The sequence below is a fragment of the Mariprofundus aestuarium genome (genome assembly GCF_002795805.1).
In the GTDB taxonomy this organism is placed as follows: domain Bacteria; phylum Pseudomonadota; class Zetaproteobacteria; order Mariprofundales; family Mariprofundaceae; genus Mariprofundus; species Mariprofundus aestuarium.
Window position 1 is genome coordinate 227,172 of the sequence record NZ_CP018799.1, and the last position, 110,831, is coordinate 338,002.

The window sequence follows — 110,831 nt, forward strand, 5'->3', positions numbered from 1 at the left end:
ATCGATCGACATGCCTCCTTTGCGTTGCAGGGAGAGGGTATAGGTCTGCGTCTCAGTCAACCCGGGGCCCTTGGCAATAAGCTTGGGAATATCCTTGCCGCCGACAGTTTCAGATGCGCTGTCCGATTTTTCAAGATGCACACCTATCACCTTGATGAACGCCTCACCATATGCCTCCAGCTTATGCTGGCCGACACCGGAGATCGTGCGCAGGGCATCAACAGTGGTCGGTTTGCGTTGAGCCATCTCGGTTAGTGTGACATCACTGAACACCACGTGCGGTGGCACATCCTCGTCTTCGGCAATCGTTTCTCTCAGTTTGACCAGCTTCTTGAACAGAGGCTCATCACGAGCTGTGCCCAGGCGTTTGAACTGGCGCTTAATGCCCGGCTGATACTTGGCCAGGATAATCGGGTCACCGATGCCGATGTGGTCTGCTTTTTTGGTGGCCAGCATCGCGGCACGCTTGGAAACATCCTGGATGAAATAGCCGTGATGGACGAGCTGGCGGAGAATCGAGGTCCACTCATCGGCGTTCAGATCTGCACCTGTTCCATGGCTCTTAAGCTTATCATGTTTGTTCTCACGGATGCGGGCATTGGTGGAGCCGCGCAGTACATCGACAATATATCCCATGCCGAAGTGGCCCTTCAATTCACGTACGCAATCCAGTACTGCCTGGGCAAACTCTGTTGCATCATAGGTGGCCGGCGGATCAAGGCAGATATCGCAGTTGCCGCATGGCTCGTCCAGAGCTTCACCAAAGTAACCGAGCAGAACACGGCGACGACAGGTCAGCGCCTCGGAGAAGGCCACCATGCTGTTTAGCTTGTGCACCTCAACACGGCGCTGGTCGATGTTTTCAACGTTCTCGATCAGACGACGCACAAGGTTTACATCACCAGAGCCATAAAGCATCAATGCTTCGGACTCCAGTCCATCACGGCCGGCACGACCGGTTTCCTGATAGTAGGACTCGATGCTTTTCGGCAGGTCATGATGGATTACGAAACGGACATTGGGTTTATCCACACCCATGCCGAATGCGATCGTCGCAACAATCACCTTAATGCGATCACGCAGGAAATCATCCTGTACCTTTTCACGCGAGCGCCCCGGAATGCCGGCATGGTAGGCGGCCGCACTGATGCCGTGGCGCTGCAGGTTTACAGCCAGATCTTCCACACGCTTGCGTGAGAGGCAGTAGATCACGCCCGATGCATTCGGCCAGCCCTCAAGGAACTGCAAAATTTGAGTCAGCGGCTGACGTTTCTCGGCCACCAGGTAGCGGATATTTGGTCGATCAAAGCTGGCAACAAAGCGCTGGGCCTTGGTAAGTTGCAGGCGTTCGCTGATATCTTCGCGCGTGTGTTCATCAGCAGTTGCTGTAAGCGCCAGCATTGGTACATCCGGGAAGACTTCACGAAGTTCGCCCAAACGCACATACTCAGGGCGGAAATCATGGCCCCATTGAGAAACACAGTGCGCCTCATCAACGGCGAACATGGAGATCTTAATTTTCTCCAGCTTCTGCAGGAAACTTTTTGAAAGCAGGCGTTCCGGCGCAACATAAAGCAGATCAAGATTACCGGACTCAAAACGTTCCAGAACATCCTTGGCATCAGCAGCCTTGAGAGACGAGTTGTAGTAAGCGGCCTTTACGCCACAGGCCGTGAGTGCATCCACCTGATCTTTCATCAATGAGATCAGTGGCGATACAACGATGCCTGTGCCTTCGCGCATAATGCCGGGAATCTGATAACAGAGAGATTTGCCGCCGCCTGTCGGCATGAGAACAAATGCATCCTTTCCGTCGAGCAGGCTGCAAATGATCTCCTCTTGCATCGGGCGAAACTCATCGTATCCGAAAATATCCTTGAGTAATTTATGAGCGTCTTCTTTTACCTTTTTTGTTGCCATTTCCTTCCTCTAACAGCCGACCAATAGCGGACTGAATATTCATATGCCGGAACTGATCTGTCCGGGCCTTATTTATCAATAAATGCGTTGATTTCAGAACCCATCCATGGGTGTAATGAAGATTACAACCGGCTTCTTACATCATTTCACCACAGATGTGGAAATCTGGCAAGCATTTTGATCATTTTTTCTCTCAGCATAGGGGGGGCGAGCCTCTCGCTGTATGGTGATTCGGCGTGGCGATTGGTCCGAACTTATTGCATGATTACACACATGAGTTCTTCGCCACTTAAGGGTAAACATATTCTGCTGACACGGGCGGAGCACCAGCTGGCCAGTCTGAGCCGGGAGGTCTGTTCGCGTGGTGCGGTTGCCATCGATTTTCCCTGCCTTGGGCTCGAGCTTCTATCACATGCGGTTGAGGAGGGTGCCAGATCACTGCAAGTGTGCAGTGATGTGCTCTTTACCAGCACCAATGGCGTACTCAGCCTCGACGCTTTCTGCAGAGAAAACAGCCAGGAGTTAAAGGCGCTCCTGACCGGCAAGCGCATCGCAGCAGTTGGTGAGCAGACGGCGGCCGCGCTCGCTGAGCTTGGCATCCATGTTGACATTGTTCCAGCTCTTGCCTCACAGGAAGGGCTGGTAAATGCTTATGCCACTCACGGTTTGCCGACACGCCTTCTCTTTTTTCGTGCCGAAGAGGGCAGCAACCGGCTAGCTGAGGCACTGCAGAAGCAGGGGATTTCGGTGGAAACCATTGCCGCCTATCGGACAGTTTGCCCGGCAAAGGATGCGACTGAGATCATTGCCATGCTTAAGGCAAGCCGTATCGACGCCGTGCTTTTGGGGAGTACAAAAGCAGTCCGCTTTTACCTGCAACGCATAGGCTCTATAGAGCTGGCTAACCTGCCTGCTGTTGTGGTGATCAGCGCTCAGATGGCAGAGGCAGCGGAAAAGCTCGGTCTGAGGGTGCAGGTTGTCGCAAAAAACGCTAGTTTTGAGTCCATGCTCGATACTCTGGCTGAGTATTTTGATGCTAATCGTTCCTGAAAGAGGGGTTTCCTGATGTCGTTTTCCGACCTTGTTATACGTCCACGCCGCCTGCGCAGAACAGCCACAATCCGGAAGATGGTGCGCGAGACAACACTCTCCGTAGATGATTTCATCTATCCGATTTTTGTCGATGAGACAATCGATTCACCGCGTGAAGTGGCAAGTATGCCGGGCGTGTCACGCATTCCACTCGCCATGGTTGGGGAGGTGGTTCAAAAGGTTGCTGCACTTGGCATACCCGGCATCATCCTGTTCGGTATCCCTGCAGAAAAAGATGCCGTTGGTTCAGGTGGCTGGGATGATCAGGGCATCGTGCAGAAAGCGATCCGTGCAGCTAAAGCGGCCAGCCCAGAAACCTGCGTTATTGCCGATACATGTTTCTGTGAATATACCGACCATGGCCATTGCGGCGTTTTGCACGGCGAGGATGTCGATAACGATGAAACGCTGGCCAATCTGCAGAAGGAGGCTGTCTCCTATGCTGAAGCTGGTGTCGATATCGTGGCCCCATCAGGCATGATGGACGGCATGATCTCTGCGATCCGTGAAGGACTGGATGAAGCCGGATTCAAGAATATTCCAATCATCTCCTATGCTGTGAAGTATGCTTCGGGCTATTTCGGCCCATTCCGCGATGCCGCTGACTCCACTCCAGCCTTCGGCGATCGTGCCACCTATCAGATGGATCCGGCCAACCGCCGCGAGGCGCTTAAAGAGGCGTGGCTGGATGTCGAAGAGGGGGCGGACATGCTGATGGTCAAGCCGGGTCTGGCCTACATGGATATTATCCGCGAAGTCAAAGATGCCACCAACCTGCCGATGGCGGTGTATAATGTTTCGGGCGAGTACGCGATGGTGAAAGCAGCTGCTGAAAAAGGGTGGATTGACGAAAAACGTGTCGTGCTGGAGACCATGCTCAGTTTCAAGAGAGCAGGAGCTGATTTGATTCTCTCCTATCATGCGCTGGACGTGGCGCGCTGGCTGAACGAAGACAAGGGATAACGGAGAGCAATAGCGTATGTCTGAAAAAAAGGACGAGAACAGGGGCGAAATCGAGAGTGCGAACGCTGCCTCCGCATCCCCGGAAAAAAAGGTAAAGTCGTCGAGCACCTCTTCCAAAGTTGTCGGCTTTTTTCTGCTGGTATTTGTCATTATTGGCGGTGGACTGGCCGCCAATGGCCAGCTCATGCCTTTGCTGGACTCCATCAAAGCAACAGTTGAGTCGCAACTGGCTATTGAAAGCGACGTGACACCTTCGCAGCCAGAAGTGGCTTTGGATGAACCTGAGGTAAAACCTCTCTATAAGCAGGCCCCCAAGCAGGTAAAGCCAGAGCCTGTTGATACTGTTGAAAGCAATCATGTTGCAGCCTCCGCAGAGGCCGAGGCGTTGCTCTCTACCATCGATCAGTTGCGCTCGGAACTTCAGAGTATGGAGGCATCGCAGAAGTCGCTTAGAAGCGGTTTGCTTGAGCAGCAGCGGATGAACCTGCAGGTGCGCCTGCGCTGGATTACCGACCCGGCAAGCCGTGCAGCTCAGATTCAACTTGCCTGGGAGGAGATCTCGCTGCTTCCCGGTTTGAGTGATGCAGAGCGACAAAAGGCAGAGGCGATGCATGCGCTGGCCCGCAGCAATGTACAGAAGTTGCACCAATGGCAGGCCTCGCTGAACAAGTGGGCGGATGCCCTCTCGACCCCGGTGCATGCCGATGTTATGCCCAAACCCGAGCATCCGTGGCTTGCTTGGATCGTGGGGCAGTTCCACCTCCGCCAGGCTCCGAGTGAGGAGGCGCGCCGATTAAGTTCGCTTCGTGAGCGCTTGCTGCATGTGTCGCGGGCCCTGATGCTGGAGAACTGGCCGACTGATGGCGAATGGCAGCGCCTGCATGCTGAGCTTTTGCTGCATGCACAGGAGATGAAGGCTGACAGTAGTGAATCAGCTATTGATCTTGAACTTCCGGATGACTTCTCGGCCATTCAGGAAGATATGAAAACATTGCGCGACTCTGCCCGATTGTGGACGCAGAGCCGCAAGGGGGAGTTTTAATGCGCCTCATTTTCCTTCTCATTATCGCACTGGCTACTGCCGGAGCCCTGATAGCATTCCCCGATATTGCCGATCAGCACCTTCGACTTGAGGCTTTTGGGTGGATTTTCGAAACCCGTCAGGGGTCATTCCTTATTGCGCTGTTTGCGCTTCTAATGCTGCTCTGGCTGTTGCGCTCGATTGTGCGGGCGATCTTCTCCGGCCCTGGCACAGTCTGGCGCTCGGTTCGCATGGGTAGCCGTAAGCGGCGAGAAAAGAGATTGCGTGATGGTCTTGCCCAATGGCTGGATCATCGCGGTGACTTCGGTGTTAAGTCCCTGAAACGCGCCAAGGGTGTTCTTCCTGACTGGATTATGGAGATGCTGAAGGTGCTCGCAGTGCCGGCCAAGGACCAGCAGGTGCTGCAAGAGCATGATGACCCACTGGTCACTGTGCTGGCTGCTCGCATTGCGACTGATCCCTCTGCGCATCCGAAGCCTGACCTTGCTTCTTGCAAGGCACATATTGATGCATGGTTGCATGTCCACCCTGGAGCTCCGCTTGCCATTAGTCGTAAGGCTGATATAGCCGAGGAGGAGGGTGACTGGTCTGGACTTGTGGCCCTTCTTGAAGAGGAGTGGAAGCAGGGACATCGCTCAGCCCACTCTGTGAAACCGCGCCTTGCCAAAGCTTACATCAGGCTCTCAGAGGGATCTCCTGAGCAGGCTATGACATACCTGAGGAAGGCATACCGGTTGCTGCCAGACGATCATAATGTGCTGCTTGCCTACGGACTGGGGTTGATTGTGTCGGGCGAAACCCTGACTGCAACGCGCCTCTGGACATCACACCTTGAAAAGCACGATTCGATTGATATTGCAGATGCGCTGCTCGTCACCCAGAGCGCGGATGCGCTGCGTGCCTATCGTAAGCTGGAGTCAAAGAGTGACAGTGAGCTCAACCAGGCACAGTGCTGGTTAAAAGCGGAGCTGGCACATGCAGCCAAGCTCGAAGGGCTTGCTTTTGAGCAGATGATTGCACTTGCCGAGTCCGCGAACAGTGCGGATGCGTGGCAGAGTCTAGCAACCTGGTACCGGCAAGCGGGTGATTATGAAAAAGCATCCAATGCTTATCAGAGGGTACTTGAGGCCTGATTTCCAACTTTGCTTATTTGGCCATATGGTCTAAAATAGTAGTGAAAGAAGATAACACCTCACTTGGAGGTGTTGGCGACCACCGACGGGTGGTCGCCTATTTTTTATGTGCGCTTCTTTATTCTCACAGTGTACCCGGAGGATGTGTTGTTGACTGATCAGCTTGCTTGGCAAGAAGTGAATAAGCCGGCAGAGGGTGAGGCTGTCTGTTTCAATCTTAAGGCAAGGGTGCCTCTCTCCAATGGGCAATATGCAGATTTAATTGAGCAGGGTTTTTTGATCTGCTATCAGGGGCAATTCAGGGCATGGAGAAACCGCTGCCCACATGCAGGCGCACCGCTGGACTGGGTTCCAGGCCAGTTCTTTTCTGAGAATGGCGAGCAGCTGGTTTGCCATGTACACCACGCCCACTTCCAGCCGCTTACCGGTGAATGCCTCTCCGGTCCCTGCACCCGTGGTCTCTTCCCTCTGAATTTTCGCGAGGATGGCGATAAGATTGTCGTTCCCGTTGCAGCGGATGATTCAGGCTGTGAATAGGATGATCCAAGTTGCTGGACCATTGTCTCTCCAGCATTGTAACGGACGGATATAATCTATGGATGATTTTTTACAGGCTGCGATTGAAGAAGCGAAAAAAGGGGTAGCCGAAGGCGGTATTCCTATCGGATCGGTTCTCGTGATAGATGGCCGAATCGTTGGCAGTGGTCACAACAGGCGCGTACAGCAGGGAAGTGCCGTATTGCATGCGGAAATGGACTGCCTGGAGAGTGCCGGACGCATCAAGGCATCTGATTATCGCCGCGCAACGCTCTACTCGACACTATCCCCCTGTGACATGTGTAGTGGTGCAGTGCTTCTCTACGGGATTCCGAAGGTGGTCGTTGGAGAGAATCGTACATTTTGTGGCCCGCAAGCGTACTTGCGGTCGCGAGGTGTAGAGGTGGTCATTGTTGATAACCAGGAGTGTAGAGAACTTATGGAGAGCTTTATCCAAAACAATCCAGCGTTGTGGAATGAAGATATTGGTGAGTAGGGTGGATTCTCATATTCTGCTCTCACAATAAAAAAAGCTCCGATTTTCGGAGCTTTTTTTATTTTTTAAGAAGGGCGGTTAAGCGCTTGATTCCAGGATTTCCTTTAGGTTGGCAAAATCCATCTCCAGCTCGCGTTTGGCAATGTGTCCGACCACAGGTGATGCCACTTTAAAGAAGCGCCCTACATCAATGCTCAGTGTGCGGTGAACAAGGGTGGAGTCACCATTCTCCTCGAACTTCATCGATGCTTCCATTGGAAACGGTCCGGTTAAACTCTTGGCTGCCCAGTAGCTGCCGTCCGCGTTACGCTCGGTCACTGTCCAGTCCTGCTCAATCACGCGGCCGAGGAACTTCTCCTTCACGTGATAGACCGAACCGACACTTGGCTCGCCTTCGCTCATCTTTCGCGAATCCAGTATCGATGTCTGCCACATAGGGTCGTTATTGCAGTCATCGACAAATGCAATGACGTCAGTAATAGGACGGTTGATCTCAATGCTGGTTTCAAGTTTTTTTAAGGGCACAAAACCTCCTTGTGGTAGCGGGAAGCGTTATTCGCGCAGCAGCTCGGTAATACCGGTTTTTGAGCGGGTCTTTTCATCGACGGTTTTAACGATAACTGCACAGTAAAGGTTCGGACCACCGGCTTTGCCAGGCATGGAGCCTGAGACCACCACCGAATAGGCTGGAACTTCACCGTAAGTTGTTTCACCGGTTGCGCGGTTATAAATACGAGTCGACTTGCCGATATAAACGCCCATCGAAAGCACTGCGCCTTCACGAACGATGACGCCTTCAACCACTTCGGAGCGAGCGCCGATAAAGCAGTTGTCCTCAATGATGGTGGGGGTGGCCTGCAGTGGCTCCAGTACGCCGCCAATGCCAACACCACCGGAGAGGTGTACGTTCTTGCCGATCTGGGCACAGGAGCCGACAGTGGCCCAGGTATCAACCATGGTGCCTTCATCAACGTACGCGCCGATATTGACATAAGAGGGCATCAGCACGGTTTTCGGTGCGATGTATGCACCCTTGCGAACCGAAGCAGGAGGAACAACGCGCATGCCGCCTTTGCGGAACATATCCTCGCCCCAGTTGGCGAACTTCTGTGGAACCTTGTCATAGTAGTTTGTGCCGCCACCATGGATGACCTGATTGTCGTGCAGCTTGAAGTAGAGCAGTACTGCTTTTTTCAGCCACTCCTGCGTAACCCAGTTGCCTTCATTATCTCTCTCTGCAACGCGGACACCACCGTCATCCAGAAGCTGAATGGTATGCTCGACTGAATCACGCACTTCAGCCGTAGCTGAGCGCATATCCCACTCGGCTCTGGTATCCCAAGCACCTTCAATGACTTTCTGCAAATGATTCACGGGCAACTCCTGTTGATTAACATATAATATTTAATGTGAAACGAGTATATCGCTTTGGTTGCTGCAATCCAGCACCAGCGAGGGTTCCGGTTCAGCTTAAGACAATCTCTTGTGGCCGCTCATGGCTGAGGAACTCCATGTTTGACATCGTCAGTCCGTAGGCGCCAGCCAGGCCGAATACAGCAATGTCACCGATATCAGCGCTTTCTACATAGACATTGTTAGCCAGTTTGTCTGCACCGGTGCACAAAGGGCCACCAAAATAGACCGATTCGCTGCGGATGGACTCTTGTTCGTCGAACACAATCTGTTTTTCTAGTGAGACAATGGCCAGAGGGTGGTTAATTGCCAGTGCAGCGGGGCGTCGGAAATGGTTGATGCCACCAGCACAGATCACCTGTTTTTTACCGCGCGAATCCTTGATATCAAGGATCTCGGTGCAGAACCAGCCAGAATCTGCTGCAAGGTAGCGGCCAAGTTCCAGGAAAAAGGTGCGCCCCTGATAGCCGTAGCTCTCAATCAGCGCTTTCAGTCCATCGGCATAGGCCTGTGGGTCGAAATCGTGATCTGTTTCAAGGTAGTCAACACCGAAACCACCGCCAAAGTCGATAATATCACAGAGCAGTTCGGGATGATCGGCTTCAATCTGCTTGGCCATGCCGAATACCAGTTCACAGTTTTTCAGCAGGTCTGCCACGTTGAGGACGCCTGAGGCGGCATAGACATGCAGGCCGCGGAAGTTGAGTGATTCAAGTGCCACGATCTGCGGCAGCATGCTGCTGAGCTTCTCTTCATCGATACCGAACTTCTTGGATCCACCGGAGAAGGTGGTCTGGGCTTCATGGATGTCGAAGTCGGCATTGATGCGCAGCAGGATGTCTTGAGTCTTCCCCGCTTTTTCAGCAATGGCATTTAGTCGGTGGGCTTCGGTGAGCGACTCGATATGTACGGTGCGGATGCTATTGTCTACTGCCCAGAAGAGCTCTTCCTTCGACTTTCCGGGGCCGGTGTAGATCAGGCCGGAGGCATCAAAGCCAGCTGCAACGGCTTTTTCAGCTTCACCAAGGCTGGCGATCTCGATGCCCCTGGCTCCCGCTTCGAGGGCGGCAGCAAGGAATGCGGCATGCGGATTCGCTTTCATCGCATAAAAAACTTCAACACCTGCAGGCATGATATTCTTCAGGTGGGCGATCTTTTTGCGCATCTCGGTTGTGTCGTAGATATAGCAGTTCAGTGTATCGCCCTTTTCGGCAAGCTCGCGCAAAGTGGCTTCAACATTTTGAGGTGTCTTCATGGTCAGGGCCTCTAGATTCTTACCGCTTTCAGGCGGCGGGCAAGTTCTTTTGCGGCATCAGGTCCATCGACCAGGGCTGCACGGATGAAGCCTGCGCCGGGATTGATGCCGTTGCTATCTTCTGCACCGAGATAGGTGCCGGGCAGTATGGTTACTGCTTGCTGCTCGTAGGCAGCGAGGGCAAAGGCCTCATCATCCGCAACAGGCAGCCAGACAAAGAATGATCCAGCCGGAATATCACCACCATAAACACCGAAAAAGGCTTTCAGGCTTTGGCGATAAACATCCAGATGCTGGGCAACATGCACCTCATCCGACCATGCCGCAGCAGCCACATGCTGTAGCGGCAGTGGCGTGGCTGGACCTGTATAACTGCGTAGTTTGGTGAAGCGTTTGATCAGTTCTGCATCCCCTGCGATGAGGCCGGAGCGCATGCCGGGAAGTGCGGAGCGTTTGGAGAGCGAGTTCATGACCAGGCAACGGGAGAAATCGGTTCGGCCCAGTTTTTCGGCGACCTCAAGAAGCCCGGCGGGCTTCTTCTGCCAGAAAATCTCCGAGTAACAATCATCCGATACAATGGAGAAGTCGTGGCGGTCGGCCAGCTCAAGAAGTTCTCTGTAGTACGCTTCATCGGCAATCCAGCCGGTAGGGTTTGAAGGCGAACAGACATAAATCAACGCCGTGTTGGCCCATACATGTTCAGGAACCGAAGCAAGATCGGGGGCAAAGCCACTGGCTTGGGTGCAGGGCAGGAACCATGGCTGAGCACCGGCAGTAATCGCTGCGCCAAGATAGATCTGATACATCGGATTGGGCATCAACACATAAGGGCGCTCGCCATTTTGTGTGTCCGGATTAACCAGCGCGTGGGCAATGGCAAAGAGTGATTCACGGGTTCCGTTGGCTGAGAGTACCTGTGTGACAGGGTCGACCTCTGCAAGGTTGTAACGACGTTTCAGCCATGCGGCAATCGCACTGCGCAGCTCTATGCCACCGATGGTGGATGGATATTTTGAGAAGCCGCCGAGGTTTTTATTCAGCGTATCTGCGACAAAACCCGGCAGTGGTAGGCGTGGCTCTCCGGCACCGGCATCGATGTGAGGCAGTTCAGGGTTGGGGGTATGGCCGTCAAACAGGTCTTTCAGGCGCTCAAATGGATAAGCACCAAGCTGTTCAAGGCGAGGTTGATTTGATTTGTCAGGCATATTATTTATTGAACAGGTCTACGCCGCTAGCTCGAATCATTTTGCTCCACGGGCTAAAAGACCCGTTCACATCAATGGCGCGCACACGGAACAGCCACTCTTTATCCGCTACTTTCAGGTTGATAAGTTTCTTCGCCTCGACGCCAACATTGTTGGCCATAGGGGTATCTTCCTGATAACGCTGCCAGAAACCGGGGCACTGACAGTAGGGGTCGATCTCGGTGCGATCAATCTGCAAGCCGATCCCTTTCGGGTTGCCCTGCAGGGTATAGGTCAACTCAAGCACATTACCCACCACCTGATGCTGAAGGTTCAGCAGCTGCGGCTTCGTCGAAGGGTCAGTCGCCATCTGTGGCGCCTCTTTACGGCCGCAACCAGTCAGCAGCAGGGCAGTGACAATCAGGAGAGATAGCGTGTGAAACAGACGATTAGACTTCATTATATTTCCAGCTCCTTTTTCCAGGCAGCAACCTGAAGGCGCACCTGATTCGGCGCAGTGCCGCCAATATGATCACGGGCAGCCACACAGCTCTCTACTGAAAGTGCGCGCACCATATCTGCGCTCAGTCGATCGTCTATGGAGATGCAGGCAGCCTCATCCATCGCATGTAGTTCAATGCCCTCTTTTATGCAGTGGGCGACGGACTTGCCGACAATCTCATGTGCATCCCGGAACGGTACGCCGGCGCGCACCAGGGCATCAGCCAGGTCGGTTGCAGTCGCAAAGCCAGATGATGCTGCAGCGTGCAGGATCGACTTGTTGACCTTCATGCCCGGCAGCATGTCGCCGAAAACGCGCAGGCTTCCTTCGAGGTTATCGAAGGCATCAAAGATCGAAGCTTTGTCCTCCTGCATATCCTTGTTGTAGGCCAGAGGCAGGCTTTTAACTGTTGTCAGGATGGCAACCAGGCCGCCGATGATGCGCCCTGTTTTGCCGCGAACTAGCTCAGGCATATCCGGGTTCTTCTTCTGAGGCATAATGGATGAGCCGGTGCAGAAGGCGTCCGGCAGATCGACAAATTGGAACTGGGCGCTCATCCAGAGAATCAGCTCCTCGGAAAAACGGGAGAGGTGGACGGCGGTAATTGAAGCGGCAGCCAGCAACTCCATAATAAAATCGCGATCGGATACGGCATCGAGCGAGTTATCGGTCGGGCCGTCAAAACCGAGTTCGGTTGCGGTCATGTGCCTGTCGATCGGGAAGGTGGTTCCTGCAAGGGCGGCTGAGCCCAGGGGGCAGCGGTTCATGCGGGCTGAGGCATCGGCAAAGCGGCCTGCATCGCGCTTGAACATTTCGACATAGGCGAGCAGGTGATGCCCCAGAGTTACCGGCTGTGCAGTCTGCAGGTGGGTAAAGCCGGGCATGATTGTTTCGGCGTGCTCCTCCGCAAGCAACACGAGAACCTTCTGCAGGTGGCGGATGCGCCCCATGATATCGACTGTGCGTCGACGCAGGTAGAGGCGGGTATCGGTAGCAACCTGGTCGTTTCTGGAACGTGCCGTGTGCAGTCGTTTGCCCGCATCGCCGATTTTGTCGGTCAGGCGAGCTTCGATATTCATATGCACATCTTCCAGTGCAATCGTGAACTCAAACTCACCGCTGTTAATCTCACCGAGAATTTCATCCAGTCCACGCAGGATAGCGTTGCAGTCCTCGTGAGAGAGGATGCCTTGTGCCGTCAGCATTTTAGCATGTGCACGCGAACCGGCGATATCCTCGGCATACATGCGTGCATCCACATCGATTGATGCGTTGAATGCTTCTACAAATTCATTGGTAGGGGACTCAAAACGGCCACCCCAGGGTTTTTCAGACATATTGGCTATCCATGAAAAGTGATGTGGCAACTATAGCTGTGCTTTGTAAGAACGGAAACAGCCTTGAAATCAGTAATGGGGCGGAGGTGTCTCTTCATCGGGTCGGGCGAGCCCTGATGAGCTGTCTACCTTCATATGCTCACGTATGTGTCTCATCTCTTTTTCCAGCCTGTCGATCTGTTGCTGCTGGCGGGTCACCACATCGTTCAGTTCGCCGATGATATGATCCTGATATGAGATTTTGGTTTCCAGTTCGATCAGTCGCTCTTCCATGCGCCTCACCCTACTTTAGCTGCCCGGTGAATGCAGCAGCTTCACGCTGCATGCCGAGGCATCTGTTTATATCCACTGTGGCGGTGGCTCCTGCATCGCGCCCATCTGCTCCTTCAGGATCAACACATGCTGCTCCCAGTAGCTCTGCGTATTGAACCACGGGAATGCATACTTGAATGCCGGATCATCCCAGCGACGAGCCATCCAGGCTGCATGATGCATGATACGCAGTGTGCGCAACGGTTCGATCAGGCTAAGTTCACTGGTGTCGAAATCGTGGAACTGCGTATATGCGGTGAGCAGGATATCGAGTGTGGCGTTCACCTGGGCGTTATCACCTGAGAGAAACATCCAGAGATCCTGAATGGCAGGGCCCATGCGCGCATCATCAAAATCAATGATATACGGTCCTCCCAATCCATAGTCTTTGGCTTCCCAGAGAATGTTTCCCTGATGCCCATCGCCATGCAGCCGGATCAATTCAGGATTAATGCTTTCAAAACGCAGCTCAATAACATCAAGGAGATCCTTGGCTACGCTTTCATAGGCCGCCTCAAGCTCTGGGGGAATGAAGCCATTTTCGAGCAGGAATTCACAGGAGTCATCACCGAAGGTGTGAACATCCAGTGTTGGCCGATGTTTAAAACTGCAGGTTGTACCAAGGGCGTGGATGCGGCCGATATAGCGGCCGAGCTGCTCCAGCTGTTCCTTGCTCTCCAGATCGGGGGCCCGCCCGGCTTTGAGCGGATAGAGTGAGAAACGGTAGTTCTGAAAGTGGAATAGCGTACTGCCGTCGATAACTATCGGCGGTACGGCCGGTATGTCGAGATCAGCCAGCTCGAGGGTAAATGCATGTTCCTCGAGGATTGCAGCATCTGACCAGCGGTTGGGGCGGTAGAATTTAGCCACCAGCGATCCGGACTCAACGCCAACGAGGTAGACCCGGTTCTCATAGGAGTTAAGAGCCAGCAACTGCCCTGCGCAATCATAGCCCGCGCTCTCAACCGCCTGCAGTATCTGTTCCGGTCCAAGCCGGAAAAATGAATCTCTCTCATCCTGTTTCATCGAGCAACGCTAACACCGTAAGAGCAAGAGGTATCCAGCATTCTAGGGGCAGTCTGCCTTGTGCCTCCGGTCACAGAGCCGGCGGGCCACTGCTTTAGTATGGCGGTCATGGATAACAATACTTATCACTCAACGCCTGCACTCCGTCTCAGACTCATGCCTGCTCTCTGGCTGGCTGCACTGCTGGTGCTGGCTGCCTGTTCAGCCAAGCTGGTCAACGCACCAGACACAAAATCAGATGGCAGGGAAAGTGCACAGTCCGGCAATGATGTCAGCCAGAAAAAGCAGGCGTTTTTTGTGCAGATGAAACCGCTGGTGGAGCAGGAGAACGCCCGCACACTGGAGCAGCGCTCTGCGCTGCAGCAGATGAGTTCAAGCAAGCAGTTAAGCTGGATGGAGAAGCGAACAGTGAGGTTGCTGGCTGAAGAGTACCGCATGGAGGTTGGCGACCAGCCGGATCAGGCGTTGGTGCAGGCACTTCTGGTGCGTGTCGATGCGGTGCCGGTAGAGATGGCGCTGGTGCAGGCGGCCAATGAGTCAGCATGGGGGGAATCCCGTTTCGCCAATGAAGGAAACAACTATTTTGGACAGTGGTGTTACTCGAAAGGGTGCGGCATTGTGCCAGAGCAGCGTGCGCCCGGAGCCACACACGAGGTGCGGCGCTTTGACGATGCACAGGAGTCAGTGCGCGCCTATATGAATAACATCAATACCACGCGGGCCTATGAGTCGTTCCGCAAGCTCAGGATGGAGCAGCGCAAACGCAACCAGCCACTGGATGCCGAGCATCTGGCCCTTGGGCTGAAGTCCTATTCGGAACGTGGCATGGCGTATGTGAAGATCATTCAGGCGATGATTCGCAGCAACAGGGCGCTGATCGCCTCCAGCTAACGCAGTCTTGATCAGCCTTTGGCGCGCTCCAGGGTCACGAAGCTGTAAGGATAGAGGTTTTTATCATCCGGCTGATGCATTTCACGGTGGATTTCAGACCAGTCGTTGCGATCGAATACAGGGAACCATGCATCGCCTTCAAAAGAGCCATCAATCTCGGTGATATAGAGGCGTTCGGCACGATAGAGCAGTAGTGCATAGATCTCCGCCCCACCCATGACCATGACCTCTTCGGCATTCGGCACAGCGGCCAATGCCTCTTCCAGCGAATGGACTACCCTGCAGCCTTCAATTTTCAGATCCGGCTGACGCGTCAGGATCAGGTTGGTGCGCCCCGGCAGGGGGCGGCCGATTGACTCATAGGTTTTGCGACCCATCAGGATCGGCTTGCCCATGGTGCTCTTTTTAAACCATGCCATATCGGCTGGCAGACGCCACGGCAATGCATTCTCTTTGCCGATCAATCGGTTTCTGTCCATGGCCCAGATCAGGGAAAGTGTCGGTTTAGTCATGAGCCAAGGCTCTGAAAAGCGCGTGCTAATTGCAATGGCTATAGCTCAAGGGCACTTAGATCGAGTTTTCCATTGCGCATGGGAGGGCACCAGTAAAAGCTTCCGTTTACCGGGGTGGTGAAGCTGAACATGGCATCGACGATACCATCGTCTGCACCGACCATGCGTTTAAGCAGGGCGTTGAAAGCATCGAAGTTTTTACCAAAGGCGACAAATACCAGCCCCTCATGGCTGCTATCAGCCCACGGCATCGAGCGGCGCAGGACAAATGCTTCCGGCTCGAAATCCTCCTGCGCGGTACGTTTTACATGTGCAGTTTCTGGCGCATCAGCCAGCTCTTCATTGTCCGATTTCCTGCGTCCGATTATATCGTCCTGCTCTTCCTGCGGGCGCGTGAGAAAGTCATCCAAGTCGTGAACCCACTGCTGCACTGCCACAAAGCTGCTGCCATCCAGCCCTACACCTGCATCGCTAACAAGTGCTGCCTTAACAGCTGCATCATCGGTCGGGTTCTCCGTGCCATCTTCGTAGCCGGTCAGGTCGCGTCCGATATCGTAACGGAAACCGTCAACAATGCTGTCGCAGGTAAAGGCATCGGCCAGCAGTTCAATAAGCTTCCTGCCCGTGTGTACCAGATCACCGCGGTCATTACTGCGCAGCCAGCACCAGAGTGCGGCCTGAGTGGAGGGGATTTCCACCTGCGCCCCCTCTATGACCGGGAAGCCCGTCAATCCTGGAACTGTAATCCCTAGCGAATCGGTAACAGGTCTGCCTATGCCGACAACGGCTTGTTCACCGTCGGCAAAGTCTGCCAGTTTATAAAGGGCAGTCTGAAGCCCTGATTCAGAAGCGATCGAAAAGGTAAGGTATCGCGCCTGCATTGGCACATCGGCCAGTATGCCTGATTGTGAGTGATCCATGCGCTTATACCTCCTGTGCTGGTTTGCAGCCGCCATATGAGTATAGCAAATCAGATGGCGATCGGTGCCCTAATGCCCGGGTGGCATTCGTAGTCGATCAACTCGAAGTCCTCATACTTGAAATCGAAGATGTTGTTTACATCCGGATTGATTTTCATGGTCGGCAGTGCGAACGGTTGGCGTGCAAGCTGTGCCTCCACCTGCTCCATGTGGTTTGAGTAGAGGTGTGCATCGCCAAAGGTGTGTATGAAATCGCCCAGTTTCAGGCCACACACCTGAGCAATCATCATTGTCAGCAGGGCATAAGATGCGATATTGAATGGCACTCCGAGAAAGATGTCGGCACTGCGCTGGTAGAGCTGGCAGGAGAGTTTTCCGTCGGCAACATAAAACTGGAAAAAGGCGTGGCAGGGAGCAAGTGCCATTTTACCGTTGGCTACATTGGCCTGTGGTGAGATCGATTCGTCTGGCAGGTCGGCAACGTTCCATGCAGAAACGATCAGGCGGCGGGAGTTGGGTTTGGAGTTAATCTGTGCGATCAGCTCATCAATCTGGTCGACAAGCTTGCCGTCAGGCGTTGGCCAGTTGCGCCACTGGAAACCGTAAACAGGGCCCAGTGAGCCGTCTTCAGTCGCCCACTCATTCCATATTTTAACGCCGTTATCGGAGAGATACTTTGTATTGGTGTCTCCTTTAAGGAACCAGAGCAGCTCGTGGATAATCGATTTCAGGTGTACTTTTTTGGTAGTCACCATCGGGAAGCCCTCAGATAGGTCAAAGCGCATCTGGTAACCGAACACAGATTTTGTACCGGTACCAGTGCGGTCTCCCTTTTGGGTGCCGTGGTCGCGCACATGGCGCATTAAATCGAGATAGGCCTTCATGTTTCCCCTCGCCTGCTGAAATCAATTTGGATATGATGCCGTCAGCCGCATGAGTCGGCAACAGATGTGAGGTCCCCATGTTTATTCGTTTTTTTGCGCTGCTGATGTTTTGCCTGACCGCTTCCGGAGCATGGGCAGGTCCGAAAACTTCCACCGACAAGATTGTTGATCACTTCATGGAGCTCGATGGCAACGGCAGTGAGAGCGTTTCTCTCAGCGAATATATGGCCATGGTGAACCAGCGGGCCAGAGTCCGGTTCAGAGAGATGGATGCGAATCGTGATGGCGAAGTAACAGATGCGGAGTACCGCGATTTCTGGCAACAGAAGAAGGCCCAGTGGTACCGCCTCGAGCGCTAAGTTTCCCCGGAGTTCTTTATCTTAATTGTTATCCCTGATGCAATAGCTGAAGAAGCTCTCCTATTTTAGTGAACTCACCGCTTCGACCGCTGCCTTTTCGCCAGGCCAATCCGATTTCACGGCTGTTTTGTTCAGGCAACGGATGCAGCTCTAATGCAGAGTTGTCTCCTATCAATGACCCTTTCGCCATAGCAGGCAAGAATGTAATACCGAGATCAGCCACAACCATCTGCAGCAGTGTCTGCAGGCTTGTTGCAGAAAATCTATTGATCTGATTGGAGTTGCGCAGGTGGCATGCCTCTAAAGCGTGATCACGCAGGCAGTGTCCATCCTCAAGTAACAGAATGCTCTCATCAGGCAATGAAGCCAGGTCAACCCCGGCGTTGATCCATCTGCTCTCTCGTCGGCACGCCAGAAGGAAGGGGTCTTTAAACAGTGGCATCACCGTCATGCCTCGCATTTGAAACGGCAGGGCAACAAGAATCAGATCGAGCTTCCCATCAAGCAGCTGTTCGTGAATCACAGCTGTTTTATCCTCACGCAAAAAAAGCTGCAGCTTAGGGAATTGCTTCAGAACTTCAGGGATCAATGGCGGCAATAAAAACGGGGCGATGGTAGGTATAACACCCAGCGTCAATTTGCCACTTAACGGCTCCTGCTCACTGCTGGCAATACTCATCAGCACTTCCAGATCACGGATGCAGTGGCGCGCCTGACTTATAACGGCTCGCCCCGCCTCAGTGATCACCACACTCTTGTTGGTGCGGTCGACCAGCTGCACATTTAGTACTGTTTCAAGCTCTTTGATGGCAATGCTGAAGGCCGACTGTGAAATAAAGCAGGAGGCAGATGCCTTGCCGAAATGCAGGTGTTCATCCAGTGCAATTAAATACTTCAACTGTTTGATTGTCGGGGCCACTGCACACCTCCTGTGCTGCTATCGATCTAAATAATGAATTGTTATCATAGATATATCCAATTTTATTTATAATAAAGATGCGCGTATACTGACTTTAGCTAGTTCTTGAATCAGGAGGTTGCTATGAAAAAGACATTTTCATTTGGAGTTCTCCATATGGCCGTCGCATTCAGCGTTGCTTATCTGATGACTGGGAGCCTGTTGGTCGGTGGTGCCATTGCTCTGGTTGAACCGATGATCAATACCATCGCCTACTTCTTTCACGAGAAATTCTGGGAATCAAAAAATCGTAGCCAAAACGCCGATGCTTCGGCAATGAATCTCCAGCCAATGACCGGCAGTTGAGATCACCTTGATGGCAACACAATCGCAGCCAACAACTTCAGATCAATTTAAGGAGGCCCCCCATGTCTGAAAACAGATGCCCGTTCAACCACACCACATCACAATCCACTTCGAATGAAGATTGGTGGCCCAACAAGCTAAAACTGGATGGTTTACGCCAACATTCGAGTCGATCAGATCCGATGGGCGATGGTTTTAATTACGCTGAAGCATTCAAAAGCCTTGATCTTAAGGCTGTGAAGCGAGATCTACATCTCTTGATGACCGATTCTAAAAGCTGGTGGCCAGCCGATTTCGGCCACTACGGCCCACTGTTTGTTCGCATGGCTTGGCACAGCGCAGGCACCTACCGCTCTGCCGATGGACGTGGCGGCGCAAGCAGCGGTAGCCAGCGCTTTGCTCCCCTTAATAGCTGGCCGGACAACGTTAACCTCGATAAGGCACGCCGACTGATCTGGCCGATTAAACAGAAGTATGGCAGCAAAATATCCTGGGCTGATCTGATGATCCTGACAGGTAATGTGGCACTGGAGTCAATGGGATTTAAAACCTTTGGTTTTGCCGGTGGCCGCGAAGATATATGGGAGCCTGAGAAAGACATCTACTGGGGCAGTGAAAAAGAGTGGCTGGCAAACCAGCGTCATAGCGGTGAACACGAAGAGCTTGAAAGCCCGTTGGCTGCCGTTCAGATGGGGCTGATCTATGTGAATCCTGAAGGTCCTGGAGGCAATCCAGATCCGCTGGCTGCGGCCAGAGATATTCGCGACACCTTTGCCCGCATGACGATGAACGATGAAGAGACTGTCGCACTGATTGCCGGTGGTCATACCTTCGGTAAAGCCCACGGTGCCGCTGATACAGCAGCTGTCGGTGCAGAACCGGAAGCCGCAAGCATTCAAGAGCAAGGCTTTGGCTGGAAGAGCAGTCATGGCTCAGGCATGGCTGGTGACACCATTTCCAGTGGTCTGGAGGTGACCTGGACAACTACGCCTACCCAGTGGAGCAATAACTTTTTCTACAATCTGTTCAACTACGAGTGGGAACTGACAAAGAGTCTGGCTGGCGCACATCAGTGGCAGCCTAAAAACGGCGCAGCTGCGGATGCAGTGCCTGATGCACATGACGCATCTAAACGTCATGTACCGGCCATGCTCACCACAGACCTCGCCCTGCGCTTTGATCCGGCTTACGAAAAGATCTCACGCCACTTCTACGAGCATCCCGATCAATTTGCCGATGCCTTTGCTCGCGCATGGTTCAAGCTGACCCATCGCGATATGGGGCCACGCTCCCGCTATCTGGGCTCTGAAGTGCCTTCAGAAGTCTTGATCTGGCAGGACCCTGTCCCTGCCGTGGACCATGAACTGATCAATGATGATGATATCGCTACGCTTAAGAAGATGATCCTTGATTCCGGCCTTTCGATTGGCGAGTTGGTCTCAACAGCATGGGCGTCGGCCTCCACGTTCCGTGGTTCGGATATGAGGGGCGGAGCAAATGGAGCCCGCATTCGTCTGGCACCGCAGAAGGATTGGGTAGTGAACCAGCCGGTGCAACTTGCCAAAGTGCTTAAGGCACTCGAATCGATCCGCAGCGCCTTTAATAAACCACTGTCTATGGCTGATCTTATTGTGTTGGCCGGAAGCGCAGCTGTTGAGCAGGCAGCCAGAAGTGCTGGCAAGGATATTACTGTACCGTTCACACCCGGACGCACGGATGCCTCACAGGAGCAGACAGATGTTGAATCATTCGTTGTTCTGGAGCCGATTGCAGATGGCTTCCGCAACTATGAGAAAGATCGATACAGCTTGTCCGCTGAAGAACTACTGGTCGACAAAGCGCAACTGCTCACCCTTACTCCGGTAGAGATGACCGTGCTTGTGGGTGGCATGCGTGTGCTGAATAGCAACTTCGCTGGCAGTCAGCACGGTGCTTTCACCGACCGGCCGGAAGTGCTGAGCAACGACTTCTTCGTTAATCTACTCGACATGGCGACCAGCTGGAAAGCGAACGCTGACGATGAAAACCTATTTGAAGGCAGTGGTCGCGAGAGTGGCGAAGTGAGATGGAGTGCAACACGTGTCGATCTGATCTTCGGCTCAAACTCTGAGTTGCGCGCCTTGGCGGAAGTCTACGCTGCAGCTGACGCGCAGGATCGGTTTGTACATGACTTTGTGAATGCTTGGACCAAAGTGATGGATTTGGATCGCTTTGATCTTGCCAGAAACGCTTGATACAGCCTTTATTAAGGTTAACGGGTCATTCGCAGGCGAATGATAAACTCTCGTTTGCCGACGGATGATTGCCCTGCAAGCAGGGCTGCACCTAATTTCCCCGCCTCACTGCTGGAAGCGGCGAGGGTGATGGTCTGATCCAGTGGCATCGTCACTTCTGTTGTAGCTCCTGCAATCTCAATCACCGGATTACCTTGCAGTTGTGGCACGGCGTTCAGGCGCATGTCGGCCTTGCCGGAAGGTGGGGTAGCTGGGGTGCGTGCCGTGCCCATGTCGATGAGCATCTCATGGCGGCCGCTTACCTGTGGATCAAGCCGCTGCATCCACGGGGTAATGCGTACCCGTACCTGATCGTTGCCGACAGGCCATGCGGTGACGGTGAATCCTGAGGTGATCGGAACCAATTCGACACTGTTGGCTTTAACAATACCGTAACCGCTGAGCCAGAGCTGGGTTTCACGGCTGAACGAGCGGATCGTGCCTGTTTCTATGCTGCCGGGCCGTGCTGCGCTGATGCGTAGCTGGAACATCTGAGTGCTGCGCGATCGCTGCCTGTCGCTGTTCACGGCAAGCTGCACCCAGCCGCCAGGCAAGCTGCCAACAGTAGCTGCTCCGGAGAGCTGAGAGCCGTTAAGTTGAGTGCTGTTGAAATCCGCGAGTTCAACAATGGCAGAGTACTGGGGTGTCGACTGGTCCAGCTGCTTGAGTAGTGCCTTGGCCTTGTCGAGATGCTCCGTATCATCCTCGATGACAAGCCGGCGCTGGGATGGGAGCTCTATGACCTTTCCGGTGGCCGAGAGCTGACTCTGTACAACTTGAGCCGCCTCGCTGATGGGAAGCGAGTAGATATCGATCACCTCGGTGGCAGCTCGGGCGGGTGCCGCTATACAGCAGAGAAAAAAGAGTCCGGCCAGTAGTTTTTTCACGCGGAAAATTCCGGATGAACCTCAGTTAGGCTGGCCGGATCCTCATGGATAATCACCTCTGCACCCGGATACTCGGCAATCAGCAGGGCTTCAACTTCGTCTGCAATCGCATGGGCTCTCATGAGGGTTAAGCTGTCGGTCAGTTCAAGGTGAAGCTGGATAAATATGGTTGTTCCCGATTTGCGAGTGCGCAGATCATGCATGCCAAGGGTTTCCGGGTGTCCATGGACGATCGCCTTGATCTTCTGGCGCTCCTCGTCAGGCAACTCACGGTCCATCAGAAGATCGAGTGACTCCTGGGCAATTTCCCAGGCGCTGTAGAGAATATAACCGGCAATTAGCAGGGCGAAGAGTGGATCAAAGCCTGCCCAGCCGTAGTAGGCCAGTAGCAGGGCGACGATAACACTGCCATTGACCAGCAGGTCGGTTTTGTAGTGCAGGCGATCAGCCTTGATCGCAGTGGAGTCGGTTTTGTTGATCACATGTTGCTGAAACGCCATCAAGCCAAGCGTGGCGATAATGGAGACGATCATAATGGTTATGCCGATTGGCATCTCGCTAATGGGTTGCGGGTTCCAGAAGTGGGAGATGGCCTCAAGGAGGAGAAACAGGGAGGAGCCGGTAATAAAGGTGGCTTGCCCTAGGCCTGCCAGCGCTTCGGCCTTGCCATGTCCAAAGCGGTGCTGCTTGTCTGCCGGTGCAAGTGCATGGCGGACAGCAATCAGATTAACCATGGAGGCCAGTGCGTCTAGGCAGGAGTCGATCAGCGTGGCCATCAGGCTGACCGAGTCGGTCATCAGCCAGGCAACGGCTTTACAGATAATAAGGACAACGGCGACCGATGTTGAGGCATAGGTCGCCAGCTTCATCAGGCGTGCTTTTTCCTCGGGGGAGGTCATATTCATGCGGAGATTCTGCCCTATTCTCAGGATGAATAAAGATGCAATCCCGGAATGAGTGGCAAAGGATGACATCGTTAAAGAGAGATACCATGATAGAGCCATGCGTGTATTGAATTCACCCCATCATAATGCGAGGCCTGCCGAAATGCCGATTGATATGATTGTGCTGCATGCAATCAGCCTGCCTGCGGGGAAGTTTGAACTATTGCATATTGAGCAGCTGCTTATGGGAAGGCTTGATTGCACTGCACACCCCTCATTTGCCGACCTGCAGAACTTAAAGGTATCTGCCCACTTCGTGGTCGACCGCAAAGGGGTGATTGCGCAGTTTGTTCCGTGCCAACGTAGGGCGTGGCATGCCGGTGTGTCCCAATGGCAGGGGCAGGAGGGATGCAACGATTTCTCTATCGGTATTGAGATGATCGGCGATGAGCAGCATCCGTTTACACAGGCGCAATACCGCGAAACGGCACGCCTTTGCCGGGAGCTGATGCAGCGCTTTCCAGCAATTGGGCGGCACCGTATTGTGGGGCATAGCGATATTGCGCCGGGGCGCAAATGGGATCCTGGAAAACAGTGGGATTGGGCGAAATTTGATCGTTCCCTGCATCGAATCCGGCGACTGAACCTGGAGGTTATATGACAACAAACGGATGGCTCTCTCTTTTTCCGTCGCTCAAGGGGTTATCTGATGCGGTAAGCCGTGAGCTTGTGGCGCTAGTGCCAATGAGGGTTCCCAAAGGTACCGTGCTGTTTCGCGATGGTGATGCTTGTCAGGGTTATGTATTTGTCCTTAATGGCTCAGTGCGAGTGCAGAAGATGGATGTGGAGGGGCGCGAGATCGTGCTCTACCGGGTGGAGGATGGGCAGACCTGTATGCTGACCAGTGCCTGTCTGCTCGGAGATAAACCTTATCCTGCTGAAGGCATTGCAGAGGTAGAGACGGAGCTGGTGCTGATTCCAGCCGGTCGCTTTGATGAACTTCTCGCCAACAGCGAATTCCGCAAGTTTGCTCTGAGCATGATCTCCGATCGTATCGCTGACCTGATGGCACTGATTGAGGATGTTGCATTCGGGCGCATGGACGTTCGCCTTGCCCGCCGCCTGCTGGAGCTGGATGACGGTAGCCATACATTGCGTCTGACGCATCAGCAGCTTGCTACCGAACTGGGCACTGCGCGCGAGGTGGTAAGCCGAATCCTCAAGGATTTTGAACGTCGTTCGTTTGTGATGCTCAAGCGTGGCGAAGTGGGGCTCTCCGACCTTTCAGCGATGAAGCGACTGGCGACTGAAGATTTGTGACAATATCACGGAACAATAATATCAAGAGGCATACTATCGCCCCATCAGTAAAGGGATAACCTGAGGAGGTTAGAAATGAAAGCGAATGTAGGATCGATTGACCGTATTTTACGTCTGGTGGCAGGCGCGGCAGTGATTGCCTTGGGTTATATGGGTGGCCTGGAATCACCATGGAATGTGGTGGCAATAGCTGCAGGAAGTGTGTTTGTACTGACTGCACTGATTAAATTCTGCCCGCTTTACCCCATCCTGAGCATCAATACCTGCGGTAAGAAAGCGGACTAAAGGTAAGCTTGTTTGATAGCAACGGCCCTTCGGGGCCGTTTTTTTTATCTGGAGTGTGGTGTGCGCAGTCGTTTTTTCAGCACTTCAGTTTTTAACTGGCCGCAGGCAGCCGAGATGTCGCGACCTCGGGATGAGCGAACCACGGCGATGATATTCGCTTCAACCAGTATGTCGCGAAAGGTGGAAACTGCGGTATCGGAGGGGCTCTTAAAGGCTGATCCCGGGAAGGCGTTAAACGGCAGCAGATTCACAGTGCATCCCATCCCATCCACCAGCTGACATAGCCGTTTGGCATCTTCAATGCTGTCATTCACACCAGCCAGCAGCACATATTCGATTAGTACCCGCTTGTTGCCGCGCGCTTTGATGTAGTCGCGAATTGCATGCAACAGCTCAAGAATCGGGTACTTGCGGTTGATCGGGATCACCCGGTCACGAACTTCATCGGTCGTCGCATTCAGTGAAACAGCCAGATTGCAGGGTAGCTTATCCTCAATCATTTTGTAGATGCCCGGCACCAGTCCAGAGGTGGAGAGGGTGATACGGTTGGGCGAGAAGGCCATGCCTTTTGGGTCAGAGGCGATGCGTACAAATTTTGCCACTTCATCGTAATTGTGAAATGGCTCGCCCATGCCCATCAATACCAGGTTGCGAACCTGACGGTTGCCTATCTTCTGCCCCATCATCACCTGTGCCACCATCTCGGCGGTGGAAAGATTGCGGGTCAGCCCCGCTGTTGCGGTCAGGCAGAAGGTGCATCCAACTGCACAGCCAACCTGCGTGGAGATGCACTGGGTAAGCCTGCCCGGCCCCTGAATCAACACCGTCTCCACTTCTTTGCCGTCTGCCATCTTCAACAGCAGCTTGCGCGTTCCATCCTCAGCCTGCTGCAGGGCTGTGCATTCCGGTTCAAAGGTAGTGGCATGTTCCGCAAGATAGTTGCGCAGCACGGTGGGGAGCTCAGGGATGGCCGTTATGTCACTGTTATAGTGGCGGAACAGGGAGGCAATAATGCGCTCTGCATGCACCGGCTTGGCACCTGCATCGTGGCAGAGCTGAACAAGCTGTTCATGACTCATACCGATCAGTGGGGGAAGGTTTTTTTCAGTCATAGCAATAAAAAAACGCATGTGCAGTTGCCCGCACATGCGTTAAGAAGTTCAATCCTTCTGAGATCAGAGGCCGTATTTGGCCTTGTTGGTTGCGACCTCTTCAGCCGATGGTGGCGTGTGATCCTTTACTTCGGCCAGGTCAAACAGGTCGCGTTCATCGTCACACAGTTCATTCAGTGCGATGTCGGACTCGAACACTTCAGGCACGTCCTCTTCAGGGTAGATCGCTTCCCATGGGCACTCCGGCTCACAGACAGCGCAGTCGATGCACTCTTCCGGAGAGATATAGAGCATATTCGGGGTCTCATCAGAGATATCTTTTGGCTGATAGAAACAGTCGACCGGACATACCGCAACGCATGCGGTATCTACACAATCCTTACACAGCTGGGTGACTACAAATGCCATGGGTTATTACCTCACTCACAAATTCGGCGCGCAGACTAACAAGGGCAAGCGAATATGGCTATATGCTGATCAGCGAACCTCGCTCAGGCTTACTTTCTTCACACCACCGATGCGCTCTATCAGGCTGGTTGGCACTTTCTCCTGACGCCACTCATAGACGGCAATAAAGGCCATGACCTGCTGCACATAACGGCGCGTTTCATTGAATGGAATGCCTTCCACCCATGATTCCGCACCGTCGAAAGGGGTGCGCTTTACCCAGAGTGAAACCCGGTGGGGGCCTGCATTGTAGGCGGCTGCAGCGAGAGCGAGGTTGCCGAACCTCTCGTTCATCTCCGCCAGATAGGCTGAGCCCAGCCGCACATTAACCTTAGGAGAGAAGAGGTCGGAGTGGCTTGATCCAAGATTAAGTTTTTTAGCTACACCGCGAGCGGTTCTTGGCATCAGCTGCATTAACCCTTTAGCTCCAACGTAGGATGTTGCCTGCCGGTTAAATGCGGACTCCTGACGGATAATGCTCCAGATCGAGGCGGTGGTGAGGCCACTCTCATTCGAAGCTTCTGAAACAGCGCCCTCATATCCGAGCGGAAACCGTGCAACAAGCGCATCATTCTCATCGGCTTTATAGGCTGCGCGAATTGCCTGATCATACCAGTTCCACTCTGATGCAAGCGTGGCGGCCGCACGCCATATGGCTCTGCTCTTGCCATGCAAAGCCATGTTCCATTCGCGACTTGCTTTGTTTGCATTGTCGAGCTGCAGCCATTCATAGGCGCGCTGAATGGCTGGCAGTTGGGAAATCATCTTGATATCTTCGGGGGAAGATTCGATCCCACTGTTGTTGAACTTTAGGGGAACCCCAAGCCGTTCGCTGGAAAGAAAGCTGTAATAGCCACGGTCATTTGCCAGCAGCAGGTAGAGTGGTCTGGCCAGTTCACTGCGCCCTGTCATCTCCAGCGCACGCGCCTTCCAGTAGAGCCAGCTACTCAGTTGCCGCTCCTCAGTGGGCATGCCATCAATGACGGCAAGTGTTTTTTTCCAGTCGTGGTGCAGGATGTAAATGCGGGCCTGCCAGCTGCGCGTCTCGTCAGACTGTTGCGATTCGGGCAGCTGACTTAACCATTCACCTGCCTCAAGCATGTGCTGCCTTGCCGCTCGTAGCGCGAGCTGGCGCTTCAACATGGCCAGTTTCTCTTCTGCAATGGTAACTTTTGGGGAAAGTTCCAACAGCAGATGCCACGCTTTGCCTGCATCGGAGCGGGCCAGTCGGATTAGCCCGTCATTGAGAATCAGTTCGGCTGTTAGAGGGTCAATATTTTCAGGCCATTGATTGAGCATCTTTTCAGGTTCGTGCTGAACCTGCTGCCAGTAAGTTATCAGTGGCTGTATCTCTTTAGGCAAGTGGAGTGCTTCGCGCTTAATCTTTTTCCATTTGCCATGACGGGCATAGTTGCCGATGCGCTGCCAGCGCTCATCCAGGGTTGGATGGCCTGCCTTTTTCCAGTTTCGATGAAGCTTCTCAGTGAAGGTGCTTATTTTTTTGTCTTTAATCCAGTGCGAGGAAAATAGTGCAATAGCCTGCTTGTTTTTGCCACTGTGCCAGGTTGCGACCATAGAGGTCTCCGGCAGGCGAGCCCGGTCTTGCGGATGGGCATCAAACAGCTTTATGACCTGCTCCCATTCGCCGTGTTTAGCCAGATATTTAAGCCAGGCTAAACGCAGACTAGGCGATTCCGGAATCTCTGGATATTGTTTCAGCGTTTGCTCTACAAGCTTGTCATTACCCCTCTCAAGGGTTTTACGGGCCAGCCAGATATCGAGATAGGGGGTTAGTGGATAGTTCTCCAGCTGTGCTCTAAGCGACTTGAATGATTGCTCATCGCTCTTGTTCAGGGCTAAGCGCGCCTGTTCAAACCACTCCCGATTTTGAGTCGGAGTAGCAGCCTGCGCAATAGAAGCGCAGAGAAAAAATATGGTAAAAACCAGTCCTGCAGCCCGCATTTTTCGCCCTTCCAGGGAAGTTGCCCTTGATGCGAGCTTAGTTGGCTTTCTTTGATTTCGCCAGTGGCGGCAAGAAAGTGTGAATAAGCGCATCCATTTCACCCGTGATAGCTAGAGCCTTACATCTTATAAAAAGCGAACTCTTCTACGACCTTACCACCACGGAAATGCTCATCGATAATGCGGTCAATAGCACTCTGGTTGAGGTTGCAGTACCAGACCCCTTCGGGATAAACGACCATGATTGGCCCTTCAGCGCAAACGCCGAGGCAGCCAGCACGGTTGACGCGTACGGCATCGGGATCGCCAACAATGAGCCCTGCTGCAGCCACCTTCTCTTTCAGGTAATTGAGTAGTGGCAGGTTTTCTCCGCAGCTTTTGCCGCAGCACATAATGGCATGGCGTTTGTAGGGCATCATCATCGGTTTAGGCATGGTTCAATCCTTCCAGCATATTCTTTCGTTTACCACGTCACCAATGATCACAATCGACGGCGAGCGGGCAGTGACAGTTCCATTGGCCGCCTCTTTCAGGGTGGCGATAGTCGTGTTCTCCTCATCCAGCGTAGCGGCGTAAATGATGGCAAGTGGTGTGCTTTCTGCAAGACCGGCTTCAAGCAGGCGCACTGCAATCTGGGGCAGATTTTTTGCGCCCATGTAGAAGACGAGTACAGGAAACGCTTCCACCAGCGACTTCCAGTCCATGCGGCTCTTGGCGCTTGCTTCATGGCCGGTGAGAAAAGCGAGTGTTGCATTGACTGAGCGGTCAGTAACCGGAATACCCGCCATGGCAGGGGCGGCTACACCTGCTGTGATGCCGGGAATCACCCGAAAACGAATAGAGGCAGCAGCCAGTGCACGCATCTCCTCACCGCCACGACCAAAAACAAACGGATCACCGCCTTTCAGGCGTACCACCCGTTTTCCCTCGTTTGCCAGTTCGATCAGTCTATCGCAGATATCATCCTGGCTGGCTGAAGGTCTGCCGCCACGTTTGCCCGCCAGAATCAGCGCGGTACCGACGGCCGCCATATTCAGCACCTCATCGGAGACCAGCGCATCGTAAACAATGGCATCACAATCGCCGATCAGTTTTGCAGCAGCAAGTGTCAGCAGGCTGACATCTCCTGGCCCTGCACCAACCAGTGCGACCTCGCCACTTCTTAACGGCAAATCAAGTCTCATGAGTTCCCCCGAAAGCAGTTGGCAACCAGTTCGGCAAAGCCATCGAGTTCACATAGCACTGGGGCAATCCGAGCATTGGGGGTGGAAGAGTTGGCGACCATGGCGCGGACTCTAGCAAGGCTACGCCCGGGAAACAGCAGTAGCGGCTGTACGGTTACACTGATCTCATGCATCTGCTGAAGAACTGCACTCAATGATGGCTCGCCATGCAGGAATGCAATTTGGCCACAGGGTTGCAAAGCCGCTTGCAGCCTCTCGAAGCCGTCAGGCTGGTAGAGAAGGAAGATGGTTTTGTCAGCCTGTGATGTACTGACAAGGGTGACGATCCCTTCTGTATGGCTTCCCAGTGAGGGCAACAGTGTGCAGTCAGAATTTTCTGCCAGTCTCGGCGTATCCTTGGTAAGGTGGACTCCTGCACCAAGGAATAGCGGCACAACATCTGCATTGCGCGGCAACTGATTATCGGAAAGAAATGCCGCAGCGACCGCCTCTCCGAGCCGTTTCGAAACCGCCGCAGCTACTTTTTCAACCTCTTTCGCATGGGTGGAGTCAGGCGATCCATGCGCCAGAATCACTTTCATCAGAACTCAATCCCCTGCGTGGCGGGGATATCGGACTGATAGGCGTGTTTGATCATCTTCATCTCGGTCACGGTATCGGCAACCTCAATCACTTCAGGCGCAGCATTGCGACCAGTCAGGATCATGTGCATCCACTTCGGTTTTTCATCACGGATGAATTTGGCGATCTCCTCTCCGGAGATCCAGCCGTAACCGGAGCAGTAGTTAATCTCATCAAACAGAACCAGATCGAACTCTTCGCTTTGTACCTTCTCTTTGCACAGCTCCCAGATCTCGCGGCTGGTTTTGATATCCTGCTCAGGATTTTTGGTGTCCCAGGTGAAACCGTCGCCGAGCGCATGCCACTCAATATTATCGAACTGTTTTGCAGCCCGCTCTTCGCCTGTTTTCCATTTCCCCTTGATGAACTGGATAACGCACACCTTCAAGCCCCAGCCAGCAGCACGAAAGGCCACGCCGAAAGCCGACGAGCTTTTGCCTTTGCCATCACCGGTATGCACCAGCACAATGCCCTGTCGTTTATCGCGTGATTTCATTTCACTCTCCATAGTCAGGAACCAGAACCGTCCCCTGTGTGATGACTGGTGCATCAAATAGTTTCGTTAATCGTTCACTTGCAAAAAGCTGTTTCGCCTCACCATATTCAGCACCACCTTTGCCATCAATCAGAATCAGGGAATCGGCAATGGCCATCGCCTGCTGCAGGTCGTGCAGCACCGTGATAATAGCGCGGCCACACTCTCTTTGTGTCTTGAGCATATGGATGCAGTGAATCTGATGTTTGAGGTCGAGATGTGCGGTCGGTTCATCAAGCAGCCATATCGGCGTATTACGCAGCATCAGCGCTGCCAGTTCCGTACGCTGGCGTTCTCCGCTGGAGAGTTCCCCCAAAGGTCTTTGCAACAGCGGCGCGATATCCATGGCGGCAGCCGTGGACTCAAGGGGCTCAGTATCTTCACCTGCGGCAAGCTCAAGGCGTTGCCTGACGGTGAGCCCGAACTCAGTGGGTGGAAGATCCCCCTGCCAGGCAATCTGCTGGCAGAGTTCGCTGCGACCATAGTCCGACAGTGGCCGGTCTGAGAGAGTCATGGCCCCGGTTGCAGGAATAAGGCCTGCCATGGCCAGCAGTAGGCTTGATTTACCTGCGCCGTTGGGGCCGAGCACGACGACCACCTCACCGGCATTGAAGCGGCAAGATAGCCCTGAGAGCAAGGTGTGGCCGCCACGCTCTACCTTCAGGCCAGAGAGATTCATCAGGTCGCGCATTTAGTTGCGCCTCAGCAGCAGGAAGAGGAATACCGGTACGCCGATAATGGCCGTGAGGATGCCGACCGGCAGTTCGGCCGGGGCGATTACCGTACGGGCAGCGGAATCGGCCAGTACCAGCAGCAGGCCGCCACCGATGGCGGAGGCCGGCAGTACCGCCCTGTGCAGCGAGCCGAACAGCAGGCGCATCAGATGCGGAATCACAAGGCCCACGAAACCGATGGTTCCGGCAGCAGTGACGGCCAGCGCAGTCACGGCCGACGCCAGCAGCAGCAGACGTTGGCGCAGTCGTTTGACATCCACACCAAGAGCTTCTGCATGACGTTCACCGAGCAGCAGTCTGTCCAGTGATTTTGAAAGGAGCAGGCCGCAGCCCAGCGCAATAATCCATGCCAGCAACAGCAGGGGAACAGGAAGGTCGGAGTGGGAGAGATCCCCCATCATCCACGAGAAGGCACGGAACAGTCCCTGCTCTGGCAAAAGCGCCAACAGCAGGGCGAGCACGGCAGACCAGAATGCCGCCAGTACCACACCGGCCAGCAGCATACGGTTTGGCCCCAGGTGGGAGAAGAACATCACGGCCACAATACCGATCCAGGCACCAATAAATGCACCTGCGCTCATCACCCATGCTGACTCAGGTATGAACATTAGGCCGGTGACAGCACCGGCAGAGGCAGAGCCAGCGACCCCCAGAACATAAGGCTCAGCCAGCGGATTGCCCAATAACACCTGAAACCAGGCGCCGGCCAGCGCCAGCAGGCCACCGACGGCAAAGGCGGTGAGCAGGCGCGGAAAACGCAGCTCCCAGAGAATGGTCTGCTCCAGCGTATCACTGGCGGAAAACGGATTGATCCACTGCTCCCCGGTAGCCATGCCGAGCAGCAGACAGGCCGCGACTGCGATGAAAAGGGCAAGCCAGCGTAGCATGTTAGAGCAAACCAAGCGCGAGCAGCATCAGGCACTCACAATATTCGATGCCGGCACCGAGGCAGTCGCCGGTCATGCCGCCAAGCCGGCACTTCAGGTATTCCCGCCATAACAGCAGTGCAGAAAGTGCTACGACTCCAAACAGTAAAGAGGCGGCAGCCCACGTCATCAGAAACAGCAGTAGCCCCCAGCCCCATAGGGCATGCTCTGGGACATCCCATTTGAAACGCTCGCCACTGCCCGGCGCAATCGCATCAAGTGTCTGCGACCAGAATATCGCACCCAGCCGCGCCCAAGCGGGAATCAGCAGCAGTGCCCATAGCTCGATCTGGGGCGATTCTACGATCCACGCCACTGCAACCAGCTTGGTGAGAAGAATGGCGACGATGGCAACTACACCGAATGTGCCGGTGTGCGGATCCTTCATCACATCAAGGAGTCGTTCAGGCTCACGGTGGGCGGCACCCAAAGCATCAGCCAGATCAGCCGCACCATCTAGATGCAGGGCGCCGGTAATGCCAGTCCAGAGCAATACAACCAGCAGGGCTGCCAGCCATGGGCTGGAACTCAAGCCGAGCCAGACAGCGAGCAGGAGCAGCAGGCCGATAGAGAGCCCGACCAGTGGAAACCAGAGCGCGGAGGAGGAGAGCTCCTCCTCTTTGAAGCCGGCAAGCTGTGGCATCGGCAGGCGGGTCAGGAAGCCGAAGGCGAGAATCAGGCCGCGTGGCATTTAGGGTTTAACCTCGCGGTTGAGAAATAGAAGCCGGGGCTGTTCACCCTGCATGAGAGAAACCCTGCTCCATGCGCCATAGGGAAGAGCGAGACGCCAGATATGCGAGAGAGGGATGGCCAGCAGGTGCGAGAGCAGGACCCGCTTGACCAGCCCGTGGCTGATCAGCAGTCGGTGTTCACCCGATGCGCCATGAATCCATGATTCCCACTCTTCAATAATTCGCCGGGCAAACATATTGAAAGATTCGCCACCGGGAAGCTGCACCCCATCGGGATTCTCCATAAAACGGGTCAATAGCTCCTGCTCCTGGATTTCATGGGCCTGTTTGCCCTCCCAGTGGCCGAAGTCGATTTCGCGCATCTGCTCCAGAACCGTAAGCGGGAGGCCCGCCTGGGTGCTGAACTGCCCTGCAAAAAGGGCGCAGCGGGATACCGGTGATGTGGCGATGGCTGTTAGTGATCCTTCTAGATGCAGGGATTGAGCAACGGCATCCATTTGTGACCAGCCACTCTCTGTCAGTGGCACATCGGTGCGACAGCCGCGAGCAACTGATACAGCGCCTTCTACCTCGCCGTGGCGCAGCAGATCGATGATGGCCGCTTCAGCCATCTTTATCAGTCACCCCGGCGCTTGCGAAGGTCGCCATCTGACTGTGCAGGGCGATCGCCGATTGCAGCAGTGGTACAACAAGCGCTGCACCCGAGCCTTCACCAAGGCGCATCTCAAAATTGATCAGCGGGGATAGTCCCAAGGCCTCCAGCGCCAGCGCATGCCCATTCTCATGCGAGATGTGGCTGGCCAGCATCCAGTTGGTGACCTGTGGCTCGATGACCCTAGCGGCAAGGGCGGCAGCTGATGCGATAAATCCATCGATCACTATTGGAATGCCGGACTCAGCTGCCTGCAGATAGAAGCCGGCCATGGCTGCGATTTCCAGTCCTCCGACCTCCTGCAGGACAAGTTCGTCTGCTTTTCCAGAGATGCGCTCCAGCGCACGTCTGACTACATCCACCTTCAGGCTGCGCCCATTTTCGTCGACACCTGTGCCAAAACCGACCACGGCTTCGGGTGTTGTTCCGGTTAATCTGCAGATAATAGAGGCCGATGCGGTGGTGTTACCGATGCCCATATCGCCGGCAATCAGCAGGTTGGCGCCAGCCGCAATGGCGGCTTTCGCCTCTGATCTGCCCGCCTCAATAGCGGCGGCGCATTGATTTTGGGGCATCGCAGCCTCACGCAGCAGGTTGGCCGTGCCGGAGCCGAACTTTTTATGGGTGATGCCCTCAAACCCTGAGAGGTCGGACATAACACCAACATCGATAATGGCGAGCGTTGCTCCACACTGGCGCGCCAGCACGTTGATGGCTGCACCTCCGCGAGCGAAATTCTTCACCATTTCACCGGTCACGACAGATGGATAAGCTGAGATACCCTCTTCGCAAACACCGTGATCACCGGCAAATACAGCGATATGGGGTAGCAACGGGTCGGGAAGCAGCTTGCCCTGCCGGGAGGCGAACCAGCAGGCGATATCCTCAAGCCGTCCCAGTGCACCACGCGGCTTGGTCAGGTTATCCTGATGGGCTCGCGCCTCTTTTTCGATTTCGGTATTCACGGCAACTACAGCCACGCTTTTCCCCTTTCAGTCCGTTGTTTTTCAGTCACGATTATTTCAAGCAGATCGGAAGGCCTGCCGCAATAAACTCGACGCGATCAGCTGTTGCTGCAAGGCGTTGGTTGAGCCGCCCCTGTGCATCACGGAAGGCGCGCCCCTCTGGGTTTTCTGGAACCAGCCCCATGCCCACTTCATTGGCAACGAGGATCACCTCACCGACAAGCATCGGGAGCAGCTCGCAGAGCAGTTCCACCTCATCTTCGATCTCCCTGCCTGCAAATATCAGGTTGGATAGCCAAAGGGTGAGGCAGTCGATCAGCACGACGCTCTGCGGGCCATCCTGCGCTTTTAGCACGCTGGTAAGCGCGAGTTCCTCCTCAATCACCTGCCAGTGTGTGTCGCGCTCTTCGCGGTGACGTTCGATACGGGCCAGCCACTCGTGATCGTTGTCGATAAGCGGGGCGGTGGCGACGTAGATCGGGTGATCGCTGAGGGATGTTGCGAGCTCTTCGGCATGGCGGCTTTTGCCACTGCGGGCACCACCCAGAATAAGTGTTATTGGCATGATCTCCTCCTTAACAGCGGCTCCAGAAGTGCCGGGTCGATGGCCTGTTCCAGAGCATCAGCCAGCAGGTCGAGCGAAGCGAGTGTTCGCTCTCGCTGATTTCTACCATCACTGGCAGAAAAACCGATCTCAGCTAACCATGCTTTGCGAAAGCCTCCCTGCTCAAATAGTCCGTGTACATAACTTCCCCAAATCAGCCCATCTTCAGATTTTGCTGCAAACGGGAAGAGTGTTTCGTCAGCATCGGATTCACCGTTATGAATTTCATAGCCGGTGACGCGCGTTTCATGAAAGCAGGCCGATGGTCGGTCCACCTGCCGCAACGTTTTTTCAGGCCGCATGGTTGTTGAAAGTGGCAGCCATCCTAACCCCTTTGCACTGCCGCCCTCAATTCCGGCATCTTCAATATAAATGCCGAGTATCTGCATGCCGCCGCAGATACCGAGAAGTTTGCCACCATAACGCAGGTGTTTTTCCAATGCGGGTACAAAACCCCTAGCATGTAACCACGCCAGGTCGGAGGCCACATGTTTGGAGCCGGGAAGAATGATCAGGTCGGAGGGGGGCAACTCATCAGGGGATCGGACAAAGCGCAGATTCACACCAGCCTCTGATGCCAGTGGATCAATATCGTCATGGTTGGAGATGCGCGGATAGGCGATGACGGCGATATTGAGCTGAGTGCTGTTATGCGACTTGTCGGTGATGTGGCGGAAGGGGCTGTCCTCTTCAGGTAGTTCAAGCGGTAAATATGGGACCACACCGGCAACAGGGCGCCCTGTTCTGTCCTCCAGCCAGACCAGGGCATCATCGAGTAGCTTCAGGTTGCCGCGAAAGCGGTTGATCAGCAGAGCTTTTACTCGTGCATTCTCGGAGGCGGAAAGAATATCTAGAGAGCCTGTGAGTGCAGCAAATACGCCGCCGCAATCAATGTCGCCCACCAGCCAGACCGGCACATCGGCAGCCTCGGCGAACCCCATGTTTGCGATATCCCCCTCACGCAGGTTGGGTTCGGCAGGAGAACCCGCGCCTTCAACAATCACCACATCGTATTGCGATTTCAGTTGGGAAAAGGAGTCCAGTACCATCTGCATCCAGCCAATGCGGTCTTCACGGAAATGCTTTGCATGCAGCTCTCCAACCACCTTGCCGCGCACAACCAGTTGCGCTTTCTCATCAGCCTCCGGCTTGATCAGCACAGGATTCATGTGAACGGTCGGTTCAATGCCGCAAGCAAGTGCCTGCAGTGCCTGAGCGCGACCGATCTCGCCACCATCAATAGTGACGGCGGCATTGTTGCTCATATTCTGTGGTTTGAACGGGGCGACGGAGACGCCGCTTCTGGCCAGCAGACGACAGAGGCCTGCGACCAGTACCGATTTACCGACACCGGATGCGGTGCCCTGGATCATTAGTGCTTTCATGGGTTATCCCCGGTGGAAAGTGTTTTTTGTAACAGTTCCAGCCCATCAAGCAGGCGAGGACCGGGGCGATGAAGGATGTCGGGATTGATGGCTGCAAAGCGAACCTTGCCCCTGCCCAGCCACCCTTCCCAGAAAGTCCGACGATCAGAGATATTGCGTTCCTCAAGAGGAACGACAATCAGTTCAGGCTTAGCCCGGATCACCGACTCAACATTTACATGCGGCGTTTCGACATTGATATCGGCAAAGACATTTCTGCCGCCCGCCTCATGGATAAGATCGGTGATGAAGCTGGGACCGCCGGCAGTAAGCATCGGGTCATGCCACACCTCATAAAAGACAGGTACTTCGGAGCGGGAAAGGGAGCGTATTTTCTGCAGCCGCTCACGCAGGTTTTGAACCAGTTCAGTCGCTTCTACTGAATGGCCTGTCAGGCTTCCGAGTTTAAGTACGTCATCGAACATGGTTTCGAAGCTTGTCGGATTAGAGGTGACGATTGCTACCCCCATCTTCTCCAGCATCTCCACACCGACCACATTACGGCTCATTGCTACAACAAGGTCGGGCTTCAGGCGTAGTGCCGCCTCAACATTAATGCGCTCATAACTGCCGATACGGGGCAGGTTGTTTGCCTCAGCCGGGTAGTCACAGAAGGAGACTCCACCGACGATCTGGGCCCCAGCATTGATGGCATAGAGCATTTCACAGGCGTGCGGTGTCAGCGCCAGAACACGTTGGGCGGTGGCAGCTACTGTTGCGGGAAACAGGGCTGCCATGAGCAGGGCGACTAGAAGGCGCTTCATTGCAGCCTGAACTCAACAGGCAGGCGGTAGAGACCGTTGGCCAGCGGCAGGTGGTCAATAGCACGGATGCCGCGCATTGCAGCGCGATCAAGCAGTTTGTAGCCGGATGAGTGGAAGATATCCAGATGTGCCAGCTTCTGTTCACGGACATCAAGATGGAAGGTGGCCTTACCCTCCCATCCTTTACGGCGCGCCTGACGGGGGTAACTGATTTGCGTCAGAATCATCTGCTCTACATTGGCAGGCATGGCGCCGGGGTTGGTCGAGGTTGGCGTATAGGCAACGCTTGCCTGCTCTTGCGGCAGCTCGCTGTCAGAGAGAGAAGCTTCAGCAGTATTGTTTTGGATAGGTTCTTGTTTTTTAACTGTTTTCACCACCGATCTCTCCGGTCTTTGCCGAACTTCAGTTTTAACCGGCGGGGTGGCTTGTGCCACTTGTGTGGCAGGAGCAGCTGGCTGTTCTGCATCTTTTTTGACCAGTTCAATCTGTAGCGGGGCACCCGTGCTGCTATGCAATTGCAGTGTGTTGTTGTGCGGCCAGAGTTGAAAGGCAAGCAAATGCAGGCCAGTGGCAGCTACGAAAGCAGCTACCAGCCGGCCTGATTTATGCCAGTTGATCAGAAGCTGGCTCCGGCGCCCGCATACCAGGCGCGGCCCGGCACGCCGTAACCTGCCGCCTCTTCATACTTCTTGTTTTCAATGTTATCGACACGGGCGGTTAACTCCCATGCAGGGTTGATCTTATAGCGGGCTCGCAGGTCTGTTTTGCGGTAGCTGGCCAGATAAGCGCTGTTGTTCGGGCTTGAGAAGCGCGGGCCAACGATGGCGAGATTACCTTCCAGATTTAGCGGGCCGACATCAATGCCAATCAGAATGTTCCCATGCTCTTTAGGGCGACGGGCAAGCCAGGTTTCATTACCAGTGTCGCGCGCCAGAAGGTAGCCCCAGTTGGCTTGCAGATAGGCTCCGGAAAAGCTCAGTTTACCGGAGAGTTCAAGGCCGCGGCTGCGAGCCTTGTTTACATTAGACGGGATCCATGTCCATGAGCCGGGTGTAATCGGTGCCCAAGCAATCAGGTCGCTGAAGGACTGGTCGAACCAGGTTGCCGAGAAGGCATATGTAACCGCCTCACCACTTCGTTCGTATGCGATGCCTGCATCCCACCCCTTGCTTGTCTCCGGCTTCAGGTTCGCATTGCCTGCTCCAGGCCAATAGAGATCGTTGATCGAGGGGGCCTTAAAACCTGTACCGTAATTGGCGGATAGTTTCAGCCCTTCGACTGGTCGCAGCACACCGCCTGTATGCCATGTAGATTTGTTGGCGGAGTTTGTTAGGCCGCTGTTGCGGTCATGGCGCACCGATCCGTTCAGGTCGATCATCTCTCCATGCCATGAGAGGGATGCGAAGCCGGCGCTCTGTCGCAACACCTTGTTCAGTGGCGCAAGCTGATTAACGACACGATCAGCATGATGATCGAATCCGAAGAGCAGGGAGAAATCGGCCAGTTCGACACTGTTCTGCCAGTTCAGCTGATTGATCGTGGTATGGATATCGGAGTTGTTGGCAGCGTTGGCCGGGTCATTGCTGCTCATATCATCGGCTGAGCGGGATAACTGAAGGCTGCTCTCCCAGTTATCCATCACCGGATAGCTTAGTTTCGCACTGTAAGCCGACTGTCGGGAGGAGGCATTCCAGTTGAGAGTGTCAGCAAGTACCCAGCCACCATCAAGGCCGGTTGTTCCCTCAGACTGACGCCCCGTAAATGCGAGCGTCCCATCGCCAATCTCCATTTCAATACGGCCGGAAAGTTGCGTCTGACGGAATGGATCTCTCTCTGTTCCGTTGGCAGCTACCGAAACACCTGCTGTGCGCTGACCTGCTGCTGTTAACGCATAACTGATACCATCTTCAGTTGATCCGGAGACCTGCATGCTACCCCGAGATGAGGCCAGGCCACCGGCCTCGCCATTGATCCGGACCTTAGCTTTTCCTTCGCCCGTTTTGGTGAAAATCTGAATTACGCCGCTCATGGCATCAGCACCGTAGAGAGAGGACTGTGGGCCACGTACAATTTCAATGCGTTCAATATCCTCCGCTGACATCAGCGCCCAGTCGAAGGCTCCGGTTGAGGCTGCGCCGACCCTTATTCCATCAATGAGTACAAGCACATGGCCGCTGTTGCCACCGCGCATATAAAGTGAGGTCGACTTGCCAGGCCCGCCTGTCGATGAGGTATTGATGCCCACCTGACGGCGCAGTAGTTCGGCAACGCTCGTAACCTGTGATTTTTTAATCTCTTCTTCGTCGATAAGCGTGACATCGGCTGAGATCCGGGCTGGATCTTCAGCGATTCTGCCAGCTGTAACGACCACTGTCGGCAACGCTTCTTCGGCCTGAAGTGGCGTGGTGACAAATAACCCTGCCGCCATAAGCAGCATGGATGTGGTTATTGGTTTTCGTCTTTTTGAGGGCTGAATAGCCATGTCGCTCTTCCTTTCGCGCCCGCCGCGCATTATTAAGTTTTGGCGGTTGTTAGTATCGAAAGAAGGTGAGTGCGGATCAGAGGGGCAGTTGTGGCGCCGTCAGTTCCGGCAACACCTCCCTCCGAGGCCTCAAACCGATGACAGTCTCCACGTGGGGTGACATGTCGTGCTTCAGGCCGGTCTCCTGGCTTGCCTTCATTCGCGGCTGCTCTCCTTCCCGGTTTCCCAGTGGGTTCGAAACAGCGTTGTCAGGCCTACAGTAGCGGGGGCTGCGCCGGAATTGATTGATGACTGTTTGCAATCAAATATCGCACCGGACTTCCCGTTTCACCCATGGTCAAATGACCATTTGGGCACCTAAAACAGGACGGACTTTATCCACAGGCGGACAGCTAGTCTATCTGCGGGTTGTATGAGGTAATGTTCAGGGGGTTCTGTAGACGTCGAGGTGCCTAGAAAGATCCAGAGGTTTTTCAAACAGAAGGGGTGCACGCACATCCATATCAATCGCGTGGCTGGCCAGTATGAAGGCACTCTGTTTCTTCTCCAGCAGGGGCAGATTTTGCTTTGCAATCTCCAGCCCCTGAGAGGAAGCAGCTTTAAACCAGGTGCGTGCTTTCTCACGGTCTTCTGAAACACCACGACCGAGTGCATACATATAGGCAATGGAGTTTTGAGCCTGTGCATAACCTGATTCAGCAGCTTTCAGGTACCACTGGGCCGCCAGCTTATCGAGCTGATCTAAACCTTCACCCTTGCGGTAGAGGTTGCCCAGGTTGAATTGGGCTGGTGCATATCCAGCTTCGGCAGCTTTTCGATACCACTGAACTGCCTGTTCTATGTTATAGGTCACGCCCTGTCCGCGCTGGTACATAGAGGCGACAATGTTGCAGGCCTGTGCATCCCCACCATTAGCTGCCTGGAGAAAGTTTCTGAATGCCTTGGCAAAATTACTGCTGTTGTAGTAGAGGATGGCGAGATTAAAGGCAGCGTTCAGATCGCCATTGCCGGCGGCCTCCTGATACCGATGTGTCGCAAGGGTTTCATTGTAGCTCACCCCTCGCCCGAGATGATAGAGCAGCGCCAGTGTCGGGCTAGCATTGCTGTTGCCACCGCTTTCTGCTTTTTTGAACCATGAGACGGCCCCTGCTTCATTCTGGGTGACATGGATGCCGCGAAGAGACATGACTCCGAGGTTGTACTGCGCTTTGGCATCCTTTTTAGCGGCTTGTTGAAAGAGGGTGTAAGCCTGTTTGAGGTCTTTATCGATCCCTTTTCCCAGTGCATACATGACAGCCAGATTGTTCTGCGCATCGGTTTGGGCGCTTGCTGCTGCTTTTTGCAACCATGAGACAGCCTCACTGTAGTTATGGTCAAATCCAGGGGTTTCGCTGTAGACAATGCCAAGGGCTGTTTGGGCTTTCGCATTGCCTGCTTCTGCCGCCTTGTTCAACCACAATAACGCCTGTTGCGGATCTGCAGTGACCCCAACCCCGGATGCGGACATTATCCCGAATGCCGTCGCAGCCTTGAGGTGCCCCTGCCTGGCTGCGGCCAGATACCAGCTGGCCGCCTCCTTGAATTGACTGCCATTCTGTTTATCGACCAGGAAAACAGCCAGATGATACTGTGCATCGCTGTTACCCTGTTCCGCACTCTGGCGCAGCCAGTTTTCACTGGACTTGAGATCGGCATGAATGCCTTCTCCCTTGCTGAACATCATAGCCAGCACAAACTGTGCTTTGGCATCACCCTCTACAGCTTTTGCTGTTACCCGATTGAGCAGTTGCTGGAGATAAGGTTCCGCCTCCCTGTTCTTCGATTTGGTGGCCATAACGGCCCAATGCAGTGCTCGCCCCTCATCTTTCGGGGTGCCGCGCCCTTCGGCATAATGAACAGCAAGCCGCAACTGTGCGGCCCCGTGCCCTGCCTCAGCCGCTTGCCGGAGCAGGTGAATCGCCGATGCTGGGTCTGGCTGATCCATGCCACGGCCACTGTCAAACAGCTTGGCCAGTTCGTACTGGGAATCGGCATGTTTCTGGGCTGCTGCGACCTTCAGCCAGCGCACCGCTTGCGCATCATCACGATCTACCCCCTTGCCATCGCGATAGAGCATGGCATAGCGGTATTGAGCCTCTTTGTCGCCCCGCTTGGCAGCCTGCATGAACCACTGCGCAGCCTCATTATAGTCACCCTTCTGGTAGGCAGCCGTGCCGTGGAACAGGCCATCGGCATTGGGGGCGTCGTAGTCGCCACTGTTGAGCAGCAGCAGGTAGACGAGGCCTGCCGTCAGCGCAACGGCGAGGACAAACAGAGGGATTCTCAGCTTCTCAATCAAGAAAGCTTCCTGCGGGGGTAAGCCAAGGTGATGGCTCGCATTATAATCCCAACTCGTCCCATATCTCGTCGATGCGTGCTATGACCGCCTCATCCATTGCAATCGGGCGCCCCCATTCACGATCGGTCTCACCCGGCCACTTGTTGGTGGCATCAATACCGACCTTGGAGCCGAGTCCGGCAACAGGGGAGGCAAAATCAAGATAATCGATCGGTGTATTTTCAGCCATGGTGAAATCGCGGGCCGGATCAGAGCGGGTGGAGATCGCCCAGATCACCTCTTTCCAGTCGCGGCAGTCGATATCCTCGTCCACCACGATGATGAACTTGGTATACATGAACTGGCGCAGGTAGGACCAGATACCGAACATCACGCGTTTGGCATGGCCTGCATAACCCTTGCTGATTGAAACAATTGCGACGCGATAGGAGCAACCTTCCATAGGCAGATAGAAATCGACGATCTCCGGGAACTGTTTTTTCAGGATCGGTACAAAAACCTCATTAAAGGCAAGGCCGAGCACGGCTGGTTCATCGGGCGGTTTGCCGGTGTGGGTGGAGTGATAGATGGCATCACCGCGCATGCTCATCGTCTCCACAGTGAAGACCGGGAACATCTCGGTTTCGTTGTAGTAGCCGGTGTGATCGCCGAACGGCCCCTCTTCAGCATACTCATCCAGTGATACGTAACCTTCCAGTACAACCTCGGCAGATGCGGGCACCTGCAGATCGATATCGAGACACTCTGTCAGTACGGTTTTCTTGCCGCGCAAAAGGCCTGCAAACTGGTATTCGGAAAGGGTATCGGGAATTGGTGTGACTGCTGCGAGAATCGTGGCGGGATCCGCACCGATAACGACCGCACAGGGGAAACGCGTAGCCCCTGCCTTCTTGGCTTCCAGATGATCCTGGGCACCACCACGGTGTTTAAGCCAGCGCATGATCAGCTTGTTTTTACCGATCTTCTGTTGCCTATAAATGCCGAGATTCTGGCGCTCCTTATTAGGGCCTTTGGTGACTACCAGCCCCCAGGTGAGCAGAGGCGCTGCATCTTCGGGCCAGCAGGTCTGAATCGGTAGCCGATCCAGATCTACTTCATCACCACGCAGCACAACCTCCTGCCACGGTGCTTTTTTCACCTTTTTCGGCTGCATGTGCATCACTTTCTTCAGAACAGGGAACTTTTCCCATGCATCTTTGAAGCCCTTCGGTGGTTCCGGCTCTTTGAGATAGGCGAGCAGCTCTCCGATTTCCCGCAGTTCATCTGCTGATTCGCGCCCCATGCCCAGTGCAATGCGCTCGGCGGTGCCGAACAGGTTGGTCAGTACCGGCATCTCAGAGCTGATGATATTCTCGAAAAGAAGTGCGGGGCCACCTGCACGCAGCACGCGATCCGATATTTCGGTGATCTCAAGATTGCTGCTGACCTCTTTCGTGATGCGTTTAAGCAGGCCACGCCTTTCAAGCTCAGCTATAAAGGCTCGCATGTCGGAAAAACTCATGTCGCAAAGCTGTCTTCGATCTCAAATACGGTGTCGAGTTTAGCCAGTGAGAAGATGTCGCGAACGTTGTCACTTAAGCCGGAGAGCACAAAACGCCCCCCCGTCAGTCGCGACCACTGTAACCCCTCCACAAGTGTTGCGATGCCTGAAGAATCCATGAACTCGACATGATCAAGAACCACGTGAACGCTCTGCATTTTGGCGGTAAAAAGCGGCTTGAGCTGCTCGCGCAGGCGTGTCGCGGTGTGGATGGTAACGTCGCCAAAAACCTTAAGCGTCACATTGTTTTCACTCAGCTCTTCGCGTTCGAATTTAAGATTCGTGTTCATTGTTCTCTCCATCACGGATATTGAATGTTAGTCGCCAGTGATTACCATCTTCAAGTGCTTTATGCTCACAGTGATCGGTCACCGAGTGAATCAGCCTGAGTCCCAGCCCCCCCGGACAAATCTGTTCAAGGTTCTGTGGGCGAGTGGCAACCTCTTCAATACTACCGCACCAGAAAACCGGGGCATAGTCACGAAAATCAAAGATTAATGCCTGAGCGCCATTCTCACTGTAGATGGCTGTCTCAAACTCGACTCTTCCAGGTTTGCCCTCATAGCCATGAGCCGCGATATTGGCAAACAGCTCATCCACAGCAACGGCGACCCTATTACTGCGCAGTTCATCCATGCATGCCCTGGCTGTCATTACGGCGACCATGGAACGTAAGACATGAATGCAGTCGCTGTTACTGTCCAGCTGCAGGCACAGTTTGCCATCGTGGCTGCTGTTGCATGCACCATGTAAATCAGGACTCCCCATGTTTCTACCTCGCTGAACAGCCGAAAGCGCCATCCTGTCAGTGTTGCTCGCCAAGCTTGTCTTCGATGCTCTTCAAACGCAACCGGTGCAGCTTTGCTGTGGCGCTGTCGGCATCTACCTCAGCCTGTCGCAGCAGGTGGGTGAGAGCCTTCTTTTCACCATGCAGGTCATTGAGCGCCTTATAGATATCGAGCGCGCGTTCAAGTTTATCCTGCTGCCCTGCTCTGTTGCCTGGCGGAAGCTCTCCCTGTAGCAGCAGCGCATGTGCGGTAAGCCGCGGTGCTCCTATCTTGCGGCAGTAGAGCAGTGTCTGCTCCGCCTCACTCCAGGCAGTTTCTGTCACACCTGCATCACGGGAAAGCAGAGCGAGTCCCATATGTGCTTCCGCTTTCAGCATAAGGCTGTTGCGATCACTCTCTTTCAGGCTAATGACCAGTTCGTAAGCTGATTTTGCAAGCGCTGAATCCCCAAGGCGTTGCGCAAGGCGTCCCGCCTGCAGGTGCAGGTCGCTGGGCCAGACTCTTTTTGAGAACAGCGTCTGCTGCAGCTGCAGCAGGGAGAAGTTCTCGGGAAGGCGCCCTGTTCTCTGCTGCACCAAACGCATGGCAAGCAGGGCTCGAAGATGCATCACTTCATCATGATTACGTTGAGCAAGTTTGATGGCCTGCTCATAAGCCGCTGCCGCTTTGGTAAGGTCGTTTGCCCCGCTGTATGCGGTGGCAAGATTGTACCATGAGCGTGTGATCAGACGCGTATCGTCGGCCAGTTGTGAGGCGCTCAGGGCGCGGGAGAATGAGCGCTCAGCAGCATTCCAGCGCTCCTGCTGCATGGCTTCGATGCCGTTGCTGGTGTGGTTTTCCGCCTTCAAAATATAAGGGTTATTGATCTCAGGTGTTTTACTTGAACCGGAGGAGATGCAGGAGGTCAGCAGCAGGCTGATAGCCGCGACAAGAAGTGCGTACGTACTCATTTTCACGGCTGCAGTTCCAGTGCCGGAGGCGCAACTGTTTCATCACGCGCCTTGCCAGATGTGCTGCCACCGACCAGCCATGAGCCGCGTACCGATTTTAGAATCTCCTGCATCTCGCCAATGGCCTGCCGTGATTCGCGGGCAAGTCCCGGAAGTTCAGGTGTCAGCTCCGAGAGGTCGGAGGCGACGGTATCAAGCGATTTGGAGAGCCTGTCCACATGTTCGATCAGGCTGTTGATTCGCTTCAGGCTTCCCGGCCCTTCTTTGGCAATCTGTTCGGAGAGGGGGCGCAGGTCAGTCAGGATGGAGGAGGTAGCTTCAAGTGCTGTAGCCAGCTGCTTGGCGACGCCCTGCTCTTTCAGGTCCTGTGTCAGGGATCGGAGATTTTCCAGTGCATCGGCAAGATTGGCGACAAGCTTGCCGATATTCTCACGGTCCAGATCCTGAGTGACGGCATTAAGGCGGGCGGTGACCTGCCTGACATCGCTATTGGGATCATTCAGCCATAGGGCGAGTGCGGCCATCTCGCTCAGTAGTTTGTTGGCATTATCGACTGCTGGTTTGATATCCTGCAGCAGTTGCTCAACCGTTGCCGCCGTTTCATAGTCGATCATCTGGCCGGCCGGAATGGCCGGTTTTTTGATGTCACCGGCTGTGATTTCAAGGGTCTGTTCACCAATTAATCCCTCACGAGTCAGGTGAACGATGGCACCTTCGTGCAGCATCGGATGGTAACGCTCGAGAAGACGCAGGGTGATTCGTACCCGGCCATCACTCTGAAGGTCCATGTTATCGATGCGCCCGACAGTAAACCCCTGATACTTGACCGGCTGGCCGACGTAGAACGAGGAGGCGGAAGGTGGCGAGAAGGCGAGATAAAACTTGTCGGCAAACAGGTCGGTACGCAGGCTGACCATGAGCAGAATGAATACGATCGCACCGATGCCGAGGATGACAAACCACCCCACCTGACGACTTATGTTGGCAACGAATTCGCTCACTTACTCTCCTTCTGCAGAGTCAAGGCTTTGGCAATCAGGTTCGATCGTCAATGTGCGGGCATAATCGAGCCCTGAGCCCTCATCAACACTCCCGGTCAGATAGAGCAGCCCTGAGCCCAGTTGCTCGAGCGCCTGCATGCTAAATGCCCTGAATCGATCCAGTTGTTCGGGTGGCATGCCGATATGTACCTCCTGTGCAACGATGATAGCAGGCTTTACAAGCATACAGCGTGTCAGACTTATTATAGCATGTGTGTAGGTCGATCTCTCGCCCGCTTTCTCATCCAGAGATGAGTCTATGCCAAATCTCCGGGCAACCTCAACAATTTCATCTGATGCTCTCTCCAGACGCTGCTGGTCGCCATGGTAGAGAAATGGCAGCAGAAGGTTTTCACGCAGCGTGAGGTTGGCGATCAACCCGCGCTGGCGGATCATGCTGCCAATCCGGATGCTGAATTCCGGTGTTCCTGAAGGGTAGCTGTTTGAGTTGCTCTCCAGCCACATTTTCCAGCCATTTTCACGATCGTCTTCTTTGAGGCAGAACATGTGCTGCATGAAGGCGTACTGACAATGGTAGTTCATCACCAGTCTTACATATTCGCCGTGAGCAACAGTTGCTGCTGGGACCATGGTTTGTCCCAGGTGCAGGGCGCTCCAGTGTAGGGTATCACTCATATCAGATTCAGAACCAGGGCAATCACTGCATCACCCATGATCACGAGCATGAGCGAGCCCAGCACGCCCTGAGTAGCGTAGACCGGGATCATGTTCGGTTCGCGTCCCACCTTGCAGCCCATATTCAGTAGCATGACAGCGCTTAACATCGGATAGAGGGTTCCCTTACCAAGAAGTATCATAATCTCTTCCATGCTGGTGCCGCGCCGCACTTCGATCAGGAAGTCGATGAAATTAATTTCGTAACTCATCGACACAATCAGGCCGCCGAGCCAGATTGACACGAAGACAAAGATAAAGGTGAGAATCAGGCCGCACAGCGTGAAGGCCATCAGGCGCGGCCAGAGCAGATACTCCTCTTTGCTGATGCCCATGCTGCTCAGCGTCAGGTCCTCGCCGCGAACATGCATGGTGCCCAGTTCGGTCACTACGGCCACACCTGAACGGGAAAGTAGAAGAATGGTGACAACCAGTGGCGCAACCTCTTTTACCAGCAGGTCGGAGATCAACCGGCCGATCAGCGACATATCCTGAATGCTTTTGGAAAAGTCGACGATATTATAGACGGCGAGCGCACCGATACCGAATGCGACAAGCACGACCCAGAGCATGCTTTGAACGCCGGTAAAGTAGATCTGCCTGAAGACCACATTGGTTACTGCAGGTTTGGTTATCCACTGCAGGCGCAAACCGGCTGAGAGTATGGAGGTGGTAAGCCGGTAGGCACGACGGCTTTCATGGAACATATGGATCAATGAGGAGCCGAGCGTGTCGGCGCGCTGGTTTATCTGTTGCAATAACTGACCCGGATTGCTCATGCCAGCTTTATATGCCGATTGTCAGAAAAGACAAGGGAAGGCCTCACAACGCCAGTTGGCTGTCATGGACCGGGGGCTGTTTCCGGCATGCGCTTTTTATCCTTGTCGTTGCCGAACCAGAGATCAGGCAGTGTCAGCAGGCTTTCGATAATACCTGCGGCTTTCAGCCCTGCCTTTTCCGGTGTGACTGTTTCAACCTTGGCATCGGTGAAGGGGCCGTACATGTGGTAAATCTTGCGAAAAAGACTGTGTGAACTGCCTCCGAGGATATCCCTGAGTAGTGGTATCTTGGCAAGTAGCGCATCCAGGTTTTGCAATGGCCGCACCACCAGATAGAGGTCGACTGTGGCCTGTTCCAGGTTCATGTTGCCATGGCCAGCCAGATCAAAGGCGGTGGAGCGGATCGCGACATTGCGAATGCGGATTTCCTGATTTTGCATGATCGCTTCCATTTGCAGCCGCTCATACATAATTCCGGGGCCAGTCAGGTCTTCGCGCTGGCCTAGCAGCAGCAGTGGTAGTTTGGTCAGGTTTGTTGCTGCCAGCAGTGTGGTTAATGTTCCGCCTTCGAGGATGCGCCCGTTATCAGCGCGAAGGCGAAGCCTGCCATCCAGACCGTCCCACCATGGCTGTTCACGCAGAATGATTCCACTGCCGGAGAACAGGAGGCGGCCATCTCCATCCTTGAAACGCTCTGAAAGCTTGCCCAGCTTCAACAGGTGGCCGAAATCACCGTGCAGCTCGGCAAAGCCGCGCCAGCGCATCCCCCCCTCTTTTTCCGGCCTCAATGTGGCGGACATATTCAGGCGTTGCTTCTCAATGCTGGCCGACAGGCGACGAAGATCAATGGCTCCTCCGCCGGGCATCGAAAAGCGGGCATCGATATCGGTAATATCCAGCTGGGTGGTGTGGACCTGCTTCGCCTTGAACAGCCCGATACTACCCCTGGACGATGCAAGGCGGATGAACACCTCTTGCATGCGGGAGTCGTCCCACTCGAATTTTTTGATGTTGGCGGATAAGAGCCACGACTTGTCGATGGTCTGGTCCTGATAGTCGAGCGCTTCAGGGAGTGCATTGCGATTCAGGTAGTCAGCAATTACGAGCAGCTCCCATGGTTTGTTGTCGAACGGGATGTTGATATCCAGTGAGCCGCTGAAGGATGGGGTGTGCAGGTCATTCAGCTTGAGATTCAGTTGTTCGCTGTTGATTGAGGCGCTGCTGTTGCGAATCAGCAGGGCTTTACCTTTGCTGGTCAGACTGGTCAGACGGATGGTTGGCAGCTTTTTCTCAAGGTTGAGGTCGCCACTACAGTGGATTGAATAGGGCTCCCCTGTTTTTTTGTCCGAGCCGAGCAGCTGTTTCCAGCTTGCCTCTTTCAGATCAGCGGCTCCACGCCACTTGCCGTCAAACTTAAGGCTGCTGTAGATCGTGCCTCCGGCCTGGGCAAGCGGTAGCTGGAAGTGGGCAGCCAGCATGGCGAAGTCGCTTTTAGAGTCGATTGCGAGGTTGCTGATACTCCAGCGATTATCTTTGTCGATAGTGGTTGTGAGGTTCACTTCGCCATCGACATGGGTGTTCTGGAAGTGCAGTCCGGAAACAGTCAGTCCGTTACTCTGATCCCAGTTGGCGGAACCACCGGAGAGCTGCAGCGATGTGTCATCAATAGAGATCTCCCAGTTGCCCGACGGTTGCAACTGAACACTTGCTTTGCGGGGCTTTGATTCGCTTGGGTCCCATAGCAACTGGAAGCGACTCTCGGCTTTGGCACCGTTCCATTTCCAGTCGGAGATGGCATCGGGGCCGAACCATGTCAGCAGCGAAGCAACATCGATCATGGATTTTCCAGCGATATTCAACTCCAGTGTCTGCCATGGGATGTAGAGCTCTCCAGTGGCATGGCCCATGTTTTTCGGCAGTTCGGCATCCATAATAACGGCATTCAGTCCATCATGGTTCAGGTCAATCTGGGCCGAGGTGTTGTGCAGGAAATCTTCGGATACACCAAGCGCGATATCGGCATCGTCTACATGGGCAGAGACCTGAAACAGCATCGCTTCCAGGTTCTCAAGTGTTGGCAGGGCCTTGATAGGGTCATCCCATGCCAGAGATAGCTTTGCTTTTGCCTGGCTTGCTGTGCCTGCTTTCATCAACGCCAGCCAGTTGTGCCACGTTTCATCCCCCAGTGGCCTCAGCCATGACCATATCACCGGCATCGATAGCTGATCCGAGTTTGCCTGCAGTGACAGCAGGCCTGCACTCCAGCTTCCTGTTGCCTGAATGCTGCTCTCACCCAGTGACCATGAAAGCTGTTCCAGGCTGATATGCTCAATAGCGAGGGATTTGCCCTCAATCGCTGTCAGTTTTAGCTGTAGATAGGCACGGTTGAGCGCAACTGAGTAGATGCTTTCAGGCAGTAGTGTGAGCACTTCTTCTGATTCTACAGATGAGGCGAGTTGCCAGGATTGTTTATTCAGGCGATTCAGCTTAAGTGATGCTGCAGGTGTGCCATTGAAGTATTTGCGGAGAGGGGCAGGGAGCCATGTGAAGTTGTTGCATTGCAATTCCACCAGCTGCGGCAGCATATCTTCACTGAGACTGGCTGAGATTGTGAAGTCCGATGTGGTCATCTGCATCTCACGCTCCATGCCATCAAGCATCAGATGCAGGTGATCGAGCGTTCCCTGCCACTTGTCCAGATAACTCCAGTTGACCTGCACGTCATCCAGCACAAGTTGCGCAGCGGGAAAGCCGCGTCCGGAGTCGGTGTGCTGGAGATCCAGGGTGCCGCTACTCAGGCGAATGCGGTCGGGTGAAAAGCGGCCCCTGAGGAGGTCCGAAAGTGCAAAGCGGACAGCCACGCCGCCATGGTGGAAGGCGAGCGCTTCATCACTGCTGGTGAAGTCTAGATGATCTGACTGCAGCCAAAGAAAGTCGGTCCACCTCCATGTGAGCTGCCCGAGTTTGATCTCTTTAAGCTGAAGTTTCTTCTTCAGGTGGCTTTCGATGCCGGGGCGAATGGTGTCGAGGCTGGGTGATTGCGAGTAGAGCCAGCCACCTAGAAGGGAGAGTCCCAGAAGTAGCAAAAGCGCCACGCGCCAGCAAGAAGCCAGCGCGCGTTTAAAGAAGCTGCCCGACATGGCAGAGGGTTCCTTTTTGATCAGTCGTTGTCCTTCTCTTTCAGCTTGGTGACTTTATCTTCCAGCGTTTTCAGAAGGTGTTCATAGCCGCCGTTAACCAGCGTGGATTTAAAATCCTGATAGAAGGTTCGCACCATGCTGGTGCCCTCAATGCGGATATCATAAACCTGCCAGCCTGTTTCGGTCTGGTGCAGACGATACTCCACCGGCGTTTCACGGGTGCCGTCGATTACGGTGGATTCGACGCGCGCCTTGTCGCTTTTAAGCTCGGCATCGGCAAAGACCACTTTTTGCCCTTTATATTCACTCAGACGGTTGCCGTAGGAGCGCTCAAGCAGTTCGCGGAATACGCTGGTAAAGTGGGTCTGCTGCATGCCATCCAACTCTTTCCAGGGGTTGCCGAGGCTGCGCCTGGCCATGGCCGCGTAGTCGAAACGGCCTTCCACGCTCTGGCGGATGGCATCGCGGTCCTTGCTGGTCAGCTTGGTCGTGTCCTGACGCGCTTCAAGCACCTCGATGATCTGGTTGACGGTGGTTTCGATAACCGTTTTCGGATCACTGCTACCACTGCTTGCCCATGCCGAAACGGAAAAGAGCATGGCAAATAGAATGGCGAACGTTGTACGAAACAGTTTTAACATGAGAAACTCCTTATGTTTGGTATCCATAGTTTAAGGTTCCTGCAGAAGCAGGCGAGGAGCAATGATTACTCCTTGCCGCTGAAAATGTACTTGCTGATCAGGTCTTCGATATTGATGGCGGATTCGGTCTCCTCAATCTCGTTGCCCTCCTCGAGGTTGCTATCCTCCATGCCCTGGGTGATCCTGATGTAGCGATCTCCGATAATACCCTTGGTACGCACCGAGGCGAAGGCGTCTTCGGTGATTTCAACACCCTCATTGATGCGCAGGATTACTGTTGCATGGTCATTGTTGGCCAGCTGCACCTCATCGACGCGGCCAATGACCACACCCGCCAGCATAATGTCGCTGCCTTTACGTACGCCACCGACATCATCGAAGTTGGCGGTCAGGGTATAGCCGGTCGCGCCGATGCCGCCGATCTGTCCAACCTTGATGGCGAGCCAGGCGATGGCCAGTAGTCCGATAAATACAAATACGCCGACAGTCATCTCTGTTTTTCTATATGCTTGCATTACAACTCCTTACAGGAAGAACGAGGTGAGAATATAGTCCATGATCAGTACGCCGACCGATGCGATGACCACCGCTTGCGTCGTTGCCTTGGCTACACCTTCCGTGGTGGGCTCGGACCGATAGCCCATGTAGGTACAGATCATGCCGATCATGAAACCAAAGATCACCGCTTTTACCCAGCCGCCATTGAGGTCGATCATCTCAAGCTTGGCGATCAGTTCGGCCATGTAGGCGCCGGGATTCACACCCAGCAGCTCCACACCGACAATGTAGCCCGAAGCGATACCAACGACATCGAATATCGATACCAGAAGAGGCACGGCAATCGTGGTGGCGATGATGCGAGGCAGAATAATTCGCTGCATCGGATTGACCGCCATCATCTCCAGCGCATCGGTCTGCTCAGTGACGCGCATGATGCCGATCTCTGCAGTGATGCTCGAGCCTGCCCGACCAATAATCATGAAGGCACCGAGCACCGGCCCCAACTCGCGAATGATCGACATGCCGACACCTGCGCCAAGCAGTGATTCCGAACCGAATTTTGCCAGTGTGTAATAGCCCTGCAGCGCCAGTACCATGCCGGTGAACGCACCGGTAATGACGATAATAGCCAGTGAGCCGACACCTAGGGCATAGAGCTGGATGATGAAATGTTTGCCCTGCCACGGCTTGGCAAAGAGCAGGGAGAGAGCCTGGAATCCAAGCCTCGTACCGTCGCCTAGCTGCTCGATGCCGCGCATTGCATAGCGGCCCATTCTGCCGAAGAAGGTGGCCATTCCTGATTGGCTGGCTGTTGTCATATCGCTCATTTTTCCAACCTTACTGTGCCCGGTCTGTGAGTCAGATCATCAATGTAGGAGGTGGTGCTGCGTGAGAACGGGATCGGACCATCGGGCCGCCCCTCGAGGAACTGGCGCACGCGCTCATCGGAACTCGCCCTGATAACTTCCGGTGTGCCCTCGGCAATAATACTTCCCTGCCACATCAGGATCACATGATCTGCAATAGAGAGCCCCGCCTCAACATCGTGCGTCACCACAATCGAGGTCATGCGGTTCATCTTCGAGGTGTCTTTGATCAGGGTGGAGATCACGCCGGCTGAGATCGGATCAAGGCCAGAGGTTGGTTCATCAAAGAAGACTATCTTCGGATCCATGGCAATGGCGCGGGCAAAGGCGACGCGTTTGGCCATGCCGCCGGAAAGTTCAGAGGGCATCAGCTCTTCAAAGCCGCGCAGCCCTACCTGTTCCAGCTTCATCGACACCATAGTGCGAATCACTGACTCATCGAGATCGGTATGTTCGTGCAGTGGGAAGGCTACATTGTCATAAACATTGAGTGAATTTAGCAGCGCGGAGTACTGAAACAGCATGCCCATGCTTTCGCGCAGCTCATACAGCCGTTTGGATGGGATGGTGCAGAGATCCTCGTCACCGTACCAGACATGACCAGTGGTAGGTTTGATCAGACCGGAGAGCAGCCGCAGCAGTGTTGTCTTGCCGGAGCCAGAGCCACCCATGATCGCAGTTGTTGCAGCCGCACGGATATGAATATCGGTCGGAGCAAGGGCATCGACATCGTTGTAGCGTTTGCTTAAGTTCTCACCACGAATCATGGGCGTAGGCTAGGGCCTCAGCGCGGCGACGGCAAATGATCCATATCACGCGCAAAGATGGCGTGTGCGATGGTGACACGCTACATTTACGGCCCTTTTTTAGGTTTCCCCGGAAATGCAGGGGGTTTTATATAAAAGATGAGGATGTTTAGATGAATTTCGCAGATCGTGATGGATTAATCTGGTTTGATGGTCAGATGGTGGACTGGCGTGATGCCAAGGTGCATGTGCTGACCCACACCCTGCACTACGGCATGGGCGTTTTTGAGGGCGTGCGCGCCTACCATGCTGAAGGCGGGACTGCGATCTTCCGTCTACAGGCACATACCGATCGTCTCTTCCGTTCGGCAAAAATCATGAATATGAATATGCCTTTTTCCAAAGAGGAGTTGAATGCAGCTCAGTTGGCGGCGGTTCGTGAGAACGGACTGGATTCAGCCTACCTGCGCCCGATGGTCTTCTACGGTTCTGAAGGCATGGGGCTGCGCGCTGATAACCTCAAGTCACATGTTATCGTTGCAGCGTGGAGTTGGGGTGCATATCTCGGGCAGGACGCTCTGGAGCAGGGAATTCGTATCCGTACATCCTCATTTACCCGCCATCATGTAAATGTTGCGATGTGCAAAGCCAAAGCGAACGGCAACTACATCAATTCGATGCTGGCCCTCTCCGATGCGCTGCGCGATGGTTATGACGAAGCACTGTTTCTGGATGTGGATGGTTTCGTGGCCGAAGGTAGTGGCGAGAACTTCTTTATGGTTTATGACGGTGTGATCTATACGCCGGAGCTGACCAGTGCGCTGGATGGTATTACACGTGCCACAGTTATTCAGTTGGCTAAAGAGGAAGGTTATGAGGTGTGTGAGAAGCGCATCACCCGTGATGAGGTTTATGTCGCTGATGAAGCCTTCTTCACTGGCACTGCTGCCGAGGTCACCCCGATCCGCGAGCTGGACGGGCGCACCATCGGCTGTGGCTCACGCGGCCCTGTCACTGAAGTACTGCAGAAGAAGTACTTTGATGTGGTTCATGGCAGAAGCGAAGCTCACAAGGATTGGCTCGCTTACGTCTGATCCTGTTCGGAACGCATAAAAAAAGGCCCGCAGTAAATACGGGCCTTTTTTTATGTTTAAGCTCTGTTAAACGTTTGTGGCCACGACACTGAACACAATGGCCAGAAGCACTATAAGCCCGATGTCCATGCGGTCCATTTTTTTTAAATAGCCTGAATCTTCTTTCAGTTCTGAACTGAGATCCCATGCTCCGCCACTGAGATCCCCATCTTCGTTTTGTTTATCCATTGTATTGTCTCGCAAGGTTGCCGCTTCCATGTGAAGAGTTTCAATCCTGATCTACAGTATATAGGCGATAGCGCAGCATTTGGCAAACTTTAGCAGCAGGCAGGCTTGTGAAGCGGGATTGTTTAATACGGCAGCCCGCCACTGTTTCTGCATTTTCATGATGGATGCTCTATAATCACTGTATGGAGGGTAAATGCCGTTCAGAACGAACTTCAGACTATTCGTAAAGCGAACAATTCCTTCAAAAGGAGCCCTATGAGGCTGGTAGAGTTGTATGAAAAGCTGGTGATTGACCGGCCTCTGTTGACGCTGTCGCTGGTCGGCCTGCTGTTGCTGCTGTTCGCTTCCTATATTCCGAAATTTGAGCTGGATGTTTCAGCCGATTCACTGGTGCTGGAAAACGATGCCGACCTTGAATACTACCGCAATATTCGTGCCCGTTACGGTTCCGACGATTTCTTGATTGTTACCTACAGCCCCAAAGAAAACCTCTTCTCCGAGGCCAGCCTTAAACGGGTTCGTGAAATGCGTGACCGCTTCAAGAGTATTGAAGGCGTTGAATCGGTGCTGACGATGCTGGATGTGCCGCTGATTGAGAGCCCACCGATCAGCCTGGATCAGTTCAGTGAAGGCGCCCCGATGCTGGAGCAGGCAAACACGGATCGCCAGCTCGCCAGGCGTGAGTTGATATCCAGCCCGCTCTACAGCAATCGCCTGGTCAGCCCTGAGGGGGATACTTGCGCGATCCAGATTCTGCTTAAGCGCGATGAGACCTATCAAAGCCTTTTGAAGGAGCGTGACGGACTGCGCGTAAAGAAACTGGCCGGTGATCTGCCTGCCTCAGAACTGCTGCGCTTGAGTCAGGTGGAAGATCAGTTTGACAGCTACAGTAAACAGCTGACGCAGCAGGAGTCCGAGCTGATCGCAGTGATCCGTCTTGTCATGGATGACTACCGCGAGTTTGCCCGCATGCATCTTGGTGGCGTACCGATGATTGTCTCCGACATGATGAGCTATATCCGCCACGACCTGGTCGTTTTCGGTTTAGGTGTACTGGCGATTTTGGCATTGATGCTCAGCTTTGTGTTCCGCAAACCCCACTGGGTGCTGCTGCCACTGTTGACTGCAGGGGCCACCGCTATCGTCACCACGGGTTTTCTCGGCATGGTCGGCTGGCCGGTTACGGTCGTTTCATCCAACTTTCTTGCGCTGGTTCTGATCTTCAGCCTATCACTGACCATTCACTTGATTGTGCGCTACCGCGAACAGCACCGGCTTGAGCCGCATGCATCGCAACGTCACCTGGTCAGTATTACGCTGCGCAGCAAAGCCATGCCGTGCCTCTTCAACGCCATAACCACGATAGTCGCCTTCGCCTCGCTGGTTGTCAGCGATATCCGTCCTGTGATCGATTTCGGCTGGATCATGGTCTTCGCCTTGGCCGCCTCGATGCTGCTGGCATTCACCCTCTACCCGGCCACCCTGATGCTGGTACGGCCGGGTAAGCCTCCGCATGGCCGGGATATCATGGGCATGATTACCGAGTCGGTTGCCTGGCTGGTCGAGCATCACGGTGGCAAGGTGATTGCCATCTCGCTCCTGCTTGTGGTCATGGGCTCGCTCGGCATGTCGCGACTGACGGTGGAGAATCGCTTTATTGATTACTTTCATGACTCCACCGAGATATTCCAGGGCATGAAGTTGATCGATGAAAAACTGGGTGGTACCACGCCGATGGACGTAATCATCGATGCACCGCTAAAGCAGGTTGAAGAAGAGGTTGAGTGGGATGAGGGCTTTGGTGATGAAGATGGCGGTTTCGCCACCACCAGTTACTGGTATAACACTCATATGCTGGCCGAGGTAGCCTCCATCCACCGCTATCTCGATGGGCTGCCCGAAACAGGCAAGGTCAATTCGCTGCACACAGCGATGGCTGTACTGGAGAAGCTCGATGACAAAGGCAGCATCGACAGTTTCTTTCTCTCCGTCCTCTATAAAAAACTGCCGCCGGATATCAAGGCGCAGATGATTTCACCCTACCTCTCGGAGGATGGGCAGCAGCTGCGCATTGCCGTTCGTGTTTATGAAAGCGATGCAGGACTCAACCGCAACGAACTGCTTAATAATATTCGTGACCACCTGAGCAGTGAAAGAGCCGAGAGCGGTGAATCGGTGCATCTCTCCGGCATGGTGGTGCTCTACAACAACCTACTGCAGAGCCTGTTCCGCTCCCAAATCCAGACGCTGGGCTTCGTCTTTTTTGCCATTCTGACCACCTTTGCGTTGATTTTCCGCTCACTGAAGGTTGCTGCTATCGCCATCATTCCCAATATCGTTCCTGTGATTCTGGTGCTGGGGCTTTTGGGAGGGCTTGGCATTCCACTGGATATCATGACCATCACCATTGCTGCGATCACCGTCGGCATCGCGGTGGATGACACCATTCACTACGTCTACCGTTATCATGAGGAGTGGCTCAAAGATGGCGACTACCGCGCCTGCGTGCACCGGGCTCACAACAGTATCGGGCGGGCGATGTATTACACCTCGATGACGATCACCATCGGCTTTATCGCCATGGTGCTCTCCAATTTCGTGCCATCGATCTATTTCGGCCTGTTTACAGCATTTGCCATGGTGAGCGCTCTGGTCACCAACATCACAATCCTGCCGATCCTGCTCAGAACCCTGAAACCGTACGGAACGTTGCAGCAGTAGCACTGCGGAATAGCAGAAAAAGGCCCGCAGTTTTCTGCAGGCCTCTTTTTTTTGTGCGGGATTTATTTTAGATAAACAGCGTGGTTCCTGACTCACCTGCTTCGCCAAGGAAGGCGGCAACGCCACCGATATCGACACCGTCAATGAGCTCCTCCTTCTGAATGCCCATCACATCCATGGACATCTGGCAGGCGATGAGTTGCGCGCCACCCTCAACCAGGCTATGCAGCAGGTTGCCCGGTGTTTCCACCCCTTTGTCGTGCATCACCTTGCGGATCATTTTCGCACCCAGTCCATGCATATCCATTTTAGAGATCGTATTTAGGTGATCCGCATCTGATGGCAGCATCGTACTGAACATGCGATCCATCATCGGCTTATTAAGATGTGGGGCATCGACCCGGCGTATCACGTCAAGCCCCCAGAAGGTGAAGAAGAGGCTGACCGGCTTACCCATGGCAAGTGCGCCGTTGGCAATGATCATGCTGGCCATTACTTTATCCAGATCATCGGAGAAGACGACCAGTGTGAGTTTGTCTTTTTCCACAGGTGCAGCTGCCGTAGCTACAGGCGCAGTCGCCACTTTGCGCAGCAAAACAATGACCAGCCCCTTCTCGGCTTTTACGGATAGTAGATCGTTGCCGGTCTTCTTGGCCCATGCCCGAATATCGCAACCGAAAGCGGGGTCGGAGGCGGTGACTTCGAGCAGTTCTCCTGCATCAAGGGCCTCCATCGCCTTGTAGGTTTTCATGATCGGGCCGGGGCACTGCAGCCCGACGGCGTTCAGGGTATGCAGTTCACCCGTGGTGCCGGGAGCAACCATAGCGGCACTGACAGCGCAGCTACCGCTGCGTTCAGCCTCGACCTCCTGAGGGGAGCGACGCTTGATATCTTCGTAATCGAAGATGTCCGGGTTGGCCTGTTTTTCAACCGCCCAGCTGTAGCTCTTATAGCCGCCTGAGAGGTTTCTGACCTGAGTGAAACCATGCTGGGTGAGGATGCGATAGGCCAGGTAGCCGCGCAGGCCGATCTGGCAGAAGAGGATGACCGCCTTGTTCGGGTCAAGTTCATCCAGCCGCTCCCGCAGGTGATTCACATCGATGTTGCGGGCCGTTGGAATGGAGCCGAATCCGAACTCTTCAGCCGTACGTACGTCGATCAGCTGCATCTCGGGATCTTTGGCACCTAGGCTGGCGCGCAGCTCCTTCCACTCGATCATGTCGTGGGAGCCGTTGAGGATGTTGGTGGCTACATAGCCGGCAATATTGATCGGATCCTTGGCTGAACCGAATGGGGGCGCATAGGCCAGCTCCAGGTCGGCCAGGTCTTCAACCTTCAGGTTGCCATGAATGGCGGTAGCGATCACATCGATGCGTTTATCGGCACCGTCAGCACCCACTGCCTGAGCACCGAGAATCTGCCCTTTATCGGTAAATAACAGCTTCAGGCTGATCTGCTTTGCACCGGGATAATAGCTGGCGTGTGAGCCGCTGTGGGTGATGCAGCTGAGAAAGGGAATGCCAGCAGCATTAAGCTGCTTCTCGTTCAGGCCAGTGGTTGCGGCAGCAAGATCGAAAGCCTTGAGGATCGATGTTCCCTGCGTGCCCCGATAGACTTTACTGTTGCCGAATATGATGTTGTCGGCAGCCATGCGCCCCTGCCTGTTGGCAGGTCCGGCAAGCGGAATGAGCACCTGTTGGCCGCTGATGGTTTGCGTGACTTCGATGGCATCACCAACGGCGTAGATGTCGGGGTCTGAGGTTTGCAGGTGGCCATTCACCTTGATGCCGCCAGTGCTGCCGAGCTCGAGATTGGCTGCTCTGGCCAGTGTTGTTTCAGGGCGCACACCGATTGCCAGCACCACCAGGTCTGCCTGCAGACGGCGTCCACTGCCCAGGTAAACCACGGTGTGATCATCCTTCTCCTCGAACTGTTCTACCTTGTCGTTCAGGTAGAGCTCAACGTTTTTATCCCGCATGTGGGAGTGCACAATAGCTGCCATTCCATAGTCGAGCGGGGTCAGGATCTGGTCTGCTCCCTCCACTAGTGTGGTGAAGATGCCCTTGTCATGGAGGTTTTCGGCAACCTCGATACCGATAAAGCCACCGCCGATGACTACGGCACGGCGCGGGTTGTGCTCTTTAAGGTGCGCCATGATGCGATCAAGGTCGGGAATGTTGCGCAGCCCAAAAATGCGTGAGGAGTCGATGCCCGGTAGTTTCGGACGCACAGGCTCGGCACCGGGGGAGAGCAGGAGTTTGTCGTAGGGTTCGTCGGTCTCATCACCGGTTGCCAGGTTGCGCAGGCGCATGGTCCTGGCTTTACGATCGATGCCGATGGCTTCTGTGCGGCTGCGTACATCAACGCGGTAGCGCTCCTTGAATGCCTCCTCGGAGGTAACCAGAAGCTGCTCACGCTCTTCGATGATACCCGAAATGTGGTATGGCAGCCCGCAGTTGGCAAAGCTGATGTATTGGCCACGCTCAACGAGAACGATCTCCGCAGTCTCATCGTTGCGTCGAATGCGCGCCGCCGCCGTTGCTCCGCCAGCTACACCACCCACGATTATGATTTTCATTGTGTTTCCATCCTTGAATTTCCCGTTCTCAGGTGACGGAAAGTATCGAGTTAAACAGATTAAGTTTATATGGTAAATTAGAGAAGGCTAATATTATTATATAATATTCTTATTGCAATGTTTATTTGCTCAGGATGTGCGGAATTCTTCTACAGCTTGCTTGCCAGAACTGGCTCGTTTGCATCTTGATCCCGGGCTTGATTGCAACAAAGGCCCGCAGTTTTCTGCGAGCCTTGCTGTTTGTGCCGGCAATGAATTTAATGTCTGGCCACCCCGCTTGGCTGGGGGTCACGTGACCTCATCGACGGAGATATGGTCTTCATCTGTCAGTAGACGCAATTTCCGCAGTGCCTCGACCTGAATCTGCCTAATGCGCTCACGGGTAACGCCAATATGCGTGCCGATTGCATCAAGCGTCCAGGGGTCACCGGTTTCATCAAGGGCATAGCGCAGGCGAAGAACCTCCTGCTCCCTTTCTGTCAGTTTGCCCATCCACCCTGCAAGCATGGCATCCCGGATGGCTCCATCAAGGTGGTCCCCCGGAAGTTCGGCCAAGGGGTCTTCAGTGATATCGTAGAGTGTGAAGCTCCCCTCATCATGCAAAAAATCATCCGCACTCTCCGTCGTTACCATTGACTCCCGCAGCATCTGTATTCTTTCCCGGCTTATGCCCATATGGGCCGCAATTTCCTCTTCGCTTGGGTCGCGCATTAAAATGGCATAAAGATCATCTGAGCAGTGCAGCAGGAGGTTGTGCTCTTTACTCACATGAACCGGCAGTCGAATGGTTCGAGCCTGATTCATGATGCTCCTTTCAACGGACTGGCGAACCCACCATGTTGCATAGGTGGAGAAACGGCAGCCATGCTCAGGGTCGAATTTTTCAACCGCCCGCATCAATCCAATATTTCCTTCTTCAATCAGGTCGGAGAGTGGAAGGCCGCGGCCCATGTAGCGTCTGGCAATTTTCACTACAAGGCGGAGGTTGGCGTTGATCATCCTCTGGCGGGCCGTTTCATCACCTTGGGCAATTGCGAGTGCGCAGGCGACCTCTTCCTGTGCTGTTAATAGGTCGTAACGGGATACTTCGCGCATATAGAGCGCCATAGAGTCCAGGCTATGGCGCCTTACCATAAACGCCCTTGTTGCGTGTTATAAAGGAGCGATGGCACCTTGTTTATACAGCCTTTCCATGTATGCGGTGGATTCTGGCCTCAGCCTCTAACCAGTCGTGAAGCTGACAGCCCCCCTCAAAACCGCGTTGTTCTGCAAGGCAGTAGGCTGTTTCAGCAATCATTTTCCTCAGCTCTTCAGGGCTGTTTAGTTTAATTTCCCTTGCCGATTTCTTGTTTAAGTTTTTCTTTGAGCCAGCCATTTAACACTCCATTATTACTCGTGAATATCAAATAAGATAAAATGTATGATTCATGAGGTGGATTTCTAACACATTTCAATTCTATGGGTATAGCATGGATTTTTAAATGTGCCAAATTAAATGGTCAGACTGTAAATTTTAACCCTTCGGCTCCAGGATCACGGAGGGAGCTATCTAAAAAAAGCCGAAACAATCATTTCCTTTGCCAAAGAGTGATGCGAGCAAATAATAGGCGCTCTTAATGCAGGGAGGCTTATAGCCTGATGATCCAGTCCGATCGAAATTTTGATGATTTAACCACGCGATTTGCACGCAATATCTATGGCAGTGCCAAGGGTGAGGTGCGGCTGGCGATTGTCTGGCAGCACCTGCTGCAGACGGTGCCGCAGCTTTCGGCAGGCAAACCACTGCGCATTCTCGATGCCGGCTGCGGGTTGGGGCAGATGGGGCTGCGTTTGGCGGAGTTGGGGCATGAGCTGGTGCTCTCCGATCTCTCAGAAAAGATGGTGGAGGAGACGCGCAGCCTGTTTGCTGAGAAATTACCGGATGCAGAGCCGCAATTTATCCATGGTTCGGTGCAGGATATGCATGCGGATGAGTTGGGGCAGTTTGATCTGGTACTGTTCCACGCGGTGCTGGAGTGGCTGGCTGAGCCAAAAGAGACACTGGAGCAGCTGCTTACCCTTATTCGTCCAGGTGGTGATCTCTCACTGATGTTTTATAACCGTGATGCACTGATCTTCCGTAACCTGATTCGTGGCAACTGGCGCAAGGCCGAAAGTGATAATCTGCAGGGAGAAGAGGGGGGGTTGACCCCGTACCACCCGTTAACGCTGGAAGAGGTGCAGGGATGGCTGGATGAGTGGCAGATGAAGGTGCTTAGCCGAGCCGGGGTGCGTGTGGTCTATGATTATATGGATCGCAAGATGCGCGAGGCGCGGGATACCGACGAGGTGGTGCGAATCGAGATGAAATATGCGCAGAAGGAGCCTTACCTGCATTTAGGACGTTATCTGCACCTGATTGCACACAATTCTGCAGGAGCAAGCAGCGGCACTCCTGCTGCGCGATAGTATACTCCTAGTTAAAGTAGCCGGAGATGGCCATGCCGAGCATCAGGAAGCCGACCAGGAACAGGGCTATGCCGAGATAACGTTTCAGAGGATTTTCCTGATCGTGTTTTTTGTCGCTCATTCGAGAGCTCCTTTTGGTCAAGATAAAGCCGGATCATTATGTTTTTTGCACTTTGGGTAAACATCCGTGTTTCTTTCCCGTTAACAGGTACGGGTCTTGCGGTTAGGCTGCGCGACCCTTTTATTACCTAGGAGTGCTTGAATGACTGTTCGTACCCGTTTCGCCCCATCACCAACCGGCATGCTGCATATCGGCGGCGCCCGTACTGCCCTGTTTGCATGGCTCTATGCCCGCCATCACGGTGGCCAGTTTGTGCTGCGCATTGAGGATACCGATCGCGAGCGCTCCACCGATGAGGCAACACAGGTGATTCTCGATGGCCTTTCATGGCTGGGCCTGAACTGGGACGATGAACCGGTATTTCAGGCCGAGCGCCAGGCAGAGCACATTGTCGCTGTCGATCAGCTGGTCGAAGAGGGGCACGCCTACCGCTGCTACTGCTCCAAAGAGGAGCTGGACGATATGCGCGAGGCGCAGCGTGCTGCGGGCAAAAAACCGATGTACGATGGCCGTTGCCGCCATCGTTCCGATCGCCCTGCAGGAGCACCTTTCGTGGTGCGTTTCCGTTCGCCCGATGAGGGTGAGACCATTGTGAATGATATGGTACTGGGCACCGTAAGCTTTCCCAATGTTGAACTGGATGACCTGATCTTGCTGCGTACCGATGGCACCCCGACCTACAACCTGGCAGTGGTGGCTGATGACGCGGCGATGGGCATTACCCATGTCGTGCGTGGCTCTGACCACCTGAACAATACGCCTCGCCAGATTCAGCTCTATCAGGCGCTTGGCCTGCCTATCCCGCAGTTTGCACATATCCCGCTGATTCACGGACCGGATGGTGCCAAGATGTCCAAGCGCCACGGTGCGGTTGCTGTAACCGAATACCGCGAGAAGGGTTATCTGCCACACGCAGTGAATAACTATCTGGCTCGTCTTGGCTGGTCGCACGGTGATGAAGAGGTGTTTTCCGAGGCGCAGCTGATTGAGTATTTCGACCTGGCTCAGGTAGGTAAGGGTGCTTCCCGTTTCGACCAGCAGAAGCTGGACTGGCTCAACGGCCACTACATGCGCGAGGCCGCTGCGGCTGACCTAGTTGCTGAGGTGGCACGCTTGCTGGCTGTTGATACCTCAGCCGGACCGGACCTTGAGCCTGTGGTGGCATCACTTCAGGAGCGTTCAAAGAATCTGCTTGATCTCGCTGAAGGCGCGCGATTCTTCTATGTGGCGCCGACCTCATATGATGAGAAGGCGGTTGCCAAGAATTTCAAGGAGGGCACTGCAGAGCTGGTGGAGAAGTTTATCGCAGGCATCGAAGCGATGGATGGCTTCTCAGGTGAAGCAGCCCATGCGCTGATCGGCCAGGTGTGCGAGGCCGAAGGTGTAGGGATGGGTAAACTGGCCCAGCCGATCCGCATTCTCGTTGCCGGTGGCCCTGTTTCCCCGCCGATCGATCTCACCCTAGGCCTGCTTGGCAAGGATGAGTCGCTGGCGCGCTTGAAAAACGGCCTAGCAACGCTTAAGCAGTAATTCTTCTCATGTCGCCAGTTAAGGCTGGCGGTAAGAAGAGGTCTGGCAGAAGTATTGTTGCCTGCTTTTCTTCTGGAAGAGGAGTTAAGGTTTTTGCGCTGCAAACTCCACTGATGCCCACTCATTCTGTGAATCGCGGCGGATTTCAAAGAGTCCCTCTTTGATATAGGACTCGGCCACATCGTCCACCTGCGTGGTCAGCAGTCCTGAGAGGATCAGGTGGCCACCAACACAGGGGGCCAGCTCTTTTGCCATCCAAACCAGAGGACCCGCCAGGATATTGGCCACGACCAGATCGAAGCGCTCCTTTGGTGGCGTGTCATCAAGAAGGGCTTTCAATGTAACATGATTGATCGCTGCGTTGGTTTCACACGCTTCGACCGACTCCTCCTCCATATCAATGGCCAGGGCAGATCCAGCGCCAAGTTTCAGGGCGGCGATGGCGAGAATGCCGGAGCCTGCTCCCATATCGAGCAGGGTAGCCGGGGGAGTCGCACTGCAGATGCGCTCGACCGCTTCAAGACAGAGCTGCGTGGTGGGGTGAGTTCCGGTGCCAAACGCCATGCCGGGATCGAGTACGATGTCGACACGACCGTCATCCGGCGCATCACAGAAAGAGGGGCGCACCCGCAGGTTTTTTCCGATATCCATCGACTGCCAGTCCTTTTGCCAGGCTGTTTCCCAGTTCTGCTGTTCCAGCGTATTCAGAGAGATCAGTTCGCCGCTAATACCGTGTCGCCGCACTGCCTCAGTGACGGTGGTGCGGATCTCAGCCTCATTCTCTTCGATGGCAAACCATGCGATACGGTCGGTGATGCCGGAATCGGCATCGGTCTCTTCGGCTAGGCCCAGCGCACCAAGGGATGCTGCAAGAAGTTCAAACTCCTCTTCAGAGACTGTGATAGCCGGAATTTTAAGTTCAAGGCATTTTGATGCTTGCATCTTGTGCTCCCCTTCGTTGCAATAGCCCTCCTGACATCGGAGGTCATTTTTCAATTGCAGAACTCTTCTACATATCGCATGCGGGTGAAAGAAAATATCCGCATCACCGATCCTGATTGTAAGGATACTGTCATTCACATGACGCTTGAACCCTTGCGGGGCAAGCTTCCGAGCTTCCGGCCAGGCCAGTATGTGCGTATCGGCATCCCGAAGCTGAAAGAGCCTGCGCCCGGTTACTTTGCCATTGCATCGTGTCCGGATGAGCCAGAGGGCTACGAATTCTTTGTGAAAAATGCAGGGCCACTCTCCGCCTACCTTTGCGATATAGAGGCTGGTGCGCTTCTCGAGGTGGAAGGTCCGATGGGTAAAGGTTTCGACCTTACCCCTTTCAAGGGCGCTGATGTCTACCTGATTGGTGTGGGGACCGGCATCGCGCCGCTACGCAGCCTCTGGCACAGTATTATTCGCCACCGTGAGGCGTTCGGGAAGGTGACGATCTATGCCGGTTTCCTGACTGAGATGCATCAGCTGCTGACCGAGGAGCTGGGCGAGCTTTCCCGCCACAATATCGAGGTATCTATTACACTTGAGATGGGGCACGAAAGCTGGGATGGACCGATCGGTTATGTGCAGCATGCACTCAAGGCTGATGCACCGGATGGAACCAATGCCGTGGCCTGCCTGGCAGGCATGAGTCCAATGGTAGACGCCTGTACCGAAACGCTGCAGAATCTCGGGTTTAATGACGACTGCATTCTGCTCAACCACTGATCCAGTGACGCTCGACTCCGGAGCAGAATCACCCATTTCAAAATCCCGGTCTGAAAAACTACCTGATAATCTGCAACTTCCGCTGCTGGCACTCGATATCGGAATGAAACGCATCGGTGTGGCCGTTTGCGACCGCCTCGCCATCTCTTGCCGTGGGGTGACCTATCTGCACCGCAATGACAAAGGGTGGCCCAGGCAGCTGCTCAAGCTTATCCGCGAGTATGGCTCCAAAGGCATTGTGGCGGGGCTTCCCAAAAACATGGACGGTACCGAAGGCGTGCAGGCCAGAGATGCGCGCGCCGCGGTACGGGAACTCAAGCTGGTGATCGACCTGCCGGTGGTATTTCAGGATGAGAGGCTGTCGTCCTGGACGGCGAAAGAGCGTCTCTATGCACAGGGATTAAATGAGAAAAAGGTGAAAGAGAAGATCGACCAGACGGCAGCAGCCGTGATACTGGAGGATTTTATTTTCGGCCACCCGGAGTTGAAAGGATGAGTGAAACGGTACTGTTTGATAACCGGGCGGTTGAAGTCGCACTGGATAACATGAGCAAGGCGATCCACGCTGATGAAGTTTTTCTGGTCGGCATTCATAGCGGTGGTGCTGATGTCGCTGATGCGATTCAGCGGCGCCTTGAGGAGCGGGGTGCAACCGTAACCCGCGGTGATCTCGATATCAGCTTCTACCGTGACGATCTTGATACCATTGCACCGCACCCGCTGGTGCGGCGCAGTGAGATTCCATTTGATGTCGCAGGCAAAAACATCTGGCTGGTGGATGACGTGCTCTACTCGGGCCGCACGATACGCGCAGCCATGGATGAAATATTTGATTATGGCCGGCCGGCATCGATCCACCTGGCCGTGCTGGTGGATCGCGGTGGCAGGCAGCTGCCGATTGCTGCTGAATGTGCAGGGCTGATCCATGAAGCTCCGGCAGATTGCACGGTGGAGCTGCTTACGGAAGGGGCTTGGACTATTGAGCAGAGGCAGGTGAAACAGTGCGACCAATAAAACATCTCTTCGGCATTGCCGATCTAGACCGGGAGCAGATCGAATATCTGGTCAATCTCGGTGACTCCTTTATCGAGATCAACCGACGCCCGCTGAAAAAGGCACCAACCTTGCGCGGCAAGACAATCATCAATCTCTTCTTCGAGAACTCCACGCGCACGCGCACCAGCTTCGAGCTGGCGGGCAAGCGCCTCTCTGCCGATGTGATCAACATCTCCGCCTCAACCAGTGCCACCAAAAAGGGCGAGACACTGCTCGATACAGGACAGACACTGGCGGCAATGCAGCCGCATGTGCTGGTGATTCGCCACTCGCTGGCCGGTACCTGCGAGTTTCTGGCTGATTACCTTCCCAACACCTCACTCGTGAATGCCGGTGATGGGGCGCATGAGCATCCCACCCAGATCCTTACCGACCTGCTGACGTTGAAGCAGGCCTGGGGAAACCCGCAGGGCAAGGTAATTACGATGGTCGGCGATATCGCCCACTCGCGTGTGGCCCGCTCACATCTGCTGGCAGCGAAAAAGCTGGGTTATAGCATGCGGATCGTGGCTCCGAAAACACTGCTGCCATCCCAGATCGAGCGTTACGGCTGCGAGGTGTACCACGATTTCGATGCGGCACTGCCCGGCTCCGATGCGGTCTACATGCTGCGTGTGCAGACTGAGCGGTTGACCGATAACTGCGCCTTCCCATCAATCCGTGAATACCACGAGGCCTACGGACTGAATGCGAAGCGGCTGCGCGCAGCAGGGCCCGACTGCATCGTCATGCATCCGGGGCCGATGAACCGTGGTGTGGAAATTGCCACCGATGTCGCCGATTCGGCGAAAAGCCATATCCTTGAACAGGTTGAGCACGGCGTAGCCATTCGCATGGCTGTGCTGGCAGCTCTGTGCGGTGGTCAGGCGGAAGAGAAGAAGAAAACGGGCAGCAAGAGAGAGCAGTCCGATGAAGCAATGCAGGCACAGAGGACACTGTTATGAGCGGCAAGCTGCTGATAAAGAACGGACACATAATTGATCCGGCCAATGGCCTTGATGAGGTAGCCAATCTCTGGATCGTAGAGGGCAAGGTTGCCGCTATCGGTGCTTATGATGGAGAAGCCGATGAAGTGATTGATGCAGATGGTAAAATTGTCTGCCCGGGCCTGATCGATATGCATGTGCACCTGCGTGAACCGGGCCAGGAGTGGAAAGAGGATATTGAATCGGGCTCCCGTGCTGCGGTTGCCGGTGGCGTTACCTCGATCTGCTGCATGCCCAATACTGGACCTCACATCGATCACGCTGGTATTGCGCTGCAGATTATTGCACGAGCCAGGCAGGTGGGGCTGTGCAATGTGCATCCGATCGGCGCGGTCACAAAAAACCTTGAAGGCAAAGAGCTGACCGAGATGCGTGAACTCTCCCGCTGCGGCTGTGTAGCCTTCTCTGATGATGGTTTGCCGATTTGGCATGCGGGCGTGATGCGCAAGGCGCTGGAGTACGCTTCAAGCTTCGGCTTTATGGTGATTCAGCATGCCGAGGAGAAACAGCTGACGGCCGGTGGTGCGATTAACGAGGGGTGGGTCTCCACCCAGCTCGGCGTCTCCGGTATGCCGGCAGAGGGTGAGGATTCGATGATCGCCCGCGACATTATGCTGGCCCGCCGCGCTGATGCCCGTTACCACGTGGCGCACATCTCCACGCAGGGCGGCGTGGCGCTGGTACGCAAGGCGCGCGCAGAAGGATTGAAGGTTTCAACCGAGGCTGCACCGCACCATTTCGCACTGACCGAAGAGGAGGTGCTGGGTTACAATGTGGATGCCAAGGTGAGTCCTCCGCTGCGCACCGAAGCCGATCGCCTGGCCGTGATTGAGGGGTTAAGGGATGGCACCATTGAGGTGATCGCCACTGACCATGCCCCACATCATGAGGATGACAAACGCTGCGGCCTCTCCTGCGCCGCATTCGGTATTGTAGGGCTGGAAACGATGCTGCCGGTATCACTGGAACTGGTACGTTCTGGTGTGCTCACGATGCCTGACTTGATCGCCAAGATGACGGCTAATCCTGCCCGCCTGCTGGGGCTGGAATCAGGTACGCTCTCTGTGGGTGCTGAGGCAGATGTCACCATCTTTGATGCTGATACCACATGGGTACTTGATCGTGAGAAGATGGTTTCCAAGGGTAAGAATACGCCGTGGCACGGCAAAGAGATGACGGGTCTGGTGACCCATACCGTGAAAGCGGGACGCATTGTGTTTGCAGAAGGAGAAGTGCGTGGCTAACGAACAGCGGGGAACTATCTTTGAAGAGCAGGCCGAGGTGCTGGCCCATGTTACCCATCCGGGTGACCAGTTTGTGATGCGTGTGAAGGCGCCGAAAACAGCAGTCAAGGCGAAACCGGGCCAGTTTGTGCACCTGCGCGTCTCTGATGAGCGGGCACTGCGCCGTCCGATCTCGATCATGCTTACCGATCCAGAGCGTGGAACGGTTGATCTGCTCTACAAGGCGATTGGTGAGGGTACCCATCTGCTCTCAGAGCGTAAGGTGGGCGACTTGGTTCCGATGCTCGGACCGATTGGGGAGCCGTTTGACATCTCGGATCTCTCAAAGCGTTATGTGCTGATCGGTGGCGGTGTCGGTATTCCACCGATGATCTTTGCTGCTGATAATCTACACGGCAGGGACGGCGATTGTGTCGTTTTTGCCGGTTCTGAAGTTGAGTTCCCTTTTGCGCTTAAACCATCGGCTACGCTGCTGCCCGGCGTCAACGGCAATGCGATTCTTGCGGTTCGTTCGCTTGAGGAGCGCGATATTCCCTCCCGCCTGGCTTCCAATGCCGGACTCTATGGCTGTTACGAGGGACATGTGCCGAACCTGGCGCGTGATTATCTGGCTGCCCTGACCCAAGAGGAGCGCGACCGCTGTGTGCTGCTCTCCTGTGGTCCACATCCGATGCTGCATGCAGTGGCGAGGGTAGGGCGCGAGTTTGACCTGCCGACCTACCTTAGCCTTGAGGAGCACATGGCTTGCGGGATCGGCGGTTGTGCCGGTTGTGTAGTCAAAACCGTTGAGGATGGCGAAGAGAAGTATCGCCGCGTCTGTGTCGATGGGCCGGTGTTCGAGGCCGGGCTGCTGCCCGAGTTTGCATGAGTTCTGCATCTGCCATTGATGTCCTGCAGTTCTGGTTCTCTGAGCTTGAACCGCGCCAGTGGTGGGTTAAGGACGAACGACTGGATGAGGAGATCAGGCAGCGCTTTGGCGACCTGCATCGGGATGCGGTAGCCGCCAAGCTCTACGACTGGCGCGAAACTGCGGTCGGCCGCCTCGCCGAGATTATCGTGCTCGACCAGTTTTCACGGAACATCCATCGCGACACCCCGAATGCCTTCGCCTTTGACGGCATGGTGCTGGTGTTAGCGCAGGAGGCGGTACGCATTGGTGCCGATCAGGAGTTTGATGTGCCTGAGAAAGCATTCTTCTACATGCCTTACATGCACAGCGAATCGATGGCGATCCATACGCAGGCGCTCAAACTGTTCGACCAGCCAGGTGCGGAATATAATCTTGAGTTTGAGATTAAGCATAAAGCGATTATCGACCGCTTCGGTCGTTACCCTCATCGCAACGCCATCCTCGGCCGGGAATCCACGCCGGAAGAGATCGAATTCCTGACCCAGCCCGACTCCTCCTTCTAATCGAAGCTTGCACGCCCGTTTCCGGCCAGTTTCGGAGGCTTGTCATACGCACTTGGTTGCGGGCTACCCCCCGAAAGTCGAGGTTCGGGCATGTTTTTTGGAGCTGTTGCAATAAAAGCTTGAGGGTCATAGCTGGCCTAAGTAACAAAGCGCACGATTGGAGTAAGGTGGTTTTTATCAATGTCTGAAAGAGCTCTGTCGGCAGAACAAAGAGGGGCCTCCTGAATCTGGCGGCTCCGAAGCACAATGGTTTCGCCAGCCTATCGTTCCACAGACAGCCCGCCTTCAAGGCTGTAGCTACCATCCTTGAATATCTTCAGGCAGGCATCCACTGCTGCCAGATCGTAGAAACGGCCGCGATTTATCGCTATCTCACCCAGAGCAACTTCCAACCCGAGGCCCGCACGATACGGGCGATGCGAACTCATCGCTTCGACAACATCGGCTACCGCCACGATTTTGGCCTCCGGGCAGATCTCATCACCCTTCAGCCCCTGCGGATAACCGCTCCCGTCCAGTCGCTCATGGTGCTGGTAGGCTATGTTGGCGACAGGCCATGGAAATTCCACATCTTTCAGAATCTCAAACCCGGCCTCGGCATGGCAGCGAACAAGCTCATATTCGGCCGTGGTGAGTTTCGTGGGTTTACTGAGAATCTCGGCAGGCACCTGTATCTTGCCTATATCATGGACGATGGCTCCAAGCCTGACCCCTTCAACCTGCTCATCATTCCATCCCATCTCCTGGGCAATTGCCCTTGAGAGGCTGGAAACCCTCAGCTGGTGGCCGCTTGTATAGGGGTCCCTGGCTTCCACTGCTTTGGAAACAACCTGGACCGTGCCTCTTAGCGCAGACCGAAGCCTCGACTTGCTCTCTTCCAGCATTCCAAATGCCTGTTTCTGTTGCGTGATGTCGTGAAAGACCACCACCTTGCTGAAACCCGCGCTCTGCAGGTCAACATAGGAGGCAGATGTTTCAAAGGTGCGTGTGTGTTCATTGGTATATTCATATTGGCCGATGGCCTGCCGGCACTCTTTGTTGACCCGACTAACCGGGTGCTCGCCCCTTTCGAGAGACGCCCCCTTCAGCGCAAGGGGCATAATATCGAACAGATCCTTTCCCAATAGCTGAATGGGTGGCTGACCGAGCATCCGGGCAAATGCATTGTCGCACCACTGAATACGATCATCCTCATTGATCCAGATAAGCCCTTCGGTGATGGAGTCCAGCGACGCCTCCATCTTGCCCAGCGTTAAGCGCAGGTGGCCGATGAGGTTGTCTGTCTCCTCAGGGGTCAATTATTCACTGTCCTTGCTTAACGGGCGTATGGTTGCGCCGATCTGCCAATGACCATCAACCTTCTCAGCCACAATATAATGCTCCGCATCAAACTGTTCGCCAGCCCTGTTCACTGCGGCAAGTTTGAGCGTCTGGTTCATGATGCGCGCCTCACCGGTCGTGACAAACCGGGAGAATCCGAGGTGGTGGGCATCGCGCATCCCCTGCGGGATAATCATGGTGATGATCTCGCCAATCATCTCTTCGGAACTCCAGCCAAACAGGGCCTCAAACGCCCTGTTTACATAAATGACAAAACCCTTGTGATCAATCAAGACGACAGGAGTATCCTTTTCCCGTTTCAATGACTCAATGGTTACTTCGCACTTGCTCATTGGCCTCTCCTCAAGAGGTGTTTATTTAAATACGTTCCCCGTGGTGTTGATATTAATAGAACTTATTTATGCTATTAGTAGCCAATGCAATGGGAGTATGTTCAATATGCGGTAAGGCTCGGCTTGCGGATTTGAATTCACAACTGCACTTTGGTTTAGGTTTTGGCTTGCTGTGTGGTTTTTTAGTTGCTCATTCTTGATCTATTGCTAGCTATCAGTCCCTCTAGACTTCTGGCTAGGTATTCAAGGGAATTGCATGAACTATTATGGTGAAATATGAAGATTTTGATTGCAGATGATCACTGTTTACATCGAGAGCTGGTGCGCACCCTTCTGGAGGTGGTGTATCCAGATGCAGAAATTCTCGAGGCTTCAGATTACTCCTCTGTGATAGAGGTATGCACAAGCATTCAACCAGCTGTTGTCCTGTTGGATCTCTCTATGCCTAACATGAATGGGCTGTTGAGTGTAAATCAAATCATTGACCATTTTCCGAATTCAAGAGTCATAGTCTGCTCTGCCTCAGAGCACCCAATATTAATTCAAACCATCATGAGTTTTGGTGCCTCAGGGTTTATACCAAAAACCTTGTCATGCAAGGAGCTTCTTACTGGCGTAAAGCGAGCATTGGAAGGAGAGGTTTATTTACCATCCTCGTTAAATAACGATGCCAATATCATATTAACGCAAAGGCAATCTGAAATACTTGGCTTCGTTTGTTCAGGTGTCAGCAATAAAGAGATCGCAGCCCAGCTTAATGTTTCACTGCATACAGTGAAGTTTCATGTTGGGTCGGTGTTTGAAAAGCTCAATGTTCAAAACAGGCAACAATTAATCTCACTAATGGGCTTGCATTACCAATGAAGGGAATGACAAGCCAGTAAATTGGCCGAAAGCAGGGTTTAACTGTTGCCTATGATCGACTCGAGGCGGGTCAGTGCCAGCAGCAGTTGCATGCGGCGGGACTCTGCACGTCGCGGCTCTCCCTGCGGCTTTTTCTCAGATTCACCCTCTCTCTTTTCCCCGTTCATGTAAGGCTCAACCGTTTTCCATAGGGGGTGCTCGTGCCACAGGGTTTTGCCCGTCGATTCAAACTCTCCTTCATGTTCATCAAGCAGGCGGCGGATCGCATTCTCTTTGAGTATGACAAGGCGGTGCAGCCACTCACGGCGCAGGCTGTGGGCATCGGGCTCGCCCCAGTCACGGGTGCGCAGTTGCGCCTCCATCTGCCTGATCGGGAGCAGTTGCAGGCATACCCGGCTTGCCGACAGGCTGCGGGCCAACGTTTTGTTCAATGTTGAAGAGAGGTGCAGGGCGCAGGCGGCATGACTGAGCTCCGGCATGGCAGCCAGTTGCAGGGCCTGCTCAGGCAGTAGCCCGAAGGTCTCGGCAGTGGCTGTATCTTCGGCCAGATGATCGCGGAAGTGGGAAAGCCCTTTGCTGTGCCGCGCCACCCATGCCTGATCGAGATCATCGACAGAACAGAGGCGCAACAGCTCTTCGGCAAAGTGAAGCAGCTGCTCCTGAAGTTCCAGCTGAAGCTTGAGCGCCTGATTGGGGCTGTTGACCTCTTGCCAGATCGCATCGCGCAACGCCTCGGCATCAAGCAGTGACTCGCTGATCAGCAGCGCTTCGACGATTTCGCTGACGGAATGGTCAACCATGGTCTCAAGGTGGTGCACGGCACCGAGCCCGAAATGGTTGACGACATGATTGGTTGCCTCCGTCTGGATAATCTCCGAGGCAAGTGGATGGAGCTCGAAATTAATAGAGAAACGCCTGTGCAGCGCTTCCGGAAAATAGCGCTTGAGCAGTTTCTTGTTGAAGGCGCAGCTCTGGTGAAACGATTCGCTGCTCAGGCAGGCATGGATACGGTTCTTCTCCTGCCCGAGCAGAACAGATAGCTGCGGCCTGAGCGGCAGCAGCTCATCCTCACTGATCCTCGGGGCAACAGCCTCATCGAGCCAGCCCTGCTTGGTCAGGTGGTTGCGCAGCCGGCGCAGGCGCAGCGGGTGAATGGTGGCAGCCAGTTCGGCCAGGGTGAGGCAGCGCGACTGCAGCAGGTTGTCGTGCAGGCACTGATGCGTGACCGACTCGGTCAGCTCCTTGAGCAGCGTATTGCGTTCCTCGAAGGCGATATTTCTGCCCGACTGTTTCGATAGCAGGATCTTGAGGTTTACCTCGTGGTCGGACATGTCCACACCGGCTGAATTGTCCATCGCATCGGTGTTGATGGTGCCGCCAGCCAGGGCATATTCTATGCGTGCCCGCTGGGTAAGGCCGAGATTGCCGCCTTCGCTGAGAACCTTGCAGCGCAGTGCTGTTGCATCGATGCGTACTGCATTGTTGGCGGGATCGCGCACATCGGCATGACTCTCGCTGCTGGCCTTGATGTAGGTGCCTATACCACCATTAAAGAGCAGGTCGACCGGAGCGGAAAGGATGGCCCGGATCAATGCCTCTCCGGAAAGGGCGCTGGCCTCTGCAGCAAGGAGTTTGCGTATGTTAGGGGTAAGCACGATATGTTTGGCGCTGCGCTCAAATACGCCGCCACCCTCACTGATCAGCTGTTGGTTGTAAGCATCCCAGCCGCCCATTTCATCAAACAGTCGTTTGCGCTCGGCAAAGGCCTTTTTTACATCAGGGGTTGGGTCGAGGAAGATATGGCGGTGGTTGAAGGCAGCGATCAGTTGCAGCTTCGGATTAAGCAGCATGCCGTTGCCGAATACGTCACCGCCCATATCGCCGATGCCGACGCAGCTGATCGGATCGCTGTAGGCATCGATGCCCTGTTTGGCAAAGTGGTGGGCAGCGCAGACCCAGGCGCCGCGTGCCGTGATACCGACCTTCTTGTGGTCATAGCCATGGCGTCCGCCGCTGGCAAAGGCATCACCGAGCCAGAAGCCAGCCTTAAGGGCGCGCTCGTTGGCATCATCGGAGAAGCGTGCGGTTCCCTTGTCAGCGGCAACGACAAGATAGGGGTCATTACTATCGTGTGTGGCGATGCGGATGCCCTCAGGTGGCGTGGTTACGCCTTCATGCAGGTTGTCGGTCAGCGACAGCAGAGTGTCGATAAATCCGCGGTACTGATCCAGCACGAAGGATGCACCAGCGCCGTCGCGCACAACAAAACCACCCTTTGATCCGGTCGGCACGATCTGACCGTTTTTGACCACCTGGGTGCGCATCAGCTCGAGCACCTCGGTCCTGTAGTCGGCGTGGCGATCGGAGAAGCGCAGCCCGCCGCGCGCAATCGGGCCGGCTCGCAGGTGAACGCCTTCCAGATGGACACCATGTACGAATATTTCGCGGTAGGGCCTGGGCTCCGGACTGAAGCTCAGCCTGTTCGGTTCGATCTTGATACCGATCGGCGTACCCTCTTCCCGAATAAAGGCGTTGGTGCGCAGGCCTGCCTCTACCAGCTCGGCCAGTGCCCGGAACCAGCGATCGTCCGAGAGGTTGTCGATAGTACTCATCACCTCGCTGAATGTTGCCTGAGCCTCCTGAAGCGCGCTCTCGGGCGCACCCGGTTGATGGCGTGCGGCAAAGAGAGTGTAAAGTTCGGCTGTGACGGCAGGATGGCGCAGCATCATGTCGGAGATCGGCAGCTTGGCTGCATCGGCCAGTAGCTGGATCAGGTGACTGCGCAGGGTGATCACTACGGCGATCTCCTCGATCTCCAGCCCGCCAGAGATCAGCAGGGCATTGACCGGATCATGGTCGGCGGCACCGTTGAGTACCATTGCCAGGCCGCGTCTGAGCCGCTGGGCATCATCGCTGTCGAGGTGGCGGGGAGCATGGCAGACCAGGGAGCTGATATGAATACAGCCACATTCGCCCTCGGCATCGTGTGTGTGCCCTACTTCTTTGCCGAAAGGCACCACCGATTCCTGAATCGGATCGAGTCCGAAAGCACGAATGGTGTCGACCAGCGTTCCCAGTGATGGCTGCCTGAGCGAGTAGATGTGCAGCTCAACCTCATCACCGGTTGCTTTGGCGCGTGGCGTCACATAGACACGGGTCTGACCGCTTAACAGTACCCGCTGGCGCATCTGCAGGTCACGGGTAAACTGGGAAGGGGGGAAGAGCTCCTGATAAAGCGCCGGCAGCCTTTCAAGCTCATTCAGTGTTGCTGGAATATTCAGGGTATCAGAGTGGCGCATCACCTCGGCACGGGCGGTGTCCTTCCAGAAGGTGATGCAGGAGAGGATCAGCTCATCGAGCTTCTCCTGCCGGATGGCCGGGGTGTCGCGGTCGATGCCGATCAGGATGATGCGGTGCGGGCCGATGCCGAAGGCGTCATAACCATGGGTGACCTGGCCTGCATCGTTGAGCGTCTGCATCAGGTTCTGCATGACATGCGGGCCGTAGCGTTTGGCCGTGATGGCAATCATCAGAGTATCCATATTGCCTTCGATGGCCGGGATCAGGCGTGCAACCAGCTGCATGGGGCCGGCTAGGTCGATGATCGCTTTCAGTGGCTCCAGCCAATCTGTAGCACGACTTGCCAGTAGAATGCGCTTGGGCATGCGGTCGAAGAGGGTGCGGATTTCGCGGCGGTAGAATGCCGAGTGCTGCAGCAGCGGGTCAGCGGCAAGATCGCGCCAGTGACCAGCCAGTTTCGGAAGGTAGCTGGCGTTGGCGTAACGGGCGCTGCGAGAGAAGTGACCGACAATAATGGCCTCTTCAATATTGCCATCTTTCCCTTTCCAGTTGATGCGGACCACCTCCACATTGGCGGCACTGTAGAGATAACGGCTGCTGGCGCTCAGGCTGAGCCATGTGGCACCAATCTCCGCAGTGGTGGGGCTGGCAGCGATCTGCTCTGCAAGCCCGGGTGCGATGCGTTCAAAGACGCGGCTGTTTTTAAACGCGCCCAGATGGCTGCCTTCGTGGGAGATGCCGAAATAGAGGAAGTGGTTTTCATTGATCCAGTCGAGCAGTGCAGCCGCATCGCTGTTGTCCGCCATCAGGGTCGCCACAGAGCCAGCAACAAACTTGCGCATCGATTCGTAATCGCGCACGGAGAGATCAACTGCCTTCAGGATCGCCATTATATCTTTTCTGAGCGGCTCGATATCCGGGGTCACCGTGGCGGAGATGTGCAGGGCGATAAACATGAAGTTCTCTTCGTCATGTGTATCTGGCTTGCGCAGTTCGAGCATGCATCCGTCACTTCCGCACTCCATCTTGGCAACCATGGTCTGCTGTCCGATCGGTTGAATGTCACGTTTGAGAAGGTAGGCCCTGATCGCATCGAGATAGAACGCCTGGTCAGGGCAGCGAATGGTGAAGATATGGCGATGCAGGTTGCCGTGGGTAAGTGTGCTGGAGTGCATCGTCACCCGTTTGGGCTTCCCTTTCGGCAATAGGGAGAGGAAATCCTGTACCAGCACGGCGAGCAGTCGTGCCGGAACGATATCCATCCGGTGTTGTTGGCGTGCCTGATCGAGAAGGTCGATCAGCTGACGGCGAAGATGACGCATGGTCATAGCATAGGGGTTGCTGCCAGCAAGGGCAATCCACCGGGTTTGACGCTGCGGACCCAGTCAGCTTTGATAAGATTATGGATGAGAGTGTGCAGGGGCATCGCCAGCGTTTACGGGAGCGCTTTTCACGCCATGGTTTCGATGGTTTTCACGACTATGAGGTGCTGGAGTTGCTGCTCACCTATGCTATTCCCCGCGTCGATGTGAAACCGATCGCCAAACGGTTGCTGGACCTATTCGGAACACTGGCCGGCGTATTCGACGCCTCTGTAACCGAGTTGTCACAGGTGAAAGGGGTCGGCGAGAAGGGGGCGCTCTTCCTTACCCTGATCAGGCAGACCGAGCTTCGTTATCTCGCTTCCGACTTGCCGGGAAAGTCTGTCTATGACCGGCCGGAGAAGGTGAAAGCGCATCTGCGGCTGGTGCTGCAGGGGCGTGGTATGGATGGAGTGCTTCGGCGCTGCCTTCACTGATCAGCAGCATCGCCATTTTGCCACTCAGGTCCTGTTTGAGGGAACAGTGGGCCGTGCTGCTGTTTACCCGCGCAACCTGATGAAGCGGGCGCTGGAGCTTGATGCCAAGGGTATGATTCTCTTTCACAACCATCCGGGCGGCACGCCGCAGGCAAGCAGTGAGGATATCGAACTGACCAGACGCATGGCCGAGGCCTGTACGGCTCTCGACATCAAGATTCTCGATCACTTCCTAGTTGCAGGAAGAGAGGTGCTTTCATTCAAGGAGAACGGCTGGTGTTGAATCAGCTGTTTGTTCGCTCACTGGATTCAATTATGGTTCGCAGTGTCTGACTGAGCTTGGGGAATGAGAGAGGCTTGAGAACAATCTCTGTGTGTTCACTGGCCCCCTGGGCTTCTGCGGCCCACTGGTCATCATAGCCGGTAATGAGAATCACCTGAATGTCGCTATCGATCTCTTTGGCTCGCCTGGCAAGCTCGGCGCCGCCCATTTTCGGCATCACGACATCACTGATAATGACATCAATATCGTTCTGGTTGGCATGGAATATCTCCAGTCCTTCTTGTCCGTTCGATGCTGTCAATACCCTGTAATCCATGCTCTCCAGGACCTCTCTGGTTGTGCTTCGAACCTCATCATCATCATCTACAAGAAGAATTGTTTCTCCCTCTCCGGGGACTGGTGCTTTCTCAGGCTCCTCTAACACCTTCTCATCTTCCTGGCACAGTGGCAGATATATATGGAATGTGGAGCCCTTGCCCTGTTCGCTCTCGATCTCAATGGTGCCCCCATGTGTTTGTATTGAGCCGTAGACCATGGCCAGACCAAGGCCTGTGCCTTCACCTACCCCTTTGGTCGTATAAAACGGTTCGAACACATGCTCCAGAGCAGCTTTAGGAATGCCGCTGCCATTATCGCTTACTATCAGGTGGGCAAGTCTTTCCCCCTTGATCCCACGGTGTTTTTGCTGAAAAGCAGTGGTTGTGGTGAAGGATTCAAGCATAAGATTTATTTTTGGTTGCTCTGTATTGCGAACAGCATCCCTTGCATTGTTCAGCAGGTTGACCAGAGCCTGCTGGAGCTGCGCGGAGTCTCCACGGATGGTCAGCCCTTCGTCGCACAGATCAATAGTGTAATCGATATTCTCAGGGATAATGCTTTTGAAGAGTGAAAGCTCGGTGCTCAGGAATGAGGTGAGAGAAAACGGCCGGGTGTTTACCATGTCCTTGCGGGCAAAGGTAAGCAGTTGCTTAACAATTTCAGCAGCATGTATCCCCAGTGTCTCTATATTGCTCAGCTTGGTGGAAACCAGTTCTTTATTACCCATCTGTTTTTTAGCCAGATAGAGGTTGCCCTGAATAGCGGCAAGTGTGTTGTTGAAATCATGGGCAATCCCTCCCGCCAGAGTGCCAATCGCCTCCAGCTTTTGAGATTGAAGCAGCTGCTCTTCAAGTTCCTTGCGTTCAGTAATGTCCTGCACTGTGCCGCTTGAGCGGATCGGGGTGCCTTCATTGTTATAGATCGTTTGGCAATGCTCATGTACATGTTTAATCCTGCCGCCCTTAAGCAGGAGCCTGTGTTCAATGTCGTAAGGGAGCCTGCTTGCCACCGAATCAGTATATTTCGAGTTGACTAGTTCCCGGTCATTGGGGTGGATTGCATCAATAAATGCCTCGTAGGAGGCACCAAAGGCCTCTTTGTCTACTTCAAAAATCCGGAAGATTTCATCTGACCACTTAAGTTCATTGTTTGTAAGGTCCAACTCCCAGCTGCCAACACGGGCGATTCGCTGAGCATCATTCATGCTGGCTTCACTCTGTTGCAGGTCCCGGGTTTTCTTCCTCACCTGTTTTTCAATCTCCTCGTTACGTTGCTGAAGCTCCCGGTCTCTTAGCTGGAAGCCACGCGCTGCAAACAACAGCAACAGGGTTAGAACCAATCCGGTTGCAAAGGCTGCTAACAGGTATTGATATTCGGTATCCTTCCAGTAAATACGTTTCTCGAAAATCAGTGTGGATTCAACTGCTCCAAACGCCAGATCGGGCTCACTTTGTAAGCTTTTGAACAGCAAGTGGCTACCCTGTTCGACAGTATTTTTTACCAGCAGATGTTCTTTGCCTGAAACCGGATGGTGGAACGTATCAAGTATTTTCCATGAGATATTGAACCCCTGGGGGATCGTTACCGTATTCATTAAAGCCGTTGCATTCACTTTGACAGCAACCAAGGCGCTTACTTCTTCCATGTTTATCTCATCACTGTTGACGGCAGTGATGCCAGTAAAAACTGGCTTGAAGAGTGTGAAGGTGATGCCGCTCTTTGCCAAGTGCTCAAAAGAGGATGCTGTTGCTGATCTGGTATGAATGGCCTTGCTGATGTGAGGCCCATATTTGCCAATGGATGCCATATCCAGACCCAGCAAGGACGCATTTAGTGGGGTCATCGGTTCAATATACTTCACGGGGAAGGAGCTGTGGTCCGAGATACCACTGCTGCCGCGGACGGCATATGTCACAAAACCGATCTTCTGCATCTCTTTCTCAAAAGCCCCGACATCCGGTTTTAACACATGGGGGAGAAACGCTACGGAGAGAATATAGGGGTAATGCAGCAACTGATCTTCTGCGACAATCTGGAACTCGTCCGGCTCCACATAATCGGAGGCCCGAAACAGTGATATTATGTTGTCGGCTACCTCGTTGGCATGAAGGTTCTGTAGAAGCAACTGCTCCCTGATCTGCGCAGACTCTTCGAAGAAATGAACTTCCGCATCAGCTGCTAACTTGTTGTATGCCAGCATGAGTAGCAGTGCTGTGATCAGCGCGCCGGCAATTGATGCAAAGTGGAACACCCTGTTTGTGGAGTAGGTCCTCATTTACATCGTGATCCGAGTTGCTTTGGTCATAATGGCTTGAGGCAGCTTGATGTTGCTCTTCTCCATCAACGTGGTGTTAATGAACAGTTTCCAGCGCCGGTTCACAACGATGGGGATGTCGCTGATTTTCACCCCCTCAAGAACAGCGATGGCTACAGAAGCAGCCCATTCGCCCTGTTCTTCGGCAAGCTTTGTTGCAGCAAGCAGTGCATAGCGGTTCATCCAGTCGTAGTTGGTCACTGAAATAAGCCGCCCTTCCTTGAGTACATGGCTGGTGGCCTTCTCATCGTCCCAATCCTCTATGCCTCCGTTGTTGCCCACGATCAAAAAGTCGGCTTCCCCCTGTGCTTTGCTATAGGCTTCCATCCAGTCGTCCATATTCTTCACAAATATGGATGTGAGTCGAACCCCATTGCTTTCATAAACAGATCGGTTGAGCTCATACTCCTTGTGTTGAGAGAGCACATCTGCAGCAAGGTATATGCCGTGTCTCAAGTTCGCTACGCTGCTTTTTACATACTTCAGAAGTGGGCGCACAGGGGAGATCTCAATCATCCCTGTTGCATTGGAGTAAGGGTAGCCATAGGGCTCAACCGTTGAGTTAATACCGCAGAATACGACAGGTATTTCAGCATTCTTGAAATAGGGTTGTATAAGGTAGCGGGAGGCATTGTCGTCAGCAGCAATCAAAATATCCGGCTTGCTCTCATCAATGTAGGCCTTTGCCTGCAGCGCCATCGTTTCACCAAATGTCTCACCCGTATTACGCTTGGTATCCAGATAGAACTTATCCAGTTCACATTTGCCCTTCAGTACTGCTTCAATGCCATGCTCAATACCATCATTCCACTCGTAACCTTGGTGATATGAAGAGATATAGAGGCATTTTGCCGCAAGCGCAGGTGAAGCAATGAGAAGGAGCGGCGAGAAGAGTAGGATCAGCTTGGCCAGATATGAACGCATAAGGGATCTGTTAGGCGGGGAGGGCATATGCTGCTGTCTCCTCCTGAAGGGTTGCTTTGATCCAGCATGTATCGAGGTTCCTCTCTACCATGGCGATGACGTTATGATCGAGTTTACCCTCCCCTGCATCTCGAGCTAAAATATCGAGAATCTGAGAAGGTGTCATGGCAGGTCGATAGGGGCGGTCCTGTGCTAGTGCCTGAAAAACGTCAGCCACGGCTACAATGCGTGCCTCCAGTGATAGTCTGCTCTCCTTTATGCGGTAGGGGTATCCGCCGCCATCTACCCGCTCGTGGTGCTGGCCTGCCCACTGGGCGATATCATCGAAGCCGCGAATTCTTTTCAGGATATTAAAGGTGTCGAAGCTGTGGCGCTGGATGGTTTTAAACTCCGTATTGGATAACTTGCCTGGCTTTTCCAGTACATTGTCGGGCACCCTGAGTTTGCCGATATCATGCAGCAGGCCTGCCAGGTAAAGCATGTTGCAGTTGTGGTCCGGGATTTCAAATTGCTCTCCCAGATAACGAGAAAGGCAGGCGACACCTTCCGAATGTTCATATGTGAAAGGGCTTTTTGCATCGACGATGTGGGAGAAGATTTTCACGAGGCTTTTGACATCCTCAAATTCAATGGGCCGGGCTGTTTCGTGGCTGATCCATTCGGAAACGTAACCATCAACATGTTCGCGCTCAAGTGAGAGCCAGAAAGCCTCGGAACTGGAGACCTCTAAAAAGGCATCAACCAGATCAGGGTTGAACCAGCTGCCCCTCTTATCGACGATTTTAGCATTAATTTCATCCATACCCAGCAGGATATTGGCATCCTTGACCTGTGCATGCAGGGATAAAACATCAACGCGGTCGACAAGGAAAATCAGGTTGGCCATCAGGGCGGCCTCTTCCGGGAGGTCCATCTCTTTGAGTTTCGTCCAGTGGGTATGATGGTGAAGAATCACATCGGAAAGGTGTGCCAGTGGCGGCGTGATGCCGAGCAGGCCTGCACCGATCTCACAGTGACCGTGCACCTGCTCCCACTCAAACTGGGCAAGTCGCGCATGCACGGAGGTGTTGGACACACCGCAGTCATGCAGAATCGCTGCCTGAAACAGACTATCCAGCGTCTTCGGATCCAGCCCCATGTGTTTGCCGCACTCGGCTGCCATGAAGCCAACACGTTTGCCGTGGTGAATCTGAACCACGCCTACAAGATCCAGCGCATCTGATAAAGAGTAGATCAGTTCATGCAGGTTGATATTAAGAGTGGTCATCTTGCCCCCTCCCTTCCGACCGGCTTTATGCAAGAAGGTGTTATTGAAGTATCGGAGGCATAGGGGGGAACTTTAACGTTCTTTTATTGGAGTATGGTGTTTCTGTTTCTTGGCGAAGGCTTGCGTGAGTGTTTTGATGTGTTTACTGGCGATTGCCTGTTTAATGCATCTTTCAGCTGTCTGTAGTCGGTGTTCGGCATCCTTGCTGCGATAGTCTATAGTACGTTAAGATAAGCGGACTGCACTGTTGCTGTTAACTATCCAGTTTCAATGAGGGATATGGGCACAAGGGGAGCATAAAAAAGAAAGTACAGGTTGGCGTCTTAAAGCCGATGGGGAAATGATGACTGTAGAAACAATCATGAGCAAAAGCCTTGTCATTGTCGATGTGTATGACTCGCTGAGAAAGGTTAAAAGAATTTTCGATAGTTCCGGATTCCATCATTTGCTCGTAGTCGAATCTGGCAGGTTGTTTGGGGTGATCTCAGACAGGGATCTCCTGAAGGCTTTGAGCCCAACCGTTGGCACTGTTTCTGAAACAGCCAGTGACGAAACAACACTGAATAAAAGAGCGCATCTAATCATGACAAGGAACCCTGTTACTTTAGGGCCAGGCGCACGGATCTATGATGCGATTGAAATTTTCAACAGCCACGATATTTCCTGTATACCTGTAGTCGATGACGAACATAAACCCGTTGGAATTATTAGCTGGCGAGACATATTGAAATCACTTTAGCCAAAAAACATTATTGAAAAAATAGGAGCGTGTAGCTGGCAGTGGAAATTGTGGCTACGCTTATTGTGAGGATAAAAAAAATCCCGTAATAACAATGCCGCCCAGTTTTATCCGAAAGGGGAGATCCTTTATGCTTCCAATCCAATCTATGTGAGTGTCCGACGAGAGCAGCTATTCAGGGTCCGGTTGATTTAACCGGCAAGCGTTATTAACTGGTTGCATTTGACTCTGGAGTTGCGAAGTCTTGGCGGATGAAATGTTTTGATGTTTTTAATGGTGATGCCGACGGCATCTGTGCGCTGCACCAGCTAAGGCTGGCTGAACCACTGGAGAGTGAGCTTGTTACCGGCGTGAAGCGCGATATATCGCTGCTTAAGCGGGTTGCCGCGGAGGATGGGGGCCGGGTGACCGTGCTCGATATCTCGCTGGATAAAAATCGCGACGACCTGCAGCGACTGCTTAATGGCGGTGTGTCCGTGCAGTACTTCGACCACCATTTTGCCGGCGATATTCCTGAATCGGCGAACCTAGATGTGCATATCGATATGTCTGCCGACACCTGCACCAGCCTGCTGGTGAATGGTTACCTTCAAGGGGCACATCTGCCGTGGGCCGTCACAGCAGCATTTGGAGATAATCTTTTTGATGCTGCGCGCAAGGCCGCTGTTCCCCTTAACCTCTCCGAGAAGCAGCTTTCACAACTTGAGCAGCTTGGCACCCTGATCAACTATAACGGTTACGGGGTGACACCGGACGATCTCCACTTTGCTCCCGATGCTCTGTATCGGGCGATTAGCGCTTTTGCGGATCCGTTTGCCTTTGTTGCTGAATCTGTGGCATTTGCAAAACTCGAAGCCGGTTTTGATTCAGATATAACTCAGGCGAGGGAGCTTCCTGTCGTGTTTGAGAATGAATCTGTTCAGGTGGTTCTGCTGCCCGATGCTCCCTGGGCGCGCCGCGTATCAGGTGTCTATGGCAATGAATTGGCGCGCAGTGCACCGAATCGAGCCCATGCGCTGCTGACTGAGCTGCCCGGCGGCGACTTCAGAATCAGCGTGCGTGCACCGTTAAGCAATAAAACCGGAGCCGATGAACTTTGCATGATGTTCCCCACCGGTGGTGGCAGGAAGGCGGCAGCGGGTATCAATGCGCTGCCAGCTGATATGTACGATGCATTTATCGACGCATTCAGGGGGATGTATGAGCAGTGATGGCAATGTGATCGCGGGCATTCACGCCGTAAAACATGCGCTCGACGCAGGTGACTCCATTGATGAGTTGATGATTGAGAGGGGCAAATCGCATCCGCGCCTGAATGAGTTGATTCACCTGGCCAAGAAAAAAGGTCTGCGGGTCAATTTTATGCAGAAAGATGCATTGGCCCGTCTTGCTGACGGTGTTCCGCATCAGGGCGTTGTTGCACGTATGGCAGTCGCTGGAGCAAAGAAGGCGCTCTCCTTTGAACAGTGGCTTGAAACAGTGGATATGAGTACAAAGCCCCTGCTGTTGCTTCTCGATCAGGTGACCGATCCCCATAACCTGGGAGCCTGTGTGCGTACGGCCGAAGCGGCGGGATGTGTCGGGGTGATTGTGCCCAAGGATCATGCCGCAGATCTGCACTCGCCGGTGGTGAGTAAGGCAGCTTGCGGAGCACTGGCGCGATTGCCGCTGTTGCAGGTGACCAACCTGAAACGGACGATGGAGAAGCTGCAGCACTCCGGTTTCTGGGTTGTGGGGTTGGCGGGCGAGGCCGATGCTTCGATCTATGAGGCGGGACTGAATGGTGCGACTGCAGTGGTGATGGGTTCGGAAGGTAAGGGTATGCGCAGGCTGGTGCGCGAGGGTTGTGATCAGTTGATCAGTATCCCGATGCCGGGACATGTGGAGTCACTGAATGTATCAGTGGCAACTGGCGTCGCGCTGTTTGAGATCAACAGGCAACGCAATGGCGGTTAGGCGGGCGCTGCCTCAGGCAGCGGCTTTTTTGGACTCTTCCTGTGTGATGCGGATGAATTTCTGGCCGCAGTACTGGCACTGACCGCTTCCCTGTTTCAGGCTGATGTATATCAGAGGGTGCTGTCCGTTATCCGAACATGAAACAATCTCTTCTGTGGATTTGATAACGACACTACTCATTGGGACCCCTCTCATTGCACCAAAAAAAGCGCGGCGAATAGTGGTGATATAAAGGGAAAATGTCAAATTTTTACCATTAGAAAATATAAGTGGAGACTGTTATGGGTGCGAAAGACCTTGTGTTGATTGAGGGTTTGGAGATACGGACCGTCATTGGAATTTACGATTGGGAGCGGGAGATCAGGCAGACTGTACGCCTTGATCTGGAGATGGCGTGGGATATCTCCAAGGCAGCCGCATCGGATGATATCCACGATGCGCTGGATTATAAATCGGTATCCAAGCGGCTAATTTCGTTTGTTGAGGCTTCCAGCTTCGGCCTGATCGAGAGGCTGGCAGAGCAGTGCGCGCAGATCCTGATGCAGGAGTTTGGAGTCTCGTGGTTGCGACTGAAGATGTCCAAGCCGGGCGCTGTACGCGGCACCGAGAATGTGGCTGTAGTGATCGAACGGGGGAGTGCTGCCTGATGAGTGAAGTGCTGATCGGCATGGGCTCAAATATTAACCCTGAATTCCACCTGCAAAAGGCGGCAGCAGCACTGCGTTGTGAGTTTGACGCGGTCTGCTTTTCATCGGTCTACCGTTCGGAAGCGGTGGGTATGCAGGGGGCCGACTTTCTCAATGCCTGCTGCAGGTTTGAGAGCGAACTCTCACCAGACCGCATCAAGGCTCGCCTGAAAGAGCTGGAGGATGCGCAGGGGCGTGATCGCTCCGAAGGGTCATGGAAGTCGCGGACACTGGATCTCGATGTGCTGATGTATGATGGTGAGGTTCTCGATGATGAGCTTTACCGCTACGCCCACGCCTATGTGCCAGCGGCCGAGCTGGTGGCAGTCAAATCGCCCGGGGATATGACGGGTTCAGTAACCTTAATGGAATTGCGCTTGTAAATAAGGGCAGTGGTTTTACACTTCCACCTCCAATGAGCCGCTCCCTTGATGATTAATGCACGTGCGGCTCACTCACAGGGGAAATAGAAGAGATGTTGATCGCGGTTCCAGCCGAAACCCAGGCCCATGAAAAACGCGTTGCTGCCACGCCGGAAACTGTAGGTAAATTTATTGCCGCAGGTTGCAAGGTTGTCGTCGAGCGCGGAGCGGGCCACGAAGCCCGATTTACCGATGCCGCTTACGAGAAGGCCGGTGCCCGTCTTGCGGAAAGCTTCCGGGACACCTGTGGCGATGCTGACCTGATACTTAAGGTGCGCGCCCTTTCCGGCGTGGAATTGAATGATGTCAGCAGTGGTACAGCCGTTGCCAGCCTTGTCTCTCCGTTTACCAATCCGTTATTGCAGGATTATGCCAAGGCCGGGCTGGCCTGTTTTGCCATGGAGATGGTGCCGCGTATTTCACGCGCCCAGAGTATGGATGTGCTCTCCTCTCAGGCCAACATTGCCGGGTATAAAGCGGTGCTGCTGGCAATGGAGCATTATGGCCGTTTTATGCCGATGCTGATGACTGCTGCGGGCACCGTTCAGCCTGCCAAGGTATTGATTCTCGGCGCCGGTGTGGCCGGGCTGCAGGCGATTGCCACGGCTCGCCGCATGGGTGCAACCGTTGAAGTGTTCGATGTGCGTGCTGCTGCCAAGGAGCAGGTGGAGAGTCTTGGTGCGAAGTTTGTAGAGGTGGAGTCCGAACAGGATGCTGAGGATGCAGGTGGTTACGCCAAAGAGATGGATGATGATTACAAGCGCCGCCAGTCCGAACTTGTTGCCAAGCATGTTGCTAAATCCGATATTATTATTACCACCGCACTGATTCCGGGCAGGCCTGCTCCGGTGCTGATCACGGAAGAGATGGTTAAGTCGATGAAGCCGGGTTCGGTGATTGTTGATCTGGCCGTTGAGATGGGTGGGAACTGCCCGCTTTCTGAGATGGATCAGGTGGTCGAGAAGTACGGCGTGATGCTGGTTGGGGTGGGTAATATCCCGGCGCTGATGGCAACCGATGCGAGCCAGCTTTATGCCCGCAACCTGTATAATTTCATTGCTCCGATGCTGGAAGCTGAAACCGGCAAGCTTCAGATTAATCTGGATGATGAGGTGATCGAAGCGTCGCTGATCTGCCAAGGTGGTGAGCTTCTCAAGTCGCAGCTGCTTGGCGCGGAGGTGAAGTGATGGATGTAGTGAATAGTTCCATGCAGCAGGCTGCACAGGTTACAGCCGATTCGGCTGCTGACCCGTTTATCCTCTCGTTTACTGTTTTTGTGCTGGCGATCATTGTCGGTTACCACGTGGTGTGGAATGTGACGCCTGCGCTGCATACGCCGTTGATGAGTGTGACCAATGCGATCTCCAGTATTGTGATTGTCGGTGCGCTGCTGGCAGCGGGGCCGCTGGAGATGAATCTCGCAACCGTTCTCGGCCTCATTGCAGTTGGTCTTGCTTCAGTCAATATTTTTGGTGGATTCATGGTGACCCAGCGTATGCTGGCGATGTTCAAGAAGCGCAAGTAGGGGATAACAATGCTTTCATCTAATATGGTAGCGCTGGCCTATCTCATCGCATCGGTACTGATTATTTTTGCATTGAAGGGGCTGGCCAGCCCGGTCTCTGCACGTCGAGGCAACACCTTCGGCATGCTTGGCATGGGTATTGCCGCTCTTGTCACGCTGCAGCTGGATTCTGTGCAGAACTACGCCTGGATTGTCGCGGCTATCGCTGTGGGTGGTCTGATCGGCGGTGTTACTGCGCGCAAGGTTCCGATGACCCACATGCCTCAGACTGTGGCATTCATGCATTCGCTGGTCGGTTTGGCGGCCGTGTTGATTGCTGTTTCCGCTCTCTATGACCCGGTGGCCTACGGTATTGCCGGTAGCCATGGCGGCCTGCATGTGGCCAGTCGCATTGAGCTGTTTCTCGGCACCTTCATCGGTGCGATCACCTTCACAGCCTCACTGATCGCCTTCGGCAAGCTGCAGGGGATACTCTCGGGGCGGCCGCTTGTCTTTGCGGCCCAGCATCCGCTTAATCTCGTTCTTGGTCTGGGTATGATCGCGGCGGGTATTCTCTTCTGTGTGAACGGGGCCTGGCTGCCGTTCCTGATTATGCTGGCAATAGCCCTTGTCCTAGGTGTTTTGTTGATTGTGCCGATTGGTGGCGCTGATATGCCGGTGATTGTATCCATGCTCAACAGTTATTCGGGCTGGGCAGCGGCGGGTATCGGTTTTACGCTGGGTAACAATATGCTGATCATTGCCGGTGCGCTGGTTGGCTCATCCGGTGCGATCCTCTCTTATATCATGTGCAAGGCGATGAACCGCTCGCTGTTCAATGTTCTGCTGGGTGGTTTTGGTGGCGAGGCGGCGACTGCGGTGGCTGGTGGCGCTACAGCGGTTGAGCGTCCGGTGCATAGCGGTGCAGCCGAGGATGCTGCGTTCCTGATCGGCAATGCCCGTTCGGTGGTGATTATTCCGGGTTATGGCCTTGCGGTGGCGCGTGCCCAGCATGCCTTGAAGGAGATGGTTGAGCTTCTTCTAAAGCAGGGTGTGGATGTGAAGTTCGCCATTCATCCTGTGGCGGGGCGCATGCCGGGCCATATGAATGTTCTGCTGGCTGAGGCAGATGTGCCTTATGATATTGTTTTTGAAATGGATGAGATCAATTCGGAGTTTTCCGACACCGATGTGGCACTGGTGATTGGAGCTAATGACGTCGTGAATCCTGCGGCCAAAACAGACCCGGCCAGTCCGATCTACGGCATGCCGATTCTTGAGGCGGCTAAAGCGGAGCATGTGATCGTGGTGAAGCGCTCAATGGCTGTCGGTTATGCAGGGCTTGATAATGATCTGTTCTATATGGATAGAACCATGATGCTCTTTGCTGATGCCAAGAAGGCGTGTGAGGCGATCACTCAGGCGCTTGACTGAGGTTGAGGTGCAACTGAGTCGTTTTAACTCATACCAGAAAGATTGATGGCGACTCTGCTCTGGTGGTCTTCAAGACACTCTATTAATATATAGTAGCAAGTTTTAGTTTTTACGGTTTTTGCCTGTGCGTCATGCCGGTGATCATTCGCAATAAATGCCAAATGTGCCGCAGCTGTTTTTTTGGCGATGAAAGCGGTTGACAGCTAAGTTGACCGACACTAAGGTTCGCGACCCTTCGCTAGGGCTGTGCTTTTATTCGGCCATTTAGTGAAGTGAAAGTTTGAGAAGAGGTAACAATGCCAACGATTAATCAGTTGATTCGCAAAGAGCGAGTAGACAAACGAAAGATCAACAAGGTCCCAGCTCTGCAGGCTTGCCCGCAGCGTCGTGGTGTTTGCACCCGTGTTTATACCACTACCCCGAAGAAGCCGAACTCGGCACTTCGTAAGGTTGCACGTGTACGTCTGACCAATGGTATGGAAGTAACTGCGTACATCCCTGGTGAGGGTCATAAGCTTCAGGAGCATTCGGTTGTTCTGATTCGCGGCGGCCGTGTAAAGGATTTGCCGGGTGTTCGTTACCATGTTCTTCGTGGTGTTTTGGATACAACAGGTGTTGAGGGTCGTAAGCAGGCTCGTTCTAAGTACGGCGCGAAGCGTCCGAAGTAATTGCGGAAAGATTGAGGAGTTTGAATAATGCCACGTAAAGGCCCTGCCCCACGCCGTCCGGTAACACCTGACGCGAAGTATGGTGATACAACAGTTTCCAACGTTGTAAACAAAGTGATGCTGGACGGTAAGAAGACCGTAGCAGAAGCGATTGTTTATGACGCAATGGATATTGCATCCCAGAAGACCGGCAAAGATCCACTGACATCACTGTTGGAAGCGATCGAAGCTATTAGGCCTTCAGTAGAAGTGAAATCCCGCCGTGTTGGTGGCGCAACCTACCAGGTGCCGATCGAAGTTTCTGATCGTCGCCAGCACTCGCTGGCTGTGCGCTGGCTGGTTGAGTTCTCACGCAAGCGTTCCGAGCACACCATGGCTGATCGCTTGGGTAATGAGATTGCTGATTCCCTCGCTGACCGCGGTGGAGCATGGAAGAAGCGCGATGAGACCCATCGTATGGCTGAAGCTAACAAGGCTTTCTCTCACTTCCGCTGGTAAGTGCTTTGGCAGCCTGAGGGTTGCCGTTTAAACCGGATCTTGACAGGTCCACTACAGGAGAGGGTTGCCTCTCTGTTGGAGCCAGGTGAAGCCTGGTCTCCGAGAACAGTTTGTTCTTTGAATTTGATGGTAAAGGAGTGGCGACGTGGCTCGTAAGACCCCACTAGAACGTGTACGCAACATCGGCATTATGGCTCATATTGACGCTGGTAAAACTACCGCGACTGAGCGTATTCTTTTCTACACCGGTGTAAGTCATAAAATTGGTGAAGTGCATGACGGCGCTGCTACCATGGACTGGATGGCGCAGGAGCAGGAACGCGGCATCACCATTACCTCCGCTGCAACAACTTGTAGCTGGAAAGACCATCAGATCAATATCATTGATACCCCTGGACATGTGGATTTCACCATTGAAGTAGAGCGCTCCCTGCGCGTGCTTGATGGCGCTGTCGGCGTGTTCTGTGCGGTTGGTGGCGTTCAGCCACAGTCAGAGACTGTTTGGCGTCAGGCTGACAAATATAAGGTTCCTCGTGTTGCATTCGTAAATAAGATGGACCGTACCGGTGCGGATTTCTTCAATGTGATTGAAGAGATTCGTGATCGTCTGGGCCATAACGCTGTTGCTCTGAATATTCCGATTGGTGCTGAAGAAAATTTCCAGGGTGTGATTGACTTGGTGTCCATGAAGGCGATTGTCTGGAAAGATGAAGCCATGGGCGCGATGTACGAGGTCCAGGATATTCCTGAGGAGCTGCTTGAGGTTGCTGAAGAGCGTCGTGAGCTGTTGCTGGATGCGGTTCTTGTTAACGATGAAGAGCTGATGATGGCTTATCTTGAAGGTGAAGCGGTTGACGAAGCAGCGCTGAAAGAGTGCATTCGTAAATCTGTGCTGGATATCTCCGTGATTCCTGTTCTGGCTGGTACTGCATTCAAGAACAAGGGTATTCAGACGCTACTGGACGCTGTAGTTGAGTACATGCCTGCCCCGATTGACGTTCCTGCCATTGGTGGTGTCCACCCTGACACTGATGAGCCTGATACCCGTCCATCTTCCGATGACCAACCGTTTGCGGCGCTTGCATTCAAGGTGATGACCGACCCGTTTGTAGGTACGCTGACATTCTTCCGCGTCTACTCTGGTGTTGCTGAGGCTGGTTCTTATGTGATCAACTCCACCAAAGGCAAAAAGAAAGAGCGTCTGGGTCGTATTCTGCAGATGCATGCCAATGAGCGTTCCGAGATCAAGGAAGTTCGTGCTGGCGATATCGCTGCTGCGGTAGGTCTGAAGTCCACCACTACTGGTGACACACTCTGCGAGGCTGAGCATCCAATTATTCTGGAGCGCATGGAGTTCCCTGAGCCGGTGATCTCGGTTGCTATTGAGCCGAAGACCAAGGCTGACCAGGAGAAGATGGGTGTTGCGCTGGGTCGTCTGGCTGCTGAGGATCCATCTTTCCGCGTTCGCACTGATGAAGAAACCGGTCAGACCATCATCTCAGGCATGGGCGAACTGCATCTTGAGATTCTTGTGGACCGTATGAAGCGTGAATTCGGCGTGGATGCAAATGTTGGTAAGCCACAGGTTGCATACCGTGAAACCATCCGTGCCAAGACCAAGGCTGAAGGTAAGTTTGTACGTCAGTCCGGTGGTCGTGGTCAGTATGGTCACTGCTGGCTTGAGATTGAACCGAATGAAGTTGGCGCTGGTTTCGAATTCATTGATAAAATCTCCGGTGGTTCTATTCCTCGTGAATACATCCCGGCTGTTGGTAAGGGTGCTGAAGAGGCCATGCAGAATGGTGTTCTGGCCGGTTACCCAATGGTGGACATCAAGGTTACTGTTGTTGACGGTTCCTACCATGACGTCGACTCCAATGAGATGGCGTTCAAGGTTGCAGGTTCCATGGGCTTCCGTGCCGGTTGTGCACAGGCCAAACCGGTAATCCTTGAGCCTATGATGGATGTTGAAGTTGTAACGCCTGAAGATTATATGGGTGATATCGTTGGCGATCTGAATCGTCGTCGTGGTCGCGTATTGGGCATGGAGGCTCGCGGTAACGGTAAGGTTATCGAGGCTGAGGTTCCCCTCTCCGAGATGTTCGGTTATTCAACCAACGTTCGCTCGATGTCTCAGGGTCGTGCGACCTACACAATGACATTTAAACATTACGAAGAAGTTCCAAACAATATTGCGCAAGAAATCATTGCCGCTGTTAAAGGTTAAGGAGTAGATCATGGCAAAGGAAAAGTTTGAACGTAACAAGCCGCATGTAAACATTGGTACCATTGGTCACGTCGACCATGGCAAGACCACGTTGACCGCTGCGATCACTAAGGTTCTGTCCCTGACAGGCGGCGCAGTCTTTAAAGACTACGGCGATATTGATGGTGCACCTGAAGAGCGCGAGCGCGGTATTACTATTGCGACAGCTCACGTTGAGTATGAGACAGAAGCTCGTCACTACGCTCACGTTGATTGCCCAGGCCATGCCGACTACGTTAAAAACATGATCACTGGTGCTGCACAGATGGACGGCGGTATTCTGGTTGTATCAGCTGCAGACGGCCCAATGCCACAGACTCGTGAGCACGTACTGCTTGCCCGTCAGGTAAACGTACCTCACCTGGTAGTCTACCTGAACAAGGCAGACATGGTTGATGACGAAGAGCTGCTTGAGCTGGTAGAGATGGAAGTTCGCGAGCTTCTGGACTCTTACGACTTCCCGGGTGACGACACTCCAATCATCATCGGTTCTGCGCTGAAAGCACTTGAAGGTGACACCTCTGAGATCGGTGCTCCATCTATCCTGCGTCTGATGGCTGCAGTGGATGAGTACATTCCTACACCTGCACGTGATGTAGACAAGCCATTCCTGATGCCTGTTGAGGATGTATTCTCAATCTCAGGTCGCGGTACTGTTGCTACTGGTCGTATTGAGGCTGGTATCATTAAGGTTGGCGAAGAGATCGAGATCGTTGGTATTAAAGACACCGTTAAGACTACTTGTACTGGTGTTGAAATGTTCCGCAAGCTTCTGGATTCCGGCGAAGCTGGCGACAACGTAGGTCTTCTTCTTCGTGGCGTTAAGCGTGAAGACATCGAGCGTGGTCAGGTTCTGGCCAAGCCAGGTTCAATCACTCCACACACCACATTCAAGGCTGAAGCTTATATCCTGAACAAGGAAGAGGGTGGTCGTCACACGCCATTCTTCAACGGCTACCGTCCACAGTTCTACTTCCGTACAACTGACGTGACTGGTTCTGTTACCTTGCCTGAAGGAACTGAGATGGTAATGCCTGGCGATAACATCTCTATGGATGTTGAGCTGATCACACCAATCGCAATGGATAAAGAACTCCGCTTCGCAATTCGCGAAGGCGGTCGTACGGTCGGCGCTGGCGTCGTTACCGACATCACTAAGTAATAGGGGGCCGTACGTGGCAACACAAAGTATTCGTATTCGTCTGAAAGCCTTTGATCACCGTATTCTTGATAAGAGTGCGGCAGACATCGTGGCTACAGCAAAACGTACCGGTGCAGAAGTACGTGGTCCGATTCCAATTCCGACCAAGATTCGCAAATTTTGCGTGATCAAATCTCCGCACAAGTACAAAGATTCTCGTGAGCAGTTCGAGATTCGTACACACAAGCGCATGCTTGATATTGATAAGCCAACTCCACAGACCGTGGATGCGCTGATGAAACTTGATCTCCCATCCGGTGTGGATGTTGAGATCAAACTTTAATTCGGGAGGATAACCATGAGTATTGGATTGATCGCCCGGAAAGCGGGCATGACACAGATCTTTGCAGAAGATGGTTCTGCAATTCCTGTGACTGTTTTGAATGTTGAACCTTGCAAGGTTGTTGCGCGCCGTACTGCGGACCGTGATGGTTATGATGCGGTTCAGGTTGGCTTTGGTTCTGCCAAGCGCAACACCACCCGTCCTGTTCAGGGTCACTACGCCAAGCAGGGCCAGGAAGTTGCTGGCGGACTGAAAGAGTTCCGCGTTGCTGCTGATGCCGAGTGTGAATTGGGTCAGGAGTTGAATGCAACTCAGTTTGAAGTCGGTCAGAAGATCGACGTCTCCGGCACCTCTAAGGGCCGCGGTTTTGCCGGTGTTATGAAGCGTTATAACTTTGCTGGTGGCCGTGCAACCCATGGTGCTGAAAAAGTACATCGTCAGATGGGCTCTACCGGTCAGTGTCAGTGGCCAGGTCGTGTATTCCCGGGCAAGAAGATGCCTGGTCATTACGGCAATGAGCGTATAACAACTCAGAATCTTGAAGTCATTCGAGTGGATGCAGATTCCAATCGCATTCTGGTTAGGGGTGCTGTTCCCGGTTCGCGTAACGGACTGGTTGAACTGCGTCCAGCCGTGAAGGGAGCGTAAGATGGCGAAGATCACCATCGTAGATCAGAACAATAAAGAAGTTAGCAAGCGTGAGCTGAATCCGGCCGTTTTCGGTCTTGAGTCAGACGCAGGCTTCGTACACCGTGTTTATGCATCACTTGCATCAGCACAGCGTGGCGGAACAAGCGCAACTAAAACCGTAGCGAATGTTTCCGGTGGCGGTAAGAAGCCATTCAAGCAGAAGGGTACTGGTCGTGCCCGTCAGGGTACTACCCGTGCTGCACAGATGCGTCATGGCGGAACTGCACATGGTCCGAATGCAGATACCACATTTGATTCACGCATCAACAGGAAAGAGCGTCGCCGTGCAATGTGCCTGGTTCTCTCCGACTGTCTGCGTGAAGGCAAGCTGACTGTAGTCAATAAGCTTGAGCTCGAAGCGCCGAAAACCAAGTCGTTTGTTGAAGTGCTGGGTGCGCTTGAAACTACATCCGGTTTGTTTGTGCTTGATTCAGCCAACAGCAATGTAGAGCTCTCCGGTCGTAATATCCCACACACCAAAGTGGTTCTCGATGGTCAGATGACTATCCACGACCTGCTTAAGTGTGAGCGTGTAATCCTGACCGAAGCTGCTGTAGATAAACTCGAGGAGCGTCTGTCATGAGTGCAAACATCAATCATTTCGACATCCTGCGTCAGCCTGTTATCACTGAGAAGAGCTACTCAGGTACCGGCGCAGCCAATCAGTACACTTTCCGTGTTGCCCGTAGTGCGACCAAATCACAGGTCAAGGCCGCTGTAGAGGCTGTCTTCGAAGTGAAGGTTGATAAAGTTCAGGTTATTAATATGCCTAGCAAGCCAAAGCGTCGCGGTGCTCATACAGGCGCCCGCTCAGGCTACCGCAAGGCTGTGATCCGTCTGGCTGAGGGACACACTCTGGAAGTGGCGGAAGAGGTATAAACAATGGCATTGAAGGCATTGAAACCAACAACAAATGGTAACCGTGGACGCATCGGCGTAGTAAACGAGGGTCTGCACAAGGGCGCTCCGGAGAAAAGCCTGGTTGTCGGCCTGACTAAATCAGGTGGCCGCAACAATAACGGACGCATTACCAGCTTCCATCGTGGTGGCGGACACAAGCGCCTTTACCGTATGGTCGATTTCAAGCGTGACAATTACGGCGTTGGCGGTACAGTTGCGCGCGTTGAATATGATCCTAACCGCACAGCGCATATCGCACTGGTAGTTTTCAGTAACGGCGACAAGCGTTATATCCTCGCGCCACAGGGCCTGCGTCCGGGTGATGAAGTGATGAGCGGTCCTGATGCAGAGATTCGTCCTGGCAATGCTTTGCCACTGAGCAATATCCGCGTCGGTACTCAGGTACACAACGTAGAGATGAAGCCTCAGAAGGGCGGCCAGATTGCTCGTAGTGCTGGTTCATCAGTTCAGTTGATGGGTAAAGAAGGTACTAAGGCCATTCTGAAGATGCCATCCGGCGAGTTCCGTCGTGTGGATATCCGCTGCATGGCAAGCATTGGTGTAATGGGTAATGGTGATCACTCCAACCGTAAGGTAGGCAAGGCGGGTCGCACTCGCTGGCTGGGTATTCGTCCAAACGTTCGTGGTGTTGTAATGAACCCGATCGATCACCCGCATGGTGGTGGTGAAGGCCGTACATCCGGTGGTCGTCATCCGGTAACCCCGTGGGGCGTACCAACCAAGGGTCACAAGACCCGTGCAAAGAACAAGGCGTCGAACCGTGATATTATTCGCCGCCGTAACCAGAAGTGAGGTAAGACATGGCACGCTCATTAAAGAAAGGTCCATACATTGAGGCCTCCCTTCAGAAGAAGGTTGATGCTGCTCAGGCTTCTGAGAAGAAGGGTGTGATCAAAACATGGTCCCGTCGTTCGACCATTGCACCGGATTTTGTAGGCATGAACTTTGCCGTGCATAACGGTAACAAGTTTATCCCAGTGTTTGTGACTGAAAACATGGTTGGGCACAAGTTGGGTGAGTTTTCACCAACACGTACCTACTGGGGTCACGGCGCTGATAAAAAGGCTAGGAAGAGGTAATAGGCATGTCTGAGCAAGTTCGTGCGTTGCACAAAAACAGCAAGATCAGCTCCCAGAAAGCCGGTCTGATGGCTGATGCTATCCGAGGTCTGGATGTGGCTCGTGCCCTGGCTGTTTTGGCCCTGTCGCCAAAGAAGTCAGCCCGTCTGTATGAGAAGGTACTGAAGTCCGCCATTGCTAATGCTGAGCAGAATAATGGTCTGGATGTGGATCGACTGTTTGTATCAGAGGCGAAAGCCGATGCAGGCATGACGCTGAAGCGTTTCCGTCCGAAAGGAATGGGCCGTATGCGTAAACGTTTCCACCGCCACAGTCACTTGACCGTGTCTGTTAGTGAACGCGGTTAAGGGGAGAAGTCATGGGACAGAAAGTAAATCCAATTGGATTCCGTGTTGGAACGACTCGTAACTGGGAGTCAATCTGGTACGCCAATGACAAGAATTTTGGTAATAACCTTCGCGAAGACATCAAGCTGCGTCGTCATGTGAAAGCACGACTGAAGCATGCAGGTGTTTCCCGTATTATCATTGAGCGTCCGGCTGACAAGATCAAGGTTACCGTTCATACCTCCCGCCCTGGTGTGGTGATTGGTAAGAAGGGTTCTGAGATTGACGCTGTTCGTAAAGAGCTGGTTCAGAAGTTCGGCCAGGAAGTTCAGGTGTTCATCGTAGAAGTACGTCGCCCTGAAGCTGAAGCACAGCTGGTAGCTGAGAATATTGCATTCCAGCTTGAGCGTCGTGTGGCATTCCGTCGTGCGATGAAACGTGCGGTGCAGAGTGCTATGCGCATGGGCGCAAAAGGTGTTCGCATTAACTGTGCCGGTCGTCTGGGTGGTGCTGAAATCGCACGTACCGAGTGGTATCGCGAAGGCCGTGTGCCGTTGCATACCCTGCGCGCTGATGTTGATTATGGTTTTGCTGAAGCTCATACCACCTACGGTGTAGTTGGCGTGAAGGTCTGGGTATTCCATGGTATTAAGCTCAGCGGCATTGACGCTGACAACGCATAAAGATTGAGTTGAAGAGGATTAGTAACGATGTTGCAACCTAAGAAAATTCGCTGGCGCAAGCACCATAAAGAGCTGCAGCGCATCCGCGGTAAAAGCCCGCGTGGCGCAAGCCTGAACTTTGGCCAGTATGGTCTGAAAGCGATGGAACCTGGTCGTATTACCGCTCGTCAGATTGAAGCGGCGCGTATTACCATTAACCGTCACGTTAAACGTCAGGGTCGCGTATGGATCCGTATCTTCCCGGATCTGCCTGTTTCCAAGAAACCTGCAGAAGTTCGAATGGGTAAAGGTAAGGGGTCTCCGGAGTTTTGGGTGGCCGCTGTCAAGGCTGGCCGTATCCTGTACGAAATGGATGGTACCGACGAAGAGTTGGCTCGCGGTGCGCTTGAGCGCGCAGCTGCTAAACTTCCAATCCGTACTAAGATTGTCGTGCGTGGAGTAGGACGATGAGTGATATTAAGAAAGCAAAAGATCTGCGCGGCATGAAAGAGGCCGAACTGAAAGAGCGCATGGATGAGCTGGCTGCAGAGCACATGAAGCTGCGTTTCCAGAAGGCCACGATGCAGCTGAACAACACCGCTCGCATTGGTCAGGTACGCCGCGAAATCGCACGCATCAAGACCGTTCTTGCTGAGCGCGGCTAAGGGGTTATAGAGAGATGTCCGAGGCAACAACAAACAAGCGCACCCTGGAAGGGGTAGTAGTAAGTAACAAAGGCGAGAAAACCGTAGTTGTGCAGGTTGAGCGTAAGTTCATTCATCCGCGCTACCGTAAGACGGTTCGTTCGCACAAGAAGTATATGGCACATGACGCTGAAAACACCTGCAACATTGGTGATACTGTTCGTATCATTGAATCCGCACCGATCTCCCGCCGCAAGCGCTGGACGATGGAAGCGGTTCTGACACGTGCAGAGCAGCTCTAAGCGGAGGATTTGCAATGATTCAGACTGAAACCGTACTGCAGGTTGCAGATAACTCAGGCGCCAAGCGCGTAAAGTGCATCAAGGTTCTGGGTGGCTCCAAGCGTCGCTACGCCAGTGTTGGCGATGTGATTGTCGTGGCTGTAAAAGAGGCTATGCCTGGTGGTAAAGTGAAAAAGGGTGAGGTTCAGCGCGCTGTAGTTGTGCGTACTGCCAAAGAGTTCCGTCGTACCGACGGCAGCTCCATCCGTTTCGATGAGAATGCGGCAGTTCTGCTCTCCAAGCAGAATGAACCTATGGGCACCCGTATTTTTGGCCCTGTGACTCGCGAACTGCGTGCCAAGGGTTATATGAAGATTGTTTCCCTTGCACCAGAAGTACTGTAAGCGGATAGAGAGGCGATAGAATAATGACAACGTTGGTTAAAACCCGAATCCGCAGAGATGATGAAGTGGTTGTAATCGCCGGTCGCGACAAAGGTACGCGTGCCAAGGTGATTCGTGTGATGCCACAAGACGGCAATGTGCTGGTTGCCAAGGTGAATATGATTAAACGTCATACCCGCCAGAGCCAGGCTAGTGCCGGTGGTATTATCGAGAAAGAAGCGCCTATGGCGATCTCGAATGTGCAGTATTACTGCTCCAAATGTGAATCTGGTGTCCGTCTCGGTTCAAAGCAGCTGGAAGACGGCCGCAAAGTCCGCACTTGTCGCAAATGCGGCGAAGTGCTGGATAAGTAGGAGTTACGACAATGGCTCGTTTGAAGGAATTTTATAAAGAGAAGGTTGTGCCTGCGCTCAAGGAAGAGTTCGGCTATAGCAACCCGATGCAGATCCCCGGCCTCACCAAGATTGTGGTGAATATGGGTGTGGGTGAAGCTTCGCAGAACTCCAAAGAGATTGAAGGCGCACTGTCTGATATGACCGCAATTACTGGCCAGAAGCCAGTAACTACCCGTGCTCGCAAGTCAATTGCGAACTTCAAGTTGCGTGATGGTATGGTTGTAGGTTGCCGTGTGACGCTTCGTGGTGAGCAGATGTGGGAGTTCCTGGATCGTCTGATCAATATCACTCTGCCGCGTATTCGCGACTTTAAGGGTGTTTCACCGAAATCATTCGATGGCCGCGGTAACTTCACGCTTGGTTTGAAAGAGCAGATTATCTTCCCTGAAATCGAATATGACCGGGTAGATAAAATTCGCGGTATGGATATTACCATCTGCACAACTGCGAATACGAATGATGAGGGACGTGCCCTGCTGAAACAGTTCAGCATGCCGTTCCGCACTTAAGAGGGTTAGCTCATGGCTTCAACGAGAATGATTGTCAAATGCAATCGTAAACCAAAATTTAAAGTTCGCGCTTATACGCGCTGCCAGCTGTGCGGTCGTCCGCATTCGGTTTACCGTAAGCTGGGCATCTGCCGTATCTGCCTGCGTAAGCATGCCCTTGCCGGAGAAATTCCTGGCATGGTTAAGTCGAGCTGGTAAGGGGTATAGAACTATGATGATGGACCGTATTGCCGACATGCTGACGCGTATTCGTAACGCGCAGACGGCTGGAATTGAAAAAATTGAGATGCCTGCCAGTAACGCTCTTCTCGCTATTGCTGAGCTGCTTAAGGATGAGGGCTATATCACTGCTGTGAAAGCCTACAACCACAAGGGCCACCGTTTCCTGCGCCTGACCCTGCGCTACGATGACGAAGGTGCGCCAATCATTCGCGAGATTAAGCGCGTATCTAAATCTGGCCGCCGTGTTTATGTCGGCGCTGATGAGATTCCGCGTGTGAAGTCCGGTTATGGTGTTGCTGTTGTGAGCACCTCCCAGGGCATTATGACTGATAAGAAAGCTCGCGCTGCACGTGTTGGCGGCGAAGTTATCTGTACGGTCTTTTGAGGTAAGTTATGTCACGTGTTGGTAAAGAACCTATTACTATCCCTGCCGGTGTTGAAGTACGTCTGAGTGACGATTCAGTTACCGTTAAGGGCGCCAAAGGTGAGCTCAGCTCACCACTGTTCGCAGATATCACTGTCGAGCAGGATGGCAATACACTCACTGTAAGCTGTGCAGATCTTGATACTAAAAAGACCAAGTCTTTTTATGGCCTGGCTCGCATGCTGATTGCAAACAACATCACTGGTGTTACCACTGGTTTTGAGAAGAAGCTTGAACTGCGTGGCGTTGGTTATCGTGCTCAGGCTCAGGGTAGTACCCTGAACCTTTCATTGGGTTTCTCTCATCCGGTTGTGTATGCACTTCCTGATGGCGTAGCTGCAGCAGTTGAGGGTAGCATCATTACTGTTTCCGGTATCGACAAGCAGCAGGTCGGACAGGTTGCAGCAGAGATTCGTGCTTACCGTCCGCCAGAGCCATACAAGGGCAAGGGTGTACGCTACGTTGGTGAATATGTACCGATGAAAGAAGGCAAGAAGGCTTAAGGGCGACAGGTTAGGAGATAAGAGATGTCTGTTAAACGTTATGAATCCAATGGCGCTGTGCGCCGTGCTCGCAAGGTTCGCGCTCGCGTTAAGGCCGGTGGCCGCCTTCGTTTGAGTATTTTCCGTTCCGCCCGCCATGTGTATGCGCAGGTGATCGATGACGCTAATGGTACAACATTGGCGGCTGCATCCAGCCTCGAAGCTGGCGTAAAAGCTGGTGGCAACAGGACTGGTGCAGAAGAAGTAGGTAAATTGATTGCCGAGCGCGCTGTTAAAGCGGGTATCTCAGAGGTTGCTTTCGATCGCGGCAGCTTCTCATACCACGGCCGCGTAAAGGCACTGGCAGAAGGCGCCCGTGCTGGCGGACTGAAGTTCTAGGAGATTATAGAAGATGATCAATGTAGACGAATTAGAACTGAATGAGAAACTGATTACTATCAACCGTATCGCGAAGACCACATCTGGTGGCCGTCGCATGAGCTTCTCAGCTCTGATGGTTGTTGGTGATGGCAACGGACACGTCGGTTATGGACATGCTAAAGCTAAAGAGGTTCCAGAAGCGATCCGCAAGGCAACTGACATTGCCAAGAAGTCGGTGATTTTTGTACCTCGCAAAGAAGGCACCATCCACTACAAAGTGATTGGTATCCAGGATGCGAGCCGCGTTATGCTCAAGCCTGCTTCTGAAGGTACTGGCGTAATCGCTGGTTCCTCTGTGCGTGCGGTTCTTGAAGCTGTTGGCATTAAAGATGTTCTGACCAAATCACTCGGCTCCCGTAATGCGCTGAATACTGTTAGCGCCACCTTTAATGGATTGAAAGAGCTGGAAAGCCCTGAGCAGATTGCCGCACGACGTGGCAAGTCCGCTTAATCGGATTAGGAGTTTCAAATGGCTAAGAAAGAGACGATTCGCATCCGTCAGTTTAAGAGCGGTATCGGTTACGCCAAGGATCAGAGGGCAACTCTGGTCGGTCTGGGCTTCCGTCGCATCAATCAGGTTGTAGAGCTTGAGGACACTGCTTCTGTTCGCGGTATGGTGAACAAGGTACGTCATCTAGTTCGTATTGAGTCCGGAGAGTAAGGCATGAAACTGAATGAGCTGAAATCAACTGAAGGTTCCCGTAAAGACCGTAAGCGTAAGGGTCAGGGTATCGCAACAGGCAATGGCAAGACCGGTGGTCGTGGCCATAAAGGTCAGAAGTCCCGTTCAGGCGGCAAGGTTGCCCGCGGTTTCGAAGGTGGCCAGATGCCACTGATCCGTCGTGTACCTAAGCGCGGCTTTACTGCACGTAAGGATAATAGCTTCCAGCTTGTAAACCTGGGTCAGCTGAATGCATTTGATGACGGCGCTGCTGTTGATGCAGCTGCGCTTTTTGATGCAGGCCTGGTTCGCAACGCCGTAGATCCAATCAAACTGCTGGCTAATGGTGATCTTTCCAAGAAAGTTATCATTTCTGTAGCTGCTGCCTCTGCGCAGGCTGCAGCCAAGGTTGAAGCTGCCGGCGGCAAGCTGAACCTAGCCTCGGCTGAGGGTTAACAATGGCACAACCTGGAGCAATGGGTGGCTTTGGCGATATCGGTAAGATTCCTGAGCTGAAGTCCCGCATCCTGTTTACCCTTGGAATGCTGATCGTCTACCGGATCGGCGCGCATATTCCTGTTCCAGGTATTGATGCTGGCGTTCTTGCCCAGTTCTTCAGTCAGGCACAGGGATCACTGCTGGGAATGTTCGATATGTTCTCAGGTGGTGCGCTCTCAAGGCTGACTATCTTTGCTCTGGGTATTATGCCTTACATTTCAGCTTCGATTATCATCCAGCTGATGACGGTTGTCTCTCCAAAGCTAGAACAGCTTAAGAAAGAGGGTGAGGCCGGTCGTCGCAAGATTACTGAATACACCCGCTACTTCACGCTGGTACTGGCAACATTCCAGGCTATCGGCATATCCATAGGTCTTGAGCAGTTCTCCGTAGGTGGTCAGGGCGTAGTTATCGATCCGGGACTTCCTTTCCGTGCGATGACTGTGATTACGCTGGTGACTGGCACCATGTTCCTGATGTGGCTTGGAGAGCAGATTACTGAGCGCGGCATAGGCAATGGTATTTCGTTGATCATCTTTGCAGGTATTGCTGCAGGTCTTCCGTCTGCTATCGGCGGTACGCTGGAGCTGGCACGTACCGGTGAATTTACTGCATTCACTGTACTAGCTCTGTTTGCGATGACCCTTGCCGTTACCGGGCTGGTTGTATGGTTTGAGCGTGCGCAGCGACGAATTCCGATTCAGTATGCGAAACGCCAGGTAGGTAATCGCATCTACGGCGGCAAGTCATCTTTCCTGCCGTTGAAAGTGAATACCGCAGGTGTTATTCCACCGATCTTTGCTTCATCACTGATTCTGTTGCCTGCAACGTTTGCACAGTTCACCAAGGGTGCTGAAGGCTTTGAATGGCTGGGTGATATCTCTGCTATCCTTTCTCCGGGCGCATGGCTCTATATGGCGCTGTTCACCGGGCTGATTGTGTTCTTCTGCTTCTTCTATACCGCGATTGTATTTAATCCTAAAGACACTGCGGATAACCTGAAGAAGAATGGTGGTTTTATTCCGGGTATTCGTCCTGGCCAGAAAACTGCTGAATATGTCGATTCAGTACTTACCCGCATTACCGTTGTTGGTGCTGCCTATGTAAGTATGGTCTGTCTTCTGCCTGAGTGGCTGATTGCAAACCTCTCTGTTCCGTTCTACTTCGGTGGCACTTCACTGCTGATCGTAGTGGTCGTGACCATGGATACAATGGGTCAGATTCAGTCTCATCTGATGAGTCATCAGTATGAAGGTCTGATGAAAAAAGCCCGACTCAAAACCGGTAAATAATGAATATCATCTTTTTTGGCCCCCCGGGTGTTGGCAAAGGCACGCAGGGCGAAAGGCTCGCTTCTGAAAAAGGTATCCAGCATATGGCGATGGGCGACATTCTTCGCGCCGCTGTACGTGACGGAACTGAAGCCGGATTGAAGGCCAAGACCTTCATGGATGGTGGCAAGCTTGTACCTGATGAAGTTGTTGTGGCGATGATTGAAGATCGAATCGCTGCTGATAAGAATGCTGGCTTCCTGTTGGATGGGTTTCCGCGCAATGTAGCACAGGCAAAATCACTTGATGCGATGTTGGCAAAACATGGTGTTGCCATTGACCGGATTGTTTTTTTGGATGCACCGGAGCAGAGCCTTATTGACAGGCTTTGCGGAAGATTGATCTGCAGGGGTTGCGGTTTTGGATTTCATAGGCAGTATTCGCCGCCCCAAAAATCGGGGTATTGCGACCGCTGCGGCGGGGAGCTGTACCAGCGTGATGACGATCGCGAAGATGTGATTGCTCACCGATTGGAAGTGTACCACGAGCAGACGGCGCCTCTCCTTAGTTACTATCAGCAGAGAGATGGCTTCACAAGTCTCGACGCTTCAGGGGAAATGGACGCGGTGTATGCCGTGTTGAAACAGGCGGTAGAGAATTAAACATGGCTAAAGAAGATATTATTGAGATGTCCGGGGAAGTGGTAGAAAAGCTTCCTAACGCTATGTTTAAAGTAAAGCTGGAAAATGGGCACGAACTGCTGTGCACGATTTCCGGAAAAATGAGGAAGTATTACATTCGTATTCTTCCTGGCGATAAGGTAACAGTGGAGATCTCTCCATACGACCTGTCTCGTGGTCGTATTAGCTACCGCGAAAAATAATCGGTATTTCCGGTTAAGAAGAATTTGAGGAGGTGCCAGGCGTGAAAGTCCGTGCATCAGTCAAGAAAATGTGTTTGAAATGTCGCGTGATTCGTCGTAAAGGCGTTGTTCGCATTATTTGTGAAAATCCACGACATAAACAGCGTCAGGGATAAGGAAGTTGCGCGACCGCAGTCTTATGGCTATTGTTCGCGCCCTTTTTCTTAAGGCCTAAGGAGGCAAGAAGTGGCTCGTATTTCGGGTGTAAATATACCGACTCAGAAGCGTGTAGTTATCGCGCTCACCTACATTTTTGGTATTGGATCGACCAGCTCACAGGAGATCCTGACCAAGGCGGGTGTTGACTTTGACACGCGTGTTAAAGATTTGAGTGACGATGATGTTGCGAAAATTCGCGGTGTTATCGATGAATCATATAACGTAGAAGGTGATCTGCGTCGTGAAGTGATCATGAACATCAAGCGTCTTACAGACCTTGGTTGCTATCGTGGGCTTCGCCACCGTAAAGGGCTGCCTGTTCGTGGACAGCGCAGTAAAACCAATGCCCGTACGCGCAAAGGTCCGCGCCGTACAGTAGCCGGCAAGAAGAAGTAAGGGGATAAAAGATGGCTGCACCTAAGAAAGGAAAAGCTGCTGTTGGTAAGAAACGCGTTCGTAAGAATATTGCCAACGCTGTTGCTCACATCAAAGCAAGCTTTAACAACACAATCATTACCTTTACCGATGATACCGGAAACGCAATCTGCTGGGCTACCAGTGGTGGCGCTGGCTTCAAGGGTTCACGTAAAAGCACACCATTTGCTGCGCAGGTCGCTGCAGAAGATGCTGCACGCAAAGCAATGGATCATGGCGTTAAGAACTGTTCGGTTCTGGTTCGCGGTCCAGGCAATGGTCGTGAGTCCGCACTGCGCGCAATCGCAGCTGTAGGTATCAATGTTACATCGATTCGCGATGTTACCCCAATTCCACATAATGGATGCCGCCCGCCCAAGCGGCGCCGCGTTTAGGAGTATTAATTCATGGCACGTTATCTGGAAGCCAAATGTCGTCTTTGCCGACGTGAAGGCGAAAAACTTTATATTAAAGGAAGCAAATGCTACTCGGACAAATGTCCGATCGAGCGTCGTCCTTATGCACCTGGCATGCACGGTCAAAACCGTCGCACCAAGGTATCTGACTATGGTCTGCAGCTTCGTGAAAAACAGAAAGTTAAGCGTATTTATGGTCTGCAGGAGAAGCAGTTCCGTAGCTACTTCAAGAGTGCTGACAGCATGCCTGGCGTAACAGGTCTGAACCTGTTGCAGCTGATTGAGTCTCGTCTGGACAACGTTATCTACCGCATGGGTATGGCATCATCCCGCACTGAAGCTCGTCAGGTTGTACGTCATAACCTCGTCAAGATGAATGGTCGCGTAGCTAACATTCCTTCCATGCGTGTGCCTGTAGGCGCTCGTCTTGAGCTGGCTGATGCTGCTAAAGAGCATCTGCGTGTGAACGCTGCAACTGAAGCTGCCGGAAGTCGCGGTACTTCAGAGTGGCTTGATGTTGATCTGCCAAGTCGTCAGGGAACATTCCGTGAACTGCCAGCTCGTGATCAGCTAGATGCGGGTATCCGTGAGCAGCTGATTGTCGAACTTTATTCCAAGTAATAACTGAGGGCCGCCAGATGCAGTTGATCAATCCACGTAATATTACCATCGAAGAAAAAGTAGCGGGTCGCTCTGCCAAGATCGAGATCGAGCCACTAGAGCGTGGTTATGGTACCACTATTGGTAACAGCCTGCGTCGCATGCTGCTCTCATCACTTCCTGGTGCAGCAGTCACTTCCATCATATTTGATGGTGTTACGCATGAGTACGATACCATTAAGGGTGTTCGTGAAGATGTCATGGACATCATCCTGACCATGAAAGAGCTGGATATCCGTATGGAGAGCAACGGTGCCGCTAACATCTCTCTTGATGTTAAAGGCCCTTCGATTGTAACTGCTGCTGACATCCAGTGCCCTGCCGGTCTCATGGTTATGAACCCTGAACTGGTTCTTGCTCACCTGAATGAAGATGGTCATCTGAAGTGTGAAGCCAAGGTTGAGAAGGGTCGTGGTTATGATCCGGCATCAGAAAGGGAAATTGACGAGCGTTCTGTAGGTTCACTGCTTGTTGATGCATCTTATTCTCCGATTCGTCGTGTTGCTACCCGTGTTGAGGGTGCTCGTGTTGGTCAGCGTACTGACTACGACAAACTGATCATGGAGATCGAAACCAACGGTTCCCTGACTCCTGAAGAGGCGATTAATGCAGCGGCTGCTATTCTTGAACAGCAACTTGCAGTGTTTGTTGATTTCTCTGCGACTGACCAGGGAGAGCCAGCTGAGGCTGCTGATGATGGCCTTGATGATCTTTTGGCACAGCCTATTGAACACCTCGACCTATCAGTACGTTCCATGAACTGCCTGAAGTCGGATGATGTGTTCCGCGTAGGTGATCTGGTTCAGCGCAGCGAGCAGGAGATGCTTCGCACACCGAACTTTGGTCGCAAATCTCTTAATGAGATTAAAGAAGTACTTGAAAACATGGGCCTTGAACTGGGTATGAAGCTGGAAAACTGGCCACCCCAAGATGCCACTGAATCGCTAGATAGCTGATTCGGATCGATAGATTTAAAAGAGGATACGAGAGATGAGACATCGTAAACACCATGGTTCTTTGGGCCTTCCTACCGGACATCGTCGCGCGCTGCTGGCCAACCTGGCAACCGCGCTGCTGACACATGGCCGCATTGAAACAACTGAAGCTAAAGCACGCGCACTGCGTCCATATGCAGAAAAGCTGATCACACTGGGTAAACGTGGCGATCTGCACGCTCGTCGTCAGGCGCTTTCAAAGCTTCGTTACCGTCCGATCGTTGATCGTCTGTTCGGTGATGTTGCTACTGCATGCTCTGATCGTGTTGGTGGTTACACCCGCATTGTGAAGACCGGCTATCGTGCTGGTGATGCATCTCCAATGGCAATCATTGAGTTGGTTGATTCCATCGAGACTACAGAGGTTGCTGAAGCTTAAGCTTCGCTCCGCTTCCATGAATTAAAAAAGGCCCCGCTTATCGGGGCCTTTTTTTTTCTACTCAAAACAGACTGCAATATTTTTGAGAACCGTGACATTTCCCATACCCCTATCCCGCCAGTGCACTGCCCAGTTCAAATTCTGCTATAATAAATAACGGTTATAGAGATGGTTCCTTACTCCCATCTTTCAGGCAACAATATTTCAGGGGTTTTGATATATGGCCAACCGTTCAAGGTGGTTCAGAAGCAGTAGAATTATATACGGCATCATTACTCTGCTTCTGTTAATCATGGTTGCCTCTCTGCTGATGGTAGCAAGGGCAGGCGGCGATATGTCCAAGCAGCATGTGAGCCTGATTCATGCGATCGAAGAGATAGAGAGTGAGAGCAGCCAGTCTCACCTCTGGCTAGAGGAGTTGCTTCAGGGGGACCACACTGTACCAGAGGAGAAAGTATTGGCCCACCTGGGGCAGGCAGAGATGCTTGCAGATGCCCTGCTCAATGGCGGCCATGATTACACGGGCACCATTAATGCTGTTAATAGTCCGAACCTGCAGCATCACATAAGAAAAATTATAACAGAACTTCAGAGTATAAGGTCAATTTCTGAGCAGCGGATCAGGAGTAGTGGAGATAACAGAATCGGAAGCGACATTGATCAGAAGTTCGATGCAACTTTCGAAAGACTGCTTGAAGAGATGCAACTCTTTGAACTGGAGCTTCTGAAACTGGTTGTAAATGACCAGTGGTGGTTCACGTTTATACTTAATCTTTCCATTCTATTGACAGTGATTGCGATGGTCGCAATTGGTTCATTGGCATGGAAGCATGAGTCACAGAAGCTTCACTATCTGCATTCATTGAAAAGTAGCGAGAAACGACTCAACTACCTGATCAGTTCCACACCTGCTGTAATTTACAGTAGCAAAGCAAGCGGGGATTTCGGGGCGACCTTTATCAGTGAAAATGTTCACCGGCTGACCGGATATAGTCCTAGTCACTTTATAGGCGATTCTGCATTTTGGCTGAACCATGTTCACCCTGATGACAGGGAAAGAGTCACTGCTGAACTCTCCAGACTGTTTGATCAGGACAGTATTAGCTATGAATACAGGTTCCAGAACAGTGAGGGTAATTACCTCTGGATGCAGGATACGGCGAAACTGAATCAGGACAAGAACGGTGAACCACTGGAGATAACCGGCTCCTGGATTGATATCAGCGAGCGCAAGAAAGTCGAAGAGGTGATGAGGCTTCAGAGCATGATCACCCAGAATATTGCCGAGGGTATAAATCTGGTGCGCGCCGGGGATGGTATCCTTGTCTATGCTAATGAGCAGTTTGAGCAGATGTGCGGCTATGAGCCGGGGGAAATGGTAGGAAAAAACATATCCATCGTGAATGCACCGAACGGCAAGGACCCGGAAGAGTTTGCAGCAGAGGTAACAGCTGCTTTGGAGAGCAATGGGCACTGGAGTGGTGAACTTCAGAACATCAGGAAGGATGGCTCCACCTTCTGGACCTACTCTTCTGTTGTGGCCTTTGATCATGGTGAATATGGAAAGGTATACCTTGGTGCTCAGAGGGATATCACAAAGCGCAAGAAGATTGAGGATGAGCTTCTCAGGGCGAAAGAGAAGCTGGA

General features: G+C 53.5%; 127 protein-coding genes and 1 riboswitch (2 of these 128 cut by a window edge). Of the genes, 70 read left to right on the plus strand and 57 right to left on the minus strand.

Going from position 1 to position 110,831, the window contains the following annotated elements; all coding sequences use genetic code 11:
* Positions 1-1,920: the 5' portion of a DNA helicase RecQ gene (gene recQ, locus Ga0123461_RS01160; RefSeq protein WP_100276669.1), read on the minus strand. Its footprint begins 249 nt before the window's first position; the window shows 1,920 of its 2,169 coding nt (coding positions 1-1,920); it begins with the start codon at positions 1,918-1,920; its stop codon lies beyond the left edge, outside the window.
* A 273-nt stretch (positions 1,921-2,193) separates the two neighbouring features.
* On the opposite strand from recQ, the gene Ga0123461_RS01165 reads away from it, so the two are divergent.
* The 6 genes from Ga0123461_RS01165 to Ga0123461_RS01190 all read left to right on the plus strand — a co-directional run bounded on the left by Ga0123461_RS01165 (position 2,194) and on the right by Ga0123461_RS01190 (position 7,183).
* Positions 2,194-2,970 (plus strand): uroporphyrinogen-III synthase, encoded by a 777-nt coding sequence (locus Ga0123461_RS01165; protein ID WP_100276670.1) that lies wholly within the window; start codon positions 2,194-2,196, stop codon positions 2,968-2,970.
* 15 nt (positions 2,971-2,985) lie between these two features.
* Positions 2,986-3,975, plus strand: a complete 990-nt coding sequence (gene hemB / locus Ga0123461_RS01170) for a porphobilinogen synthase (protein ID WP_100276671.1) — start codon at positions 2,986-2,988, stop codon at positions 3,973-3,975.
* Positions 3,976-3,991: 16 nt separating this feature from the next.
* Positions 3,992-5,017 carry a hypothetical protein gene (locus Ga0123461_RS01175; RefSeq protein WP_100276672.1) on the plus strand — a complete coding sequence of 342 codons (1,026 nt, stop codon included), beginning with the start codon at positions 3,992-3,994 and terminating at the stop codon, positions 5,015-5,017.
* Positions 5,017-6,150, plus strand: a complete 1,134-nt coding sequence (locus Ga0123461_RS01180) for a heme biosynthesis HemY N-terminal domain-containing protein (RefSeq protein ID WP_100276673.1) — start codon at positions 5,017-5,019, stop codon at positions 6,148-6,150. Before Ga0123461_RS01175 ends, Ga0123461_RS01180 begins: the two co-directional genes overlap by 1 nt.
* A gap of 144 nt (positions 6,151-6,294) precedes the next feature.
* The gene (locus Ga0123461_RS01185) at positions 6,295-6,687 is read left to right on the plus strand and encodes a Rieske (2Fe-2S) protein (RefSeq protein ID WP_418288918.1); all 393 of its coding nucleotides are present in this window, start codon (positions 6,295-6,297) and stop codon (positions 6,685-6,687) included.
* A 58-nt stretch (positions 6,688-6,745) separates the two neighbouring features.
* A complete protein-coding gene (locus Ga0123461_RS01190; protein ID WP_100276674.1) occupies positions 6,746-7,183 on the plus strand; it encodes a nucleoside deaminase in 438 nt (145 codons plus the stop codon).
* A 78-nt stretch (positions 7,184-7,261) separates the two neighbouring features.
* Here Ga0123461_RS01190 and Ga0123461_RS01195 read toward each other — a convergent pair whose 3' ends face one another.
* The 8 genes from Ga0123461_RS01195 to Ga0123461_RS01230 form a co-directional block, all read right to left on the minus strand.
* Complete coding sequence (locus Ga0123461_RS01195; RefSeq protein WP_100276675.1) at positions 7,262-7,708, minus strand: SRPBCC family protein; 447 nt, start codon at positions 7,706-7,708, stop codon at positions 7,262-7,264.
* Between the two features lie 27 nt (positions 7,709-7,735).
* On the minus strand, positions 7,736-8,557 hold the full coding sequence (dapD, locus tag Ga0123461_RS01200) for a 2,3,4,5-tetrahydropyridine-2,6-dicarboxylate N-succinyltransferase (RefSeq protein WP_100276676.1): 822 nt from the start codon (positions 8,555-8,557) through the stop codon (positions 7,736-7,738).
* Positions 8,558-8,648: 91 nt separating this feature from the next.
* Positions 8,649-9,851, minus strand: coding sequence for an alanine racemase (locus Ga0123461_RS01205; RefSeq protein WP_100276677.1), 1,203 nt, complete (start codon positions 9,849-9,851; stop codon positions 8,649-8,651).
* An 11-nt stretch (positions 9,852-9,862) separates the two neighbouring features.
* Positions 9,863-11,056: an aminotransferase class I/II-fold pyridoxal phosphate-dependent enzyme gene (locus tag Ga0123461_RS01210; RefSeq protein ID WP_100276678.1), complete on the minus strand. Its 1,194-nt coding sequence runs from the start codon at positions 11,054-11,056 to the stop codon at positions 9,863-9,865.
* 1 nt (position 11,057) lies between these two features.
* Positions 11,058-11,495: a hypothetical protein gene (locus tag Ga0123461_RS01215; protein WP_100276679.1), complete on the minus strand. Its 438-nt coding sequence runs from the start codon at positions 11,493-11,495 to the stop codon at positions 11,058-11,060.
* Positions 11,495-12,874 carry an argininosuccinate lyase gene (gene argH, locus Ga0123461_RS01220; RefSeq protein ID WP_100276680.1) on the minus strand — a complete coding sequence of 460 codons (1,380 nt, stop codon included), beginning with the start codon at positions 12,872-12,874 and terminating at the stop codon, positions 11,495-11,497. Before argH ends, Ga0123461_RS01215 begins: the two co-directional genes overlap by 1 nt.
* A 69-nt stretch (positions 12,875-12,943) precedes the next feature.
* The gene (locus Ga0123461_RS01225) at positions 12,944-13,147 is read right to left on the minus strand and encodes a SlyX family protein (protein WP_100276681.1); all 204 of its coding nucleotides are present in this window, start codon (positions 13,145-13,147) and stop codon (positions 12,944-12,946) included.
* A gap of 66 nt (positions 13,148-13,213) precedes the next feature.
* Positions 13,214-14,212 carry a serine/threonine protein kinase gene (locus Ga0123461_RS01230; protein WP_100276682.1) on the minus strand — a complete coding sequence of 333 codons (999 nt, stop codon included), beginning with the start codon at positions 14,210-14,212 and terminating at the stop codon, positions 13,214-13,216.
* A gap of 108 nt (positions 14,213-14,320) precedes the next feature.
* On the opposite strand from Ga0123461_RS01230, the gene Ga0123461_RS01235 reads away from it, so the two are divergent.
* Entirely contained in the window at positions 14,321-15,103 is a 783-nt protein-coding gene (locus tag Ga0123461_RS01235) for a glucosaminidase domain-containing protein (protein WP_100278619.1), read from the plus strand.
* An 11-nt stretch (positions 15,104-15,114) separates the two neighbouring features.
* Here the strand turns inward: Ga0123461_RS01235 and folA are convergent, their stop codons facing one another.
* The 3 genes from folA to Ga0123461_RS01250 are packed head-to-tail and all read right to left on the minus strand — an operon-like array spanning position 15,115 to position 17,419.
* Positions 15,115-15,615, minus strand: a complete 501-nt coding sequence (gene folA, locus Ga0123461_RS01240) for a type 3 dihydrofolate reductase (RefSeq protein WP_100276683.1) — start codon at positions 15,613-15,615, stop codon at positions 15,115-15,117.
* 38 nt (positions 15,616-15,653) lie between these two features.
* Entirely contained in the window at positions 15,654-16,535 is an 882-nt protein-coding gene (locus Ga0123461_RS01245) for a Dyp-type peroxidase (RefSeq protein WP_100276684.1), read from the minus strand.
* Positions 16,536-16,585: 50 nt separating this feature from the next.
* Positions 16,586-17,419: a thymidylate synthase gene (locus Ga0123461_RS01250; protein WP_100276685.1), complete on the minus strand. Its 834-nt coding sequence runs from the start codon at positions 17,417-17,419 to the stop codon at positions 16,586-16,588.
* Between the two features lie 77 nt (positions 17,420-17,496).
* Here Ga0123461_RS01250 and Ga0123461_RS01255 point away from each other — a divergent pair, with 77 nt between their 5' ends.
* Complete coding sequence (locus Ga0123461_RS01255; protein ID WP_100276686.1) at positions 17,497-17,778, plus strand: EF-hand domain-containing protein; 282 nt, start codon at positions 17,497-17,499, stop codon at positions 17,776-17,778.
* A gap of 28 nt (positions 17,779-17,806) precedes the next feature.
* Here the strand turns inward: Ga0123461_RS01255 and Ga0123461_RS01260 are convergent, their stop codons facing one another.
* Positions 17,807-18,697 carry a hydrogen peroxide-inducible genes activator gene (locus Ga0123461_RS01260; RefSeq protein ID WP_100276687.1) on the minus strand — a complete coding sequence of 297 codons (891 nt, stop codon included), beginning with the start codon at positions 18,695-18,697 and terminating at the stop codon, positions 17,807-17,809.
* A 123-nt stretch (positions 18,698-18,820) separates the two neighbouring features.
* Here Ga0123461_RS01260 and Ga0123461_RS01265 point away from each other — a divergent pair, with 123 nt between their 5' ends.
* Both Ga0123461_RS01265 and katG read left to right on the plus strand, forming a co-directional pair.
* On the plus strand, positions 18,821-19,042 hold the full coding sequence (locus tag Ga0123461_RS01265; RefSeq protein WP_100276688.1) for a DUF2061 domain-containing protein: 222 nt from the start codon (positions 18,821-18,823) through the stop codon (positions 19,040-19,042).
* 62 nt (positions 19,043-19,104) lie between these two features.
* Complete coding sequence (katG, locus tag Ga0123461_RS01270; RefSeq protein WP_100276689.1) at positions 19,105-21,276, plus strand: catalase/peroxidase HPI; 2,172 nt, start codon at positions 19,105-19,107, stop codon at positions 21,274-21,276.
* Between the two features lie 17 nt (positions 21,277-21,293).
* On the opposite strand, the gene Ga0123461_RS01275 is transcribed toward katG, so the two are convergent.
* Both Ga0123461_RS01275 and Ga0123461_RS01280 read right to left on the minus strand, forming a co-directional pair.
* On the minus strand, positions 21,294-22,202 hold the full coding sequence (locus tag Ga0123461_RS01275; protein WP_100276690.1) for a type II and III secretion system family protein: 909 nt from the start codon (positions 22,200-22,202) through the stop codon (positions 21,294-21,296).
* Entirely contained in the window at positions 22,199-23,107 is a 909-nt protein-coding gene (locus tag Ga0123461_RS01280) for a cation diffusion facilitator family transporter (RefSeq protein WP_232710269.1), read from the minus strand. The genes Ga0123461_RS01275 and Ga0123461_RS01280 overlap by 4 nt, the downstream gene beginning before the upstream one ends.
* Positions 23,108-23,204: 97 nt before the next feature.
* Between Ga0123461_RS01280 and ampD the strand changes: the two genes are divergently transcribed.
* From ampD to Ga0123461_RS01295, 3 genes are all read left to right on the plus strand, one after another.
* Entirely contained in the window at positions 23,205-23,747 is a 543-nt protein-coding gene (gene ampD / locus Ga0123461_RS01285) for a 1,6-anhydro-N-acetylmuramyl-L-alanine amidase AmpD (protein WP_100276691.1), read from the plus strand.
* Positions 23,744-24,406: a Crp/Fnr family transcriptional regulator gene (locus Ga0123461_RS01290; RefSeq protein ID WP_100276692.1), complete on the plus strand. Its 663-nt coding sequence runs from the start codon at positions 23,744-23,746 to the stop codon at positions 24,404-24,406. Before ampD ends, Ga0123461_RS01290 begins: the two co-directional genes overlap by 4 nt.
* 75 nt (positions 24,407-24,481) lie before the next feature.
* Positions 24,482-24,691: a YgaP family membrane protein gene (locus Ga0123461_RS01295; protein WP_100276693.1), complete on the plus strand. Its 210-nt coding sequence runs from the start codon at positions 24,482-24,484 to the stop codon at positions 24,689-24,691.
* 44 nt (positions 24,692-24,735) lie between these two features.
* Here the strand turns inward: Ga0123461_RS01295 and rlmN are convergent, their stop codons facing one another.
* The 30 genes from rlmN to Ga0123461_RS01445 form a co-directional block, all read right to left on the minus strand.
* The gene (gene rlmN / locus Ga0123461_RS01300) at positions 24,736-25,803 is read right to left on the minus strand and encodes a dual-specificity RNA methyltransferase RlmN (RefSeq protein WP_100278621.1); all 1,068 of its coding nucleotides are present in this window, start codon (positions 25,801-25,803) and stop codon (positions 24,736-24,738) included.
* Positions 25,804-25,866: 63 nt separating this feature from the next.
* Positions 25,867-26,211 (minus strand): 4Fe-4S dicluster domain-containing protein, encoded by a 345-nt coding sequence (locus Ga0123461_RS01305; RefSeq protein ID WP_100276694.1) that lies wholly within the window; start codon positions 26,209-26,211, stop codon positions 25,867-25,869.
* A 69-nt stretch (positions 26,212-26,280) separates the two neighbouring features.
* Positions 26,281-28,212 (minus strand): lytic transglycosylase domain-containing protein, encoded by a 1,932-nt coding sequence (locus Ga0123461_RS01310; RefSeq protein WP_198507087.1) that lies wholly within the window; start codon positions 28,210-28,212, stop codon positions 26,281-26,283.
* A gap of 119 nt (positions 28,213-28,331) precedes the next feature.
* Positions 28,332-28,646, minus strand: coding sequence for a (2Fe-2S) ferredoxin domain-containing protein (locus tag Ga0123461_RS01315; protein ID WP_100276696.1), 315 nt, complete (start codon positions 28,644-28,646; stop codon positions 28,332-28,334).
* A 3-nt stretch (positions 28,647-28,649) separates the two neighbouring features.
* Positions 28,650-29,396, minus strand: a complete 747-nt coding sequence (cobA, locus tag Ga0123461_RS01320; protein ID WP_100276697.1) for a uroporphyrinogen-III C-methyltransferase — start codon at positions 29,394-29,396, stop codon at positions 28,650-28,652.
* Positions 29,393-29,977, minus strand: coding sequence for a sirohydrochlorin chelatase (locus tag Ga0123461_RS01325; RefSeq protein ID WP_100276698.1), 585 nt, complete (start codon positions 29,975-29,977; stop codon positions 29,393-29,395). Before Ga0123461_RS01325 ends, cobA begins: the two co-directional genes overlap by 4 nt.
* On the minus strand, positions 29,977-30,513 hold the full coding sequence (gene cobO, locus Ga0123461_RS01330; RefSeq protein ID WP_100276699.1) for a cob(I)yrinic acid a,c-diamide adenosyltransferase: 537 nt from the start codon (positions 30,511-30,513) through the stop codon (positions 29,977-29,979). The genes Ga0123461_RS01325 and cobO overlap by 1 nt, the downstream gene beginning before the upstream one ends.
* A 1-nt stretch (position 30,514) precedes the next feature.
* Positions 30,515-31,243 (minus strand): ABC transporter ATP-binding protein, encoded by a 729-nt coding sequence (locus Ga0123461_RS01335; protein ID WP_100276700.1) that lies wholly within the window; start codon positions 31,241-31,243, stop codon positions 30,515-30,517.
* Positions 31,244-32,173, minus strand: coding sequence for a FecCD family ABC transporter permease (locus Ga0123461_RS01340; protein WP_100276701.1), 930 nt, complete (start codon positions 32,171-32,173; stop codon positions 31,244-31,246).
* Position 32,174: 1 nt separating this feature from the next.
* Positions 32,175-32,903, minus strand: a complete 729-nt coding sequence (gene cobS, locus Ga0123461_RS01345) for an adenosylcobinamide-GDP ribazoletransferase (protein WP_100276702.1) — start codon at positions 32,901-32,903, stop codon at positions 32,175-32,177.
* Complete coding sequence (locus Ga0123461_RS01350) at positions 32,904-33,515, minus strand: histidine phosphatase family protein (protein ID WP_100276703.1); 612 nt, start codon at positions 33,513-33,515, stop codon at positions 32,904-32,906.
* Entirely contained in the window at positions 33,508-34,536 is a 1,029-nt protein-coding gene (gene cobT, locus Ga0123461_RS01355; RefSeq protein ID WP_100276704.1) for a nicotinate-nucleotide--dimethylbenzimidazole phosphoribosyltransferase, read from the minus strand. The genes Ga0123461_RS01350 and cobT overlap by 8 nt, the downstream gene beginning before the upstream one ends.
* A gap of 37 nt (positions 34,537-34,573) precedes the next feature.
* On the minus strand, positions 34,574-35,086 hold the full coding sequence (gene cobU, locus Ga0123461_RS01360; RefSeq protein ID WP_100276705.1) for a bifunctional adenosylcobinamide kinase/adenosylcobinamide-phosphate guanylyltransferase: 513 nt from the start codon (positions 35,084-35,086) through the stop codon (positions 34,574-34,576).
* Positions 35,077-36,510 (minus strand): cobyric acid synthase, encoded by a 1,434-nt coding sequence (locus Ga0123461_RS01365; RefSeq protein WP_100276706.1) that lies wholly within the window; start codon positions 36,508-36,510, stop codon positions 35,077-35,079. The genes cobU and Ga0123461_RS01365 overlap by 10 nt, the downstream gene beginning before the upstream one ends.
* Positions 36,507-37,313, minus strand: a complete 807-nt coding sequence (locus tag Ga0123461_RS01370; RefSeq protein WP_100276707.1) for a cobalamin-binding protein — start codon at positions 37,311-37,313, stop codon at positions 36,507-36,509. Before Ga0123461_RS01370 ends, Ga0123461_RS01365 begins: the two co-directional genes overlap by 4 nt.
* A complete protein-coding gene (locus tag Ga0123461_RS01375; RefSeq protein WP_157819191.1) occupies positions 37,310-37,687 on the minus strand; it encodes a TonB family protein in 378 nt (125 codons plus the stop codon). The genes Ga0123461_RS01370 and Ga0123461_RS01375 overlap by 4 nt, the downstream gene beginning before the upstream one ends.
* 242 nt (positions 37,688-37,929) lie before the next feature.
* On the minus strand, positions 37,930-39,795 hold the full coding sequence (locus Ga0123461_RS01380; protein WP_198507088.1) for a TonB-dependent receptor domain-containing protein: 1,866 nt from the start codon (positions 39,793-39,795) through the stop codon (positions 37,930-37,932).
* Positions 39,796-39,952: 157 nt separating this feature from the next.
* Positions 39,953-40,171: riboswitch (cobalamin riboswitch) on the minus strand.
* Positions 40,172-40,219: 48 nt separating this feature from the next.
* A complete protein-coding gene (locus Ga0123461_RS01385; RefSeq protein ID WP_232710270.1) occupies positions 40,220-42,133 on the minus strand; it encodes an SEL1-like repeat protein in 1,914 nt (637 codons plus the stop codon).
* A gap of 40 nt (positions 42,134-42,173) precedes the next feature.
* Positions 42,174-43,634 carry a 4-hydroxy-3-polyprenylbenzoate decarboxylase gene (gene ubiD / locus Ga0123461_RS01390; RefSeq protein ID WP_100276710.1) on the minus strand — a complete coding sequence of 487 codons (1,461 nt, stop codon included), beginning with the start codon at positions 43,632-43,634 and terminating at the stop codon, positions 42,174-42,176.
* Positions 43,631-43,963, minus strand: coding sequence for an STAS domain-containing protein (locus Ga0123461_RS01395; RefSeq protein ID WP_100276711.1), 333 nt, complete (start codon positions 43,961-43,963; stop codon positions 43,631-43,633). Before Ga0123461_RS01395 ends, ubiD begins: the two co-directional genes overlap by 4 nt.
* The gene (locus Ga0123461_RS01400) at positions 43,947-44,441 is read right to left on the minus strand and encodes an ATP-binding protein (protein WP_100276712.1); all 495 of its coding nucleotides are present in this window, start codon (positions 44,439-44,441) and stop codon (positions 43,947-43,949) included. The genes Ga0123461_RS01395 and Ga0123461_RS01400 overlap by 17 nt, the downstream gene beginning before the upstream one ends.
* Before the next feature lie 37 nt (positions 44,442-44,478).
* Complete coding sequence (locus Ga0123461_RS01405; protein ID WP_100276713.1) at positions 44,479-45,411, minus strand: tetratricopeptide repeat protein; 933 nt, start codon at positions 45,409-45,411, stop codon at positions 44,479-44,481.
* A gap of 2 nt (positions 45,412-45,413) precedes the next feature.
* Positions 45,414-46,412 (minus strand): MlaD family protein, encoded by a 999-nt coding sequence (locus Ga0123461_RS01410; RefSeq protein ID WP_100276714.1) that lies wholly within the window; start codon positions 46,410-46,412, stop codon positions 45,414-45,416.
* Positions 46,413-47,087 carry a P-loop NTPase family protein gene (locus Ga0123461_RS01415; RefSeq protein WP_100276715.1) on the minus strand — a complete coding sequence of 225 codons (675 nt, stop codon included), beginning with the start codon at positions 47,085-47,087 and terminating at the stop codon, positions 46,413-46,415.
* On the minus strand, positions 47,084-47,905 hold the full coding sequence (locus Ga0123461_RS01420; RefSeq protein WP_100276716.1) for an MlaE family ABC transporter permease: 822 nt from the start codon (positions 47,903-47,905) through the stop codon (positions 47,084-47,086). The genes Ga0123461_RS01415 and Ga0123461_RS01420 overlap by 4 nt, the downstream gene beginning before the upstream one ends.
* A 62-nt stretch (positions 47,906-47,967) precedes the next feature.
* Complete coding sequence (locus Ga0123461_RS01425; protein ID WP_100276717.1) at positions 47,968-51,045, minus strand: AsmA-like C-terminal domain-containing protein; 3,078 nt, start codon at positions 51,043-51,045, stop codon at positions 47,968-47,970.
* Positions 51,046-51,065: 20 nt separating this feature from the next.
* Positions 51,066-51,686 (minus strand): MlaC/ttg2D family ABC transporter substrate-binding protein, encoded by a 621-nt coding sequence (locus Ga0123461_RS01430; RefSeq protein WP_232710272.1) that lies wholly within the window; start codon positions 51,684-51,686, stop codon positions 51,066-51,068.
* 65 nt (positions 51,687-51,751) lie between these two features.
* Positions 51,752-52,201 carry an outer membrane lipid asymmetry maintenance protein MlaD gene (gene mlaD / locus Ga0123461_RS01435; protein WP_232710274.1) on the minus strand — a complete coding sequence of 150 codons (450 nt, stop codon included), beginning with the start codon at positions 52,199-52,201 and terminating at the stop codon, positions 51,752-51,754.
* Between the two features lie 9 nt (positions 52,202-52,210).
* On the minus strand, positions 52,211-53,014 hold the full coding sequence (locus Ga0123461_RS01440) for an MlaE family ABC transporter permease (protein ID WP_100276718.1): 804 nt from the start codon (positions 53,012-53,014) through the stop codon (positions 52,211-52,213).
* Positions 53,011-53,820 (minus strand): ABC transporter ATP-binding protein, encoded by an 810-nt coding sequence (locus tag Ga0123461_RS01445; protein ID WP_100276719.1) that lies wholly within the window; start codon positions 53,818-53,820, stop codon positions 53,011-53,013. Before Ga0123461_RS01445 ends, Ga0123461_RS01440 begins: the two co-directional genes overlap by 4 nt.
* Before the next feature lie 152 nt (positions 53,821-53,972).
* Between Ga0123461_RS01445 and Ga0123461_RS01450 the strand changes: the two genes are divergently transcribed.
* A complete protein-coding gene (locus Ga0123461_RS01450) occupies positions 53,973-54,893 on the plus strand; it encodes a branched-chain amino acid transaminase (protein WP_100276720.1) in 921 nt (306 codons plus the stop codon).
* 66 nt (positions 54,894-54,959) lie between these two features.
* Here Ga0123461_RS01450 and Ga0123461_RS01455 read toward each other — a convergent pair whose 3' ends face one another.
* The gene (locus Ga0123461_RS01455; protein ID WP_100276721.1) at positions 54,960-55,151 is read right to left on the minus strand and encodes a hypothetical protein; all 192 of its coding nucleotides are present in this window, start codon (positions 55,149-55,151) and stop codon (positions 54,960-54,962) included.
* A 225-nt stretch (positions 55,152-55,376) separates the two neighbouring features.
* On the opposite strand from Ga0123461_RS01455, the gene Ga0123461_RS01460 reads away from it, so the two are divergent.
* Positions 55,377-57,842, plus strand: coding sequence for an efflux RND transporter permease subunit (locus tag Ga0123461_RS01460; RefSeq protein ID WP_100276722.1), 2,466 nt, complete (start codon positions 55,377-55,379; stop codon positions 57,840-57,842).
* A 67-nt stretch (positions 57,843-57,909) separates the two neighbouring features.
* Here the strand turns inward: Ga0123461_RS01460 and Ga0123461_RS01465 are convergent, their stop codons facing one another.
* The 3 genes from Ga0123461_RS01465 to Ga0123461_RS01475 all read right to left on the minus strand — a co-directional run bounded on the left by Ga0123461_RS01465 (position 57,910) and on the right by Ga0123461_RS01475 (position 61,795).
* On the minus strand, positions 57,910-60,420 hold the full coding sequence (locus tag Ga0123461_RS01465) for an FAD-dependent oxidoreductase (protein WP_100276723.1): 2,511 nt from the start codon (positions 60,418-60,420) through the stop codon (positions 57,910-57,912).
* A 288-nt stretch (positions 60,421-60,708) separates the two neighbouring features.
* On the minus strand, positions 60,709-61,527 hold the full coding sequence (locus Ga0123461_RS01470) for a sigma-70 family RNA polymerase sigma factor (RefSeq protein WP_232710276.1): 819 nt from the start codon (positions 61,525-61,527) through the stop codon (positions 60,709-60,711).
* A gap of 70 nt (positions 61,528-61,597) precedes the next feature.
* Entirely contained in the window at positions 61,598-61,795 is a 198-nt protein-coding gene (locus tag Ga0123461_RS01475; RefSeq protein ID WP_100276725.1) for a DUF2934 domain-containing protein, read from the minus strand.
* A gap of 263 nt (positions 61,796-62,058) precedes the next feature.
* Between Ga0123461_RS01475 and Ga0123461_RS01480 the strand changes: the two genes are divergently transcribed.
* A complete protein-coding gene (locus Ga0123461_RS01480) occupies positions 62,059-62,868 on the plus strand; it encodes a methyltransferase domain-containing protein (RefSeq protein ID WP_100276726.1) in 810 nt (269 codons plus the stop codon).
* 262 nt (positions 62,869-63,130) lie between these two features.
* Complete coding sequence (gene gltX / locus Ga0123461_RS01485) at positions 63,131-64,519, plus strand: glutamate--tRNA ligase (protein ID WP_100276727.1); 1,389 nt, start codon at positions 63,131-63,133, stop codon at positions 64,517-64,519.
* An 84-nt stretch (positions 64,520-64,603) separates the two neighbouring features.
* Here the strand turns inward: gltX and Ga0123461_RS01490 are convergent, their stop codons facing one another.
* Positions 64,604-65,461 (minus strand): 50S ribosomal protein L11 methyltransferase, encoded by an 858-nt coding sequence (locus Ga0123461_RS01490; RefSeq protein WP_100276728.1) that lies wholly within the window; start codon positions 65,459-65,461, stop codon positions 64,604-64,606.
* 78 nt (positions 65,462-65,539) lie between these two features.
* Between Ga0123461_RS01490 and Ga0123461_RS01495 the strand changes: the two genes are divergently transcribed.
* The 7 genes from Ga0123461_RS01495 to Ga0123461_RS01525 are packed head-to-tail and all read left to right on the plus strand — an operon-like array spanning position 65,540 to position 70,931.
* Positions 65,540-66,232, plus strand: a complete 693-nt coding sequence (locus Ga0123461_RS01495) for a ferredoxin reductase domain-containing protein (protein WP_100276729.1) — start codon at positions 65,540-65,542, stop codon at positions 66,230-66,232.
* Positions 66,204-66,728 (plus strand): Holliday junction resolvase RuvX, encoded by a 525-nt coding sequence (ruvX, locus tag Ga0123461_RS01500; RefSeq protein ID WP_100276730.1) that lies wholly within the window; start codon positions 66,204-66,206, stop codon positions 66,726-66,728. The genes Ga0123461_RS01495 and ruvX overlap by 29 nt, the downstream gene beginning before the upstream one ends.
* Complete coding sequence (pyrR, locus tag Ga0123461_RS01505; RefSeq protein WP_100276731.1) at positions 66,725-67,246, plus strand: bifunctional pyr operon transcriptional regulator/uracil phosphoribosyltransferase PyrR; 522 nt, start codon at positions 66,725-66,727, stop codon at positions 67,244-67,246. Before ruvX ends, pyrR begins: the two co-directional genes overlap by 4 nt.
* On the plus strand, positions 67,234-68,232 hold the full coding sequence (locus Ga0123461_RS01510; RefSeq protein WP_232710277.1) for an aspartate carbamoyltransferase catalytic subunit: 999 nt from the start codon (positions 67,234-67,236) through the stop codon (positions 68,230-68,232). The genes pyrR and Ga0123461_RS01510 overlap by 13 nt, the downstream gene beginning before the upstream one ends.
* Positions 68,229-69,518: a dihydroorotase gene (locus tag Ga0123461_RS01515; RefSeq protein WP_100276732.1), complete on the plus strand. Its 1,290-nt coding sequence runs from the start codon at positions 68,229-68,231 to the stop codon at positions 69,516-69,518. Before Ga0123461_RS01510 ends, Ga0123461_RS01515 begins: the two co-directional genes overlap by 4 nt.
* Positions 69,511-70,386 carry a dihydroorotate dehydrogenase electron transfer subunit gene (locus tag Ga0123461_RS01520; RefSeq protein WP_100276733.1) on the plus strand — a complete coding sequence of 292 codons (876 nt, stop codon included), beginning with the start codon at positions 69,511-69,513 and terminating at the stop codon, positions 70,384-70,386. Before Ga0123461_RS01515 ends, Ga0123461_RS01520 begins: the two co-directional genes overlap by 8 nt.
* Entirely contained in the window at positions 70,383-70,931 is a 549-nt protein-coding gene (locus tag Ga0123461_RS01525; RefSeq protein WP_100276734.1) for a DUF924 family protein, read from the plus strand. Before Ga0123461_RS01520 ends, Ga0123461_RS01525 begins: the two co-directional genes overlap by 4 nt.
* 260 nt (positions 70,932-71,191) lie before the next feature.
* On the opposite strand, the gene Ga0123461_RS01530 is transcribed toward Ga0123461_RS01525, so the two are convergent.
* The gene (locus tag Ga0123461_RS01530; RefSeq protein WP_232710278.1) at positions 71,192-72,229 is read right to left on the minus strand and encodes an HD domain-containing phosphohydrolase; all 1,038 of its coding nucleotides are present in this window, start codon (positions 72,227-72,229) and stop codon (positions 71,192-71,194) included.
* Entirely contained in the window at positions 72,230-72,604 is a 375-nt protein-coding gene (locus Ga0123461_RS01535; RefSeq protein ID WP_100276735.1) for a PAS domain S-box protein, read from the minus strand. It abuts the gene before it with no gap.
* A gap of 276 nt (positions 72,605-72,880) precedes the next feature.
* On the opposite strand from Ga0123461_RS01535, the gene Ga0123461_RS01540 reads away from it, so the two are divergent.
* Entirely contained in the window at positions 72,881-73,468 is a 588-nt protein-coding gene (locus tag Ga0123461_RS01540) for a response regulator transcription factor (protein WP_100276736.1), read from the plus strand.
* 38 nt (positions 73,469-73,506) lie between these two features.
* Here Ga0123461_RS01540 and Ga0123461_RS01545 read toward each other — a convergent pair whose 3' ends face one another.
* Positions 73,507-78,090 carry an NAD-glutamate dehydrogenase domain-containing protein gene (locus Ga0123461_RS01545; RefSeq protein WP_100278626.1) on the minus strand — a complete coding sequence of 1,528 codons (4,584 nt, stop codon included), beginning with the start codon at positions 78,088-78,090 and terminating at the stop codon, positions 73,507-73,509.
* Between the two features lie 80 nt (positions 78,091-78,170).
* Between Ga0123461_RS01545 and Ga0123461_RS12530 the strand changes: the two genes are divergently transcribed.
* Together Ga0123461_RS12530 and Ga0123461_RS12535 are read left to right on the plus strand one after the other, a co-directional pair.
* Entirely contained in the window at positions 78,171-78,566 is a 396-nt protein-coding gene (locus Ga0123461_RS12530) for a UPF0758 domain-containing protein (protein WP_232710279.1), read from the plus strand.
* Positions 78,538-78,849 (plus strand): JAB domain-containing protein, encoded by a 312-nt coding sequence (locus Ga0123461_RS12535; RefSeq protein WP_232710280.1) that lies wholly within the window; start codon positions 78,538-78,540, stop codon positions 78,847-78,849. Before Ga0123461_RS12530 ends, Ga0123461_RS12535 begins: the two co-directional genes overlap by 29 nt.
* Before the next feature lies 1 nt (position 78,850).
* Here the strand turns inward: Ga0123461_RS12535 and Ga0123461_RS01555 are convergent, their stop codons facing one another.
* Genes Ga0123461_RS01555 through Ga0123461_RS01565 form a run of 3 tightly spaced genes read right to left on the minus strand, consistent with a single transcriptional unit; the run spans position 78,851 to position 83,672 of the window.
* Positions 78,851-81,442, minus strand: coding sequence for an ATP-binding protein (locus Ga0123461_RS01555; protein ID WP_100276737.1), 2,592 nt, complete (start codon positions 81,440-81,442; stop codon positions 78,851-78,853).
* Positions 81,443-82,405, minus strand: a complete 963-nt coding sequence (locus Ga0123461_RS01560) for an ABC transporter substrate-binding protein (protein ID WP_157819192.1) — start codon at positions 82,403-82,405, stop codon at positions 81,443-81,445. It abuts the gene before it with no gap.
* Between the two features lie 10 nt (positions 82,406-82,415).
* Complete coding sequence (locus Ga0123461_RS01565) at positions 82,416-83,672, minus strand: HD-GYP domain-containing protein (RefSeq protein WP_100276739.1); 1,257 nt, start codon at positions 83,670-83,672, stop codon at positions 82,416-82,418.
* 343 nt (positions 83,673-84,015) lie between these two features.
* On the opposite strand from Ga0123461_RS01565, the gene Ga0123461_RS01570 reads away from it, so the two are divergent.
* From Ga0123461_RS01570 to rlmB, 3 genes are all read left to right on the plus strand, one after another.
* The gene (locus Ga0123461_RS01570) at positions 84,016-84,411 is read left to right on the plus strand and encodes a CBS domain-containing protein (protein ID WP_100278627.1); all 396 of its coding nucleotides are present in this window, start codon (positions 84,016-84,018) and stop codon (positions 84,409-84,411) included.
* 251 nt (positions 84,412-84,662) lie between these two features.
* Complete coding sequence (locus Ga0123461_RS01575) at positions 84,663-85,622, plus strand: acetyltransferase (protein WP_100276740.1); 960 nt, start codon at positions 84,663-84,665, stop codon at positions 85,620-85,622.
* Positions 85,612-86,367: a 23S rRNA (guanosine(2251)-2'-O)-methyltransferase RlmB gene (rlmB, locus tag Ga0123461_RS01580; RefSeq protein WP_100276741.1), complete on the plus strand. Its 756-nt coding sequence runs from the start codon at positions 85,612-85,614 to the stop codon at positions 86,365-86,367. Before Ga0123461_RS01575 ends, rlmB begins: the two co-directional genes overlap by 11 nt.
* 12 nt (positions 86,368-86,379) lie before the next feature.
* Here rlmB and Ga0123461_RS01585 read toward each other — a convergent pair whose 3' ends face one another.
* Positions 86,380-86,547, minus strand: a complete 168-nt coding sequence (locus Ga0123461_RS01585) for a zinc-finger domain-containing protein (RefSeq protein ID WP_100276742.1) — start codon at positions 86,545-86,547, stop codon at positions 86,380-86,382.
* Between the two features lie 101 nt (positions 86,548-86,648).
* Between Ga0123461_RS01585 and folB the strand changes: the two genes are divergently transcribed.
* The 40 genes from folB to Ga0123461_RS01785 all read left to right on the plus strand — a co-directional run.
* Positions 86,649-87,014 carry a dihydroneopterin aldolase gene (gene folB, locus Ga0123461_RS01590; RefSeq protein WP_198507089.1) on the plus strand — a complete coding sequence of 122 codons (366 nt, stop codon included), beginning with the start codon at positions 86,649-86,651 and terminating at the stop codon, positions 87,012-87,014.
* Positions 87,014-87,436 carry a 2-amino-4-hydroxy-6-hydroxymethyldihydropteridine diphosphokinase gene (folK, locus tag Ga0123461_RS01595; RefSeq protein WP_100276743.1) on the plus strand — a complete coding sequence of 141 codons (423 nt, stop codon included), beginning with the start codon at positions 87,014-87,016 and terminating at the stop codon, positions 87,434-87,436. Before folB ends, folK begins: the two co-directional genes overlap by 1 nt.
* Positions 87,437-87,528: 92 nt before the next feature.
* Entirely contained in the window at positions 87,529-88,662 is a 1,134-nt protein-coding gene (locus tag Ga0123461_RS01600) for a Re/Si-specific NAD(P)(+) transhydrogenase subunit alpha (RefSeq protein ID WP_100276744.1), read from the plus strand.
* Positions 88,662-89,000: an NAD(P) transhydrogenase subunit alpha part 2 gene (locus Ga0123461_RS01605; RefSeq protein ID WP_100276745.1), complete on the plus strand. Its 339-nt coding sequence runs from the start codon at positions 88,662-88,664 to the stop codon at positions 88,998-89,000. The genes Ga0123461_RS01600 and Ga0123461_RS01605 overlap by 1 nt, the downstream gene beginning before the upstream one ends.
* 9 nt (positions 89,001-89,009) lie before the next feature.
* Positions 89,010-90,413: an NAD(P)(+) transhydrogenase (Re/Si-specific) subunit beta gene (locus Ga0123461_RS01610; protein WP_100276746.1), complete on the plus strand. Its 1,404-nt coding sequence runs from the start codon at positions 89,010-89,012 to the stop codon at positions 90,411-90,413.
* A gap of 296 nt (positions 90,414-90,709) precedes the next feature.
* A complete protein-coding gene (gene rpsL, locus Ga0123461_RS01615; protein ID WP_100276747.1) occupies positions 90,710-91,081 on the plus strand; it encodes a 30S ribosomal protein S12 in 372 nt (123 codons plus the stop codon).
* Positions 91,082-91,108: 27 nt separating this feature from the next.
* A complete protein-coding gene (gene rpsG, locus Ga0123461_RS01620) occupies positions 91,109-91,579 on the plus strand; it encodes a 30S ribosomal protein S7 (protein WP_100276748.1) in 471 nt (156 codons plus the stop codon).
* Between the two features lie 145 nt (positions 91,580-91,724).
* Positions 91,725-93,806, plus strand: coding sequence for an elongation factor G (gene fusA / locus Ga0123461_RS01625; RefSeq protein ID WP_100276749.1), 2,082 nt, complete (start codon positions 91,725-91,727; stop codon positions 93,804-93,806).
* Between the two features lie 10 nt (positions 93,807-93,816).
* Positions 93,817-95,007, plus strand: coding sequence for an elongation factor Tu (gene tuf, locus Ga0123461_RS01630; RefSeq protein WP_100276750.1), 1,191 nt, complete (start codon positions 93,817-93,819; stop codon positions 95,005-95,007).
* Between the two features lie 13 nt (positions 95,008-95,020).
* Positions 95,021-95,329 (plus strand): 30S ribosomal protein S10, encoded by a 309-nt coding sequence (gene rpsJ, locus Ga0123461_RS01635; RefSeq protein WP_100266087.1) that lies wholly within the window; start codon positions 95,021-95,023, stop codon positions 95,327-95,329.
* Positions 95,330-95,344: 15 nt separating this feature from the next.
* Positions 95,345-95,977, plus strand: a complete 633-nt coding sequence (rplC, locus tag Ga0123461_RS01640) for a 50S ribosomal protein L3 (protein WP_100276751.1) — start codon at positions 95,345-95,347, stop codon at positions 95,975-95,977.
* 1 nt (position 95,978) lies between these two features.
* On the plus strand, positions 95,979-96,602 hold the full coding sequence (gene rplD, locus Ga0123461_RS01645; RefSeq protein ID WP_100276752.1) for a 50S ribosomal protein L4: 624 nt from the start codon (positions 95,979-95,981) through the stop codon (positions 96,600-96,602).
* On the plus strand, positions 96,599-96,898 hold the full coding sequence (rplW, locus tag Ga0123461_RS01650) for a 50S ribosomal protein L23 (RefSeq protein ID WP_100276753.1): 300 nt from the start codon (positions 96,599-96,601) through the stop codon (positions 96,896-96,898). The genes rplD and rplW overlap by 4 nt, the downstream gene beginning before the upstream one ends.
* 3 nt (positions 96,899-96,901) lie before the next feature.
* Positions 96,902-97,732, plus strand: a complete 831-nt coding sequence (gene rplB / locus Ga0123461_RS01655; RefSeq protein WP_100276754.1) for a 50S ribosomal protein L2 — start codon at positions 96,902-96,904, stop codon at positions 97,730-97,732.
* 8 nt (positions 97,733-97,740) lie between these two features.
* Positions 97,741-98,019 (plus strand): 30S ribosomal protein S19, encoded by a 279-nt coding sequence (rpsS, locus tag Ga0123461_RS01660; protein ID WP_100276755.1) that lies wholly within the window; start codon positions 97,741-97,743, stop codon positions 98,017-98,019.
* Positions 98,020-98,024: 5 nt separating this feature from the next.
* Positions 98,025-98,366 carry a 50S ribosomal protein L22 gene (gene rplV, locus Ga0123461_RS01665; protein ID WP_100276756.1) on the plus strand — a complete coding sequence of 114 codons (342 nt, stop codon included), beginning with the start codon at positions 98,025-98,027 and terminating at the stop codon, positions 98,364-98,366.
* Positions 98,367-98,377: 11 nt separating this feature from the next.
* Positions 98,378-99,028 carry a 30S ribosomal protein S3 gene (rpsC, locus tag Ga0123461_RS01670; RefSeq protein WP_100276757.1) on the plus strand — a complete coding sequence of 217 codons (651 nt, stop codon included), beginning with the start codon at positions 98,378-98,380 and terminating at the stop codon, positions 99,026-99,028.
* Positions 99,029-99,055: 27 nt separating this feature from the next.
* Positions 99,056-99,478 (plus strand): 50S ribosomal protein L16, encoded by a 423-nt coding sequence (rplP, locus tag Ga0123461_RS01675; RefSeq protein WP_100276758.1) that lies wholly within the window; start codon positions 99,056-99,058, stop codon positions 99,476-99,478.
* Positions 99,475-99,672: a 50S ribosomal protein L29 gene (gene rpmC / locus Ga0123461_RS01680; RefSeq protein WP_100276759.1), complete on the plus strand. Its 198-nt coding sequence runs from the start codon at positions 99,475-99,477 to the stop codon at positions 99,670-99,672. Before rplP ends, rpmC begins: the two co-directional genes overlap by 4 nt.
* A 14-nt stretch (positions 99,673-99,686) precedes the next feature.
* Entirely contained in the window at positions 99,687-99,953 is a 267-nt protein-coding gene (rpsQ, locus tag Ga0123461_RS01685; RefSeq protein WP_100276760.1) for a 30S ribosomal protein S17, read from the plus strand.
* Between the two features lie 14 nt (positions 99,954-99,967).
* On the plus strand, positions 99,968-100,336 hold the full coding sequence (gene rplN / locus Ga0123461_RS01690; RefSeq protein WP_100276761.1) for a 50S ribosomal protein L14: 369 nt from the start codon (positions 99,968-99,970) through the stop codon (positions 100,334-100,336).
* A gap of 23 nt (positions 100,337-100,359) precedes the next feature.
* On the plus strand, positions 100,360-100,689 hold the full coding sequence (rplX, locus tag Ga0123461_RS01695; RefSeq protein ID WP_100276762.1) for a 50S ribosomal protein L24: 330 nt from the start codon (positions 100,360-100,362) through the stop codon (positions 100,687-100,689).
* An 11-nt stretch (positions 100,690-100,700) separates the two neighbouring features.
* The gene (gene rplE / locus Ga0123461_RS01700; protein ID WP_100276763.1) at positions 100,701-101,240 is read left to right on the plus strand and encodes a 50S ribosomal protein L5; all 540 of its coding nucleotides are present in this window, start codon (positions 100,701-100,703) and stop codon (positions 101,238-101,240) included.
* A gap of 12 nt (positions 101,241-101,252) precedes the next feature.
* Entirely contained in the window at positions 101,253-101,438 is a 186-nt protein-coding gene (locus tag Ga0123461_RS01705; protein ID WP_100276764.1) for a type Z 30S ribosomal protein S14, read from the plus strand.
* Positions 101,439-101,451: 13 nt separating this feature from the next.
* Positions 101,452-101,847: a 30S ribosomal protein S8 gene (gene rpsH, locus Ga0123461_RS01710; RefSeq protein ID WP_100276765.1), complete on the plus strand. Its 396-nt coding sequence runs from the start codon at positions 101,452-101,454 to the stop codon at positions 101,845-101,847.
* Positions 101,848-101,855: 8 nt separating this feature from the next.
* Complete coding sequence (gene rplF, locus Ga0123461_RS01715) at positions 101,856-102,389, plus strand: 50S ribosomal protein L6 (RefSeq protein WP_100276766.1); 534 nt, start codon at positions 101,856-101,858, stop codon at positions 102,387-102,389.
* A gap of 24 nt (positions 102,390-102,413) precedes the next feature.
* On the plus strand, positions 102,414-102,767 hold the full coding sequence (rplR, locus tag Ga0123461_RS01720) for a 50S ribosomal protein L18 (protein ID WP_100276767.1): 354 nt from the start codon (positions 102,414-102,416) through the stop codon (positions 102,765-102,767).
* A 13-nt stretch (positions 102,768-102,780) separates the two neighbouring features.
* The gene (gene rpsE, locus Ga0123461_RS01725) at positions 102,781-103,260 is read left to right on the plus strand and encodes a 30S ribosomal protein S5 (protein ID WP_100276768.1); all 480 of its coding nucleotides are present in this window, start codon (positions 102,781-102,783) and stop codon (positions 103,258-103,260) included.
* Between the two features lie 18 nt (positions 103,261-103,278).
* On the plus strand, positions 103,279-103,470 hold the full coding sequence (gene rpmD, locus Ga0123461_RS01730; protein WP_100276769.1) for a 50S ribosomal protein L30: 192 nt from the start codon (positions 103,279-103,281) through the stop codon (positions 103,468-103,470).
* A 3-nt stretch (positions 103,471-103,473) separates the two neighbouring features.
* Positions 103,474-103,926 (plus strand): 50S ribosomal protein L15, encoded by a 453-nt coding sequence (gene rplO, locus Ga0123461_RS01735; protein ID WP_100276770.1) that lies wholly within the window; start codon positions 103,474-103,476, stop codon positions 103,924-103,926.
* Positions 103,927-103,928: 2 nt separating this feature from the next.
* A complete protein-coding gene (secY, locus tag Ga0123461_RS01740) occupies positions 103,929-105,260 on the plus strand; it encodes a preprotein translocase subunit SecY (protein ID WP_100276771.1) in 1,332 nt (443 codons plus the stop codon).
* Positions 105,260-105,901 (plus strand): adenylate kinase, encoded by a 642-nt coding sequence (locus Ga0123461_RS01745; protein WP_100276772.1) that lies wholly within the window; start codon positions 105,260-105,262, stop codon positions 105,899-105,901. The genes secY and Ga0123461_RS01745 overlap by 1 nt, the downstream gene beginning before the upstream one ends.
* 2 nt (positions 105,902-105,903) lie before the next feature.
* Positions 105,904-106,122, plus strand: a complete 219-nt coding sequence (gene infA / locus Ga0123461_RS01750) for a translation initiation factor IF-1 (protein WP_018288171.1) — start codon at positions 105,904-105,906, stop codon at positions 106,120-106,122.
* 41 nt (positions 106,123-106,163) lie between these two features.
* On the plus strand, positions 106,164-106,277 hold the full coding sequence (gene rpmJ / locus Ga0123461_RS01755; protein ID WP_100276773.1) for a 50S ribosomal protein L36: 114 nt from the start codon (positions 106,164-106,166) through the stop codon (positions 106,275-106,277).
* Between the two features lie 70 nt (positions 106,278-106,347).
* Complete coding sequence (rpsM, locus tag Ga0123461_RS01760; RefSeq protein WP_100276774.1) at positions 106,348-106,716, plus strand: 30S ribosomal protein S13; 369 nt, start codon at positions 106,348-106,350, stop codon at positions 106,714-106,716.
* A gap of 11 nt (positions 106,717-106,727) precedes the next feature.
* Positions 106,728-107,129 carry a 30S ribosomal protein S11 gene (gene rpsK, locus Ga0123461_RS01765; RefSeq protein WP_100276775.1) on the plus strand — a complete coding sequence of 134 codons (402 nt, stop codon included), beginning with the start codon at positions 106,728-106,730 and terminating at the stop codon, positions 107,127-107,129.
* Positions 107,130-107,141: 12 nt separating this feature from the next.
* Entirely contained in the window at positions 107,142-107,771 is a 630-nt protein-coding gene (gene rpsD / locus Ga0123461_RS01770; protein WP_100276776.1) for a 30S ribosomal protein S4, read from the plus strand.
* A 17-nt stretch (positions 107,772-107,788) separates the two neighbouring features.
* Positions 107,789-108,766, plus strand: coding sequence for a DNA-directed RNA polymerase subunit alpha (locus Ga0123461_RS01775; RefSeq protein ID WP_100276777.1), 978 nt, complete (start codon positions 107,789-107,791; stop codon positions 108,764-108,766).
* Between the two features lie 34 nt (positions 108,767-108,800).
* The gene (gene rplQ, locus Ga0123461_RS01780; RefSeq protein WP_100276778.1) at positions 108,801-109,184 is read left to right on the plus strand and encodes a 50S ribosomal protein L17; all 384 of its coding nucleotides are present in this window, start codon (positions 108,801-108,803) and stop codon (positions 109,182-109,184) included.
* A gap of 220 nt (positions 109,185-109,404) precedes the next feature.
* Positions 109,405-110,831: the 5' portion of a sensor domain-containing diguanylate cyclase gene (locus Ga0123461_RS01785; RefSeq protein WP_100276779.1), read on the plus strand. 508 nt of this gene lie beyond the right edge of the window; 1,427 of the gene's 1,935 nt are visible here — the first part of the coding sequence; it begins with the start codon at positions 109,405-109,407; the stop codon falls past the right edge of the window.

Bases quoted from the DNA above. Each gene is read 5' to 3' on its own strand.
- Ga0123461_RS01165 (WP_100276670.1), top strand. From the start codon at position 2,194: ATGAGTTCTTCGCCACTTAAGGGTAAACATATTCTGCTGACACGGGCG.
- hemB (WP_100276671.1), top strand. From the start codon at position 2,986: ATGTCGTTTTCCGACCTTGTTATACGTCCACGCCGCCTGCGCAGAACA.
- Ga0123461_RS01175 (WP_100276672.1), top strand. From the start codon at position 3,992: ATGTCTGAAAAAAAGGACGAGAACAGGGGCGAAATCGAGAGTGCGAAC.
- Ga0123461_RS01180 (WP_100276673.1), top strand. From the start codon at position 5,017: ATGCGCCTCATTTTCCTTCTCATTATCGCACTGGCTACTGCCGGAGCC.
- Ga0123461_RS01190 (WP_100276674.1), top strand. From the start codon at position 6,746: ATGGATGATTTTTTACAGGCTGCGATTGAAGAAGCGAAAAAAGGGGTA.
- Ga0123461_RS01205 (WP_100276677.1), bottom strand. From the start codon at position 9,851: ATGAAGACACCTCAAAATGTTGAAGCCACTTTGCGCGAGCTTGCCGAA.
- Ga0123461_RS01210 (WP_100276678.1), bottom strand. From the start codon at position 11,056: ATGCCTGACAAATCAAATCAACCTCGCCTTGAACAGCTTGGTGCTTAT.
- Ga0123461_RS01215 (WP_100276679.1), bottom strand. From the start codon at position 11,495: ATGAAGTCTAATCGTCTGTTTCACACGCTATCTCTCCTGATTGTCACT.
- argH (WP_100276680.1), bottom strand. From the start codon at position 12,874: ATGTCTGAAAAACCCTGGGGTGGCCGTTTTGAGTCCCCTACCAATGAA.
- Ga0123461_RS01225 (WP_100276681.1), bottom strand. From the start codon at position 13,147: ATGGAAGAGCGACTGATCGAACTGGAAACCAAAATCTCATATCAGGAT.
- Ga0123461_RS01230 (WP_100276682.1), bottom strand. From the start codon at position 14,212: ATGAAACAGGATGAGAGAGATTCATTTTTCCGGCTTGGACCGGAACAG.
- Ga0123461_RS01235 (WP_100278619.1), top strand. From the start codon at position 14,321: ATGGATAACAATACTTATCACTCAACGCCTGCACTCCGTCTCAGACTC.
- folA (WP_100276683.1), bottom strand. From the start codon at position 15,615: ATGACTAAACCGACACTTTCCCTGATCTGGGCCATGGACAGAAACCGA.
- Ga0123461_RS01245 (WP_100276684.1), bottom strand. From the start codon at position 16,535: ATGGATCACTCACAATCAGGCATACTGGCCGATGTGCCAATGCAGGCG.
- Ga0123461_RS01250 (WP_100276685.1), bottom strand. From the start codon at position 17,419: ATGAAGGCCTATCTCGATTTAATGCGCCATGTGCGCGACCACGGCACC.
- Ga0123461_RS01255 (WP_100276686.1), top strand. From the start codon at position 17,497: ATGTTTATTCGTTTTTTTGCGCTGCTGATGTTTTGCCTGACCGCTTCC.
- Ga0123461_RS01265 (WP_100276688.1), top strand. From the start codon at position 18,821: ATGAAAAAGACATTTTCATTTGGAGTTCTCCATATGGCCGTCGCATTC.
- katG (WP_100276689.1), top strand. From the start codon at position 19,105: ATGTCTGAAAACAGATGCCCGTTCAACCACACCACATCACAATCCACT.
- Ga0123461_RS01280 (WP_232710269.1), bottom strand. From the start codon at position 23,107: ATGAATATGACCTCCCCCGAGGAAAAAGCACGCCTGATGAAGCTGGCG.
- ampD (WP_100276691.1), top strand. From the start codon at position 23,205: ATGCGTGTATTGAATTCACCCCATCATAATGCGAGGCCTGCCGAAATG.
- Ga0123461_RS01290 (WP_100276692.1), top strand. From the start codon at position 23,744: ATGACAACAAACGGATGGCTCTCTCTTTTTCCGTCGCTCAAGGGGTTA.
- Ga0123461_RS01295 (WP_100276693.1), top strand. From the start codon at position 24,482: ATGAAAGCGAATGTAGGATCGATTGACCGTATTTTACGTCTGGTGGCA.
- rlmN (WP_100278621.1), bottom strand. From the start codon at position 25,803: ATGACTGAAAAAAACCTTCCCCCACTGATCGGTATGAGTCATGAACAG.
- Ga0123461_RS01305 (WP_100276694.1), bottom strand. From the start codon at position 26,211: ATGGCATTTGTAGTCACCCAGCTGTGTAAGGATTGTGTAGATACCGCA.
- Ga0123461_RS01310 (WP_198507087.1), bottom strand. From the start codon at position 28,212: ATGCGGGCTGCAGGACTGGTTTTTACCATATTTTTTCTCTGCGCTTCT.
- Ga0123461_RS01315 (WP_100276696.1), bottom strand. From the start codon at position 28,646: ATGCCTAAACCGATGATGATGCCCTACAAACGCCATGCCATTATGTGC.
- cobA (WP_100276697.1), bottom strand. From the start codon at position 29,396: ATGAGACTTGATTTGCCGTTAAGAAGTGGCGAGGTCGCACTGGTTGGT.
- Ga0123461_RS01325 (WP_100276698.1), bottom strand. From the start codon at position 29,977: ATGAAAGTGATTCTGGCGCATGGATCGCCTGACTCCACCCATGCGAAA.
- cobO (WP_100276699.1), bottom strand. From the start codon at position 30,513: ATGAAATCACGCGATAAACGACAGGGCATTGTGCTGGTGCATACCGGT.
- Ga0123461_RS01335 (WP_100276700.1), bottom strand. From the start codon at position 31,243: ATGCGCGACCTGATGAATCTCTCTGGCCTGAAGGTAGAGCGTGGCGGC.
- Ga0123461_RS01340 (WP_100276701.1), bottom strand. From the start codon at position 32,173: ATGCTACGCTGGCTTGCCCTTTTCATCGCAGTCGCGGCCTGTCTGCTG.
- cobS (WP_100276702.1), bottom strand. From the start codon at position 32,903: ATGCCACGCGGCCTGATTCTCGCCTTCGGCTTCCTGACCCGCCTGCCG.
- Ga0123461_RS01350 (WP_100276703.1), bottom strand. From the start codon at position 33,515: ATGGCTGAAGCGGCCATCATCGATCTGCTGCGCCACGGCGAGGTAGAA.
- cobU (WP_100276705.1), bottom strand. From the start codon at position 35,086: ATGCCAATAACACTTATTCTGGGTGGTGCCCGCAGTGGCAAAAGCCGC.
- Ga0123461_RS01365 (WP_100276706.1), bottom strand. From the start codon at position 36,510: ATGAAAGCACTAATGATCCAGGGCACCGCATCCGGTGTCGGTAAATCG.
- Ga0123461_RS01370 (WP_100276707.1), bottom strand. From the start codon at position 37,313: ATGAAGCGCCTTCTAGTCGCCCTGCTCATGGCAGCCCTGTTTCCCGCA.
- Ga0123461_RS01380 (WP_198507088.1), bottom strand. From the start codon at position 39,795: ATGGCTATTCAGCCCTCAAAAAGACGAAAACCAATAACCACATCCATG.
- ubiD (WP_100276710.1), bottom strand. From the start codon at position 43,634: ATGAGTTTTTCCGACATGCGAGCCTTTATAGCTGAGCTTGAAAGGCGT.
- Ga0123461_RS01395 (WP_100276711.1), bottom strand. From the start codon at position 43,963: ATGAACACGAATCTTAAATTCGAACGCGAAGAGCTGAGTGAAAACAAT.
- Ga0123461_RS01400 (WP_100276712.1), bottom strand. From the start codon at position 44,441: ATGGGGAGTCCTGATTTACATGGTGCATGCAACAGCAGCCACGATGGC.
- Ga0123461_RS01405 (WP_100276713.1), bottom strand. From the start codon at position 45,411: ATGAGTACGTACGCACTTCTTGTCGCGGCTATCAGCCTGCTGCTGACC.
- Ga0123461_RS01415 (WP_100276715.1), bottom strand. From the start codon at position 47,087: ATGAGTGATACCCTACACTGGAGCGCCCTGCACCTGGGACAAACCATG.
- Ga0123461_RS01420 (WP_100276716.1), bottom strand. From the start codon at position 47,905: ATGAGCAATCCGGGTCAGTTATTGCAACAGATAAACCAGCGCGCCGAC.
- Ga0123461_RS01425 (WP_100276717.1), bottom strand. From the start codon at position 51,045: ATGTCGGGCAGCTTCTTTAAACGCGCGCTGGCTTCTTGCTGGCGCGTG.
- Ga0123461_RS01430 (WP_232710272.1), bottom strand. From the start codon at position 51,686: ATGTTAAAACTGTTTCGTACAACGTTCGCCATTCTATTTGCCATGCTC.
- mlaD (WP_232710274.1), bottom strand. From the start codon at position 52,201: ATGCAAGCATATAGAAAAACAGAGATGACTGTCGGCGTATTTGTATTT.
- Ga0123461_RS01440 (WP_100276718.1), bottom strand. From the start codon at position 53,014: ATGAGCGATATGACAACAGCCAGCCAATCAGGAATGGCCACCTTCTTC.
- Ga0123461_RS01445 (WP_100276719.1), bottom strand. From the start codon at position 53,820: ATGATTCGTGGTGAGAACTTAAGCAAACGCTACAACGATGTCGATGCC.
- Ga0123461_RS01450 (WP_100276720.1), top strand. From the start codon at position 53,973: ATGAATTTCGCAGATCGTGATGGATTAATCTGGTTTGATGGTCAGATG.
- Ga0123461_RS01455 (WP_100276721.1), bottom strand. From the start codon at position 55,151: ATGGAAGCGGCAACCTTGCGAGACAATACAATGGATAAACAAAACGAA.
- Ga0123461_RS01460 (WP_100276722.1), top strand. From the start codon at position 55,377: ATGAGGCTGGTAGAGTTGTATGAAAAGCTGGTGATTGACCGGCCTCTG.
- Ga0123461_RS01465 (WP_100276723.1), bottom strand. From the start codon at position 60,420: ATGAAAATCATAATCGTGGGTGGTGTAGCTGGCGGAGCAACGGCGGCG.
- Ga0123461_RS01470 (WP_232710276.1), bottom strand. From the start codon at position 61,527: ATGGCGCTCTATATGCGCGAAGTATCCCGTTACGACCTATTAACAGCA.
- Ga0123461_RS01475 (WP_100276725.1), bottom strand. From the start codon at position 61,795: ATGGCTGGCTCAAAGAAAAACTTAAACAAGAAATCGGCAAGGGAAATT.
- Ga0123461_RS01480 (WP_100276726.1), top strand. From the start codon at position 62,059: ATGATCCAGTCCGATCGAAATTTTGATGATTTAACCACGCGATTTGCA.
- gltX (WP_100276727.1), top strand. From the start codon at position 63,131: ATGACTGTTCGTACCCGTTTCGCCCCATCACCAACCGGCATGCTGCAT.
- Ga0123461_RS01490 (WP_100276728.1), bottom strand. From the start codon at position 65,461: ATGCAAGCATCAAAATGCCTTGAACTTAAAATTCCGGCTATCACAGTC.
- Ga0123461_RS01495 (WP_100276729.1), top strand. From the start codon at position 65,540: ATGCGGGTGAAAGAAAATATCCGCATCACCGATCCTGATTGTAAGGAT.
- ruvX (WP_100276730.1), top strand. From the start codon at position 66,204: ATGACGACTGCATTCTGCTCAACCACTGATCCAGTGACGCTCGACTCC.
- pyrR (WP_100276731.1), top strand. From the start codon at position 66,725: ATGAGTGAAACGGTACTGTTTGATAACCGGGCGGTTGAAGTCGCACTG.
- Ga0123461_RS01515 (WP_100276732.1), top strand. From the start codon at position 68,229: ATGAGCGGCAAGCTGCTGATAAAGAACGGACACATAATTGATCCGGCC.
- Ga0123461_RS01525 (WP_100276734.1), top strand. From the start codon at position 70,383: ATGAGTTCTGCATCTGCCATTGATGTCCTGCAGTTCTGGTTCTCTGAG.
- Ga0123461_RS01535 (WP_100276735.1), bottom strand. From the start codon at position 72,604: ATGAGCAAGTGCGAAGTAACCATTGAGTCATTGAAACGGGAAAAGGAT.
- Ga0123461_RS01540 (WP_100276736.1), top strand. From the start codon at position 72,881: ATGAAGATTTTGATTGCAGATGATCACTGTTTACATCGAGAGCTGGTG.
- Ga0123461_RS01545 (WP_100278626.1), bottom strand. From the start codon at position 78,090: ATGCGTCATCTTCGCCGTCAGCTGATCGACCTTCTCGATCAGGCACGC.
- Ga0123461_RS12530 (WP_232710279.1), top strand. From the start codon at position 78,171: ATGGATGAGAGTGTGCAGGGGCATCGCCAGCGTTTACGGGAGCGCTTT.
- Ga0123461_RS12535 (WP_232710280.1), top strand. From the start codon at position 78,538: ATGGAGTGCTTCGGCGCTGCCTTCACTGATCAGCAGCATCGCCATTTT.
- Ga0123461_RS01555 (WP_100276737.1), bottom strand. From the start codon at position 81,442: ATGAGGACCTACTCCACAAACAGGGTGTTCCACTTTGCATCAATTGCC.
- Ga0123461_RS01560 (WP_157819192.1), bottom strand. From the start codon at position 82,405: ATGCGTTCATATCTGGCCAAGCTGATCCTACTCTTCTCGCCGCTCCTT.
- Ga0123461_RS01565 (WP_100276739.1), bottom strand. From the start codon at position 83,672: ATGACCACTCTTAATATCAACCTGCATGAACTGATCTACTCTTTATCA.
- Ga0123461_RS01570 (WP_100278627.1), top strand. From the start codon at position 84,016: ATGACTGTAGAAACAATCATGAGCAAAAGCCTTGTCATTGTCGATGTG.
- Ga0123461_RS01575 (WP_100276740.1), top strand. From the start codon at position 84,663: ATGAAATGTTTTGATGTTTTTAATGGTGATGCCGACGGCATCTGTGCG.
- rlmB (WP_100276741.1), top strand. From the start codon at position 85,612: ATGAGCAGTGATGGCAATGTGATCGCGGGCATTCACGCCGTAAAACAT.
- Ga0123461_RS01585 (WP_100276742.1), bottom strand. From the start codon at position 86,547: ATGAGTAGTGTCGTTATCAAATCCACAGAAGAGATTGTTTCATGTTCG.
- folB (WP_198507089.1), top strand. From the start codon at position 86,649: ATGGGTGCGAAAGACCTTGTGTTGATTGAGGGTTTGGAGATACGGACC.
- folK (WP_100276743.1), top strand. From the start codon at position 87,014: ATGAGTGAAGTGCTGATCGGCATGGGCTCAAATATTAACCCTGAATTC.
- Ga0123461_RS01600 (WP_100276744.1), top strand. From the start codon at position 87,529: ATGTTGATCGCGGTTCCAGCCGAAACCCAGGCCCATGAAAAACGCGTT.
- Ga0123461_RS01605 (WP_100276745.1), top strand. From the start codon at position 88,662: ATGGATGTAGTGAATAGTTCCATGCAGCAGGCTGCACAGGTTACAGCC.
- Ga0123461_RS01610 (WP_100276746.1), top strand. From the start codon at position 89,010: ATGCTTTCATCTAATATGGTAGCGCTGGCCTATCTCATCGCATCGGTA.
- rpsL (WP_100276747.1), top strand. From the start codon at position 90,710: ATGCCAACGATTAATCAGTTGATTCGCAAAGAGCGAGTAGACAAACGA.
- rpsG (WP_100276748.1), top strand. From the start codon at position 91,109: ATGCCACGTAAAGGCCCTGCCCCACGCCGTCCGGTAACACCTGACGCG.
- tuf (WP_100276750.1), top strand. From the start codon at position 93,817: ATGGCAAAGGAAAAGTTTGAACGTAACAAGCCGCATGTAAACATTGGT.
- rplC (WP_100276751.1), top strand. From the start codon at position 95,345: ATGAGTATTGGATTGATCGCCCGGAAAGCGGGCATGACACAGATCTTT.
- rplD (WP_100276752.1), top strand. From the start codon at position 95,979: ATGGCGAAGATCACCATCGTAGATCAGAACAATAAAGAAGTTAGCAAG.
- rplW (WP_100276753.1), top strand. From the start codon at position 96,599: ATGAGTGCAAACATCAATCATTTCGACATCCTGCGTCAGCCTGTTATC.
- rplB (WP_100276754.1), top strand. From the start codon at position 96,902: ATGGCATTGAAGGCATTGAAACCAACAACAAATGGTAACCGTGGACGC.
- rpsS (WP_100276755.1), top strand. From the start codon at position 97,741: ATGGCACGCTCATTAAAGAAAGGTCCATACATTGAGGCCTCCCTTCAG.
- rplV (WP_100276756.1), top strand. From the start codon at position 98,025: ATGTCTGAGCAAGTTCGTGCGTTGCACAAAAACAGCAAGATCAGCTCC.
- rpsC (WP_100276757.1), top strand. From the start codon at position 98,378: ATGGGACAGAAAGTAAATCCAATTGGATTCCGTGTTGGAACGACTCGT.
- rplP (WP_100276758.1), top strand. From the start codon at position 99,056: ATGTTGCAACCTAAGAAAATTCGCTGGCGCAAGCACCATAAAGAGCTG.
- rpmC (WP_100276759.1), top strand. From the start codon at position 99,475: ATGAGTGATATTAAGAAAGCAAAAGATCTGCGCGGCATGAAAGAGGCC.
- rpsQ (WP_100276760.1), top strand. From the start codon at position 99,687: ATGTCCGAGGCAACAACAAACAAGCGCACCCTGGAAGGGGTAGTAGTA.
- rplN (WP_100276761.1), top strand. From the start codon at position 99,968: ATGATTCAGACTGAAACCGTACTGCAGGTTGCAGATAACTCAGGCGCC.
- rplX (WP_100276762.1), top strand. From the start codon at position 100,360: ATGACAACGTTGGTTAAAACCCGAATCCGCAGAGATGATGAAGTGGTT.
- rplE (WP_100276763.1), top strand. From the start codon at position 100,701: ATGGCTCGTTTGAAGGAATTTTATAAAGAGAAGGTTGTGCCTGCGCTC.
- Ga0123461_RS01705 (WP_100276764.1), top strand. From the start codon at position 101,253: ATGGCTTCAACGAGAATGATTGTCAAATGCAATCGTAAACCAAAATTT.
- rpsH (WP_100276765.1), top strand. From the start codon at position 101,452: ATGATGATGGACCGTATTGCCGACATGCTGACGCGTATTCGTAACGCG.
- rplF (WP_100276766.1), top strand. From the start codon at position 101,856: ATGTCACGTGTTGGTAAAGAACCTATTACTATCCCTGCCGGTGTTGAA.
- rplR (WP_100276767.1), top strand. From the start codon at position 102,414: ATGTCTGTTAAACGTTATGAATCCAATGGCGCTGTGCGCCGTGCTCGC.
- rpsE (WP_100276768.1), top strand. From the start codon at position 102,781: ATGATCAATGTAGACGAATTAGAACTGAATGAGAAACTGATTACTATC.
- rpmD (WP_100276769.1), top strand. From the start codon at position 103,279: ATGGCTAAGAAAGAGACGATTCGCATCCGTCAGTTTAAGAGCGGTATC.
- rplO (WP_100276770.1), top strand. From the start codon at position 103,474: ATGAAACTGAATGAGCTGAAATCAACTGAAGGTTCCCGTAAAGACCGT.
- secY (WP_100276771.1), top strand. From the start codon at position 103,929: ATGGCACAACCTGGAGCAATGGGTGGCTTTGGCGATATCGGTAAGATT.
- Ga0123461_RS01745 (WP_100276772.1), top strand. From the start codon at position 105,260: ATGAATATCATCTTTTTTGGCCCCCCGGGTGTTGGCAAAGGCACGCAG.
- infA (WP_018288171.1), top strand. From the start codon at position 105,904: ATGGCTAAAGAAGATATTATTGAGATGTCCGGGGAAGTGGTAGAAAAG.
- rpsK (WP_100276775.1), top strand. From the start codon at position 106,728: ATGGCTGCACCTAAGAAAGGAAAAGCTGCTGTTGGTAAGAAACGCGTT.
- rpsD (WP_100276776.1), top strand. From the start codon at position 107,142: ATGGCACGTTATCTGGAAGCCAAATGTCGTCTTTGCCGACGTGAAGGC.
- Ga0123461_RS01775 (WP_100276777.1), top strand. From the start codon at position 107,789: ATGCAGTTGATCAATCCACGTAATATTACCATCGAAGAAAAAGTAGCG.
- rplQ (WP_100276778.1), top strand. From the start codon at position 108,801: ATGAGACATCGTAAACACCATGGTTCTTTGGGCCTTCCTACCGGACAT.